Below are 115,343 nucleotides of genomic sequence, written 5' to 3' on the forward strand. Positions count from 1 at the left end.
GGCGACCTGGTGGCGACGTGCAGCTCCCCGCTGTCGCGCAACCGCACCTTCGGCGAGCAGCTGGGCCGCGGCGCGAGCCTCGCCGAGGCGGAGCGGGCCAACCACGGCCAGGTCGCCGAGGGCGTGAAGTCCTGCCTGTCGATCTGCGAGCTCGGTGAGCGCGCCGGGGTGGAGCTGCCCATCGCCGACGCGGTGCGCCGGGTCTGTCACGAGGGCATGACCGCCCACCAGATGGCCAAGGAACTGATCTCCCGGGCCCCGAAGCCGGAGTGAACCCCATGCTCGGAGACGGCACCCGCTGCGTGCGCGGCGGAGAGCACGACGCCCACACCGTGGGCGACCCGGTCCACCGCGGACCGGTGCTGACCAGCACGTACCACCTCGGGCGCCCGGAGGAGGCCGACCCGGGCGCGGACTTCTACGCCCGCGCGGACAACCCGACGTGGCGGGAGTTCGAGGCCGCGGTGGGTGAGCTCGACGGCGGGCCGTGCACGGTGTTCCCGTCCGGGATGGCCACGGTCGCGGCCGTCCTGCGCGCCTTCACCGGCACCGGGCGCGGCGTGCTGCTGCCCAGCGACGGCTACTACGTCGCGCGCCTGCTCGCCGACGAGGAGCTCGCCCCGCTCGGGGTGCCGGTCGCCTACTGCGCGACCGCGGGCGACTGGGCCTCGGCGATCGCCCGGCACCGGCCCGCGCTGGTGATGCTGGAGACGCCGTCGAACCCCGGCCTGGAGGTCTGCGACGTCGCCGCGGTCGCCGCCGCCGCCCACGCGGCCGGGGCGGTCGTCGCCGTCGACAACACCACGTGCACCCCGCTCGGGCAGCAGCCGCTCGCGCTCGGGGCGGACCTCGTCGTCGCCAGCGACACCAAGGCGCTGTCCGGGCACGGGGACCTGCTGCTCGGGCACGTGTCCGCGGCCGACCCGGTGCACCACGAGCGGGTCCGCGCCTTCCGCACCCGCGGCGGCGCGATCGCCGGGCCGATGGAGACCTGGCTGGCGCTGCGCGGGCTCGGCACCCTGGACCTGCGGCTGGCCCGGCAGGCCGAGAACGCCCGCGCGCTCGCCGTCGCGCTGCGGGAGACCCCGGGCGTGCACGACGTGCGCTGGCCAGGGCTGGCCGACGACCCGTCGCACGTGCTCGCCCGGACCCAGATGCGGCGCTGGAACGGGATCCTGCGGTTCACCCTGGCCGACACCCACGCCGTCTCGGACTTCCTGGCCCGCACGACGCTGGTCGACTCGGCGACGAGCTTCGGCGGGCTGCGCACCGCCGCGGACCGGCGGGCCCGCTGGGGCGACGCGGTGCCCGACGGCCTGGTGCGGCTGTCCTGCGGTGTCGAGGACACCGACGACCTCCTCGCGGACGTGATCGGCGCCCTACGAGGCTGATCCGGCCGTCGGGAACCGACGGGACACCCGGCGTCGGTTCGGTTATCACACTCGCGTAACCCACCTTCCGTATGGTCGACTACATCCGGACCTCGAGCGTTCGCGGAGGTGGTCGCGTGCCGTACCGACAACCCGTCCCCGGTGGTGCCGAGATGATCTCGGGTGGAGATCTGCGGATGGTCGATCCGCTCCCCGACGATCCCGTCCCGGCACCCGGGACCGAGCCGCCGACCACGGCTCACGTCCCGGTGGGGTCCCGGGTCCTGCTCCTCAACGCCAGCTTCGAACCGCTGGCCGTGGTGACGTCCAAACGTGCCATCTGCCTGCTGCTCTCCGGCAAGGCGGAATGCCTCCAGGAAGCTCTGGAGGGTGCCGAGTTCCGCTCGGAGAACCTCGCGCTCCCCGCACCCTCGGTCCTGCGCCTGTCGCGCTACGTCCGGGTGCCCTACCGCCGCTCGGTCCCGATGACCCGGGCCGGGGTGCTGCGCCGCGACGGCCGTCGCTGCGCCTACTGCGGCCGACGTGCCGACACGATCGACCACGTGATCCCGCGCAGCCGCGGCGGGGCGCACAGCTGGGAGAACTGCGTCGCCGCCTGCAAGGCCTGCAACTCCCGCAAGGCCGACCGGCTGATCGAGGAGATCGGCTGGACGCTGGGGGCGACGCCGGGGCCGCCTGCGCGCAGCGGGTCGGGTGTGCTCGTGCTGGCGGTCGAGCCGCTGCCGGCGTGGGAGCCGTGGTTGGCCACGGTCGCGTGAATTTCGTGCCGGGCGGCTAACGACATCGCCCGGCACGGCGATCGTGCTGTCGTGGACGGTCGATCCCCCCGAGTCCTGCACGTCAGTCAGCCGGTCGACGCCGGTGTCGCCGAGGTGGTCGCGCAGCTCGCCCTCGACCAGCGCGACCGCGGATGGGACGTGCGCGTCGCCTGCCCACCCGGCCCGCTGGCCGAGCGGCTGGCCCGCGGCGGGGTGCCGGTCGAGCCGTGGGCGGCGAGCCGCGGCCCGGGCCGCTCGACGCCCGCCGAGGCGCGGGCGCTGGCCCGAGTGGTCGGCCGGGTCGGGCCGGACCTGGTGCACCTGCACAGTGCCAAGGCCGGACTGGCCGGGCGGCTCGCCGTGCGGGGCCGGATCCCGACCCTGTTCCAGCCGCACGCCTGGTCCTTCGACGCGGTCACCGGGCCGGTCGCCGCGGCCGCGCGGGCGTGGGAGCGCGGCGCGTCGCGGTGGACCGACCGGCTGATCGCGGTCAGCGACGCCGAACTGGCCGCCGGCCGCGCGGCCGGGGTCACCACCCCCGCCATGGTCGTCCCCAACGGGGTCGACACCGACCGGTTCGCCCCGCACCCGGGGCCGGTCGCCGACGGGGTCCCGACCGTGCTGTGTCTGGGCCGGGTCACCCGGCAGAAGGGCCAGGACCTGCTGTTGAAGGCGTGGCCGTGGGTCCGCACCGCGGTGCCGGCGGCCCGGCTGGTGCTGGTCGGCGACGGCCCGCAGCGGGCCGCGTGGAGCGCCGGGACCGACGGATCGGTGCGCTGGGAGTCCGCCACGTCCGATCCGCGCCGCTGGTACCTCGACGCCGACGTCGTGGTGCTGCCTTCGCGCTGGGAGGGGATGCCGCTGGTGGCGCTGGAGGCCATGGCGTGCGGGCGCCCGGTGGTGGGCTTCGACGTGACCGGGGTGGCCGAGGCGATCGGCGACGGCGGGACGGTCGTCCCGGCCGGGGACGTGCGTGCGCTCGCCGACGCGGTGGTCGCCCGGCTGCGCCCCGACGGCCCGGCCGGTGCGGAGGCGCAGCGCGCGCGAATACGCGCAGTCACATATTTCGATCGCCGACGCTCGGCCGAACGAGTGGCTGATGTGATCACGACTGTGCTGTCTTCGAGTGAATCCCACCGATGGTGACCGGTACTGCAGCGTTTGGCGTAACAACACGTCGGTACCGGACGAACCGACAACCGACGTGACCGGACGGATTCGACGATCGGAGTGTGCATGCTCTCGCTGGGTGCCCGTGAGATGGCCGCGGCCGTACGCACCCTGGCCCGCGGTGAGCTGAGCCGCTACACCGCCGGCGGACGGTCGGAGGTGGCGCGGCTGGAGGCCGAGACCTGTGAGCGCACCGGGACCGGGCACGCCCTGGCGGTGGCCAGCGGGACCGCCGCACTGACCTGCGCCCTGGTCGGCAGGGGGGTCGGGCCGGGCGACGAGGTACTCGTCCCGGCGTTCACCTGGGTCGCCTCGGCCGCCGCGGTGCTCGCCGTCGGCGCCGTCCCAGTCCTCGTCGACATCGACCACTCGCTCACCATCGACCCGCTCGACGCCAAGCGCAAGATCACCGCACGGACCGCCGCGATCATGCCCGTCCACATGCTGAACCTGGTCGCGGACATGGACGCGCTCACCGATCTGGCCGCGGAGAACGGCCTGTCGGTGATCGAGGACGCGGCCCAGGCGGTCGGGGTGACCCACCGCGGGCGGCGGGTCGGCACGATCGGCGACGCGGGCGCCTTCAGCTTCCAGCAGGCCAAGAACGTCAAGGCCGGTGAGGGCGGGATGATGCTCACCGACGACTCGCGCACCGCGACCAGGGCGCTGTACTACCACGACCTGGGCGCCTACGAGCGCGACGGCTGGACCCGCACCGACGAGCCGCTGTTCGTGGGGCTCAACCTGAAGATGTCCGAACTGACCGCGGCGGTACTGCGGCCCCAGATGCGTCGGCTGGACCGCCAGCTGGAGCTGCGCCGTCGCCGTCGCGCCGTGGTGCTCGACGCCCTGCTGTCGAGCCCGCTGCGCGGTTTCACCGTCGCCCCGCACCACGACGAGGCCTCCGCGGTCGGGCTCGCGCTGCGCTTCGAGGACCCCGCGCAGGCCGCGGACTTCGCCCGCCGACGCACCGCCCGGCTGCTCGCCGACTCCGGACGTCACGTCTTCACCCGGTGGTGGCCGGTGCTCGAACGCCGCACCCACCACCCGCGGATCGACCCGCACGGCTGGGCCGGCGGGCACGCCGACTACTCCCCGGCGTCCTGCCCGAACACGCTGCCGGTCCTGGAACGGACCTGTGTGGTCGACATCGCCCCCGAGCTGCCCTACCCGGCCTTCCGCGCCGCCGTACGTTCCCTCACCTCCGCATGACCAACCCCGACCGGACCAGGAGCGAGCAACGATGATCATCGACGCCGAACGGGACCGGCTCGACGTCCTCCCGCACGACGCCGTGGTGGTCGTGGGTGCCGGTCCGGCCGGCATCGCGGTGAGCCGGCGTCTCGGTGAGGCCGGGGTGCCCGTCGTGCTGCTCGAGTCCGGACCCGACACCGTCGACCCCCGCTTCCCGGTCGAGGACGGTCCGCTGGACCGCGCCGAGACCGCCGGGAGTCGCTACCGGTACCCGACCGAGGGTCGGGCCCGCGGCATCGGCGGAGCTGGTCAGACATGGCGCGGTCAGTGCCTGCCGCTGGACCGCTCGGACCTGGCCGTACGGCCCTGGGTACCGGGCAGCGGCTGGCCGCTGGACCCGGCCGAGCTGGACCGCCACCGGCCCGCCGCCGAGGCCTTCCTCGACGTCGCCGGCGGGTACGACGAGACGCGCTGGGCCGACTTCGCCCCGCTGCGTCCACTGAACTGGGACCCCGAGCGGCTCCGCAACTTCCTCACCGAGTACTGCCGCGAGGTGCCGCTGGGCAGCCGGGACCGGGACCGGCTGGCCGCCTCGCGCGCGGTGCGGGTCGTGGTGAACGCGACGGTGACCCGGGCGACCCTGGTCGACGGCCGCGCCACCGGGGTGCGGATCGCCGCCGGCGGCCGTCGGGTCGAGATCACCGGCCGTGAGGTGGTGCTCGCCGCAGGCGGGATCGAGAACGCCCGGCTGCTGCAGCTCAGCGACCCCAACGGCGTCGGCCTGGGTACTGGGCGCGCGCACACCGGCCGCCACCTGCAGGACCACCCGATCGTCCGGACCGTGCGGATCGACCCGGTCGACCACCGGGTGCTGCGCGACCGCTACGTGGAGCTGCGCCGTCGGGGCCGGCGGGTCTTCCCCAAGATCGCGCTGACCGCGGCCGCGCAGGAGCGGGAGGGACTGCTCAACGCCTGTGCGGTGTTCGAGCACGTCTACTCCGACTCGCCGCTGGACGCGGTGCACCGGTTGCGCGCGGAGCTCACCGGGCCGGGCCCGCGCACGCTCCGCCCGGGTGATCTGGTGCGCGGGGTCGCCGCGGTCCCGGCGCTCGCCCGCGGCCTCTACCGGCAGCGGGTACGTGGCGTGCCGTTCCGCGGGGACGCACCGTCGGGGGTGTTCCTGCAGGTGTGGGTGGAGCAGGCCCCCCGGGCCGACCGTCGGGTCACCCTCGGCGCCCGCCGGGACGCGCTCGGCCTGCCGGTGGCCCGGATCGACTGGTTCTGCGCCGACGAGGAGCTGCACACCTCGCGGTTGCTGACCCGGTGGGTCGCCGAGGACCTGCGTGCGGCCGGGGTTGCGACCACCCGGGACCTGCCCGCCATGACCGACGACGACGCCTGGCGCGGCACGGTCCGCGACGGCTTCCACCCGGCGGGCACCACCCGGATGTCGCGCGACCCGCATGACGGGGTGGTCGACCCCGAGCTGGCGGTGCACGGCGTTTCCGGCCTGTCGGTCGTCGGGGGCAGCGTGTTCCCCACCTCCGGTTTCGCGAACCCCACCCTGACGATCGTGCAGCTCGCGCTGCGCCTGGCCGACCGGCTCCGGGACCGCACCCGTCCTGACCTCGAGGTCCGCGGCCGGACCCGGCTGCCGGACGGTGCCCGGTGAGCCTCGTTCCCGGGACCGGGACCGTGTCCCCGGCGCGCGCGCCCTGGCGACGACTGGGACTGTTCGGTCTCCTGCCGATCCTGTCGGTGGCCTCCCCGCTGCTCGTGCTGCCGGTGATCGCGCGCGCGACCGGTCCGGAGGGCTGGGCCGCGGTGGCGATCGGTACCGCGGTCGGTTCGGCGGCGGTCGCGCTGGTCGACGTCGGCTGGGTCGACAAGGGGCCCGGCATGGTCGGCCGGGGCCGGTCGGGCAGCCCGCAGCGCGTCCTCGCCGCGAGCCTGGCGTCGCGGCTGGCGGTGTTCCTGCCGGTGCTCGCGGTGATCGTGCCGGTGAGCGTGCTGCTCGCCCCGGACGGTCACGAGCTGGTCAGCGCGCTGCTCACCGTCGCGACCGCCGCGATCGCGCTGCTGCCCACCTGGTACTTCGTGGCGCGCGGCGCCCCGATGCGGATCGCGCTGTACGACACGCTGCCGCGGGTCGCCGCGGCGGTGCTCGCCGTCGTCCCGGTCCTGGTGTGGCGCTCGGCGCTGCCGTTCGCGGTGCTGCTGCTGGTTGCGACGCTCGGCTCGGTCGCGGTCTCGGCCGCGTGGGAGCTGCGCGGTCACGGCGCGGAGCTGGCGAGCCTCGGCATCGACACGGTGCGGGCGCTGCGGACCGGTTGGCCGCTGGCGGTGTCCGGGCTGGTCGGCGGGGCCTACACGAGCCTGCTGGTGCCGCTGTTCGCGATCGGCACCGACCACGACGTGCTGCTGGTGGCGGTATTCGCCGCCGCGGTGCGGCTGATGTACATGGCCCAGGGCGGGATACGGGCGTGCCTGTCGGCGTTCTCCGGCTGGGTCGCCGAGGACTGGGGCGCGGGCACCGTCCACCGGATGCGCACCGCTCTGCTGGTCAACGGCAGTGCGGGGCTGGTCACCGGGATGGTCCTGGCGGTCGGTATGCCGCTGCTGAGCCGGGTCGTGTTCGGCCCCGAGATCGTGGTGCCCTGGCCCGTGGGCGTGGGCGTCGGGGTGGCGATCGCGTCGTTCGCGGTCAGCCAGTCGATCATGCTGCACGTCCTGGCGCCGGCCGAGCGGATCCGGCCGATCGCGGTCGTCACCGCGGTCGGGTCGGTCGTGGGGGTGCCGCTGCTGCTCGTGGCCTCGATGCTGGACGGGATCGTGGCGGCCGCCGCGGTCGTCGCGGTCGTCGAGCTGCTGATGCTGGCGCTGCTGCTGCCCGCCGCCCGCGCGACCGTCCGGGGACTGTCCGAAGCGATACCGGAGGCCGTGACACCGCCGGCCGGGGCGCCCGTGCCGGCCCCGTCCCGGGGTGCACCGTCCGCCGGCGTGTCGCCGATCCCGCCGCCCGTCCCGCCCGTACCCGACGTCGAGCTGCGCCCGCATCCGTCCGCCGAGGAGGAGACCGTCCGATGAGTACCCGTCAGAGGTCCTCGGGGACCGCCGCGACCGAGCGCCTGCCCGCGCGCCCTCCCGCGGCGGCCCCGCCCCGCCCGACGATGCCCGCCGGGTCTGCGGGTGCGGAGGTCGCGCCCCCGGGGCCCGCCGACCGCACATCCACCGACCGGCCCCGCGATGCCCCGGCCCGCGAGTCGGCGGTTCGGGCGGCCGCGATCGGTGACGGCGTGCCGTCGCCCCGACCGGTGCCCCCGGTCCCGGGCGGGACCGGGCACGAGGACCTGCTGCTCGGCACGGTCGCCCGCCGTCGACTGACCCGTACCGGGCTCGGCGCGGTCGCGCTCGGCATGGTGACCGGCGCGCTGCTCGGACTGCTGCTCGGGTTGCTCCGCCCGGCGACCGTGACCGCGACCGCGGCGCTGGACGTGGCGCCCGCGTCGCTGCCGACGTTGCAGTCGCTGCAGGGCACCCCGCCCGACGAGCAGCTGGTGACCGAGCACGTCGTCCGGCAGCTGGCGGTTCTGCAGGGCTCGGAGCTGCGGACCGTGGTCGAGCAGCGGCTGGGCCGCGACGACGTCGGCCTCACCGTGTCCCGGTCCGGGCAGACCGCGGTGATCGAGCTCGCCGCCACCGCACCGGACCCCGCGACCGCCGTCGCGGTCGCCCGCACCGCGCTGACCGTCTACGGCGAACTGGTCGCCGACCAGGACTCCGAGCTGCTGGCCCGACGGCTTGCGACGATCGACGGCGCGATCGCGGACCTGACCCGCGGCGGCCCGGGCGACCCCTCGGACCAGGCCCGCTTGGACAGCCTGCGCGACCTGCGATTGGAGGCGCAGCTGCAGAGCGACTCCGGCCCGGTGCAGGTCGTGGGCGCCTTGGCGGTCGACCCGACGGCTGGGGGCAGCCCGCTGCTGCTCGCGGCTGCCGGTGGTGCCGTACTCGGCGGGATCGCGCTGGGTGGGGTGGTAATGGGCCGCCAGGCACTGTCCAGCCGGGTCGGGACCGGGCTCGACCTGCGTCCGCACGTGGACCGGGTGAGCGTCACCGAGATACCGGTCGGGCCGGGCGCCCGGCCCGACCCCGAGCGGGCCCGGCTGCTGCTCGCCGAGATCATCCCCCGGCCGAGCGGCACCATCGTGGTCGCCGGTCTCCCGGGCACCGGGGTGGCGGCCGGTGACGCGACGACCGTGGCCACCGAGCTCGCCGCGGCCGCGGCCGAGCGCGGCCCGACGGTCCTGGTGCACCGGGCCGGGACCACCGGGACCATGGAGCCGGCCGGGACCGCACAGCCGGTAGGGACCGCCGAGCCCGACGCCGCGGCCCACCCACGCCCCGCGGTCGTCACGCTGGCCGCCGATGAGGACCTGGACCTGTTCTCGGGGCGACTGGCCGAGCTGGTGGCCGGAACCGGACTGAGCGGCCCGGCCGTCGTCGTCGCCGCCACGCCGCTCGCCCGGTCCCCGCGGCTGCTCGCGAGCCTCGCGGCGGCCGAGAACACGGTCGTCGTCGCGCGGGCCGGGGCCGATCGGCTCGACGCCCGCGCCGCGGCCCTGCTGGCCGCGCTGCGCCGGTCGGGGGCGTGCACCGTTGGCGTGGTGACCCGGGCCCGACGGCGGTGAACGGGCCGCGTCCGGCCGGGCCCGGGGTGTGGTGGCTGAGGCCAGGGGTGGTCGGACCGGCGATGATCGGGGTGGCCGTGCTCGCCGCGGCCACGGTGCCCGACTCCTCCTACCGGACCCAGTGGGGCACCCCGAAGGCGGTCACCGCCGAGCTGGCCGTCCTGTTCGGACTCGGGGCGCTGGCGCTCGCGCTCGGCGCGGTCATCGCCGCGGTCGCCGCGCCGCCCCGGCCCGTCGCCGCGGTGTGGCCCGACCTCGACGACGGCCGGTTCGCCCTGCTGCGCCGCGCGAGCACCGTGTTGACCGCGCTCACCGTGACCGGCTACGTCGCGTTCGCCGGGCTGGCCCTCGCCCGCGGGGTGACCCCGGCGGTGGTCCTCGACGCCGTCACCTCCGGGGTGTACGCGGCCGACCTGCGCACCCGGATCGGCACCCTGCCCGGCCTGACGACGATGACCCAGTTCGGCCCGGCCGCGGCGGTGGTGAGCGGGCTGCTCCTGGCCCGCGACGGCCGCGACCGGGCGGAGTGGGCCAAGCTCGGCGCCGTCGTCGTGCTCGCCCTGCCGCGGGCCTACCTGATGACCGAGCGGCTCGCGGTGCTGGAGATCCTGGTGCCGCTGGTCGTGGTCGCCGCCTGCGCCGGATCGACGCGTCCGCGCACCGCGCGCAGGCTGTCCTTCGCCCCGGCGGTGGCACTACCCGGCCTGGTCGCGGTGTTCGCCGCGTTCGAGTACTCGCGCAGCTGGAACTTCTACCGGGCTCGCACCGACTCCGGGTTCGCGCAGTTCGCGCTGGAGCGCTTCGCTGGCTACTACACGACCGCGGTGAACAACGCCGCCCTGCGGATGCAGTACATGGCGGACCTGACCGGCTGGCCGCGCGCGACGCTGGAGTTCCTGTGGAGTGCGCCGGGGGTGTCCGCGCTGGACCTGCACCGGCGACTGTCCGGCGTGGACACCGCGCAGGTCTACGCCGACGTGCTCGTCGCCCACGGCAACCCCGAGTTCAACAACGACGGCGGCATCGCCGATCCGTTCCTGGACTACGGCACCCTCGGCGGGCTCGCGCTGCTGGTGGCGGTCGGGTTCGTCGCCGCCACGCTGTACCGGGGGATGTGCGAGTCGCGCCCGGCCGGGCTGCTGTTCTACCCGTTCCTGTTCCTGGGCCTGCTGGAACTGCCCCGCTACCTCTACTGGACCCAGGGCCGGACGCTGCCGGCGATCGCCGGGCTCGCCGTCGTCGCGGTGCTGCTGCACCGCTCCCGGCCGCCCGTGCCCGCCGTCCCCGTCCCCCCGCCCGCCGTCGCCGAGCCCACCGTCGCCGAGATCGCGAGATGAGTCCCGTGCTGCGTTACCTGCTGATGGCCGACCACGTCCCCGCCGAGGGCGGCGGCGGGATGGTGCGGGTGGTGGTGGAGCTCGCCCGCGCACTCGCCGACCGCGACGACGTCGAGCTGCACCTGACCGTGGCCGCCGACGGCGCCGGTGGGCGGCTCGACGGCCTGGTGCCCGCCGACCGGATGCACCGCCGCCCGGGCGGGCCGGTGGGGCTGCGGTCGGTGCGCGAGCGCTGGACGCGCTGGCTGCGCGACCTGCCGCCGATGGACGTCGTGCACGGCGCCAAGCACCTGCTGCCCGCCGACGCCGCTGGTGCGCTGCGCGTGCTGACGGTGCACGACATGCTGTTCCTGGACCGCCCCGGGGACTTCCCGGCGGCCAAGCGGCTGCTGCTGCGCCGCCCCTACCTGGCCTCCATCCGCGACGCCGACGTGCTGGCCTGCGTCTCCGCGGCGACCCGGACCCGGCTGCTCGACTACGCTCCCGAGGTCGCCGACCGCGCCGTCGTCGTGCCGCTGGCGACCCCGGACACGCTGCGCGCGGTCTCGCCGACACCGGTCGCGGAGCTGGCCGGGGCCACCTTCGCGCTGGCCGTCGGTGACGCGAACCCGCGCAAGAACCTGCGGCTGGCCGTCGACACCTGGCCCGCGGTCCGCGCGCACCACCCCGACGCCCGGCTGGTACTGGTCGGGCCGCGGGACTGGACCGCACCCGACCGTGGCCGGCACTTCGACCGGCTGGTCGCGCAGGGCGCGGTGCTGCACCTCGGTCCGGTCGACGACGGCACGCTGCGCTGGTGCTACGAGTACGCGGCCGCGGTGCTGTGCCCCAGCGCGTTCGAGGGGTTCGGGCTGCCGGTGGTGGAGGCGCTTCGCTTCGGGGCGCCGCTGGTGTGCTCCGACGACCCGGCCCAGGCCGAGGCCGCGGGCGGGGCCGGGCGGGTGGTGCCGGTGCAGGACCCGCACGCCTGGGCCGACGCCGTCGTCGCCGCGCTGGGCACACCCCGCCGGGTGCCCGAGCACGGGCCGGGCCGGTCCTGGGCCGAGGCCGCCGGGGAGATCGTCGACGCCGTCACGAGGAGGAACCGTGTCAGGACCCGCTGACCCGCGCGCCGGGGTGGTCGCGGACCGGGTCGGCACCGACCCGTTCGCGGTGCACCGCACCGTCGTGCACGTCGCCGTGCCCGGTACGGCGGGGGAGCGGCGCGCGCGCCGGCTCGTCGCCGCGCACACGACCCGCGGCTGGACCGGGTGGGTGCTGCCCCGCGCGGCGGTCCCCGCGCTGCCCGCGGGCGCCGTCGTCGTCGTGCACGGGCGGGCGATGGCGGGCCGGGCCGGGCGTGCGCTGCGCCGCCGGGTCCCGGCCGGGACGGCGCTGCTGTGGTGGGCCGACGGCGCCCGGCCCGGCCCGCTGGACCGGCTGCGGGCCCGCGGCTGCAACGCCGTCGTGGTGACGACCGAGGTGGCGTCGCGCTGGGCGACCCGCGTCCCGGTGCCGCTGCTGCGGGTGCGTGAGGACCGGGCGGAGGCCGACGAGGCGGCCGCGTTCGTCGCGCGGGCCGCGGCGTTCGGCCCGGCCTGAACCGCTCCCGGCGGCCCGGTCAGGGGCCGGCGAGGGTGCCGCCGTCGATCCGGTAACGGTCGGCGGGCAGGTTGGTGCCGAGCCCGGTGGGCCCGCCGTCGGTGTCGACGACGATCCCGCCCAGCTCGACGCCGTCGATCTCGCCGCCGTCGTCGCGGTAGAGGCCGACCTGGCGCGACGCGTCCGCCCGGGTGCCGCTGACCCGCAGGTCGCGCAGCACCACGTCGCTGACCGACCGGCCGGGGCGGCCGGAGAAGACGAGCACCGCGCCATGGTCGACGCGGTCGTCGAGGTTGGCGTCGGTGACCGTCCCGCCGCTCACCCGCACCCCGTCGACGTCGTGGGTGAAGTAGGGGTCGCCCTCCACGGCGACGTAGATCCCCGCGCCCGCGGTGCCGCGCACGGTCACGTCCTCGAAGCGGACCGAGCGGCCGCCGACGACCGACAGCCCGCGGCCGTGGGTGGTGCCGTCGACGACGGGGGAGCGGACCTCGACATCGGTCACCGGAGTGGCGGCGTCGTCGTAGGAGACGACGGCGACGGCGTCGTCCCCGGTGCCCGACACGCGCGGCGCGAGCACCCGCACCCGCGCCGAGGTCCCGGTGACGTGCACCCCGTCGGCGCGGGTATCGCGCACGACCGGCCGGTCCACGATCACCCCGGTCGAGTTCTCGACCATGATCCCGGCGGCCGCGGACCCGGTCACGGTGATCCCGCGCAGCAGCACCCGGTGCGCGTCGAGCACGTGCAGCCGGTGCTGATCGGCGCCGGTGTGGCGGCGGGTGGTGGCGGCGACGCCCAGGGTGAGCCCCTCGACGGCGACGTCGTCGGCGGCGATCCGCAGCGCCGAGCGCTCCTCGTCCAGCGCGGTCAGGGTCGCCCCCTCCCCGCGGACTGTCACCCCCGCGACGGCAACGACCAGCACGTCGCGGTGGCGGTAGTCGCCGGGCGGCAGCACCAGGACGTCGCCGGGGCGCAGCCCGGCCAGCGCGGCGGTCAGGGCGTCGGTGTCGTCGGTGCGCCCGTCGCCGACGGCGCCGAGGTCGCGCGCGTCGAGCGTGCGCGGGGGGCCTCCCCGGCCGGACGACAGCGGGACGGTGGCGAGCAGCCCCAGCACGAGTGCGCAGGTCAGCAGCATTCGCGTGTCCACCGTGTGCTCCCCTCGAGTGATGATCACCCGAATCTACCGGGGTGCTGCCCTGGGGCGCCGGGTCTCGAGCCAGTCCGGCCCGTCACGGCCCACGGTGCGTCCGAGCAGGCCCTCGAGCCGGCCGAGGCCGCGCTGCCAGGTCAGCGCGATCTCGCTCGCGCCGAGCCGTCGCCCCTGCACCAGCCGCACCCACGGCATGACCAGGAACCCGAGCCGGGTGGCGAGGCCGTAGCGGTGCGTGCGGTAGACGTGCCCGGCGCCGCGGTTGTAGCCGCGGACCTTGCTGCGGTAGCGGGCCGCGTCCAGGGCACGGACCTCGCCGGGGGCGCGGACCTCGATCCCGGGGGCGGCGACGACCCGGTGCCCCCGGGCCAGCGCGCGCAGCAGCAGGTCCGTGATCTCCCCGGACTGCCACGGGGTGGGTCCGCCGGTGCCGATCCGTTCGTCGAAGCCGCGGAGCTCGGCGAACACCGAGGCCCGCACGAAGGTGGCCGGCTCGATCGCCCGCCACACGCTGCGCCGGTCCAGTTCGGTGCCGTCGGCGGGCAGCCGCAGCCGCGGTCCGGCCGGGTCGACGAGGGTGACGGCCAGTGCCGCGAGACCCGGGTCGGCCCGGAACCGTTCCAGGACCGCGGTGAGGGTGTCGTGCGGGTAGCGGCAGTCGTCGTTGGGGAATGCCAGCACATCGACCTCACCGACCTCGCCGAGCGCGGCGACGGCGTCGTTGCGGCCCCGCGACGCACCGCCGGAGCTGGGGACCCAGCCGGCGTCGGCGGCCCGGTCGCCGGCGAGCCCGCGGGCGGTCCCCCCGGCGCTCTGGTCGGCGACGACGACCGCCGTGGGTGCGGTGCCGCCCGTCGCGAGTGAGGTGAGCAGCCCGGCGATCGCGGGCCGTCCGACCGTGCTGACCGCGACGCCCAGCCGCGGCGTGTCCACGGTCAGTGCTGCCCACCGCGCAGCACCTCGCGCGCGGTACGCACCAGGATCTGCACGTCGAGCCAGAGCGACCAGTTGGCGATGTAGTAGTTGTCGTGGCGCACCCGGTCGGCGATCGAGGTGTCGCCGCGCAGCCCGGAGATCTGGGCGAGCCCGGTCAGGCCGACGGGGACGCGGTGGCGGGCGGTGTAGCGCTCGTGCTCGGCGGAGAACCGCTCGACGAACGACGGGCGCTCCGGGCGCGGCCCGACCAGGCTCATGTCGCCGCGCAGGATGTTCCACAGCTGGGGCAGCTCGTCGAGCGAGGTGCGGCGGATGAGCCGGCCGACCGGGCCGACCCGCGGGTCCCCGGCGATCGACCAGCGGGTCCGCTGCTCGGCCTCGTCGTCGGGGCGCATGCTGCGGAACTTCAGGACGGTGAACGGCCGGTTGTCCAGCCCGACCCGCTCCTGGCGGAAGATCAGCGGGCGACCGCTCTCGATCAGCACCGCCGCGGCGACGACGGCCAACAGCGGGGCGGTCACGGTGAGCGCGACCGCGGAGATCACGATGTCGCTGAACCGCTTGACCCGCCAGCTCGGCCGTCGCATCGGGTCCTGCGGCACGCGCAGCAGCGGGATGCTGCGGATGCGCTCGACCCCGTCGCGGTCGTGCACCAGCTCGGGCAGCCACGGCAGCAGGTACACCGCCAGCCCGTCGCGCCGGGCCCCGATCGCGGCGTCGAGCACGCCGCCGTCGTCGGCGCCGTGGCAGGCCAGGACGACCGCGCGGGCACCGTGCGCCCGGGCGGCGGTGCGGATGCGCGCCGACAGCGTGGCCCGCTCGGGGACCCGGACCAGGTCGAGGTCCTCGTAGGTGATGTGCCCGATGGGGCGCATGCCGTACTCGGGGTGGGCGCGCATGGTCTCGTCGAGCTCCACGGCACGCACCCCGGTCCCGACGATCAGGGTCGGCTCGCCGACCCCCCAGCGCACGCGCAGAGTGCGGATCACGAGCAGGATCACCGCCCGGGCGGCGACCGATCCGACGGCGGCCGCGAGGACGACCGCGACGGCGTCGGGGGTGTCCTCCGAGGTGCCCAGGGTCGCGTTCGTGAGCATCGCGACGGCCGGGAACAGGCCGAGGGCGACGGCGACGGCGACCAGCTCGCGGGGCAGGTCGTCGAACCAGGACAGCCGCAGCCGTGGTCGGTGCAGCCCGGCGGCCGCCCGGACGACGACGACCAGGGCGGCGGTCGCGACGGTGGCCGGGGTGACCTCGGCCACCAGGGCCGACACCAGGACCAGCACCGCGAGGTCGACGCCGACCAGCGCGCACCGCACCAGGCTCACGCGCTCGCCGAGTCGGCGCAGCGGGGCGGGCAGCGGGCGGCGGCGGGTGGTGACCGGGGCCGGGGCCGGGGGGCCGGGCGTCGCGCCCGGGCGAGCGGTGTTCCCGGAGGCGTCGGTGGCCGGGGCGTCGGTGGCCCTGTTGTCGGTGGCGCCGGTGGTCGCTGGTCCCGGTGCAGGGTGGGTGCCCGGGCGACGGTGGCTGGGCAGCGGGCGCAGGTACCGTCGCGGCCGGGTGCGGCCCCGGCCGGGGGCCCCGGTCAGGTGCACAGCGGATCCGGTGCCGGGCTCGGCGGAGGTACGGGTGTCCGCGTCGGTGCTCATCGGCCTACACCGTCGCTGTCACCCGACGTGACATTGCGGATGGCCGCCGGTGTCCAGCCGGATCCTCGTACTCCTGCACGTGGAGTGATCGCAGTCGTCGCATGTGCGGTCACTTCGAGTCACAGCCCTTCGTAACGTCATACCCGGGGTGGCGTTCAGTGACCCTTTATGGGTGCATCGATCGCTTACCCGCTGATCGACATCTCATTCGGTAACCATGGGGTCGTCGTTACGGGCGAATGCTTGGAAGTGACGCACGCTGCGGGAAATGTTCTGGCTACAACCACGTGAGCGCAGGGTGATCGATCCGTGGATCTGCGAAGATCGCTTGTGCGGCAGGGAAAGTCACCTACGACGACATCGCGGAGAGGTGGCCGTGGCGGACGTGCCCGACCGGGCCGCGCCGGAAACGACGAACGCCCCGTCCGCTCGATGAGCGGACGGGGCGTTCGTCGTCGTCCCCGGAGCGGACCGTCCGGGGAGGGTGGAACGGTCGGGTCAGCGGGGGCGCAGCAGCTTCGAGGTGAGGCGCGCGGCGCGCCCGGCCGAGCGGCCGGCGGCGGAGCCGGTGCGGGCGTGGAAGGCGCGGCAGGTGGTGCCGCAGACGCCGCAGTCGGTGCCGGCGCGGTAGTGCTCGTGGGCGTCGCGCTCGTGGCCGCAGCGGCACAGGTCGACGGCGACGGGCGCGGCGGCGACGGGCGGCAGCGCGCCGTTCTCGGCGGCCGCACGCGGCGCAGGGATCGAGGCGGCGGTGGCGGGGGTGCCGGCGGGGGTGTCCGGGGTGATGCTCATGTCGGGAGGCTCCTTCGGTCCGCGACGGCCGTGCGGCCGTTCTGCCCCGTCACTCGCCTGCTCCGTGCGGCCCATTAGCGACGGGGCCATGGGTTCCACACAACTGATGACACCGGCGCCACCTGCGTACACCCTGTGTCGCGGATGGGCCTCTGACGTGCGACGACGCGTCACCCGGTGCGCCGCTGTGCGAAGGTCACCCCGGCGCGCGCTAACACGCCGCGGCGTGCTGCGACAGACATCGAGATCCGCTTCCCCGGCGAGAGGTCCCGTCATGCGCAACGCCGTCCCACCGACCCGGCGCGACGACGTCGTCCCCGGCATGGGCGCCGGACGTCCGCGCCGTCGCGGCCGCCGGGTGCTCGCCGTGCTGCTCGCCGTCGTGCTGGTGCTGCTGCTCGTGGTGGCCGGAGTGGTCGCGTACCTGACGTCGAGCATCGGCAACGAGATCAACCGGATCCCGGACGCGTTCCGCGGGATCGACGCCGGCAGCCGCCCCGCGACGTTCGGCGGGACGACGTTCCTGCTCGTCGGCACGGACTCCCGCTCCGACGTCCCGATCACCGGCACCGAGGCCGCCGCGGGCGCCGACGGCGGCTCCGAGCGTTCCGACGTCATCATGCTCGGCACGGTGGCCCCGGACGGCGAGCACGCGAGCGTCGTGTCGATCCCGCGCGACTCCTGGGTCGACATCCCGGGCCGCGGCATGAACAAGATCAACGCCGCGTACGCGTTCGGCGGCGCTCCGCTGCTGATCGAGACGGTCGAGCAGCTGACCGGGGTGCGGGTCGACCACTTCGGCGTCGTCGACTTCGCCGGGTTCACCTCGCTCGTCGACTCCGTCGGCGGGATCGACGTGCAGGTCGCCCGCGCCACCGGCAACGCCGGCGTCGACTTCGCGGCGGGGGAGAACCACCTCGACGGCGCCCAGGCCCTGGCCTACGTCCGCCAGCGCTACGACCTGCCGAACGGCGACATCGACCGCGCCGCCCGCCAGCAGAACGCGATCAAGGCACTGCTGGAGAAGGTGCAGGAGAAGGCGACCACCGACCCGACCGCGCTGTACTCGTTCGCGACGAGCGTCGGCGACGCGGTGAGCGTCGACGACTCGCTCTCCAACACCGGGCTGGTGCAGCTGGCCCTGGCGAATCGGAATCTGCGCGGCTCCGGCGTGGCCTTCGTGACGGCGCCGGTCGCCGGTCTGGGCCGGGAGGGCGCGCAGTCGGTGGTCTACCTCGACGACACCCGCGGGCAGGAGCTGTGGGGCGCGATCCGCAACGGGACCGTCGCGCAGTACGCGGACCGGAACCCGACCGAGACGCTGAGCGGGACGCCGTCCTGACCGGCCCCGCCGGGTCGTGATCGACCGCCCGGTGGGGTCGATGTCGCTACCCTGTGTGCAGGAGAGGCGGGCGCCTCGTCGTTGCGGGAGGCGTGTTGCCGGAACGGCGGGAGTGGGTCGCAGCCCTGGTCGGCGCCGTGACGGGCACGGTGAGCGCTGTCGCCGTGAACGTCGCGACCGACGAGCCCGGCAACGCCGGCGCATGGATCGTGGTCGTCCTGTGCACGGTCGTGAGCTTCGTGTTGGCGCTCTGCGTCCCGACACGTTCGGCGGATGCCTCGCCACCGTCGTCCGGGGCACCCGTCAACAGCGTCTCCGGGTCGACGGTGGGCGTACTGGTCCAGGTCGGTTTCGTCCGCATCGGCGCGCCGCGGTGGTCGACGATCCTGCTCCTGGTGACGGCGGTGCTCCTGGCGTGCGGTGCACTCGCCGTCGTCACAGGGGCGACGGCGAGTGCACCACCCGGTCCTACCGGTCCTCCCGCTCCGACACCGCAGGCGTCCGACCCCTCGGCCGATCAGCGCGTGCTCGAGAACTGGCCGACGTTCCAGGCCAACCGGGCCGTCGATCTGCCCTACGGGGACACGGCGGGCACGACCTTCGTGTCCACCACCCGCTACCTCCGGTCGGCCGAGGTCGCAGCGGCGCCGGCCGGTGCGCGTGTCCTCATCCGGATCACCGGTCCGGACGGCCGTGAGCTCGTGACCGGCGAGACCTCCGTGAGCGCGGACGCCCGGGCGAAGGTCTACTTCGACGTGCCCCGAGACCTCGGGCCCTACCGGGGCGACAAGCTGCAGATGCGTGTGACGAGCCTGTCGGCCGGCGTGCGGATCTTCGTGTCCCGGGAGAACATCGACGACCGGGTCACGGCTCTGCTGCCCTGCGGGGAGGAGCTGTGTTCCGTCCCCGACCGCGACCTCAGCGCCCTGGTGATCGGCAGGGACGCATCCTGGTGACGCCGGATCAGGCCCAGCTCTTCCAGGGCGCCTCGTTCCGCGACCAGAGCTTGTTCAGGTACTCGTAGTCCTTGAACGTGTCCATCGCCTGCCAGAAGTCCTCGTGCCGGTGCACGCCCAGCTGCCCGTCGCGGGCGAGCTTCTGCAGCGGCTCGTGCTCGAGCCAGACATCGTCGTCGCCGGGGCGGCCGAGGTAGGTGTCGAGGAACTCGCGGCGGAAGGCGAAGAACCCGCCGGAGACGAACCCGGTGACCTGGGTGGGCTTCTCGTTGAACTCGACGACCTGGTCGTCGTCGACGTGCATCTCGCCGAACTTCGAGGTCGGGTGCACGCCGGTGACGGTGCCGATCCGGCCCGACGCCTCGTGCTCCGCGGCGAGCGCAGTGATGTCGACGTTGGAGACGCCGTCGCCGTAGGTCAGGAAGAAGTGCTCGGTGTCGACGTAGGGCGCGATCTGGCGGATCCGCGAGCCGGTCGCGGCCTCCAGGCCGGTCTCGGCGAAGGTGATCTCCCAGTCCTCGTCGACGCCGTTGTGGAAGTCGATGCGGTGCCGGTCGGACATGGACAGGGTGAAGTCCGCTGAGCGGGCGCGGTAGTCGAGGAAGTACTCCTTGATCGCCCAGCTCTTGTACCCCAGGCACAGGACGAAGCGCCGGAAGCCGTGCTCCCGGTAGGTCTTCATGATGTGCCAGACGATCGGCCGTCCGCCGATCTCGACCATCGCCTTCGGCAGGCTCTCCGACGCCTCGCGGATGCGGGTGCCCTTGCCTCCACAGAGGATGACGACGGGGGTCTGGGGGTCCATGCGGTGTATCCGTTCCTTCGTGGGGAGCGTGGTGGAGGCGACGGCGCCGTAGTGGTGGAACCGAACAGCTCTACCGCACTGTTATCGCCACCGGGCTGTTCGTCCCCTCACATCCGGGCGTAACGGACACCGAGTGTCACGGGGCGCGACGGAGAGTCGACGGTAGCGCAGGTCGCACGGGGCGGACCGGGGTCGGGACGGACTCGGGCCATCGTTTCCGTTCCGGAAGGGACGGACGCGGTGTGCGGTCAGCAGCGGGCGTCGACGAGGTCGAACACCCGAATGCGCCCGGCGGGGCGGGCGGCACACGTCAGGGGCCGGTCGACGGGGACGAACCGCTCCCGCACCTCCACGACGCAGTCCGGGGAGGCGAACGTGATCCGCCAGCCGGTCCGCCCGGGCGGGGCGTCGTCGGGGACGACGTCGGTGACGCGCAGGTCGTCGAGCCGTGTCGCGCCGGTGGCGGCGCGGGCGTGGTGCTGGGCGGCCTGCACCGCGGGTGGCAGCGCCGAGCGGCCCCGCAGTCTGCCGGGCACGACGAGTCCGCAGCGGTGGTCGCGCACGACGGCGGGGCCCTCGAGCGGGGTGAGTCCGCCGTAGGTGAGGCCGTGCGGGAGCAGCACCATCGCGGGGGCGAAGCGGCAACCACCGATGTGGCTGCACTCCCAGGTGCCCTCGGGGTCGTCGGCGACGAGTGCGGCGGCGAGCGGGCGGCCGCGGACGGCGCAGCAGGCGTCGTGGCGGCCGTGCGCGCAGACCAGCACCAGCGGGTCGGGGTGCGGGTCGCCGTCGGCGTGGACGGCGGCGGCCAGCTCGGCGGGGGAGGTCCAGGTGCCGGTCCGGACGTCCTCGTGCCCGAGCCGGGAGTCGACGCGGAACCAGCGCCGCCCCGGCTCGACGGCGTCGCGGTCCCGGCGCCCGGGCCGGCGCACGAGCACGACCCGTGCGCCCACCTCCCCGGCCCAGGCCCCGAGCGCCGCCGCGGCGGCGGGGTCGAGCCCGGCCAGGGCCTGACGCGGCCACGGCCCGGGGTGCTCGACGAGGAACCAGTGCCGCGCGGGCGGCGCGGTGCCCTCCGCCGGGTCACCGGCCGTCTCGGCGAGCTCGGCGCAGCGCCGGTACTCCCGGGCCGCGGTCACGCCGAGGCCGGGACGAGCACGCCCTCGCGCAGCAACCGCCGGACGAGGACGATCTGGTCGTCGGCGTCCAGCCCGGGCAGGTCCCCGACGGTGTGCGTGCCGCCGCCGAGCAGGGCCGCCAGAGCTGGTGCGACGACGGCGGGCAGGGTCAGCGTCTTCTCCGCCAGTTCCAGCACGACCCGATCATCACCCGGGACGAGGCGGTGGTGCACCCCGAGACGCCGGCGCACGGTGTCCCCGGGCGCGAGATCGCGGGCGAACGCGGCGGCGGCGACCGGCCGGACCGGCTCCGGGCGCCCGCCGGACCACACCCGGCCCCGGACCCGGCGCGACACGTCCGCGGCGGGGACGCCGGCGACCGCGTCGGTCAGGGCGGCGCGCACGGCCTCGAGGTGCGGGGCGAGCTGCCCCGGGTCGGCCAGGTCGACGCCCAGCGGGAGGCTCGCGCGCAGCCGCTCGTCCGAGGCGACCAGCGCCAGCAGCGACTCCACCAGCGCGTACCGGGTCACCACGTGCACCCCGATCGTCAGGTGCGCCGAGACGTCCCCGAGCGCGGTCGCGGAGTGCAGCCAGCCGCGGGGGAGGTAGAGCACGTCGCCGGGTTCGAGGACCCGGTCGATCACGGGCTCGTCGTCGCGGGCGCGGGCGGCGACGGCGTCGCCGTGGTCGCTCCAGGGCTGGCTGCGCAGCGGATCGGTGTGGACCGGTGCGTGGACGCGCCAGTGCTTCTGCCCGGCCAGCTGCAGCACGAACACGTCGTGCACGTCGTAGTGGGCGGAAAAGCCCTGCGACTGGGGCGGGGTGATGTAGGCGTTCGCCTGCACCGGGTGGCCGAGGTCCTCGGCGAGCGCGGTGCAGAAGTCGATGACGCCGGGCCAGACGCGGTGCAGCGCCTGCAGGACGACGGTGCTGCCGTCGCCGAACAGCGCCGCGACCCGGTCGTCGCGGACCTGGTCGCCGATCTCGGCGCCCACCCCGCCCGGGCCGGTGAAGTCACCCGAGCCGACGACGGACCCGTTGCGGGCCAGCCGCAGGAACGGGGTGCGCAGCCCGCGACGGGACAGCAGCTCGTCGACGCCGTCGAGGTCGAGCAGGTCGCGGAACGCGCCGGTGTCCGCGCCGGTGCGCAGCAGCGCGGTGGTGCCCCAGTGCCGGGCGCCGAACGTGTCGGTGTCCGAGCCGACCAGCCGCGCGAGGGCGCCGTTCCCGGACGCCGCACGCGCGCCGGCCGGCGCCGGGGTGCCCGCGGGGGGCGATCCGGCACCGGCCGTCGGCTCGCTCAGCTCAGTTCGCACCGCTGTCGGCGCCACCGTCGGCGCCGCCGTCGTGCTGGCCCGGGGTGCCCTCGCCGGCACCGGAGTCCGCGGGGCCCTCGGCGCCGGAGTCCGCGCCGCCGTCGGCGCCGCCGTCGTGCTGGCCGGGGGTGCCCTGGCCGGCGCCGGAGTCGGCCGGGCCCTCGGCGCCGGAGTCCGCGCCGCCGTCGTGCTGGCCGGGGGTGCCCTGGCCGGCGCCGGAGTCCGCGGGGCCCTCGGGGCCGGAGCCGCTCGAGGTGGTGATGTCGTCGTCGTTCAGAGCCATGGTGGTCTCCTGGGTCGGTCGGGACGGTCGAGGGGCGGCTACCCCACCGGGAGCCCGGCCATGCACGTGCTCGCCCCGGAGAACGACGACGGCGGGGGCGGTCACCGGGTGGTGTCCGCCCCCGCCGTCGCGGAGGACCTGGGGTCGGGTGGTCAGTAGGCGCCCCCGCCGCGGGTGACCGCACCGGCGGTGCGGGCGAGGATCGACAGGTCGAGCATCGGGGACCAGCGCTGCACGTAGTCGGCGTCGAGGCGGATGGACTCGTCCCAGCTCAGGTCGCTGCGGCCGGACACCTGCCACAGGCCGGTCAGGCCGGGCTTGACGGCGAGGCGGCGTGCGGCCAGCGGGCAGTAGGCGTCGACCTCGCGGCGCAGGGCGGGGCGGGGGCCGACGAGGTGCATGGTCCCGGCGACGACGTTGAACAGCTGGGGCAGCTCGTCGAGGGAGTAGCGGCGGAGGACGCAGCCGACGCGGGTGACGCGGGGGTCGGAGCACATCTTGAACAGCGGGCCGGCGCCCTCGTTGCGGGCGGCGAGCGCGGCGAGGCGGGCCTCGGCGTCGACGACCATGGAGCGGAACTTCAGCATCCCGAAGTCGGTGCCGTCCTTGCCGACGCGGGACTGGCGGAAGAACACCGGGCCGCCGTCGAGCTTCACGGCGATCGCGACGGCGAGCATGACCGGGGCGAGCAGCAGGATCAGCAGCAGGGCGACGACGGCGTTGAGGACCGTGTAGGCGCGGCCGGCGGTGCGGCGCGGTGCGGCGGCCGGAACCGCGGTGACGACGGCGAGCTCGACGGTCCGGGTGGCCTCGTCGACGGCGGCGGCCGCGGCCTCGGTGGCCCGGGTGGCCTCGCCGACCGGGTCGGCCGTGGTGCGGGCCTGCCGGGTGGTGGTGCGGTGCGCCGGTGCGGTCATCGCGTCGATCCCCCTGTGCGATCCGGGCCCTTCGGCCCTGTTTCTCGATCAGGCTGTCGAGATCGAAGACCCCCTCATTAACGATCTCGGGGGCAGATCGACAATCTTGACTACGCGTCGTGACAGCCGGTCAGCGGTGGGGGTCGGCGAGGTCGAACACACGGATCCGCCCGGCCGGCCGCGCGGCGCAGGTCGGTGGCTGGTCCAGCGACACGGACCGCTCCGGCATCTGCACCACGCAGTCCGGCCTGGTGAACGTGGCACGCCAGCCGGTGCTCCCGGCGGGCGCACCGTCGGAGGTCACGTCGGTGCCGCGCCGGTCGTCCAGCCCGGTCGCGCCGGTGGTGATCCGCGCGTGGTGCTGGGCCGCCTGCACGGTCGGGGCCGGCGAGGACCGCCCCCGCAGCCGCGCGGGCACCAGGAGCCGCGCCCGAGGTCGCGCACGATCGACGGCGCCTCGAGCGGGCTGACGCCGCCGTAGGTCAGGCCGTGGGGGAGCAGCGCCAGAGCGGGGGCGAAGCGGCAGCCGCCGACGCGGCTGCATTCCCAGGTGCCGTCGGGGTCGTCGGCGACGAGCGCGACGGCCAGCGGGCAACCGCGAACGGCGCAGCAGGCGTGGTGGCACCCGCGCGCAGACCAGCGTCAGCGTATGCGGGTGGGGTTCGCCGTCGGCGTGGACGGCGGCCACGAGGTCGTCGGGCGTGGGGAACCCCGCCGGTCCGGATCGCCTCGCCCCTGACACGGGGGCGTCACCGGCGCTTGTCGGTCAACCAGAAGGCAGTCAACGCCGTGCACACCCGTCGTCGTGGGCCCGGCGAGCGGGTGAGTACGGAGTTGAAGAGCTGGAAGGTCTTACGCGAGATCGGCTCCAGCCCCGACCAGGCCGCAATGCGCATCGCCGCAGCTCATGATCGCCAGCAGCTGATCAGGTTGACAACGGCGCGTTGTGAGCTGATCGAACCGGTTGATCAGGTGCGTACCGCGATAAGGCTCTTGGGAATCCCGCCGAAGCGCTCGATCTTCACGGCGCCCCCGGGAAACAGATGTCGCATCTCGGTGAGCGAGATCAATTCGACGTCGAGCGAGGCGTCGATTCCGTCGGCCCGGCTCGTCGCCCGACTGTGGACCAGCGGCCACGTCTGGGACAGGCGGGCGCGGGCTGCGAGGGGCAGGAACTGGAATCCTGGAAAGATCCAGTGCGGCTCGACCGGGAAGTACCGGTACGGAGTCTGAACCCAGTACCGGTCCGCGGCCGACCGGATGACCTCAGCGAGCTGGCGCCGTCGGTAGGGGCCCCCCACGTGTTCGATCAGTGAGTTGGAGAAGACCAGGTCGAACCGGCGGTTTGCGATCTCCGAAGGCGGCTGGCACGCATCGCCGTGCACCACCTCGATCCCCTCCAGGTCAGGCCTCTCGTCGTCGCGAAGATTCAGCTCACCGGGGAACAGGTTCAGCACGGTCACCGACCGCGGCCGGACTGGAGCGCGCTGCCAGGTTGACGGAGTTCCACCGAGGTCGAGGACAGAGAGATCGGAGACGTCACCGAGCGCGTCGCGGAACAACTCCCATCGGCGGGCCCTGGCCCTCCCGCCGAGTGAACTCGGCCCTTCGACGACAAGGCTTCGCAGCTTCATGTCCGGATCGTAGCGTCACCCCAACGCGATGATCGTCGCCAGTTGCGACGATCATCGCGGCGAAAGTCGTCCGCAGCGAAACGGCCGTGGTCGGTGAGACGAGATGTGTAGGTAGGGAGAGGAGAGCGATGAGGCTGCGAACCGAAGGTGTGTCCACTCGGACGGTGGGCGACGAGACCATCGTCCTGGATTTGGAGACGTCGCGGTACCTGACGGTCACCGGGGTCGGGGTCCGGTTAATCGAACTGCTGTCCGACGGCCGGGATGTGCCGGTGGACGAACTGGTGACGACCGTGACCGACGAGTACGAGGTCGACGGCGCGACGGCGCGACGCGACATCGAGGGGTTCGGCGAGCGGCTGGCCTCGGTCGGCCTGCTCGCCACGTGAGCGTGTCGTCCGGGATCCCAACCGGGTTACCCCAGCTGAGTGCGATGGAGATCGCGGCCGGGTGGCTGCCCGGCTACGGCGAGATCCCGGACCCCGACCCGTCGCCCTCTCACCCGGTCGAGGTCCTTCGCGACATCATCCGGGCCGCGTTGCAGTCCACACCGTGCGTCGTCGCGTTCTCCGGAGGGCGCGACTCGTCGGTCATCCTCGCGCTGGCCGCCGAGATCGCTCGTCGGGAGCAGCTGGCGCCGCCGGTGGCGATGACCTTCCGGCACGACGGCGACGACGACGCCGACGAGAGTGGGTTCCAGGAGGCGGTGGTCGGCCACCTCGCTCGCTCGGGTCTCCCCGTCGAGTGGCAGCGGGTCGTGATCGGCGACGAGTTCGACCTGATCGGGCCGCTGATGCGCCCCGTCCTGCTCGCCCACGGGGCGCCGGTCTGGCCCGCCTCGCTCGGCCCGACGATCGAGCTGGCCCGGCGGGCCGCCGGCGGGGCCGTGCTCACCGGGGAGTTCGGCGATGAGATCACCGGACCGCAGCGGATGACGGTGCTCCGGGGCGTCGTGCGGCGTCGTGGGCGCGGGCTGGCGCTACGCGACTGGTCGAACGTGGCCGCCGAGGCCACGCCGCGGCTGCTGTCCGGCTGGCACGAGCCCCGTGGCACCGTGGACCTGGACTGGCTGACCCCGGACGCGCGGGCCGAGTCGCGGCGGCGGACTAGAGCCGACGTCCGACGTCTGCCCCTACGGTGGGACCGGTCTGTCCGGACGTGGATGGCCCGGCGCGCCGCAGCCGTCGGCCACAGGACGACGGATCTCACCGCCCGCGCGCACGGGTGCCTGCTCGTGCAGCCACTCGGCGAGCCGGCTTTCGTGGACGCCTTCGCCGCGTTCGGCGGGGCGTTCGGGCTCCGGAGCCGCAGTTCCGCCGTCGAGCTGCTGTCGGCAGGTCTACTGCCCGCCGAGGTGGTTCGGCGCCGGTCGAAGGCAGTATTCAACACCTCCCGTTTCGGCCCGCTGACCCAGGAGTTCGTGGCGACCTGGGACGGCTCGGGAGTCGACCGGGCCCTCGTCGACGTTGACGTACTGAGGCGCCGCTGGCGGGCCCGCGAGTTCCACGCGCAGTCGGCGTTGCTGCTCCAACAGGCGTGGCTGGCCGGTACGAGGAAGGAGGTCGCGTGATGCGTCGGCTGGGATGGTGGGCGCGGTGCGCCGTGGAGCTGGTCGTCCAGCTGCAGGTGCTCGCGAGGATCGAGTGGCTGGTGCGCCGGCGCGGGCTGCCGCACGCCTGCCGGGCCCTGGGCATCGAGCTCCGTCTCGACGGCGCCGCCGGGCACGAGCCCGCGTTGATCCGGCGGCGCTACACGGCGGTGGTCCGCGCAGCCCGGGTCGCGACCGGCGGTTGGCCGTTCGGCGACACCTGCCTGCGTCGCGCGATGTTGCTCGGCAGCAGGATGCGTGCCGAGCATCCGGTACTGAGGATCGGGATCCGCCCGGATGGGGCGGGCACCCTCGCGCACGCCTGGATCGAGATCGACGGTCGCACTCTCGACCCGACCGCGCCGGACTTCGGGCCGATGCTCGAGCTGGACGGTGAGCGCGCATGACCGGGACCGCTCATCGCTACGCGGGTCACGGACTCGTGGTCGAGTCGGATCTGGAACTCGCGCTGCAGAGGATCGAGCCGGGCGCCGGCCGCGCCGACATCCGGTTGACCATCGTTCCGGCCGCCCCGGTGCCCGACACGGCGCCGCAGGATGCCGTCATGGCCGAGCTGCGCGACGACAACGGCGCGCTCCGCTTCGCCGTCTCCCGTGACGACGCTCGGATAGCCCTGCGGTATCCGGGCCTGTGCGAGTTCGTCGGCGATCCGCTATTGCGGGAGATCACAGTACGCCCTGACCCCGGTGCCGACCCCGGGCTGCTCGCGGTCCTCGGTAGCGGGGCGTTGATCGCCATGCATCTGACCCTCAACGGGGCACTCGTCCTGCACGCCAGTTGTGTCGAGGTCGGCGGTGAGGCGGTCGCCTTCGTGGGCTCCTCAGGGATGGGGAAGTCGACGCTCGCGGCGATGCTGTGCGGCGCGGGCCACGCTTTCGTCTCCGACGACGTGCTGCGCACCACCCTCGGTCCGGCCGGCAGTCGGGTCCTGGTGCACGCGGGCGGCGTGGAGGGGCGGCTGCGGGACAAGGCACGCTCTATCGCGGCGACGGTCGACGGGGCGACCACGGCCGAGACCGCCGACGGCAGGCTCGCTCTGCGCGCCACGCTGACCGCGGCGTCGACACTCCCGCTGCGCGCCTGCGTCGTGCCACGCCCGACCCCGGACGCCGAGAAGGTGAAGGTGACCCGACTCGGCCCCGCGGCGGCGATGCGCAGGCTGCTGCAGTTCCCCCGGATCGTCGGATGGACCGATCCCACGATCCTGCGCGACCAGTTCCAGCACGCAGCGGACCTGGCAGAACGGGTGCCCGTCTACGAGGCCGTCGTCCCCTGGGGCCCGCCGTTCGACGGAGAGTCCACCTCGCGGCAGCTCCTCGGACAGCTCAGCTGAGGTCGCGCAGGTAGGTCTCGGCCTGCATTCCGTAGAGTTCCGCGTAGAGCCCGGCCCGGCGCACGAGTTCGTCGTGGGTCCCGGAGTCGATCACCTCGCCCCTGGCCAGCACATAGATCCGGTCGGCCAAGCGTACGCTGGACAGCCTGTGTGAGATGAGCAGCGCGGCCTTGCCGTCGAGCATCTGGCGCACGTCGGCGAAGAGCTCGCTCTCGGCTCTCGGGTCAAGAGCGGCAGTGGGTTCGTCGAGCACGACCAGGTCCCGGTCCCGGAACAGACAGCGGGCGATGGCCACCCGCTGCCACTGCCCGCCGCTGAGATCGACCCCTTCGTCCAGCTCGCGGCCCAGCATGGTGTCGGCGCCGTCGTCGAGACCGACGACGACCTCGTCGGCCCCGGAGTCGGCCAGCACCGTCGAGACGTCCGAACGGTCGCGATCGGGATCACTGATGGTGATGTTGTCCCGGACCGTCATCTGGTAGCGCACGAAGTCCTGCAACGTCACGCTGACCGACGCCCGGATTGCCTCTCCGTCGATGACCTCCCCGTCCCAGGTGGTGCGGCCCTCGTCGGGCTCGTACAGCCCTGCGATGATCTTTGCCAGGGTCGTCTTTCCCGAACCGTTCTCGCCGACCAGCGCGACGATCTCGCCGCGACGGATCGCCAGGGTGACTCCGTGCAGCGCGGGCGTCGACTGCTCGGGATAGCGGAAGGTCACCTGGTCGACGACGAACTCCGAGCGCAGCGGTCGCGCGGGCGGGGCCTCCTCGACCTCCGGCGGGGCCAGGGCACGGAAGCGTTCGAGGTCCTGCAGGAACGGTGCCGACTCCTGGAGGTTCCCGAGGCTGGCGAAGAACCCGCTCAGTTGCGCGCTGAGCAGCCGTACGGCGATGGCGGCCGCCCCCGCCTCGGCCAACGAGATCTGTCCGGTGTTGAGCAGGAGGACGATGATCAGGAACGCCCCGGCCAGGGTGATCCCGACGGCGAGCGTTGTGAGCACGGCGTAAGCCTGCCGCTTCCGCACCTGCCTCCGCAGCAGGCCTAAATACCGGTCGTTGGCGGCGTCGTGCTCGCGACTCAGTGGGAGCGTGGTGGTGAACGACCGTGCCTCTGCGGCGAACGGTCGTTGGCTCAGCAGTCGCCGCAGGTACGCGCGGCGCCGGAAGTCGCCGATCGCCCGGGACGCGAACGTGAACTCGGCCCTGCTGGCTAGTCGGGACAGCAGGACCGCCGGGAACCCGGCGACCAGCAGCACGGGGAGCAGGATCGGGGCGATCGCGAGGATCGCGATCGCCATCGTCACGACGCCGAGCAGATTGCCGGACATACCGAGCAGCGCGGTCGCCACCATGAACGGACGGCTCACAGCGTTCTGCTCGACCCGCTCGAGCTGCGTGGAGAATCCCACCGACTCGTAGTTGATCATCCGGACCCGGGTGGTCACCGCGAGTATGTCGGTCCAGGTCGCCTGGGACAGGCGCTCGCCGAGCAGCCGCTGCTGTTGGGACTGCAGGATCGTCATCGATCCCGAGACCGCAGTCGCCGCGGCGAGGGCGAGCAGCCCGACGGTCAGGTCGGTGGCGTTGCGTTCGGGGGCGACGATCGCCTCCAGCGCGAGTTGCGCGGCCCCGACCACCGCTAGCGCGGCCACGGCGCCGACCACCTGAAGGGAGGCCGCCACAGCCGTCCCTCCCGGGTCTACAGCGACCACCCGCCTGGCCGCCGCGGCGACCGGTCGGACGGACCGTCGGAGCTGAGAGAGCCTGCGCACAGCGGCAGATCGTACGGCCGGTGACGTGGCGGTCCACCGACTATCGGTCATCACATTCGATGAGCTGACACCGAGCCGCTAACACCGGCCCTCGATGGTGCGACGTATGGATCGCCGGGAGGTCCCCGGCGTCCACCTCGAAAGGCACTAGAGATGAAGAAGACGTACGAGGCTCCCGAGGTCGTCGAGATGGGTTCCGTGATCGAGCTGACCCTGGGCGGAAAGCAGGCCGGCCTCCTGGACGGTCAGTACCCGGCCGGTACGCCGTCCACCGTGGGACTCTTCTCCTGAGTCCGGAACTTGTCGACAGCGTGTCGCCGGATCGACTCCCGGTCTGGCGACACGCTGTTGCCATGTCAGACTGAGAATGCGGGGCTCGCTGCCATCACTAGATGCAGCCCGTTCGTTCGAACGCCGCAGAGTCGCTAGAGTAATTGGACACTGTCGTCGACCTGCTCGAACGGATGACGAAGTCGCCAGTCATCGGGGGATGAGGCAAGAGATGGATCTCGTAAGCGCACTCAAGGTCACGTTGCGGCGATGGAAGATCGCCGCAACCGTCCTCGTCGTGACGACCCTGGCAGCCGTGGCGGCCTTCTTCACGGCCGACACTGTGTACTCCGCCGAGAACTATGTCGTGGTCGTGCCCAACTCGGTCACCGACCTACCGAATCTCGGTGAGGGCGGCCAGGTCTCACAGGTCGACCAGGCGCAGCGCAGTGCCCTGGTCAGTGCGGGCGGCGCGCGACTCATCTCGAACCTCCTGGTGACCAGCCTGAACAGCGCCGAGCGGCAAGCCCAGCTCGGTGTGAGCCCGGAGGCGTCTTACCAGGCCTCGGCCGATCCGCAGCTGCCGGTGGTGACGATCGCGGCGTCGGGTACCGACGAGACCGCCGTCGCGACGTTGCTCGGCCGGGTCATCGACGGGTCCGACGGTGCCCTCGCAAACCTGCAGGCCCAGGCCGGCATCCCGCAGTCCACCGCGTACCGGGCACCCCGGTTCGCGCCGGACCCGATCGTCACGTCCGCGACGCCGGACCGTAACCGCGTGGTCGGCGCCATCCTGGTGGCCGGGATCGCCCTCGCTGTGCTCTTGGCGGTCGCGCTGGACGGGCCGCTGACCCGTCGTGAGCGCGCGCGGCAGGGGGCCGGTGCGGACGACGGTGACGGTGCGCAGGACGGGGCCCAGGGGGTCGACGGTGCTCGCGAACCGCAGCCGGTCCAGCCACAGCCGGTGAGCAGGCCCCAGCCCACCCCGCAGCCCGTCTCTCGGCCGCAGCCGACCAGTCGGACTCCCGGCGCCCGGCCCACGCCCGGTCTGGACGCCAGGACGGAGCGGCTGCCGGGGCCCGCGCGATCTGTGAACGCGGACCGGTGACCTCGGAGTTCGAGACGGTGGCACCTTCCACTACCGGCGACGCCCCCCGCCGGCCGGCCGCGACCTTCTGCGCCTTCATGGTCATCGCTTCGCTGGTCTTGCCCGCAAACCTGGTCCTCGGCGGGCCGCTCCGATCACTCGGCAGCGCCAGCCGGGTGCTGGGTCTCCTCGCACTCATCCTGGTGCTCGTGGTCTTCGTCCAGCAGAACGCCGCTCGGTCGATGTGGGGCACTCGGGTGCCCGGCTCCCGTGTGGTTCCGGCAGTTCTCATCGTCTACACACTGACGATGCTCGCGCTCCACGGGGCGGGGGAGCGCCGCCTGATGAGTTCGGCCGAGGCGGACGGCGGCACCCGCTTCCTGATCGGCACCCTCGCGATGCTGGGAGTCGGGCTCGCCGTGGCCCTGTTCGTCTCGACGCGACGGGACCTGCACACCGTGATGCGGGCCGTCACGTTCGGTGCCGCGTTCTCCGCGCTGGTCGGCATCATCCAGTCTCGGACGACGCTCGATCTCGCGGCGATACTGCGCCTTCCGGGGCTGGCCCTGAGCACCACCGTGTCCACCGAGCTGCGGAACGACCTCACCCGGGTCATCGGGAGTGCCGCCCATCCCATCGAGTTCAGCGTGATCATGGGGGCCGCCGTGCCCGTGGCGTTGTGGCTGACGACCTACAGCGCGACCACAGCCCGTCGCCAGGCGGCCGGGGTGGCGGTGGCCCTGTTGCTGATCGCGGTGCCGTTCGGCATCTCCCGGTCCGGGATCCTGGGGCTTCTGGTCGCGCTCGGCTGCTACGCGATGGTGTGGAGCTGGCGACAGCGGCTCACTGCCCTCGCCTGTGCTCTCGGGGGACTCATCGTCTACCGCTTCGTGCAGCCCGGGATCCTGGGCACACTCTTCGGCCTGTTCACCAACGCCTCGACCGACAACAGCGTCCTCGCACGGCAGCAGGATTACCCGCGCGTCGACGCCATGATGGAGGGGCGCGAACTGTTCGGCATCGGACCCGGGACCTTTCAGCCCGACGTCTACTTCATTCTGGACAACCAGTTCCTGGGCAGTTATGTCGAGGGTGGCGTGGTCGGGGTGGTGGCGTTCGCATCGGTCCCGACCGTGGGCCTCGTCGTCGCCCATCTCGCCCGGCGCCGGGCCACGGACCGCGCGACGCGCGACGCCGCCCAGGCGGTCTTCGCCGCGATCGCCGGGACGACTGTCTGCGGGTTCACCTTCGACCTGCTCGCGTTCCAGCAGGTGGCCTTCCTGCTGTTCGTCTACGTCGGTCTGGCCTCCGCGATCCTCGTGGTGGCCGCCACCGGCGTGGCCACGCCCGAGAAGACCGAGACGGGTGTGGCTGCCCGATGAGCACCGCACCGCTGGTGAGCGTCATCGTCCCGGCACACGACGAGGAGTTCGGCCTGCGGCACACGCTGGAGTCCCTGCTGGCCGACGCCGCGCCTGACGAGATCGACGTCGTGGTCGTGCCGAACGCCTGCACGGACCGCACCGCCGCGATCGCCCGCTCGTTCCCGCAGGTCCGGGTCGTGGAGACGTACGTCGCGGGCAAGGTGCACGCGATCGGTCTCGGCTACGACCTGTGCCGCACCTTCCCCCGGCTCGTGCTCGACGCCGACGTGCGGCTGTCCACCCACTCGGTGCGGTCCATGGCGGCCCGGTTGGACGTCGGAGACGGTGTCCTCGCCGTCGCGCCTCGGATCGAGTGGGACTACAGCGCCTGCGGCCCCCTGGCGACCCGCGCCCACCGTGCCCACGACGCGCTGATGGCCGACCGCCGGGTGTTGTCCGGGGTCGGCGCGTACCTCCTCGGCGAGCAGGCGTGCCTGCGCGTGTTCCCGCTCCCCGACGTCGTCGCCGACGACGAGTACGTGCACCGCAGTTTCGCACCGTACGAACGGCGGACGGTGCCCGAGGCCGTGTCGACGACCCGTCCGGCACCCACCTTCGCCTCCCTGGTGCGCCGCCGGGCACGCGCACGGTTCGGGAACCGGCAGCTCGGCCCCAGGACTGGTAGTGGACCGACCGCCCCCGTTCCACCTCTCTCCGCGGCCGACCTGGTGCGCGGTGTCCGCACCTGCCGCATCCGCCCGCTCGACGGTGCGGCGTTCCTGGCCGCGGTGACTGCCGAGCGGATCCTGGCGAGGTACTGGCAGGCACGCGGCGGCGCGTCGTGGTCGAGCGACCGCGCAGCACACAGAACCGAGGAGCACGTGTGAGGACCCGCGAGAAACGCCCACGTCACCTCACGGCCGCCGGCTCCGACCGGATGTCGAGGGGCGGACAGGTCGCAGTCGTCTGTGTCATGCACAACTCCGGCGGCGTCGTGGACGGCCTGCTGGATTCCGTCCCGGCCACCATCGGTGACCGGACGGTCGAGATCCACGCTGTCGACAGCGGCTCGTCCGACGGGACCGTCGAGCGCCTGCGCCTCGATCCGCGCGGCATCCGGACCCACGTCATGGACGGGAACCGGGGGTTCGCCGCCGGAATCAACCACGCGGTCAGGGCGCTTGCCGAGCGTGACGTCCCGCCGGCCTCGGTGGTCATCGTCAACCCGGACGTGCGGTTCGGACCCGGCACCGCTGAGCGTCTCGTCGGAGAGCTGTACCGGGACCCGCGCGTCGGGATCGTGGCGCCCAGGCTGCTCACCGCGGACGGGGAGCTGCAGCTGTCGCTGCGGCACCGGCCGGGCGTCGCGGCCACCTGGTCGGAGGCCGTGTGCGGCGGACCGCTGGCCCACCGTCTCGGGCTGCCGACCGAGGTGATCCGGGACCGCTCCGTCTACGAGTCGGTGGCCGATGTCGGCTGGGCGACCGGGGGGTTCCTCGCGGTCTCCTGGGACTGTCTGAGCGCGGTCGGCGAGTGGGACGAGTCGTACTTCCTCTATGAGGAGGAGGTCGACTTCTGCCTGCGGGCGGGCGACCGTGGCTACGCGGTCCGGTACCTGCCGGACGCGGTGGCGATCCGGCTCGTCGACGCCTCTGTCTCGCCGTGGATCCGTGGCCTCATGCGGACCAACCGGGTACGGCACGTGCGCAACCGCGAGGGCCGCTGGCCTGCCGCGTCGGTACGGGCGGGCCTGCTCGCCGGTGACCTGCTGCGGGTGTGCCGTGGCCGGGCCGACGCCAGGGCGGGCGCGTGGACCCTCGCGCGCGGTGCGGACGTGGACGGCGTGCTGCGCCGGTACCGGCCCGATTCCGCGGCGAGCCTCCCCGCCGGACCCGCCGTCCCCGGATCATCGGGGAGCCGGGCCGACGCCGAGGTCGAGGCGGCTGTGCGGGCCTTCGCGACCGGAGGATCGAGCCGCACCGACGATGTGCCTGCCCTGCTCGACGCCGCCCGTCGGCACGGGGTGCTCGGCGTGATCTGCGACGTCGTCGCCGGCGGCGAGGCCGGTGCCCGGGTGCGCCGCGAACACACCGCCCGGGCCCTGCAGCAGCAGCACTCGCTGCACCTGCTCGGCCGGAAACTGGACGAGGCAGGTGTGGATTGGCTGGTGCTCAAGGGCCCGGTGCTGTCCGAGATCGTCTACCGGCGGCCGGGGGTGCGCGAGTACGCCGACCTCGACGTCCTGGTCCGCCCCGCGGACTTCGAGCGTGCCGTGGATGTGCTGGTCGCGGCGGGATCGACGTTGGTGGACGGCAACTGGCCGATGATCCGCCGCCAGCAGCGCGGTGAGCTGTCCCTGATCGGACCGGGCGGCGTCGTGGTCGACCTGCACTGGCACGTGATCAACGACCCGCAGGTGCGTTCGGAGCTGGCGCTGGACACCGGGGAACTGTTCGGGAACGCGCGGACCGTGCGCATCGGGGGCGCACAGGTCAGAACGCTGGACGAGGTCGACACCGTGGTGCATACCGCGGTGCACGCCTGGAAGTCCGGTGGCGACCGGCTCCGGTGGTTGCTCGACGTGCAGCAGGCTGCGCTCCGGGTCGACGACGGGGCCGCGGTGCGTGAGCGGGCCCGAGCCCTCGGCGTAGAGCTCCCGGTGTCGCTGATGCTGCGGCGGGCGGCCGCGATCGGACCGTCCGTGGCGCGCGCCATCGGCACCGGAGCGGTGACCGGGGCCTGGCTGGCGCTGGACCGCGCGCTCACTCCGCTACCCACGAGGGGGCATGCGCGACCCGGTGGGGCCATCGTCCTACGGGCGGCCCGCGACACCGGCCGAATCCGCACGCTGGTCCGGACCGCACGGGCGGGAATCCGGCACCGAGCCGGCCACGCGGAGACCACCGACAGCAAGGCGGACCTGCACCGGTCGGTCGAGCACGCAATGGACCGGGCGGCCTACCACGAGGCGGTGCGCGCGCACGGCACGAGTGGCGGCGCCAGAGCGCCGCACGTGCTGGTGATCGTCGAGAACCTCTCCGTTCCGTTCGACCGCCGGGTCTGGCAGCAGTCCAGCACGCTGGTCCGCAGCGGCTACCGGGTGACGGTCATCTGCCCGATGGGCGCCCGCCGGGACACCGAGCCGGAGGTGACGATCGACGGTGTCCGGATCCTGCGGTACCCGTTGCGCGCCGCGACCGGCGGACCGACCGGCTACCTGCGCGAGTACGGGGCGGCGTTGTGGCACAGCGCTCGCCTGGCCCGGAAGGTCGGGCACGTCGACGTCGTGCACGCCTGCAACCCGCCCGACCTGCTGCTGCTCGTGGGCCTGCCGTTCAAGCTCTTGTCCCGGGCGAAGCTGGTGTTCGACCATCACGACTTGGTTCCGGAGCTGTTCGAGTCCCGGTTCGGCTCCCGATCCGGACTGTTCTACCGGGCCGCGGTGCTGCTGGAACGGGCGACCTTCGCCGTCGCCGACGGCGTCATCTCCACCAACGAGAGCTATCGGGAGGTGGCGATCGACCGGGGTCACAAGCGTCCGGAGCGGGTGCGGGTCGTGCGCAGCGCACCCGACCTGTCCCGCTTCGTGCCCGTCGAGCCCGACCCCGGGCTGCGTCGTGGGCGCCGCCACCTGCTCACCTACCTCGGGGTCATGGGACCTCAGGATGGCGTGGACTACGCCCTGCGTGCGATCGGGCACCTGCGCGACGACCTCGGCTGCACCGACGTGCACGTGATCATGATGGGCGCTGGTGACGCCCTCGACGACATGGTGCGGCTGCGGGACCAGCTGGGGCTGGCCGGCATGGTCGAGTTCCCCGGCCGGGTCAGCGATGAGTTCCTGCGCACCTGCCTGTCCACCGCCGACGTGTGTCTGGCGCCCGACCCGCTCAACCCACTGAACGACGTCTCGACGATGAACAAGATCGTCGAGTACATGGCCATGAGCCGGCCGATCGTATCGTTCGATCTCAAGGAGGCGCGGGTGTCAGCGGGCGACGCGGCCGACTACGCGGAGCCCAACGACGAGCGGGAGTTCGCGGGCCTGATCCGCGATCTGCTGGCCGACCCCGAGCGACGCAGACGGATGGGCGATGCCGGGCGGCGCCGCGTGGAGGACCGGCTGTCCTGGGAACGGTCCGAGAAGGAGTTGCTCGGCTTCTACCGCGCGATTACCGGTGGTGGCCCCACCCACCGGACCGGGCCGTGGTCGACGGAGTGACGCGGGACCGCACCCGGGTCCTGCTCACCTTCGCCTTCGAGACCCTCGACGACGTCCGTCGCCGGGAGTTCTGCCGGCCTCCCGACCAGCTGCTGCTCCAGGTCATCGCCGACGGCCGGACGGAGTCGGTGACCGTGGCCGACCCGTGGCGCTCGCGCATCGCCGACGTCGCCCGCGGACGCTGGTCGCGAACCGAGCGCCGCGTCGTCATCGGTGGGAGCCCGCTCACCCACGTCCGGCCGTTGCGGCTCCGGCGGACCGATCCGACCGACCTGGCCTCGGTGCGGGACCAGTACCAGCGGTACGGGCGCCTGCTCCGTCGACGGTGCACTCCGCAGGACGTGCTGGTCACCGCCAACCCATTCGTCGCCGCGTGGGCGGCACCGATGCTCGGCATTCGCTGCTTCTACTACGCGCGCGACGACTGGGCCGGTCACACCTTCTTCCGGCGCTGGTGGCCGGTGCTCGACGCCGCACAGGGCGAGGTCGGTGCCGGCACGGCCGAGATCGTCGCGGTCAGTGAGACGCTGGGGCACAGGCTCCGGCCCGACGGCCCGGTGACGGTGCTGCCGAACGGCGTCGCCGGGCACGTGTGGCGGAAGCGGCTCGGATGGCCGACCCGGCTCGGCCCCCATCCGGGGGTCTACGCCCTCTACTCGGGCAGCATCGGCCCGCGGCTGGACACCGAACTGCTCGCGCGGGTGGTCGGCCACCCCGCGCTCGACGCCGTCCTGATCGCCGGACCGGTCGAGAGCCCCGCGTTGCGCACGAAGCTCGCCGCCCTGCCCCGGGTGCGGGTGCTGGGCGACCTCGACCAGGCGACCCTGGCCGCGGTGACGTTCAACGCGGCCGTCGGCGTCGTGCCGCACGTCGTGAACCGTCAGACCACCGCGTCGTCCCCGCTGAAGGTCTTCGAGTATCTGGCCGCGGGGCTGCCCGTTGTAACGACCGACCTGCAGTCGATCGAGGACCTGGGTGAGCGCGTACAGCCGTGTGGCGGTCCGGCCGAATGGGTCTCCGCGTTACACCGGGCGATCGACGCCGGGGCGGCGTCCGAGGCCGAACGGTCGGAGACCCTCGCGGAGCTCGACTGGACGAAGCGGCTCCGCCCGCTGGTCGACGCCGTCGTCCAGCCCGTACCCCGTCCGCTGTCCGAACCGCGATGAAGAAGGGCTCCCCACATGGATATTGCCGTACTCGGACTGGGCTACGTCGGATGTGTCTCCGCCGCCTGCTTCGCGAAGCGGGGACATCGGGTGACCGGTGTCGACACCCAGACCGCGAAGGTCGAGATGATCAACGGTGGACGGGCGACGATCGTCGAGGAGGGGATCGGTGAGCTCGTCGCCGACGTCGTCGGGTCGGGCAGGCTCCGGGCGACGACCTCCCTGGCCGACGCGGTCGAGCAGGCGACGGTCTTCATCGTCTGCGTCGGAACGCCCTCAGCGGCGAACGGCAGCTTGTCGACGGTCGCACTGGAGCGGGTCTCCGAGCAGCTCGGTGAGCTGATCCGGGACAAGGACGAGCGGGTGACGGTCGTCTTCCGCAGCACGATGCTGCCCGGCACCTGTGCCGGGTTGCTGATCCCTATCCTGGAGAAGACCTCCGGAAAGTCTGCGGGCGTCGATTTCGGGGTGGCAGTGAACCCGGAGTTCCTCCGTGAGGGGTCGAGCATCCAGGACTTCGAGAACCCGCCCAAGACAGTGATCGGTGAGTACGACCCGGCCTCCGGCGAACCGCTGCTCGAGCTGTACGAGGGCCTGCCCGCCGAGGTGTTCCGGGTGTCCATCCCGACCGCGGAGATGACCAAGTACGTCGACAACTCGTTCCACGCGTTGAAGGTCGGTTTCGCCAACGAGATCGGCGCGGTGTGCCGGGCCCTCGATGTCGACACCGACGCGGTCACCGAGGTGTTCCTCTCTGACACCCGGCTGAACATCTCCCGTGCCTACCTCCGGCCCGGTTTCGCGTTCGGCGGGTCATGCCTGCCGAAGGACCTGCGCGGGATCGTCTACGCCGCGCAGCGCGCCGACGTGACCGTGCCGCTATTGAGCAGCGTCCTGCCCTCCAACGAGCATCACCTCAAGCGTGCGGTGGACGAGGTGCTGCGCATCGGTGTCCGCCAGGTCGGTCTGCTCGGGCTGGCGTTCAAGTCCGGTACCGACGACCTGCGCGAGAGCCCCCTGGTGGAGCTTGCCGAGCGGTTGATCGGCAAGGGTTACGACCTGTCGATCTACGACCGGGACGTGGTCCTGTCCCAGCTGCTCGGCACCAACCGGGAGTTCGTCGAGGCTCGAGTCCCGCACATCGGCAAGCTCCTCGCCGAGTCCGCCGACGAGATCGTCGCCGACCGCCGGGTAATCCTGCTCGGTACTGGTGAGGAGTCGGTGGTGAACGCGCTGCAGAAGGCAGGCCCCGACACACGGATCATCGACGTCATCGGGTTGCGGGACGAGCGCATCGCCGGCCGGCCCGGGTACGTGAGTCTCGTATGACCCGCCGGGGTCCGGCGTCGGCCGCGCGATGGCTGACTGTGGTGTTGGTCGTGGCTGTCGGTGTCGCACTGGCCGGATGCACCCCGGGCCTACCCGACACGGCCCACGGCGCCGATCGGATCGACACGTCTCCGAGCCCGATTCCGGGAGGTTCCCGGTCGGAGGCCCACCGTAGCCGCGACTCGTTCCCGTCCGCCGCCGACACCGGCCCGGATGGACCGCTCGCTCCCTACGACGGCCCACTCGTCGTCCGCACCGACGGTACGGTCATCGAGAACGTCGAGATCGTCGCGCCACAGGTGCTCGTCGCGGCGAACGACGTGACATTCCGCAATGTGCGTTTCGTCTATTCGGGCGAGATCGACGCCGAGTACGCAATGGTGGCGGTCGATCCGCGAGTTCGGGGAACCACGTTCGAGGACTGCGAGATCGACGGCAGGAACGGCACTGCTCGGGCGATTTCCGGCGCTGGCGGTGTCACGGTGAAGTCGTGCAACATCCACGATGTGGGGAACGGCGTCGAGGTGCAGTCGGACCTCACCGTCGAGGACAGTTGGATTCACAACATCAGGACCCGGGCGGGCACCGAATGGCACGCGGACGGAATTCAGACGCGTGATCACGACGTCCAGAACGTCCGGATCGTGAATAATACCATCCTGCTCGACGGTGATGAGACCGCCGCCGTGAACATCATGGTCAAGAGCGGGCGGCCCAAGAACATCGTCGTATCCGACAACTTGGTGGGCGGTGGTAGCTACACGCTGTCCGTCGACGCGGCTGAACCCGCCGACGGGTTCGCGGTCCAGTCGAACTACTTCACGACCGAGTCGTTCCCGAACGTCGGTCGATGGGGTGCCTGGTATCCGCGAGGGCGCAATATCGAGGCTGGCGGAAACCGGGTGCTTGAGACAGCGGCCGAACTCGAGCCTGCGCGGTAGGCGATGGCGGATTCATGATGGCGAGACGCTCCAGTCGGCTCGGGCCAGCGGTGGTCGAGGGTCGGTATGTTCACATCGATGCACTCCGCGCAGTCGCGGTCATGCTGGTCGTCGTGGCTCACAGCGGATTCGGGCACATCGTTCCAGGGGGCAGCGGTGTCACGATCTTCTTTGCGATCTCCGGGTTCATCATCACGAATCTGCAGATCCGGGAGCTCGAGCGAACGGGTGGATTCCGGATCGGGTCTTTCTATCAGCGACGTTTGTTCAAGATCGCCCCGCCGTTCGTCGTGGTGGTTCTGATCCCCTCGCTGATCTATGCGATGTTCGTTCCACTCGATCTCCGGGTTCTGTTGGGTCAGACGTTCTTCTTCTACAACTGGCAGCGGGTCAACGGCGCGGGGGAGTTCCTTCCGGGTTCTAATGTCGTGTGGAGCCTCGCCATCGAGGAGCAGTTCTACATCGTCTTCGCGCTGCTCTGGTGCTCGATGGTGGCGTTCCGATGGCGGAGTGCCATGATGTGGACCACAACCGCGGGTGCGGTGCTGCTATCGCTGGGATGGAAGTTCGTCCTACATTTCCAGGGTGCGGAGGCCGACCGCATCTACTACGGTACCGACACCCGACTCGACGGCATCGCAATCGGAGTGCTGGCCGCCCTCGCGTATGGGTACTGGTCTGACGGGGGTCGGAGAGCGGACGGTCTGCGACGATTCGTCTCCGGAGCGGCTGCGCTGCCGATCGCCGCAGTCGTATATCTTCTCACTCTGGTGGTCCGGTTCGATTGGTTCCGCGACACCATCAGATACCCCATGCAGGCTGTGGCCACCTGTCTAGTCATACTATTCGGATTGTTGGCGGTGGACGGGCGATTCGTCGGTCTGTTGCGTGCGGTCTCCGGCTACCGAGCCGTTCAGGTCGTGGGACTCGCGAGCTACAGCATCTACCTACTGCATGCTCCGGTAATCTTCGTGATCCGGGAGTGGATGACGGGCTTGTCGACGTACGCGGTCGCACTCGTCGCGATTCCGGCGGGTACGCTCTCGGGTGTGGTCCTGTGGCGCCTGATCGAGCTTCCGCTGGATCCGCTACGCAAGCGGATCGGTAGACCGAAATCGGGATCCGCATTCTCTGAGGTGACCGGCGAGGTGCGGCGTGAGTAGTACGACCGGAAATGAACCTAGTGGGCACCCCGAGGAATCGATGGGACATGACGTGAGTCTTCGCGACAGGCGCCTCAACGGATACGAGGGCGCGCGACCGGACGTGCAGCAGCTTGTCCCGCCAACGGCCTCGCACGTTCTCGAACTCGGCTGTTCGTCGGGGCGCCTCGGAGAGGCGCTCAAACTCCGCCAGTCCGTCTCCGTCGTGGGCGTCGAGATGGACGAGACCTACGCGGCGGACGCGGTCGGCCGGATCGACCATGTCGTCAACGCCTCCGCTGAGGAGTTCGTCGCCGACCCGCCGCCCACTGCGCGTGACTTCGACTGTCTGATCGCAGCTGACGTGCTGGAACACCTCGTCGACCCGTGGACCGTTCTGCGGAGCACGGTCGGGCTGCTCGCTCCCGGCGCCACCGTGGTGATCAGCGTGCCGAACATCCTCTACTGGCCGCAGTTCCGCCGGCTCCTGTTCGGGCACCGGTTCCCGCGCGACGACGCGGGGATCTTCGACCGCACGCACCTCCGGTGGTTCACCAAGAAGGATGCCGAGGAGCTTGCTCAGAGCGCCGGCCTGCGTGTCGAGCGGATCGTCCCGAGCTACTGGGCGCGCGGGCCGCGACTGCTGCTGCGGCGCACCCTGGCCAAGACGCCCGTGCGTTCGTTCATGGCGGCGCAGTACCTGGTGGTCGCGACGGTACCGGTCGGTGACGCCGGCGCAGTTCCCGACGACGTGGTGTGACCGGTCCGATGCTCGGCGCCGGGGGGACGAACCGACCCGCGTCCGACGGCACCGGCCGCCGGGCGGTGTCGTTCGCCGCCGCTGCGGGGCTCGGGGCCCAGGCGGTGACGATCGGTGGGGGGCTCGTCGCCCAGGTCATCGTCGCCCGACACCTCGGTACCGCCGACTTCGGTGTCTACTCGATCGCGACGACGCTCACCTACCTGTTCGCCGTCGTGCTGCGCTTCGGCCTGCACGGGCTGGCGGTCCGCTCGGTCGCACAGGCCGCTGCCTCGGGACCCGGGACCGAAGGCGCCGTCGCCCGTCACCTCGCGGTTCTCAGCGGTCGGATCGCGCTGGTGGGGCTCCCGCTGCTCGGCCTGGCCGTCATCCCACTGGCCGGCTCGCTCCTGCTCTCCGGGCGGCTGGACGGCGAGACGATCTGGGTTCTGTCCGCGACGATCAGTCTCGAAGCGGTCCGGTTCGTCTGCTCCGAGTGCTTCCGCGGTCTGCACCGGCAGGGAATGGCGGCCGCGTTCGGCAACGCCGGGCGGACGCTGGCGTTCGTCGCACTCGTCGCCGCCGTCGTCCTGGTCGGCGACGAGTCCGGTCTCGATGTGGTGCTTATGGTCGCTCTCGTGGCCTCTGCGGTGTCGGCGGTCGTGGCTGCGACGGCGCTCCGGCGCGTCCTCCGTTGCACGACGCCTGCCGGTGTCGTGGCGGAGCCGACCGCACGGGGGACCCTCAGGCAGGGTTCCCCGTTCCTCGCCGCCGAGCTGTGTGCCTTCACCATCGCCCTGGGTGACGTCCTGGTCGTCGGCTACTTCGCGTCGGATGTCGACGTCGCGCTGTACGCGGCCGCATCACGGGCTGCGTCGATGCTGGCGATCCCGGCGACGATCCTGGTCGGACTGCTGTCTCCGTTGATCGCCTCGATGTGGGCGCGGGGGGAGAGGGTCGCTCTCCAGCGGCTGTTGAGCCGCATGGTCACGATCTCCGGCGGGGTGGGCCTCGTCGGTCTGCTCGGCGTCGTGCTGCTCGGTGGCTGGGTCCTGTCCACCCTCTTCGGTCCCGATTTCGCCGCCGGCTCGACCGTTCTCACGGTGTTGGCGCTCGGGGCGACCGCCAACGTCTTCTTCGGGCAGGGGTTCCAGCTCCTCATCCTGTGCGGGCGTGCCCGTACGGCCACGTCGATCATGGTCACCTTCTCCGCCATGACGATCGCCGCGGAGATCGTCGCCGCTGCGCGGTGGGGCATCCTGGGGGTCGCCGCAGCGTCCGCGGCCGGGGTCGCCCTGCAGCAGTTCTGCCTCACCATCATCGCCAAACGGACGATCGGTATCGGGGCCTACCCGTTCGCGGGCGTCCGGAACAGATATCTCGGAGAGGTGTCATGACGCGTCGAGGGATTCCCGCGCCCGAATGGTGGTTGAACAAGGGCAGGAATGTCGCCGGGCTGATTCTCACGCTTGGAATCAGGCGCGGATTCCGGAGTTTCGGGAGTGGAAGTCGGATCACCCCGCCCCTGCGTCTCTGGGGCGCTTCGGGTATCTCGGTGGGGAGTGCGACGATCATCGGCGACAACTGCTGGCTGAACTGCGTGCCGGCGGCGGGTGGCGCTCGCGAGTCACGGATCGTGATCGGCGACGGGGTATGGATGTCCGGCTTCTGCACGATCGCCTCGGCGGCGCACGTGGAGATCGGAGACCACACGATCCTCGCACGCGGAGTGCTGATCACAGACCATGCTCACGCCCGGGGACCGGGCGGCCGGGTGCAGCGCGCCTCGACCGAAGGACGCCCGGTGTCGATCGGAGCAGGCGTGTGGATCGGGCAGGGGGCCTGCGTCATGCCCGGTGTGCGGATCGGCGACGGCGCGATCGTCGGAGCCAACAGCGTTGTCACCAGGGACGTTCCGCCCGGGACGGTCGTCGTGGGGAGCCCGGCCCGCCCGGTGTCGTCGCGCCGGCCCGCGGCCGGAGCCGCCTCAGACGGTGGGAGTCCCGCTGTGTCAGACCAGTGAACGGATCGGGCGGGCGGGTACCCCGCCGTAGAGCGTGTCCGGATCGCAGTCGCGGTTGACGACGGCGCCCGCGGCGACGACCGCGCCGTCCCCCACGGTCACCCCCGGCAGGATGATCGTGCCGGAACCGATCCACACCCCGTCCCCGATGCGGATCGGGGCGGTCGTGACGGCACCGGCCCGTCGCGTCGAGGGACCGGTCCGGTGACTCGAGGTGATGAACTGGACCCGGAGGCCGATCGCGCACTCCGCGCCGACCGTGATGTCGGCCGAGGTGTCGAAGAAGCACTCGGTGTTGACGAAGGTGTACTTCCCGATGCTCAGCCGGACCCCCGAGATCCGGACCCCTGCGGACACCCCGCAGCGCTCGGTGCGCACGCCGAACGCGCGTAGGACGAGCCAGCGCAGGGGAGTCGGGACGAGGACCGATCCGGCCACCGTGCTGAGCGTGAAGCGGCACCAGACCTGGCGCAGGTAGGCCTGGATGTGCCATGGCACGCGGGAGAGGCTGCCGCGGGCGGCGACGCGTGGGTCGGTCGGACGGGCCTCGTCGGCGCCGCGGGTGTCGACGTGTCCGCCGCTCACGCCTCGGCCCCGGCCGAGTGACGTGCCGCGACCTCGACGACGTACTCGCCGTATCCCGATCCCGACTGCTCCTCGCCGAGCCTGCGGCACTGCTCGGCGTCGATGAAGCTCATCCGCAGCGCGACCTCCTCGATGCACGCGATGCGGACGCCTTGGCGGTTCTCCAGTGTCCGCACGTACTGGCCAGCGTCGATGAGCGACTCGTGGGTACCGGTGTCGAGCCAGGCGAACCCCCGGCCGAGGTCCTGTAAGGCCGCGCGGCCCTTGTCCAGGTAGGTCCGGTTGATGTCGGTGATCTCTAGCTCCCCACGCGCCGAGGGCGTGATGTTCGCGGCGATGTCGACTACCTGCTCGTCGTACAGGTAGAGCCCGGTGATGGCTCGGTCCGAACGGGGCCTCTCGGGCTTCTCCTCGATGCTGATCAGTCGCCCGTCGGCGTCGGCCTCGCCGACGCCGTAGCGCTCCGGATCCCGGACCGGGTAGCCGAACAGGACGCAACCGGTCTCGCCGGAGGAGATCCGTCGGACCGAGCGGCGCAGGGTCGACCCGAAGGACGGACCGTGGAAGATGTTGTCGCCGAGCACCAGGGCCGACGGGCCGCCGCGGACGTGGTCGGCCCCGATGATGAATGCCTCGGCCAGACCGTTGGGGCGCGGCTGCTCGGCGTAGCTGATCTCCAGACCGAGATGGGAGCCGTCACCGAGGAGCCGCTGGAAGCCGGGGAGGTCCGTGGGAGTTGAGATCAGCAGGATCTCGTGCACACCGGCCAGCATGAGTGTGGTCAGTGGGTAATAGATCATCGGCTTGTCGTAGACCGGCAGCAACTGTTTCGACACGGCTCTGGTGACAGGGGAGAGGCGGCTGCCGGTGCCGCCGGCGAGGACGATCCCCTTGGTCACGACGGGTTCCTCCGTGGTTGGTGATTCGATGTCTACAACCCACCCGGCACAACGTTGGCGAGTAGGTATCCCCAGACACGATCGGGTGCTCGACTGTGGAAAGCTAGCATTCTCGATCCCCCTTCGCGGGGGCCTCCACAAAACTGACGAGGTGGCCATGCGACTGGTCGTGACCGGCGGCGCCGGGTTCATCGGCTCGCACTTCGTACGAGCGGCGGTCCGCGATGAGCATCCGGCGTTCGCCGGGGCGGAGATCGTCGTGCTCGATGCGTTCACCTATGCCGGGCGAGAGGAGAATCTCGCCGAGGTCCGTGGCTCCTACCGCCTGCGGGTCGAGCGGGGTGACATCCGCGACCCCGGCAGAGTCGCCGAGGTGCTCGCCGGTGCGGACCTGGTGGTGCACTTCGCCGCGGAGACCCACGTGGACCGGTCGATCACCGGCGCCGCGGACTTCGTGACGACCAACGTCGTCGGCACCCAGATGCTGCTGCAGGCCGCCCTCGACGGCGGGGTGGGCCGGTTCGTGCACGTCTCCACCGACGAGGTGTACGGCTCCATCGACTCCGGGTCCTGGCCCGAGGAGCACCCGCTGGAGCCCAACTCGCCGTACTCGGCGGCGAAGGCGGGCTCGGACCTGCTGGCGCGCAGCTACCACCGCACGCACGGCCTCGACGTCGTCGTGACCCGCTGCTCGAACAACTACGGGCCGTACCAGTTCCCGGAGAAGCTGATCCCGCTGTTCGTCACCAACCTGCTCGACGGGAAGAAGGTGCCGCTCTACGGCGACGGCCTGAACGTGCGGGACTGGCTGCACGTCGATGACCACTGCCACGGCATCGCCCTGGCAGCGGCGAAGGGCCGGGCGGGGGAGATCTACAATATCGGTGGAGGTACGGAGCTGGCGAATCGCGATCTCACGGCGCGACTCCTCGAAGCGGTCGGCGTCGGCGACGACATGATCGAGCGAGTACCGGACCGGAAGGGTCACGATCGCCGCTACTCGGTGGACTGGTCCAAGATCCGCGACGAGCTGGGCTACGAACCGCGCCACTCGTTCGAGGACGGCCTGGCAGAGACCGTCGCGTGGTACCGCGACAACCGAGCATGGTGGGAGCCGTCGAAGAACGGGCTCGGCGCGTGAAGGCCACCGAACTCGCGATCGCCGGCGCATGGCTGTTCGAGCCGTCGGTCTTCCCTGATGCCCGCGGATCGTTCACAGCCCCGTTCCAAGGGCCGGCCTTCCGGGAGGCACTCGGGTTCGACCTGGCGATCGTGCAGACGAATCAGTCCGTATCGAGCCGTGGGGTCATTCGCGGCGTGCACTACGCGGACGTACCGCCGAGCCAGGCGAAGTACCTGTATGTCGCGGCCGGCGCTGTCCGTGACGTCATCGTCGACATCAGGGTCGGATCACCGACGTTCGGGCGGCACGAAGCCGTCGAACTCGATGGCGAGTCGATGCGGGCCGTCTACATCTCCGAGGGGCTCGGGCACGCGTTCCAGGCGCTGACCGACGATACCGTCGTCGGGTACCTGTGCTCGGCGTCGTACAACCCGTCCGGTGAGCACGGGATCAGCCCGGTCGATCCGGACCTGGCGCTGCCGTGGGCGGACGGGATCGAACCGGTGCTGTCCGAGAAGGACCGGGACGCGCCGACGCTGGAGCAGGCGCGGGCCGCCGGTGCACTCCCGACGTGGGAGGCGTGTCAGGACTGGTACGCACGTCTGTGTTCCTAGCCCGATACGGCTGGAGGGGTTCGAAGGTAAGCCGATCCTAACAGGGACCATCGAACGAGCGAGTCACGGGCTGTGAGAGAGCGGTCACGTTCAGGTGCCGCGCGCGCGGCGCGCGCCGCCCGGCCCCGGGGCCTCGGGCGATCCCGCCGCCTCGGTCTGGCCGTGCTGAGCTGTGTTGCCCTGGTCGCCTGCGAGAGCGTCGGGGCGGCCTCCGACCTTCCGCTGTTGCCGACGCCCGGTCCGGTCCAGCCGCCGGTGTCAACCACGGCCCGGCCCGGGGAGCCGAGCGACGCGGCCACACCGTCGGCGGCCGTTCCGGACGGTCACGTGGCAGATGCCGGAGATGGAGGTTCCGGCGTTGCACCGACGCCGTCGGAGGATCCGGTGCCTCCCGGGTGGGACCGTGTGCAGTCCGAGTCCGCTTCGCCGGGAGAACCGGGTGGCTCACCGTCGTCCGAACCCCTAGCACCTGCGGAGGGAGGGGGCGGCGCCCCGCCGGAGACCGGGGGCCCGCTGAGCGACGAGGAGGCCAAGTACGCCCCGGGCCTCGCCTCTCCGCTCGAGTCCAGCGACTCCGGTGCCTTCACGGGAACCGGCTTCACCCCGGTTGGACCTGAGTTGGGACAACCGCACACCGTCGGATTCGAGCTGTTCATCGGGATCGCGGCCCCGGGCAGCACCTCCCGGCCCGTTCGGCTGACCGTATCCGGCTTCCCGATGCACAGCATCGAGATCACCGAGATCGGCTTCCGCGCCGGAGACAGCGAGCAGTTCCTCTTGACCAACGACCGATGCTCCGGACGCACCCTGCCGCCCGGAGGGACATGCACGATCGACGTGACCTTCGCGCCGACCCGGGGCGGCGACGCCAGCGCATCTTTGTCGATGAGTCTCCGTCACGTCTGTACGGCGACGAACTACTTCCCGTGCGCCTGGTCCGATGAACTCGAGGGCCAGGGCCGCGACTTCGAACGCTCCGCCGAGTACGGGCATACCGTCATCACCTGGGACTCCGGATTCATGGGCGCCGCCGGCGCTCTGAACGTGGCTGGTCGTGCCACCGAGTGACGGCGGGAGCCGGCAGCAGCCGCGTCGCACGGTCGGGCTCCGACGCCCGACGGGAGTGCGGAGCGACCACCCGGACCCGGCGCCGACCGGACGCCTCCAGTCGACGAGCCAGGCCGTCGGCGCCGTGATCGCACCGGCGACCGTGATCACCGGCCTGCTCTATTACTTCGGTTACGTCAGGACGCAGAGCCTGTTCGCGGAGTTCGGCGTCGATGTCGCCGTCCTGAACATGTCGACTCAGGACTTCCTGCTCCGAAGCGTGGAGAGCCTCTACGGACCACTCCTGGCCGCGCTGCTCCTCGGCGTCGCGGCCGTGATCGCCCACGTCCGCGTCTCACGCGCCGTCGACCGGGTCGGTCCACCGGGTCTGCTGAGGCTGGGCGGCCTGCTCCTGATCGCGGGCTCGGCGACGACCGCCGGAGCCGTCATCGCGATCTGTGGTGCGTCGGCCGGTGCATGGGCGTTGCCACCCTTCGTGACAGCTGCAGCCATCGGCGTCGGTGGAAGCGCATGGGCGTACGGACGGTGGATACGCCTGAGATGGCGGGAGCGCTGGCAAGATCAACCTGCCGAGCCGGCCGCTGCACGAACGGCCGTGCTCGTCCTCGTGACGCTGGCTCTCGTCACCTCGACCTTCTGGCTCCTCACCGACTACGCCAGAGAGGTCGGCCGGGGGCTTGCGACCCGATACGCGCTCGAGCCGGATCTGCGTCTGGGAGTCGTCGTCATCAGCACGCGTCCGCTTCAGCTCGCCGGCCCAGGAGTGGCCGAGTACACTTCCCGCGAGCAGACACCGGACTCCTACCGCTACCGCTACGACGGACTCCGGCTGCTCGTCGCCGCCGGGAACAGGTACTACCTGATTCCGCGGGACTGGTCCGCCGGGATCGGACGTTCGGTCGTGCAGATCCCGGTCGACGCACCGGGCGTTCGGTTCGAATTCAGCCCGGGAGGACGACGCCCGAGCTGACCGGCGTGCGACCGGCCGACCCGACGAGCGGGATCGGCCGTGTCGTCAGCATTGAGCCTTTGCCAACCTGATCACGCGCTGGCGATCATGAGGGTCTGAACTGCGGCGATGAGCCTGTCGGCGGTGTTCGGGCTGGACCGGATCTTGCGCAGGACTCGCCAGTTCTTCAGCTCGGCGTTGACCCGCTCGCCCGGTCCGCGACGGTGGGCGTGGGCGGTGTTCACGTCCTTCTGGTGTCGCGACAGCTTCCGGAATCGGCCGGTGTCGGGGTCCTTACGTCGACGCCGCTGCGGCACGGCGACCGTAGGACCGGCGCCTTGGTAGGCGGTGTCGGCCGCGCGGGGATCTCATGCTCGGCCAGGGCGTCGATGATCCCGTGCTCGCGGGCTGCGCCCATGTCGTGCCGCGCGCCCGGCATCGGCGGGGAGATCCACACCAGGCGGCCGACCGGGTCCGCGATGACCTGCACGTTCAGTCCGTGGGCTTTGTGCTTTCCAGAGTAGAACGCCCGGTCGTAGCCCGATGCCATCCCGACCCGGTCGATGCGCAACAGGGTGCCGTCGAGGATCACGAACGCCTTCCGTTTCGCGACCTCGATGGCTTGTTCCAGGGTGGGGGCCTTCGCGGCGAGCAGCTCGATCCCCTCCTGGATGTAGCGGTAGACCGTGGAGGTGCCGACCCCGAACCCGCAGGCCAACTCGGCGTAGGTGTCGTTCTTGCGCAGGTGCGCGACCACCAGCAGCGCCCGGCCGGCGGCGAGCTTGCGCCACCGGGTTCCACGGGCGGCGCGGTGTCCGCGCAGGAGATCGGCGAGCAGGTTGAGCGCGCGGCTGGACACGGTCATCCCAGACGGGTAGGACAACACCTTGAAGCTCCTGGTGGGACGTGTTGATCTAGTCAATCGCCCGTCTACCAGGAGCTTCACCCATTCGAGGCCACGACACGCCGCAGTCCGCTGACCAGCACGTCCACCGAGGTTGGCAAAGGCTCATTGACGATTACCCGTCTCATTCCCGGGTCGACGCACCTCGGGCGATAACGGATCGCACACATTCGCCGACCGGAAGTAGCAGTTGATCGACGACATGTCGGGAGAGTCATGAGCGCGTGCCCCGAGTGCGGGGGTTCGGTCGGACCGGGCGTCCGGTTCTGCAACGACTGCGGTGCAGCGCTTGCCGGCGGCAGTGTGGCCGGTGCGGGCCACACCCACCCCGCCAGCCGCGCCTCGGCGTGATGCTCGACGAACCACCGGTGGGTCCCGGCGATCCCGTCCCGCAGCCCGATCGTCGGCTCCCACCCCAGCGCCGTAATGCGGCTGGTGTCGAGCAGCTTGCGCGGTGTCCCGTCGGGTCGGCTGGTGTCCTGGACGATCTCGCCGTCGTACCCGGCGACGATCGGCGAGCTCCCGGATGGTGACGTCGGTGCCGACGTCGACGTTGATGGTCTGCGGGTCGTCGTAGTGGTCGAGCAGGTGGACGATCGCGCGGCCGAGGTCGTCGACGTGGAGGAACTCGCGGCGCGGGGTGCCGGTGCCCCGAGCACGACCTCGCGGGCACGGGAGCGGGCGGCCTCGTCGAAGCGGCGGATGAGGGCCGGGAGGACGTGGCTGTGTTCGGGGTGGGAGTTGTCGCCGGGCCCGTAGAGGTTGGTCGGCATCGCGGAGATCCAGGGGAGTCCGTACTGCTTGCGGACCGACTGGACGCCCATGATCGCAGCGATCTTCGCGACGGCGTAGGCGTCGTTCGTCGGCTCCAGCGGCCCGGTGAGCAGCGAGTCCTCGCGGGTCGGCTGGTCGGCGTATTTCGGGTAGATGCAGGACGAGCCGAGGAACAGCAGCCGCCGCACCCCGGCGTCGCGGGCGGCGTCCATGACGTTGACCTGGATGCGCAGGTTCTCCGACAGGAACTCGGCCGGGAACGAGTCGTTGGCGACGATGCCGCCGACCTTCGCCGCGGCGAGCACGAGCGCGTCGGGCCGGACGTCGGCCAGGTGGGCGAACACGGCCGCGCGGTCGACCAGATCCACCTCGGCGCTGGTCGCGCCGACGACGTCCGAGATCGGGTTCGAGTGTGGCGGCTTTGGAATGAGCCACGATCGCGACAGCGTGTGTCGGATCGGGTGGCAGGGGGCCTGCCTGCGAGCAAGCGGCCAGGGTGGTTACGAGGGCGGCCGATCCCGGCCAGGATTCGCAGGAGTCGCACGATCGTCCTCCGTCCCGTGGGCCGTTGTCGCCCGCTCATGGAGTTCTAGGCAGGACCGGATGTTCGCGACATGTACCGTCGACTCGTTCTCGGCAGCCCCGTTCACGATGATGAATGGCGGTGGCCGGCTCGATGTCAACGATGATCATCGCAATCGGTTTGGACACGATCGCGGATCGGGCGCAAGAAGCCGGTCGTTGATGTGAAGGCGAACCGACGGCGAGTCCAGGGACAGCCGTCGGAACAAGCAGTTCGGTGGCCGAGCGCGGCTCCCGCATTCGCCGAGCTCGATGGTATGAACTGCCGACGGTGACGTATCGCAGGACTGTTCTGACGGGCACCATCGTCACCATGAATGCGCCGGACAGCCCCGTCCATGCCCTCGGTCTCGAGGCGCTCCGCGGTACTCCCGGATGGTCCACGGCGATCGAGCGGTTGCGTGCGGCGTGGGCCGACGGCGGCGCCGTCGCCGGTGATCGTGCCAGGGCAGCTCGCACCCACTTCATCGGGAAGCGTGGCCTGATGGTGCTCGACGTCGTGCTTTCCAACCAGCGTCGGTACGACAGGCGTGTCGTGCCAATGCTGGATCGGTGGGCTGCACGGATGAGGCAGGTCGACGGTACTCCCACCCTGGCCTGGTTGCGGGACAACCCGGGGTCGTACGACGGGCTCGGGCTCCGGCGGCACGAGCCCCGCACCATCGCGGAGGTCACCTCGGGCTTGCTGCGCTACGGCGCTACCCACGGTGCGGTGGACGAGGACGGAGCCTGTGCCGGCTGGGCCGTGGGAACGGCGGGGCTGGAACTCGCGCCGAAGATCGATCCTTACGTCGGATCGGTCCACGGGATCGGTCCTGCGCTGTTCGCGTACTGCCGTTTGCTGTGCGGCGCCGATACGATCAAACCCGATGTGCGCGTTCTGAAACAGATGCGGACGTTCGGGGTGCAGATCCCACCGGCTGATGCCGCAGCCGGATTCGTCGTCGCGGGGGCAATGGCTCAGGAGGTCGGAGTCTCATTGGCCGAACTCGATCAGCTCTTGTGGTATCGCGAGTGACGCTGCTGCTCCGGCGACTTGGTCCGAGCGGTCGATAGCCGTGATCGTCACCGTGGCTCGATACTGACGGCGCCGAGATCCACAGAGGCGGAAACCAGGAATCGGATGAAGAGGGCACCGAACAGAAGAAGCAAGTTCGAGGCCCGGCAGCACCGACGTCGCGGCGTCAGGTCAGATCGCTTCGCCGGCACCTGCTCCAGGCCACGACCGGAGGCGACCGGACGTGAGCCGGGGCTGCCCGGTGGATCGGGCCCTCGGCCGGCCCGAATGCCGGTGGCTCGTGTCCGGATGGGCCGATCGGTGCTGGTGACCCTGCGGATCCGTCCCGATACTCGATCACTACGGCGACGACGGCGTGGGCTCGGCGCCGTCGGTCCCGACACGGAGGTGCCCGTTGACGCTGGAACGCAATCTGAGGGACCAGACCCGGCTGGTGACGGATGCGATCAAGCTCCTCGATCGGGACATCGCGAACGCCACGAAACGGCTGTCCGGTCTGAAGCGCCAGCGACCGGCGTCGGACAGGGAGAAGGCCGCGACCGCCGACGAGACGAAGCGGACCACGGACCTCAAGAAGAAGTACGAGGACGACCGGAGGGTGTTCGAGCAGCACCTCGCCGACCTGCGCCGGATGAGTCGCTGACGGGCGAGCGGATGCGAACCGTCCGCGGATCCGTGCCGTCCGCCCGTGCTGTTCCTCCGGGTAGGGCGAGACGCCGCGTTCGATCGTCCCGTGTCATCGCCGTGACGACATCGTGACCCCACATCGTCAGCGCTGACGATTTCGCCTCCGAGAGCTCATTTCGGGTCCCGCAACCGCTAACACCCCGCGCACGCCCGCCGACCGTTCGTGACAAGTGATCGACGACGCGGCGGGGGGAGTCATGAGCGTGTGCACCCAGTGCGGGGAGCACGTCGGTGCCGGTGTGCGGTTCTGCAACGGCTGCGGCACACCGACCGGGGCGCGACCCGTCCCGGAGCCCGGGAGCGCGGTACCGGAGCCTGCGACCCGTCCGGCTCCGGCCCGGCCGCAGGAGCAGTGGCAGCCGCAGACGGGGCACGGTCGAACCATCGCCACCGATCGCGGTCCGCGCAACGTCGTGCTGGCCGTGGCGGCTGTGCTGGCGGTCGTCGTCGCGACCGCCGGCGGCGGCTACTTGTACACGCGCTCCGCCGGAGGGGGACCTGTGCCCCCGCCGGTCCCGACGACGACGTCGACGGCCGCCCCGCCCACAACGACATGGAGCATGGAGCCGGTCGACTCCTCGGCCGCTCTGCAGGCGCTCGCCGACACCGACCGGAGCACCGTCGCGTCGCTGCAGGGCTACTGGGTGCCGCAGCTGTCTTCGAAGCGGGCCGGAATGGTCATCGACGGTACGACGTGGGACGACGACATGGTCCTCGACCACGTGCGCTCCATGGCCGGCAGCTACCCGGACGTGCTGCTGCTGAACTCGTCGGACTACTCGTCCTTCCGCACCGGCGGGCTGTGGGTGCTCGTCGAGGGGCAGGGCTTCACGACGTCCGACGCGGCGAACGCCTGGTGCGACCAGCAGGGCATCGGCGCCGACGACTGCTTCGCCAAGCGGATCGCCCAGGACGGGCCCGACGGCAACACCGCGCCGCGCTGACCTCGATCCCGTCCGACCCCACCACCATCACCGAGGAGACCCGTGTCCCCTGTCCACTGCCCGGAGTGCGGCGTCGCCCATCAGCAGACCGCCCGCTTCTGCGGCTCCTGCGGCGCGTTCCTGCGCGACGACTCCACACGTCTGCTGTGTGCGGCGGTCCACCGCGACGCGGACTTCTGCCGGCGAGTCCTGGACGAGTACACCGTCGAGCCCGTCCGGGCGCTGCCGCCGTCGCCGGGGGTGAACGTGCCGGCCGTGCTGCGCGACGCGCTCGCGTCCCGATCCCGGCGCCGTGTCCGTGACGGCACCCTGACCGTCCTGTTCGTGCTGCTGCTGTTCGTGAGCCCGGGGTTCTTCGCCGCGTGGCTGGTGCTCGCCGCCGCGCTGGTAATCGTGCAGCGCTTCGGCTTCGGCCGCTCCCCGGTCGTCGTGACCGGCGCCGTGGTCGCGGGTCTCGTCGCGGGCGTCGCCTCCGGCGCACTCGTCTACGAGGTCGTCTACGGCATCGCCCAGCTCGTCACGGTGTTCGGCGGGCAGCTCGGCAGCGGGTTCGCGGAGCTGATCCTGGCGCTGCGCAGCGGGTACGTGGCAGCCGTGTTGTTCGCGGTGATCGTGGCCGTGTTCGGGACGGACGCGTACTGGGTGGGCTGGCTGACCCGCCGCCGGTTCCGGCGGACCCGTTTCCGGCCCGACCCGCGGGTCCTACCTGGCAGTGACACCGAGCGGACGTTGCGGACCTTCGGACACGACCAGCACGGCGCGCGGATCGCACGGATCGACGCCGGTGTCGAGCCGGGCGACCAGCCCGGCCGCGTCCCGCTCGTCGTGCACCGCGGGTTCGATCCGTTCGTCGGTGCCGGCCTCGTCCGGGCCCAGGAGGCACTCGCGATCTCGCTCGTCGCGCGGGACAAGACGGTCGACGAGCCCGCTCCGGTCGACGTCCTCGGCGTCCACGCGACCATCGAGGAGGCGTTGTCGGACCTGCGTCGCGCGTCCTCGCTCGGGCCGGGCGGACGCCTCGGCGCGCTGCGGTTCGACGAGGTCGTGATGACCTCGGCCGAGGACGTCGCCGAGCACGCCGACGGTCCGCTGGCCGCCCGTGTCCTGCCGGTCCTGCACGAACCCTTCACCGACGGCCCGCCGTACACGACGCTCGACGAGCGGGAGGCGCGCACCCTCGCCGTCGCCCCCGAGGAGTGGGCCCGCTACTACCGCCGGTACCGGGTCGAGACCTGGGACCGGCAGCTGGTCCTGTCCACGTTCGTCCACGTCGGCGCCGACGACAAGAACCTCTACGTCGAGCGCGTCCACTGCGTCCTGCCCCCGCTGCCCGAGAGCTTCCGCGAGATCGACCAACCGGTGAGCGGTCTGCGCCGATTCGGACGGGCGTGCGCTGAGCTGGCCCGGTTCCCGGCGACGATCCCGGACCGGATCCGCCAGTGCTGGTCGGCGCGCCGGATTCCGCAGCCCGAGGGCACCCTCGTTCCCGACCGCTACGGCGTAGGCCCGAGCCTGCGCGAGCTGGCGGTCGGCGACGAGTTCCGCAGCTACTTCCAGAGCACCGACGTGCTGCGGTACGGCGAGATCATCGACCGCGTACTGCTCCGGTCGGTCGGCGCCCACCTGGAACGGCTCGGCTACTCCGCCGTCGAGTTCCAGGAGGCGTTCACCCAGACCATCAACGACTTCCGCGGATCGCACTTCTCGAACTCCGCCGTCGGACCGGACGCGAAGGTCACCACCGGTCCGGCAGCCGCCACGGCGACGAAGGGGAACCGATGAGCACCAACTGGAACTTCCAGGGAGCGCACTTCGACCGCTCCGCCGTCGGCCCGGACGCCCACGTCGACGCCCGTCACTCGACGGCGGTGACAGTCGGCCGACTGACCGACGAACTGTCCGCGCTGCGTGGCCGGCTCCTGGAGGTCGACGGCGATGAGGCCCGGGCCGCGGTACGGGAGCTCGACGGGCTCACCGCCGAGATCGTGCTCGCCGAGCCCGACCGGCCGGCGGTCCGGAGCCGGTGGGCGTCTGTGCGGACACGCGCGGCCGCCGTGCTGGGGACGGGGGCGAACATCGCGCAGATCACCGACCTGGTCATGACGCTCTTCGGACCCTGATCGCGGCCCGCCGTCTCGTCAGTTCCGATGAAGCCGCCGAACGGCCGATAACGGCCTGGTCCGTCCGGAGCGATCCAGCGGAGGTGAGGGTCGCGCCGGCGGCCCGGCCGACCGGGGAGACCGCACGATGACGACGCACCGCCGCCCACGCCGTTCCCTCTCCCGCGCCCTGCTGGCCGGGCTGGTGCCGGCGACGACGGCCGCCGCGCTCTGCATCGCGTCCGTCGCCTCCGCCGAGCCGGTGATCGCGGTCGCGGCCCCGGCTCCGACGGGTTCCGGCGTGGTCGCGCGGGAGTTCCCGGCGCCGCCCGCGCCGGTGGTGGTGCCGGACGCGCCGCTCGCGTCGTTCGTGGCGGACGAGCCGGAGCCGGTGCTCTACACCTGCGAGCCGACGGCGGCCCCGGAGTTCGAGGACCCGGCCCACCCGCACTACATCACCAATAAGAACTGCCCCGACCTGATCGCGGCGAAGGAGCAGGCGCAGCGGGAGTACCTGGAGCAGTTGCAGGCAGAGGAGCACGAGGTGAGTGGGGACGGGCTGGAGTCCGCTTGCTCGGACCCCACCAGCAGCTACTACGGGACCGCGGCCTGCGGGTCCGACCTGGACGGCGACGGGATCATGGACGGATTCACCGGCTGACCGCTCGCCGCCGCCCGACGTCCACCCAGCTCAACGAGCTGTTTTCGAACGTATGGTCGAGTAAAGTCGACTGCGTGGACGACGTCTGGCAGGCCGGTGACGAGGAGCTCCTCCTCGCGGTCGCCGACGTCCAGGAGCGGATCAACCGCGAGTCCGCCTCACTCGTCGCGCTGGTCGCCGAGATCGCCACCCGCGGACTGGCCGGGGACAGGGGATTCCGCGACACCGCGGACCTGCTGCGCACCGTGCAGAACGTCTCGCGCGCCACCGCCCGCGCCCGGGTCGACGCGGCACGGGCGCTGTCCCCGCTGTACCTGATCACGGGGGAGCGGGTGGACGCGGAGCTGCCCGAGCTGGCCGCGGCGTTCGCCGAGGGCGCGGTCGGCGCCGAGCATGTGCGGGTGGTCCAGCGCGTGCTGACGATGCTGCCGCCGCACCTGCACGAGCACCGACCGGTGCTGGAGGCCGACCTCGTCCACCACGCCCGCACCCTGGATCCCGACGCCGTCGAGAAACTCGGCCGGCGGGCGATCGCCCTGCTGGACCCCGACGGGCCGCGCCCGCGGGAACCGAAGCCGTCGCGCAACCGGCTCACACTGCGCCCGCAGGGCGCCGGTTTCGAGGCGCGCGGCTGGTTCGACACCGAGTCCGCGGCGATGCTGCGCACCGCACTGTCCCCGCTGACCGCGCCGGTCCCGCCGGACGGGCCCACTGGGGCGAGGGACGAGCGGTCCACCGCCGAGCGCTCCGGCGACGGGCTGGTGGAGCTCGCGCGGCGGATGCTCGCGACGGGAGACCTGGGCGTGGAGAACGGGCAGCCCGTCACGGTGACCGTGACCGTCCCGCTCGACACCCTCACCACCGGCACCGGCGCCGGACTGCTCGGGTTCGGCGCCGGCGGGCTGTCCGCCGCCCTCGCCGCCGGGGACGCACTGCGCCTGGCCTGCGACGCGCGGGTCGTCCCGGTCGTGCTCGGCACGGCCGGGGAGCCGCTGTTCGTCGGGCGGGAGGCCCGGCTCGCGACCCGCGGGCAGCGCCGCGCCCTCGCCCAGCGCGACGGCGGGTGCGCGCATCCCGGCTGCGAGGCGCCGCCGCAGTGGTGCGTCGCCCACCACGTCCGGCACTGGGCGGACGGGGGCACCACCGACCTGGACAATCTGGTGCTGCTGTGTCCGCACCACCACCGCATGGTGCACACCGGCGACTGGACGATCGAGATCGTCGGCGGGTTCCCGCTGTTCCACCCGCCGCCCTGGGCGCCGGGCGGCCCGCGCCGCAACCCCCTGCACCGGCCCGACCTGGTCGGCCACCGGCACGACCACGACGACGGGCGCCCACCCGTGGCGCTCGACGCCGTCGTCGGCGCCGTCCCCGGCCCGCGCGTGCCCGGAGTCACACCGTGTCATCAACGTTGACGATCTCCGGGGTCCTCGGCCGTTCGGCGGAAATGGAGGGGCCCGCACGGGCGACTGAACGGAGGACGAACCGTCGGGGGAGGGCCCATGACCGCGCTGGTGGAGCGTGCCGAAGCACACGCGACGCTGCAGGAACCGCCGCCCACGTTCCACACTGGGGCGATGGCACGTCCGCCGCACGTCCCTACGCAGCCCGGGCCGGACGACCGGCTCCGGGTGCTGGTCGTGTGCACGGGCAACATCTGCCGCTCGCCCGCGGCCGAGCTGCTGATGCGGAACCTGCTCGTCGGCCGTCTCGGCGGTCGGGAGGCCGCGCGGGTGCAGATCTCCAGCGCGGGCGTCGCCGCCGTCGTGAACGGCCCGATGCACCCGCTGTCCCGCGCCCAGCTCGCCCCCTGGGGCCTCGACGCGCGGGCCGAGACGTTCCGGGCCCGTCAGCTCGACGACCGGACCGTCGCCGGGGTCGACCTCGTGCTCGGTGCCAACGTCCGGCACCGCTCCACCGTCCTCGAGCGCTACCCGCACCTGCTGGACCGCACGTTCGCGCTGCGCGAGTTCGCCCGCCTCGTCGCGGCCGCCGACACCACGGTGCTGCCGCCGGACCTGGTCAAGCGGGGGCGCGGCCTGGTCGACCTCGCCCGTGCCACCCGCGGCACCATCCCGCCGGCCGACGACACCGTCCCCGACCCGATGGGCGGGCCCGAGTCCGCCCACCACGACGCGGTCCGCCTCATCTTCGCGGCCGTGCACGGCATCGTCGGCGAGCTGGCGCCGCGGGTGGGCACGCGGGTCTGACCCTCGGCCGGGTGGTTCTCGCCTCCCGCGCGGCACGCTCCCCCGAACCGGAGAACGGTGTCGGACATGACGAATCACCGCACACCACTCCTGATCGGACTGTTGTCGGCCGGACTGCTCGTCGCCGGGTGCGGCGGAGGTGCCGCCCCGTCCGAGGCCCCGGCTGCGCTGTCGACCGCGCCCACCGCGGCCGCGCAGCAGCCGACGGGGGAGACGTCGTCGGAGGCGGGCGAGGTGGCCCGCTGCACCAGCAGCACCGTGCAGGCATCGGTCGGCACCACCCTCGGCGACAACCAGAAGGACACCACCATCGTCTGGCGCAACACCTCCGACGCGCCCTGCACGATGACCGGGTTCGGCGGCGTCGACCTGCGCGGCCCGGACGACCCGCAGTTCGGGCCGTCCTACTCGCTGCCCCGGGCGGGGGAGGAGCCCACCGCGGTCGTCGTCAAGCCGGGCGGGACCGCGCACACCGTGATCACCTGGCTGCCCGGGGACAGCTGGACGCCGACCGACATCGTCGTGACCGCGCCGGACGAGACGACGTCGACGACGCTGAAGTGGGACCAGGGCCCGGTCTCCCGTCAGGACGGCGCGACCCGCCCCGGCACCTACGTCCACCCGGTGGCGCCCGGCTCCGTCTGACCCCGTCTCGGTCACCCCGTGCCGCGGGTGGCACACACCCCGTCACCGCCGGAGTCGTGTGCGCCACCCGCGCGGGGGTACCCGATAACGGGCGATCAGCTCTGGCCGATGATGCCGGGCGTGGAGATTCACCAGACCCCGCTCCCCGGATCGGCTCTCATCGACCTGAAGCGACTCGAGGACGACCGCGGCTTCTTCGCCCGTGCCTTCTGCGAGCAGGAGTTCCGCGACGCCGGGCTGGACCCGACGATCACCCAGTGCAACCTCTCGTACAACCACGAGGCGGGCACCCTGCGCGGCTTCCACTACCAGCTGGAGCCCAACGCCGAGGTCAAGGTCATCCGCTGCGTCCGCGGCGCGATCTTCGACGTGATCGTCGACCTGCGCCCGGACTCCGACACCTACCTGCAGTGGTTCGGTGCCGAGCTGTCCCAGGACAACTACCGGGCGATGTACGTGCCGCGGAACTTCGCGCACGCCTACCTCACCCTCACCCCCGACGCGACGACGATCTACCAGGTCTCGACGCCCTACACCCCGGGCGCCGAGCGCGGCCTGCGCTGGAACGACCCGGCCCTGGACGTCGAGTGGCCGCACGCGGTCGACCACGTCTCGGACAAGGACGCGAACTGGCCGCTGCTGGCCGACAACGCCGACTTCCCGTCGGTCACCGGAGCCCGCTGATGCTGATCCTCGACACCGCCCTCGCGAAGCGCGCCGCCGAGAACCGCCCGATCCGGGTCGGCCTGGTCGGCGCCGGGTTCATGGGCCGCGGCCTGGTGAACCAGATCGTGAACTCCACCCCTGGGATGGACGTCGTCGCGATCGCCAACCGCACCGTCGCCACCGCCGTGCGCGCCTACACCGAGGCCGGGCTGGAGCCGGTCGAGGTGTCGACGACCGCGCAGGTCGAGGCGATGGTCGCGAAGGGCGTCCCGGCCGTGCTCGGCGACGCGTTCGCGCTGCTCGCCGCGGAGAACGTCGACGTGCTCGTCGACGTCACCGGCGCCGTCGAGTTCGGCGCCCGGGTCACCGTCGCCGCGATCGAGCGCGGGCTGCCCGTCGTCACGATGAACGCCGAGCTCGACGGCACCGTCGGCCCGCTGCTCGCGCACCGCGCCCGTGCCGCCGGGGTCGTCCTGACCGGTGCCGACGGCGACCAGCCCGGCGTCCAGGCCAACCTGCTGCGCTTCGTGCGCGGCATCGGGGTCACCCCGCTCGTCGCCGGCAACATCAAGGGCCTGCAGGACGAGTACCGCACCCCCACCACGCAGCAGGCGTTCGCCGAGAAGTGGGGGCAGGACCCCTACATGGTCACCAGCTTCGCCGACGGCACCAAGGTGTCGTTCGAGCAGGCGATCGTGGCCAACGCGTTCGGCTTCACCGTCGGCAAGCGCGGCATGTACGGCCGCGACCACGCCGGGCACGTCGACGAGCTGACCGCGGCCTACGACGTCGACGAGCTGCGCGAGCTGGGCGGCGTCGTCGACTACGTGGTCGGCGCCAAGCCGGGCCCGGGCATCTACGTGCTCGGCACCCACGACGACCCGAAGCAGCGCCACTACCTGAACCTGTACAAGCTCGGCGAGGGCCCGCTGTACAGCTTCTACACCCCGTACCACCTGTGTCACTTCGAGGTCCCGAACACCATCGTGCGGGCCGTCGACTTCGCCGACGCCGCGCTGAGCCCACCCGCCGGGCAGCGGGTCGACGTCGTCGCCACCGCCAAGCAGGACCTGAAGGCAGGACACACGGTCGACGGGCTGGGCGGCTACGACACCTACGGCGTCGCAGAGTCCTCGCCGGTCACGCGCGCGGAGCGGCTGCTGCCGATGGGCGTCGCCGAGGGGTGCACGCTGGTGCGCGACGTCGCGAAGGACGCCGTGCTCACCTACGACGACGTCACCCTGCCCCCGGGCCGGCTCGTCGACGCGCTCCGCGAGGAGCAGGAGAAGCTGTTCGCCTGAGCGGCCCGCAGGCCGCGGCGCCGGGTCAGTAGGCGCCGCGGCTGCGGAGCACCGCGCCGACGGTCTTCCACAGGATCAGCAGGTCCAGTGCGGGGGTCCAGTTCTCGACGTAGCGCAGGTCGAGACGGACCGACTCCTCCCAGGTCAGCGAGCTGCGTCCGCTGACCTGCCACAGGCCGGTCATGCCGGGCTTGACGAGCAGGCGGCGGCGCGCGTCGGCGGCGTAGGTGGCGACCTCACGGGGCAGCGGCGGGCGCGGCCCGACCAGGCTCATCGATCCGCCGAGCACGTTGAGGAGCTGCGGCAGCTCGTCGAGCGAGTACTTCCGCAGGAACGCCCCGACCCGGGTGACGCGCGGGTCGCGACGCATCTTGAACAGCGGGCCGTCGCCGTGGTCGTTGGCCAGCGACGCCAGCCGCGCCTCGGCATCGACGCACATCGACCGGAACTTCAGCATCCCGAAGGTGCGCCCGTGCGTGCCGACGCGCTCCTGGCGGAAGAACACCGGGCCGCCGTCGCCGAGCTTCACCGCGGCCGCCAGGACCAGGAACAACGGCCCCACCAGAAGCATCAGCAGCGCGGCGACCGCGCGGTCCGCGACGTACTTCACGATCTTCGACGCGCCGGAGAACCGCGGCTCGGACAGCCGCAGCAGCGGCATCCCGTCGACCGGCGTGATGTGCATGCGCGGCCCGGCGATCTCCATGAGGCCCGGGTCGACGGCGAGCTCGGTCTCGGAGCCCTCGAGGTCCCAGGCGAGGCGGTGCAGCCGCGTCGGGCCCCAGCCGGGCGAGCGGCAGATCGCGACGACCCGGTGCCCGCCGTCGCGGGCCAGACCGGTCACCGCGTCGAGGTCGCCCAGCACGGGGACGCCGTCGACGACGTGGCCGCCGCCGGTGCCGGTGCCGGTCGGGGTGCACACCCCGGTGACCCGCCAGCCGAAGTACGGGTCGCGACGGGTGCGGCGGATCAGGTCCGCCACGCACGCCTCCTCGCCGACCGCCAGCACCGGGGCCAGACCCCGGCCCCGGCCGCGCTGCACGTGCAGCATCTTGCGCAGCGCGAACCGCACCCCCAGCAGGGCGACTCCGGTGCCCGGGACGAGCAGGAAGACCCACTCCCGCGACGAGTCGACCATCAGCGCCAGACCGCCCAGGGCCAGCACGACGTCGGTGAGGACCACGGCCCGCCCGAGACGGACGAACTCCGCGGACCCGGTCCCCAGCACCCGGCCGTCCCAGGCCCGCGAGACCGGCAGGGCCACCGCCAGCAGGCCGGCGGCGATCAGACCCGAGCCGATGCGCGCCCGGTCGGCCGCCTCGAGGCCGGTCAGCCCGACCAGCACCGCGACCGCGGTCAGGAGCGCGACCGTCGCGAGGTCACCGAGGACCACGAGTGCGGTGAACCGGCGCTGCCACCGCGGGGTGCCGGGCAACGGGTCACGCCCGCCCCCGGCCGGTGTGGCGACCCGCGGACTCGGGACGGTCCGCTCGGACAGGCGGGAGACGTCGTGGTGGGTGCTCACAGGACTACGTGCTCCTCGGGGCGGGAAGAAAAGGGCCACGGACCGCTGGGGTCGGCGTCGTCGCCCGCTCGGTGCCCGGAGTGCACCGTTCGCTGCTCCTGCTTTCGACAGGCGGACGCCTACCGTTAGCGACCGCTCCCTCACCCGCGCGCAAGTTGCGCCGTTCGTCGTAATCCATGCGAGGGGTTGTCATCAGGAGTGACGATCGCGGCGTCTCATCAGAATTGAGTAACGCCGACGCCGCCGGATGCGACAGGTGATCGAACGATCATCCTGCGTGAGGAGGCAACGGGTGCCGTTGCGCCGCTTCGACCGGACGTCCTGGCCCGAGCACGGCCCGCACCGCGACCTGCTCGATCTGCTCGACGACGTCCACGTGCACCACGGCTGCCCGTCGGAGCGTGTGGTCGCCCGCCGGCTCCGGACCTCGACCGCGCGGGTCCGCGACGTCGTCCGCGGCCGTGCCCTGCCCGGCGACGCCGTCGGGATCCGGGACCTGGTCGCCGCGCTCGCCGCGCAGGGCCGGGTCGATCCGGCGACGGCGGACCGTGCCGAGGCCCTCACGGTCGCGGCCCGCCGCGAGCGCGACGGCGCCGGACCCTGGCCCGCCGGGCGCCGGACGGGCCGACCGCTCTGGTCGCCTCCGGGCGTCGCTCCGGCGGCCGGTCCCGCGACGACGGGCACCCGCCGGACCGCGGTCGCGGCGCTCCTGCTCGTACTCACCGCGGCGGTCGCGACGGCCGTCGTGCTGTCGGGGCACCTGCCCTTCTGACCCCGGTCGGTCCCTCCCGTCGTCAGAACCGGGGCGCCGCCGCCCTGGTGCCCGTCTCGTGCGGGGCGGGCGGTCCGGAGCCGGGTCACCGAGGTCGTCCGCGGGCCGATCCGCCCGGCGCGGCCGCTCAGTGCCGGCCGCGCCGGACCAGCTCCCGCGCGGTGCGGACGACGATCTGCGCGTCGAGCCAGAGCGACCAGTTCGCGATGTAGTAGTTGTCGTGCCGGACCCGGTCGGCGATCGAGGTGTCGCCGCGCAGCCCGGAGATCTGGGCGAGCCCGGTGAGCCCGACCGGGACGCGGTGGCGGGCGGTGTAGCGCTCGTGCTCGGCGGAGAACCGCTCGACGAACGACGGGCGCTCCGGGCGCGGCCCGACCAGGCTCATGTCGCCGCGCAGGATGTTCCACAGCTGGGGCAGCTCGTCGAGCGAGGTGCGGCGGATGAGCCGGCCGACCGGGCCGACCCGGGCGTCGCCCGCGATGGACCACTGTGTGTGCTGCTCGCGCTCGTCGACCGGGCGCATGCTGCGGAACTTCAGGACGGTGAAGGGCCGGTTGTCCAGGCCGATGCGTTCCTGGCGGAAGATGACCGGCCGCCCACTCTCGACGAGCACGGCGACGGCGACCGCGACCAGCAGCGGTGAGACCAGCGCCAGGGCCAGTGCGGACACCACGACGTCGCCGAGGCGCTTGAGCCGCCAGGACAGCCGGTTCCTCGGATCCGGGGGCAGCCGCAGCAGCGGGATGCTGCGCAGCCGTTCGACGCCGGAGTGGTCGTGCACCAGCTCCGAGAGCCACGGGAGCAGCAGGACGCCGAGCCCGTCGCGGCGGGCCTCGATCGCCGCGTCGAGGACGGCGGCGTCGTCGACGGTGTGGCAGGCGAACACGACGACGCGCACCCGGTGCCGGGCCGCGGCGTCCCGGATCCGGGCGGACAGCGCCGCCCGCTCGCGCTCCACCACGAGGTCGAGGTCCTCGGACAGGACGTGGCCGAGCGGGCGCAGGCCGTACTCGGGGTGGGCGCGCATGGTCTCGTCGAGCTCCATCGCCCGCGACCCGGTGCCGACGATCAGCGTGGGCTCGCCGACGCCCCGGCGGACCCGCAGCAGCCGGGCGGCGAACAGCACCGCGGCGCGCAGGGCCAGCGCGACCAGGGTGGCCAGCAGCACGACCTCGACCGGCCCGGCGACGTCGATGCGGGTGTCCAGGTTCTGCTGCACGGCCATCGCCCCGGCCAGCACGAGCCCCATCGTCACGAGGAGGGCGGCGAGCTCGCGGGGCAGGTCGTCGAACCAGGACAGACGCAGCCGGGAACGGTGCAGACGCGCCGCCGAGCGCACCGCGAGCAGCAGCACGGAGGCGGCGACGACGCCGTCGCGCCCGGTCGGCGCGACCACGAGCACGGCGGTCCCGGCGGCGACGACGTCGGTCAGCACCAGCGCCGTCCGGACGAGGCCGACCCGGGCGGCCGGCTTGCGCACCGATGCCGGGGCGGTGGAGGCGTCGGCCCGGGCCGGCGGCCCGACCGGGACGTTGGCCCGGCCCGCGACCGGCCGCCGGAGCAGGAGCCGGTGGTGGGTACGGGGTGTGGCGCGCGCGGGTCGACGGGTCTGCGTCGGTCCGGCGCTCACGACGGGCCGGCCGCGTGGAAGGTGTTCTGCGACAAGAAGATCCACGCCGCGTACCGCGCGATCCTACGACGGAGCGTAGCGGTGGATGGTGCCAGCGCTGTCACGATGAGTAACCACCAATCGCGGGGACGGACCGAGCCATGTGTGCGGCGTTAGTCCGTTCGGAGGCATTGCCTGAGAACGCGCCGTACACGTGGCAGGGTCGTCGCGCACGCTACGTGCGTTACGGCGGCGATCGTGGGATTCGGGTCACTCTTTTGCTCCGTTTGTCGTCTCAACAAAAACGCACCGTGTGGCGAGAACTCAGCGAAGTGCCGACCAGGCCGTGCAGTCGCCTGGTGACGGAGAGTGACGGATCAGGTCGACCCGCTGGTGGTGACGACCACGGCGCTCACGGTCGTCATCACCGCGGCGAGCACCGCCGCGTCGTACTGGGCCTTCAGCACCGGGTCGTCGGCCAGCCCCGTCGCGACGGCGCGGGCCCGCTTCTCCCCGGCCCGGCGCTGGGCGGTGTCCACCCCCGACAGGGCCGCCCGGACCTGGTGGGTGGTGTGCAGCAGCGCGACGAGCAGGGCGTCGTGGCCGCCCGGCGTCGTGCCGTGGACCAGGACCGAGCGCAGCCGCTCGCGCAGCGCGCGCTCGGGGCCGGGGTCGGACTCGGGCAGGCGGACGGTGCGGAACAGCCCGAGCACCCTGCCCTCCTCCCGGGACAGCACGCCGTCGGCGACCAGCCGCTGCGCGACGAGCTCGGCCGGCTTCGTGTGCTTCCACGGCAGCGTGCTCGTCCAGTGCGACACCGACCGGGGCTTCGGGTCCGCGGCGATCGTCGCCAGCACGGCGTCCAGGGCGGGGTGACCGGGCGCGACGCCGGTCGGGTGGACCTTCTTCCTGTCGTCCACGGTCACGGCGCCCCGTTCGATGAGGTCGCAGAGCAGCGCGCCGTGCAGCGACCCCGGGTCGAACATGCCACGGGCCTTGCCGGAGTCGTCGTCCAGGCCGATGAGCAGGAGTTCCTCGGACAGCAGCAGATCCATCATGCGGCTCGACGCTAGTGACCGGACGGGTGAGGCGCCTCCTTCCCGGGGAGGAACGTGTGCTCCGTCGGTGTACCCGGCGCATCCGAGCGGTCACGGGGGGTCGACCCCGATCCGGCCCACGCGCTACGAGGTCACCGGGTGCGGACCGACGACCTGAACTGATCCGCGACGGCCATGACGTACTCGCCGTAGCCCGAGCCGGTCTGCCGCGCCCCGAGGGCGTGGCAGGTGTCGGGGTCGATGTAGCCCATCCGCAGGGCGACCTCCTCGACGCAGGCGATGCGGACGCCCTGGCGGTTCTCCAGGACGCGGACGTACTGGCCGGCCTCCATCAGCGACTCGTGGGTGCCGGTGTCGAGCCAGGCGAAGCCGCGTCCGAGGTCCTGCAGGTGGGCGCGGCCCTGCTCCAGGTAGGCGCGGTTGACGTCGGTGATCTCGAGTTCGCCGCGGGCGGACGGGGTGATGCGCGCGGCGATGTCGACGACGCGGTCGTCGTAGAGGTAGAGGCCGGTGATGGCGCGGTCGGAGCGGGGGTGCTCGGGCTTCTCCTCGATCGAGAGCAGGGTGCCGTCGGGGGCGGCCTCGCCGACGCCGTAGCGCTGCGGGTCGCGGACGGGGTAGCCGAACAGCACGCAGCCGGTGTCGCCGGAGGTGACCTGGGCGGCGCGGCGGCGCAGCAGGTCGCCGAACCCGGCGCCGTGGAAGATGTTGTCGCCCAGCACGAGTGCCGACGGCCCGCCGCGGACGTGGTCGGCGCCGATGACGAACGCCTCGGCCAGGCCGTTGGGGTGCTCCTGGGCGGCGTAGGTGATCTGGAGGCCGAGGTGGGTGCCGTCGCCGAGCAGGCGCTGGAAGCCGGGCAGGTCGTGTGGGGTGGAGATGAGCAGGATCTCCCGGATCCCGGCCAGCATCAGCGTGGTCAGCGGGTGGTAGATCATCGGCTTGTCGTAGACCGGCAGCAGCTGCTTGGACACCGCCGCGGTCAGCGGGAACAGCCGGCTCCCGGTGCCGCCCGCCAGCACGATGCCCTTCACCGCGGGACCCCCGCCGTGCCCAGGTGGGCGTCCAGCCCGTCGCGCCAGGCGGGCATCGCGACCCCGGCCCGGGTCGCGCGCGACAGGTCGAGCACCGAGTTCGCCGGTCGGCGCGCCAGGTGCGGCCTGTCCGCGGCGTACTCGGCGGTCGACACCGGGCGGACGTCGCCGGGGTCGCGGCCGCAGCGGGCGAACACCGCCCGGGCCAGTCCGTGCCAGCTGACCGGCTCGCCGTCGCCGGTGACGTGGAAGGTGCCGTGCCGCCCGGACCCGGCCAGCACGAGCAGCGCCGCGGCCAGGTCGGGGGCGAACGTCGGCCGCCCCACCTGGTCGTCGACGACGGCGGGACAGACCCCGTCGCGCGCCAGCCGCGCCATGGTGGCGACGAAGTTGCCGCCGTCGCCGACGACCCAGCTGGTCCGCACGATCACGTGCCGCTCCGGCAGCGCCGCCCGCACCGCCAGCTCCCCGGCGGCCTTCGACGCGCCGTACACCCCGAGCGGGGACGGCGGGGCGTCCTCGGGCACCGGGCCGGGCGCGGTGCCGTCGAAGACGTACTCGGTGGAGACGTGGACCAGCAGGCAACCGTGCTCGCGGGCCGCCGTGGCCAGGTGCGCGGGGCCCGCCGCGTTCGCCCGCCAGGCCGCGGCCGGTTCGGTCTCGGCCCGGTCGACGGCGGTGTAGGCGGCCGCGTTGACCAGCACGTCGACGCCGGAGAAGTCGTGCGCGGCGACGGCGCCGGCGTCGCCGACGTCCAGCGCCGCACGGTCGAGTGCCACCGCGCCGGGCAGTGCGGCGACCAGCGCCCGCCCGAGCTGCCCGTTCGCCCCCAGCACGCACGCGCGCACGCGCCCACCTCCCGATCGTCGGGGCCGACTCTGACACGCTGGCGGGGCCGGACAGTGAGCGGGGAGGGCACGTGCGCATCGTGGTGACCGGCGGGGCCGGGTTCATCGGGTCCTGTTTCGTCCGGGAGGTGCTGGGCGGGGAGCACCCCGAGCTGGCCGGGGCACAGGTGACCGTGCTCGACGCGTTCACCTACGCCGGCCGGATCGAGAACCTCGCCCCCGTCGCCGACGACCCGCGGCTGACGGTCGAGCGCGGCGACGTCCGCGACCCCCGGCGCGTCGCCGAGGTGCTCGACGGCGGTGCCGACCTGCTCGTGCACTTCGCCGCCGAGACCCACGTGGACCGCTCCATCACCGGCGCGGCGGACTTCGTGACGACCAACGTCGTCGGCACCCAGGTCCTGCTGCAGGCCGCGCTGGACGCGGGCGCCGGCCGGTTCGTGCACGTCTCCACCGACGAGGTGTACGGCTCGATCGCGTCGGGCTCGTGGCCCGAGACCCACCCGCTGGAGCCGAACTCGCCCTACAGCGCGGCGAAGGCGGGCAGCGACCTGCTGGCGCGCAGCTACCACCGCACCCACGGCCTGGACGTGGTGGTCACCCGCTGCTCGAACAACTACGGGCCGTACCAGTTCCCGGAGAAGGTGGTCCCGCTGTTCACCACCCGGCTGCTCGACGGCGGCACCGTCCCGCTCTACGGCGACGGCCTCAACGTCCGCGACTGGCTGCACGTCTCCGACCACTGCCGCGGGATCACCCTGGCCGCCACGACGGGCCGCGCCGGGGAGGTCTACAACATCGGCGGCGGCACCGAGCTGACCAACCTGGACCTGACCCGCGCGCTGCTCGCCGCCGTCGGGGTGGGGGAGGACCGCATCGAGCGGGTCGCCGACCGCAAGGGGCACGACCGCCGCTACTCCGTGGACTGGTCGAAGATCCGCGACGAGCTCGGCTACGCCCCCCGGGTGCCGTTCGAGGAGGGCCTGGCCGCCACCGTGGCCTGGTACCGCGACCACCGGAGCTGGTGGGCGTGAAGGCGACCCCGCTGTCGATCGAGGGCGCCTGGCTGTTCGAGCCGACCACCTTCGCCGACCACCGCGGCTCGTTCACCGCTCCCTTCCAGGGCCCGGCGTTCCGCGACGCGCTCGGGTTCGACCTGACCGTCGCCCAGACCAACCGGTCGGTGTCGGCGCGCGGGGTCGTGCGCGGCGTGCACTACGCCGACGTGCCGCCCGGCCAGGCCAAGTACCTCCACGTGGCCGCCGGCGCCGTCCGCGACGTCGTGGTGGACCTGCGGGTGGGGTCGCCGACGTTCGGGCGGGTCGAGGCCGTCGACCTCGACGCCGCCTCGATGCGGGCGGTCTACCTGTCCGAGGGGCTCGGGCACGCCTTCCAGGCGCTCGCCGACACCACCGTCGTCGGGTACCTGTGCTCGACGTCGTACACGCCGGCGGCCGAGCACGGGATCAGCCCGCTGGACCCGGCCCTCGCGCTGCCCTGGGCCGAGGGGGTCGAGCCGGTGCTGTCCGACAAGGACCGTGCCGCGCCCACCCTGGCGGACGCCCTCGCCGCGGGCGCCCTGCCGACCTGGGAGGCCTGCCGCGCCCGCCTGGCGCAGCTGCGCGGGTAGCGGCTCAGTTCCCGGCCCAGCCGGACCGCACCGCGAAGTAGGCCCGGACGAACGGGTCCCGCGCCGCCCCCTGGGCGACGAGCGCCGCGCGGTGCTGCGCGACCCCGCGCGTCTCCGCGTCGATCTCCGGTGGCAGCACGTCACCGGCGAGGTCGGTCAGCCCCAGCAGTGCGAGCAGCAGGCCGTCGTGCCCGCCCGGCGCCGTCTCGGTGACCAGCAGCGACGCCAGCCGGGTCCGCAGCGCCCGGGCCGGCTCCGGGTCCTGTTCGGTCAGCAGCACCCGGCGGAACAGCCCGAACCGGCGGTACTCCTGCGCGGCGAGGACCCCGTCGGCGACCAGCTGTGCCACGGCGCCACCCGCCGAGCCCGCCGGGGTCCGCGCGAGGTGTGCGGCGGTGGCGGCGACGGCGTGCGAGCCGGTGTCGGTGCCGTCCCGGGTCACCGCGGCCAGCGCCGCGGCCAGCGCGGGGTGGTCGGGCTCCCCGCCCGAGGGCGTGACGGTGTCCCCGCCGTCGGGGCCGTCCCCGCCGTCGAGGTGCAGCGCGCCGGCGTCGACCAGGTCGCGCACCAGTGCGACGGGCAGGACCCGCCCGTCGAACCGGTCACCGATCCGGCCGGTCGAGCGGTCGAGCCCCAGCAGGAGCAGTTCCTCGGCCAGCAGCAGGGTCCGCACGGCCCAGCACGTTAGTGCCGGCGCGACACCTCGGCGTCACCGGGACGCACACTGCCCGACGTCTGCGACAGCCCGTCCGGGGCGGCAGCTAACCTCCGGCCATGTCGGAGAACACCACCCCGCTGAAGCTGTCGGTCATCGGGTGCGGCTACCTCGGAGCCGTGCACGCGGCCTCGATGGCGGAGCTGGGCCACGAGGTCGTCGGTATCGAGGTCGACGTCGCGAAGGCGGAGTCGCTGGCCGCGGGCCGGGTCCCGTTCTTCGAGCCGGGATTCGAGGAACTGCTGCGCCGGTCGCTGGACTCGGGGCGGCTGTCGTTCTCCCCGGACATGGCCGACGCCCGGGGCGCGGCGGTGCACTTCGTGTGCGTCGGCACCCCGCAGCGGCGCGGCGAGTACGCCGCGGACCTGACCTACGTCGAGGCGGCGACGGCGTCGCTGATCGAGGTGCTGGGCCCCGGCGAGCTGGTCGTCGGCAAGTCCACGGTGCCGGTGGGCACGGCCGCCCGGCTGGCCGAGCAGGTCGCGGCCCGGGTGCCGGACGCGGCGCTGGCGTGGAACCCGGAGTTCCTGCGCGAGGGCTTCGCGGTGCAGGACACCCTGCACCCGGACCGGCTCGTCTACGGCGTCCCGTCGCTGTCCGGCGGGGACACCGCGGTGGACGCGGAGAAGGTCCTGGACACCGTCTACGCGCGGATCGTCGCCGACGGCACGCCGAAGGTCGTCACCGACTACGCCACCGCGGAGATGGTCAAGACCGCGGCGAACTCCTTCCTCGCCACCAAGATCTCCTTCATCAACGCGATGGCCGAGCTGTGCGAGGCCACCGGCGCCGACGTGAAGCAGCTGGCCGACGCGATCGGCCACGACGACCGGATCGGCCGCAAGTTCCTCAACGCCGGGCTCGGCTTCGGCGGCGGCTGCCTGCCCAAGGACATCCGGGCGTTCATGGCCCGCGCCGGCGAGCTGGGCGCCGACCAGGCGCTGACCTTCCTGCGCGAGGTCGACAACATCAACATGCGGCGCCGGATCCGGATGGTGGAGCTCGCCCGCCAGGTGTGCGACGACTCCCTGCTCGGCAAGCGGATCGCGGTGCTGGGCGCGGCGTTCAAGCCCGACTCCGACGACATCCGCGACTCCCCGGCGCTGAACGTGGCCGCGCAGCTGCAGCTGCAGGGCGCGAACGTCCGGGTGACCGACCCGCAGGCGCTGCCCAACGTGCGGCGGCACTGGTCGCAGCTGGACTGCGTCGACACCCCGGAGGAGGCCGCCGAGGGCGCCGACGTCGTCCTGCTGCTGACCGAGTGGAAGCAGTACCGCGAGCTCGACCCGGGCTCGTTCGGGAAGGTCGTGAAGACCCGCCGGGTGCTCGACGGCCGCAACGCCCTCGACCGCGAGGCGTGGGAGTCCGCGGGCTGGACCTACCGCGCGCTGGGCCGGCGCAACGTCTGAGGCCGGCCCACGGTCCGCGCCCACGCCGCGAACCCGACGGGGTCGAGCCCGAACTCCCGCGCCCGCTCCGGACCGGCGGCGCGGGGGTGGGCGTCGAGGAAGGCGTGGGACTGCACGAACGCCTCGACCAGTCCCTCCGCGCGGGCCTGCTCCGGTCCCTCGGTCAGGGTGAACGGCACGTCCCAGGCCTCGGTGAGCGCCGCGGCCGCCTGCCGGTAGCTCAGGCGCTCGCCGACCAGGTCGAGCGCGACGCCGTCGAACCGGTCCGGGTCGGCGAACGCGGCGGCCGCCGCGGCCCCGATGTCGGCCACCGCGACGAACGGGTGCACCAGGTCCGGGTCCAGCGCCAGCAGCAGCCGCGGCGCGTCGCCCCCGGCCAGGTACATCGACCACGGCACGAAGTTCTCCATGAACCCGCTGGGCCGCAGCCGGGTGACCCACCGGGCCCCGGCCCCGGCGAGCGCCTCCTCCGCGGCGGCCTTGGACCGCCAGTAGTGGGCCATGTGCTCGCCCCAGACCGCGGCGTCGACGGCGCCGGGGTGCCCCAGCTCGCCGACCCCCGACACCGAGGTGTGCACCACCTGCGCGACGCCCGCCTCCCGGACCGCGGCCGCGATCGCGTCGGCGTGCCGCAGCTCCCGGTCACCGAGCAGGTCGTCGAGGTCGGGCATCTGCACCGAGAACACCCCGCGGGCGCCGCGGGCGGCCGCCGTCACCGACGCCGGGTCGTCGAGGTCGCCGGTGACCAGGGTGGCGCCGGCGTCGGCGAGCGCCCGTGCCGCGGCGGTGCCGGGGTCGCGGACCAGCGCCCGGACCGGCGTCCCCGCGGCGAGCAGCGCCCGTGCCGCCGCCCCGCCCTGCCTGCCGGTCGCGCCCGTGACCAGTACCGGATCGTCCATGTCGTGCTCCTCCCGATGAAACGGGGCGGCCCCCCGCTTTCTCTCGGCTACGATATGGAGGACCACCCCGTTTTGTCGAGCCGTCCGGGAGGACCCATGCCGCGCGACGCCACGGCCGCCCCGCGGGCCGACCGCCTCCGCAACCGGGAACGCCTGCTCGGCGCCGCGACGGAGGTCGTCGCACGGGACGGGGCGCAGGCGTCGATGGAGGAGATCGCCCGCCGGGCGGGTGTCGGATCGGCGACCCTGCACCGGCACTTCGCCTCCCGCCGGGCGCTGCTCGAGGCGGTGTTCGCCGACGGCGTCGACACCCTCTGCGCCCGCGCCGAAACGCTCCGCCGCGCCGAGCCCGCCACCGCGCTGTGGACCTGGCTCGACGAGTTCGTCCACTACGTCGCGACCACCCGCGGCGTGGTCGAGGTCCTGCTCGCCGAGCCCGCCGAGGACGCCCCGGTCTGCCACACCGACCGGGTCCGGGCGGCGGTCCGCCCGCTGGTGGCCGCCGCGGCCGACGCCGGCGGGCTGCACCCCGACGCCCGCCCCGAGGACGTCGTCGCCCTCACCGCGGTGGTGTCCACGGCGGCGGGGGAGGACCCGTCCACCGCACGGAGACTGCTGCGCCTGACCGTGGACGGGCTCCGGGGAGCGGGCTGCGGTAGAACGCAGGCGTGACCTCGCACCCCGTCCTCGCCGGATCGGACCGCACGGCGTTCGGCTCGCTGCAGCGAGCCTCCACACCCCGCGCCGAGCGCTACCGCATCGGCAGGGGGCTGCGGAAGGCCGCGCCCCGGTCCGGGCTCGCCGAGTGGTCCGCGCAGCTGCGCCGGGCCGACCCGGTCGACGTCGTCGAGGCGCAGAACGCCGGGCGCGTGCACGAGCTCGTCCCGCTGCGGATCCGGCGGATGACCGCCTCCCCGCACGCCTTCCTGCGCGGCGCCGCGGCCCTGCACGCCGCGGACTTCGCGGTGCTGCCCGAGACCGGCGTGCACCCCGTCATCTGCGGCGACGCCCACCTGGGCAACTTCGGCTTCTACGCCTCGCCCGAGCGCGACCTGGTCTTCGACCTCAACGACTTCGACGAGGCCCACCCCGGCGCCTGGGAGTGGGACCTGCGCCGGCTGGTGTCCTCCACCTGGGTCGCCGGCCGGGACTCCGGCGCGACCGAGGAGCAGTGCGGCGAGGCCGTCACCCGCTGCGTGACCTCCTACGCCGAGCACCTGCGCCACCTCGCCGACGAGCCGCTGCTCGCCCGCTCGTTCGACCTCATGGACATCGACACCCTGCGCTCGGACGCCGACCACGAGACCTCGCGCCGGGTCATCGACAAGGCCGCCGAGCGGGCGCGCCGGCGCACCAGCGACCGCGCGCTGCCCCGGTTCGTGACCGAGGAGGGCGGGGCGCGGCGGATCGTCACCGAGCCGCCGCTGATCACCCACCCCGACGACGAGCACACCGCGCGCATCCTGGCCGCCCTCGACGAGTACCTCGCGACGCTGCCGCCGCACTGGAGCCGCATCCTCGGCGGCTACCACGCCGTCGACGTCGCCCACAAGGTCGTCGGGGTCGGCTCGGTCGGGCTGCGCGCCTACCTCGTGCTCTGCGAGGGCTCCAGCCCCGACGACGTGCTGTTCCTGCAGCTCAAGCAGGCGCGCCGGTCGGTCGTCGCGCCGTGGGTGCACGGCGGCGAGGCGTGGCACGCCCACCAGGGCCAGCGGGTCGTGGAGTACCAGCAGGCCCTGCAGACCGTCTCCGACCCGCTCCTGGGCTGGACGACGATCAACGGCCGCCAGTACTACGTCCGCCAGTTCCGCGACATGAAGGGCGCGATCGTCCCCGACACCCTCGACGCTCCTGCCCTGGCCGACTACGCCGACGTCTGCGGCAGGCTGCTCGCCAAGGGGCACGCCCGCACCTCGGGGGCGTCGATGATCGCCGGTTACCTGGGGAAGGGCGGCAGGGTGGCCGCTGCGCTGGCCAGGTTCGCCAGGGCCTATGCCGACCAGACCGAAGCCGATCACGACGCGCTGGTCCGTGCGGTGCGGTCCGGACGGCTGTCGGATCGGACACCTGAGCAGGTGCCGGGCACGGCGATCGGCTAGGTTCTGGCCCCGTGACCGTCGTCGAAACCCTGCTGGTCTTCGTGGTCGCACCGGCTGTCCTGTACTTCGCGATCTGGGGCTGGATCGCGGTGCGGAACCGGCGCAACCGCCCCCGCCACAACGCGGGTGACCCCTGGCCGTACGAGCCGCTGTTCTGGATCGCCGAGCCGTCCGCCGCGGGGCACCACGCCGCGCACGCCGGACACGGCGACACCGCCCCGTCCGAGGGCGGCGACACCCGAGGAGGTACCGGTGGCAAGTGGTGACCTCGCCGTCTTCACCGGCAACGAGGAGGACCTGCCCGAGGGGTCGGTCGTCACGAACTCCGGTCGCCTGTCGGTGGCCGAGAACTTCGTCGAGCCGTCCGCGGCCGCGCACCCGTTCACCCCGGTGCAGCTGACCCGCCTGGACGAGGCCCTGTACCTGGCCAGCCGCGAGACCGGCCTGCGGTTCGCGCTGTACCTGGGCGACCTGGGTGCCGACGCGCGGGCGACCGCGGTCGACCTGCACGGGCGCGTCGACGACCACGACGACGCCGTGCTCGTCGCGGTCAGCCCCGAGCAGCGGCTGCTGGAGATCGTGACCGGCGCCGAGGCGAAGGTCCGCCTGCCCGACCGCGGCGCCAAGCTCGCTCTCATGAGCATGGTCGCGTCCTTCAAGGAGGGGGATCTCTTCGGCGGGATCCTGTCCGGACTGAGGATGCTGGCAGACCAGGCCGGAAGCCGCCCCTGACCTGCGGGCGCACGGCCGGTGGACACCGGCCGCGGACACCCCGTACGTCCGTGGACAGTCCCCTGCTCAGCGTGTTGGCCGATCGCGGCGCGCCACGATCGGCCCAACGGCTCTAAGGTGTCCTTCATGTCGCGCCCCGGGAGGACCGAGCGGTGACCGGCCCGACCGGCAGCCCGATCCTGATCGTCGACGACCACGAGCTGGTCGGGTCCGCCCTCGCACTGAACCTGCGCGCCGAGGGTGAGGACGCGACCTTCCAGCCGGTCCGCTCCGCCGCCGCGGTGCTGGAGCACGCCCGGCGCGTCACGCCCGGGCTGATCGTGCTCGACCTCGACCTGGGGCGTGACCCGGAGGGCAACCGCATCGACGGGGTCCGGCTCGTCGGCCCCCTCTGCGAGGCGGGCTGGCGGGTCGTGGTGTTGTCCGGCAGCTCCGACGCCGGCCGCGTCGGGGCCGCGCTCGACGCCGGCGGGTTCGTGTTCGTGCCGAAGAACGCGCCGTTCCCGGCGCTGCTCAGCGCGATCCGGGAGGCGCGCGCCGGGCGCTCGATCATGCCGCCCGGCCGGCGCGAGCAGTTCATCCGGCTGCACCGCGACCGGGAGCACGAGCGCCGCGACCTGCACGAGAAGCTGGGCCGGCTGACCCAGCGCGAGCGCGAGGTCCTCGCCCTGCTGGCGGGTGGCAAGCGCGCCCAGGCGGTCGCCGACCACTTCGTCGTCTCGCTGGCGACGGTCCGCACCCAGATCCGCGCCGTGCTGACCAAGCTGGAGGTCGGCTCGCAGCTGGAGGCCGTCGCGCTCTACCGCAAGGCCGCCGGGATCTGACCCGTTCGGCGCACATCACGGGCACCGAACGTCACCGAGAATGATGGGTCCTATCATCGCTTTCTCATCAGTCCGGCGACATGTGCGGAGCGGAGGGGTCGTGGCGTCCGGCTTCCTCGGTGGCGTCCTGGGACCGGAGCGACGCGCCCGGTTCCTGGCGGGCCACCTGACCGACGTGCTGGTCGTCGTGGTGCTCGCCGTCCTCGTGGTCGCGGTGAGCCGCCCCGCGGTGGTCCAGGGCCCGGTCGACGTCTCCGCCGCGACGGCCGTGCTCACCCTCGTCGCGGCGGCCGTCGGTTCGGCGGCGGCGATCGTGGCGCTGGTGACCGGGCGGCTGTCGGGCGACCCGCGGCCGTCGTGGTTCGGGGCCGCCCTGTTGCTCTACGGCGTGGTGCTCCTGCCGCTGGCGGCGCTGGTGCTGCCGCAGTACCCGGGGGGCACCCCGCGGCTGGCGGTGCTGTCGATGCTCCTCATCAGCCTGTGCATCCTCGTCGCCGCGCTGCGCCCGCCGGGCTCGCTCGGCGCGTGGGGCGGGTGGGCGCTCGCCGCCCTGGCCCTGCTCGTCGGCGCGGTCGTGGCGACGCGGCCCGAGAGCACGTTCACCCGCCTGCTGGCGGCGTCCCCGGTCTACACGATCATCGTGCAGACCGGGTGGGCGCTGGTCGCGGTCCTGTTCCTGCTCGACGGCTACCGGGCGCTCAGCCGGGTCCGGGCCCGCCTCGGGCTCGGGCTGCTCGTCGTCGCGGTGTCGCAGCTGTACCGCGCGATCGTGCCGACCGTCGAGCCGACCAGCGGCCTCATCTACCCGTCGCTGCGCGTCGTGGGCATGGCGGTGGTGCTGTCCGCCGCGCTGTCGATCGCCCTGCGTGCGGTCACGAAGATGCAGACCGACTACGACCGGATGCGGGAGAACCTGTACTCGGCCACCGACTCCCTCGACCGGGCCGCCGACCAGGCCGCGGAGCGTGACCACGAGCTGCGCAACGGCCTGGCCGGCCTGGCGGGCGCTGCGCACGTCCTCGCGCTCGGCCGCCGGGACGACGAGAACGCCCGGCTGCACGACGCGGTCCTCGCCGAGCTGGGCAGGTTGCGCGAGCTGGTGCAGAACCCGCTCACCGCTCTCGGCGCGGTACCGGCCGGTTCCGGCGGGGACGACGGCCCCGGCCCCCGCGGGGGCGCGCCGGCCCCGCCCCGGACCGACGACTCCGCCCTGTTCGACTACGGCGACGCCTTCGCCCCCGCGCCGGACCGGCACCACATCGGGGACGCCCTGCGCACCCTGGTCGACCTGCGCGACGGGAACGGCATCACCCTGCACACCGCGGAGGACCTGCCCCCGGTCGCGGCGCCGGAGTCCCTGACCCGTCAGGTCGTCACCAACCTGCTCGCCAACTGCGACCGGCACGCGCCGCGGTCCCCGGTCGTGGTGCGGGCCCGGCTCGCCGACGAGCCCGGTCTCGTCGCCGTCGAGGTCCGCGACCACGGACCCGGCCTGCCCGACGGCCAGGAGGTGCTCGAGATCGTCCGCGGGCGCCACGACGAGTCCGCCGGCGGCTCGGGGCTCGGGCTGCACATCAGCGCCGAGCTCGCCCGGGAGGACGGCGGGAGCCTGGTGCTCCGGACGGTGGACGGACCGCGCGGCTGTCTGGCCGTGCTCACACTTCCGGTGGCCCGCTGATCGGGTGGCGGTCTGTCCACGACCTGCCGTTCCGTCCACGGAGGGTCTTTTCGTCGCCGCCGGCCATTCCCACGCGCCCCACGCGATCTCATACTGGGTGCCGCAACGGCACGGTGCGATGACGCGATGGTCGTCCGCGCTGCCGTTCGCCGGCACGAAGGAGGTCACCATGGCGCACGAGAACGACGGCACCGACCGCAGGACCCCCGCCACCCCCACGGCCGCGGTCCTGACACCGCCGACGGGCCTGGAGCCCGTCCCGGCGCTGCCCCGGCCGCGCACACCGTCCGAGCCGCGGACCCCGGCCGGTCCGCCCACGCCCGTCGTCCCGCAGGTGGGACTGTGCACCTGCGGCCACCCGGAGGACCTGCACGACCACTACCGCCCGGGCACCGACTGCGGCAGCTGCGGGCCGCGTGTCTGCGCGGGCTTCCGCTCCGCCGACGAGCCCGCACCGGCGAACCGCCTGCGGCGCTGGCTGCGCCGCCGCTGAGCACCTCCTGACGTACGACGGCGCCCCGGGAGCACAGGCTCCCGGGGCGCCGTCGTACGTGGGTCAGGGCTGCTGGACCGCGGTGGTCTTCTCCGGGTCCGGAGTGGCCTGACCGTCGAACTCACGGGCGGCCAGCGCGCGCACGATCCCGGCGCGCCCCTCGGACACGAGCCGGCGCAGCGACGCCGGCTTGGACTCGTCGGCGAGCCAGGCGTCCGCCGCCGCGACGGTCGGCTCCGCGACCGCCCAGGACGGGAACAGCCCGACGACGACGTTCTGCGCCAGCTCCGAGGTCCGGCGCGCCCACACGCCGTCGATCTCGTCGAAGTAGCGCTGGACGTAGCCGTCGAGCAGCCCGGGGCTCACCGTCGACAGTGCGGGGTGGGAGAACCCGGAGATCGCCGACTCGTTGATCGCGTTCGGCAGGGAGTCGTCGTGCACGGCGCGCTGCCACGCCCGCTCCTTGGCCTCCGCGGTCGGGATCAGCGCACGGGCCCGCTCGGCCTGCCGCGCCCCGGTGGAGGTGGCGTCGCGCTCGGCCTCCTCGGCGATCTCGGTCTCGCCGGCCTTGCCGTGCGCGACGAGTGCGTGCAGCAGCCGCCAGCGCAGGTCGGCGTCGACGGTCAGTCCGTTCGGGACGTCGACGTCGAGCAGCCAGCCCTTCATCCGGTCCAGGGTGTTCTCCGGCAGCACCGAGGCGGTCAGCGCGTTGACCACCGCCAGCTGGACGTCCGACCCGGGCGGGGCGGTGTCCAGGCGGAACCGCAGGGCGTCGGTCAGCAGCGGCCAGCCGCGGCCCTGCGCCCACTCCGGGGTGCAGTACGACGCCGTCGCGGTCTGGGCCTGCAGCAGCAACCGCTGCACGACGCCGATCTCGGACTCGGTGTCGAACCCGCCGGCGACCAGGGTGACGAAGTCACGGGCCTTCAGCTCGGCCTCACGGGTCATCTCCCACGCCGAGGACCAGCACAGCGTGCGCGGCAGCGACTCGGCGATGTCGCCGATCCGGTCGACCAGGGTCGCGAGCGAGCCCGGGTCCAGGCGCAGCGCGCAGTAGGTGAGGTCGTCGTCGTTGACCAGGACGAGCTTGCCGCGGGGCAGCCCGACCAGCTCCGGGACGGCCGTGCGCTCGCCGGAGATGTCGAGCTCGACGCGGTGGGTGCGGACGAGCGTGCCGGTCTCCGGGTCGTCGTCGTAGACGCCGACGGCGATCCGGTGCGTGCGCAGCTCACCGGCACCCGGCCGGGCGCCGCCCTGCACGACGTCGAACGAGGTGAACTTGCCGGCCTCGTCGACCTGGAACGACGGGCGCAGCAGGTTCAGGCCGGTGGTGCGCAGCCACTGCGCGCCCCAGTCCGACAGGTCCCGGCCGGACGCCTTCTCCAGCGCGCCCAGCAGGTCGTCGAACGTGGCGTTGCCCCAGGCGTGGGCGGCGAAGTAGTCGCGCAGACCGGCCAGGAAGGGCTCCAGGCCGACGTAGGCGACGAGCTGCTTGAGCACCGACGCGCCCTTGGCGTAGGTGATGCCGTCGAAGTTGACCTCGACGGCCTGCAGGTCCGGGATGTCCGCGGCGATCGGGTGCGTCGAGGGCAGCTGGTCCTGCCGGTAGGCCCAGGACTTCTCGAGGTTCGCGAACGTCGTCCAGGCGCCGGTGTACTCGGTCGCCTCGGCCTGGCACAGCACGGACGCCCAGGTGGCGAACGACTCGTTGAGCCACAGGTCGTCCCACCAGCGCATGGTCACGAGGTCGCCGAACCACATGTGCGCCATCTCGTGCAGGATCGTCTCGGCGCGCCGCTCGTAGAGCGTGCGGGTGACCCGGGACCGGAAGACGTAGTCCTCCAGGAACGTGATCGCGCCGGCGTTCTCCATCGCGCCCGCGTTGAACTCCGGGACGAACAGCTGGTCGTACTTGCCGAACGGGTAGGTCACGCGGAAGTTGCGGTGGTAGAAGTCGAAGCCCTGCCGGGTCTCGGTGAAGATCCGCTCGTGGTCCATGTGCGGCGCCAGCGAGGCGCGGCAGTAGATGCCCAGCGGGATCTCGGCGTGGTCGTCGCGGTAGGTGTCGTGCCAGCTCGCGTACGGCCCGGCGATGAGCGCGACCAGGTAGGTCGAGAGGATCTCGGTCCGCTCGAAGCGGTGCACCCCGCCCTCGACCGTCGCCGGCGCGTTGGAGATGACCTTCCAGTCCTCCGGCGCGGTCACGGTGAGCGTGTAGCGGGCCTTGAGGTCGGGCTGGTCGAAGCAGGGGAACAGCCGCTTGCAGTCGGCCGTCTCGAACTGCGAGTACAGGTAGACGGCCTGGTCGACGGGGTCGACGAAGCGGTGCAGGCCCTCACCGGTGTTGGTGTAGAGACCGGTCGCGACGATCGTCAGCTCGTTGTCCGCGGCGAGACCGGGCAGCGCCAGGCCGTCCTCCTCGGTCCACGAGCCGGCGTCGAGCTCGGTGCCGTTCAGCGTCGCCGAGGTGATGCCGTCGCCCACCCACTCGATCCACGTGCTCCCGCCGGGCTCGGCGGCGGTGAAGCGCACCGTGGTCGTCACCGCGAACGTCCGCTCGGAGGGGGCTCCGGCGCCGTCGGTCAGGTCGATCGTGACGTCGTAGGTGGAGACGTCGAGCAGCGCCGCGCGCTCCTCGGCCTGGGTACGGGTGAGGTTGGGCGGGGTCACGTCGTTCGGGGTCCTCTCGGGGAGTGGTGTCGTCGGCATCCAATCACGGTGCCCGGGGCGCGGCCCGTGGAATCCGCGGCCGGTGCCCGGTGTTGCGCCGGGTATGACGACTCCTGCTGCCGACGGCCGTGCCCGCATCGACATCTGGTTCGACCCGCTGTGCCCCTGGGCGTGGCTGACCTCCCGCTGGGTGCTGGAGGTGGAGAAGGTCCGCGACGTCGACGTCACCTGGCACGTCATGAGCCTGTCCGTGCTGAACGAGGGCCGTGAGCTGCCCGAGCAGTACGTCGAGCTCATGTCGAAGGGCTGGGGCCCGGTGCGCGTGTGCATCGCCGCCGCCGAGCTGAAGGGCCCGGAGGTCCTCGCGCCGCTCTACACCGCGCTCGGCGAGCGCATCCACGACCAGGGCAACAAGGACCTCGACGACGTCGTCGCGGGCGCGCTGAAGGAGCTCGACCTGCCGGCGTCGCTGGCGGAGGCCGCGCACTCCACCGAGTACGACGAGAAGCTGCGCGCCAGCCACCACGAGGGCATGGACCCGGTGGGCCTCGACGTGGGCACCCCGACCATCCACGTCGACGGCGTGGCGTTCTTCGGGCCGGTCATCTCCCGGGTCCCGAAGGGCGAGGACGCCGGCCGCCTGTTCGACGGCGCCCGGCTGCTCGCCGAGAACCCGCACTTCTTCGAGCTCAAGCGCACCCGCACCGAGGACCCGTCGTTCGACTACTGAGCCGGTGACGGCGTGATCGCCGCGATCGAGGGGGCCGGTGCCGGATGTGGCACCGGCCCCCTCACTCGTGACGATCAGCCGGCGGCGCCGCTCGCGATCGCGAACGGGATCGCCCGTTCGGCCGTGGCGGGCGCCGCGGGGGCGCACAGTGCCCGGCCGTGGACACCTGGTTCTCGCGGCGGACGACGTCGGTGCTCGGAGCGGTGGCGCTGGTCGCCGGGACGCTCGCGGGCGGACAGCTCGCGGTCGGCGCCGTGCTGGACCGGGGCGCGCTCGCCGACGCGGTGCCCCGGACGTCGCTGAGCCCGTACTCCGACGGCGCGTTCACCGTGCGGGCCGCCGCGGTGGACAGCCGGGTCGACATCGCCGGGGCCGAGGACGGCTCCTACGTGCTCGGCCACACCCCGGCGGGCAGCGACGTGGTCCTCGACCTCGACCTGCTCTCCGGCGACACCGCGCGCCCGTGGTGGGTGCAGCCCGCGACCGGGACGACGCTGGAGCTGGCCCGGCTCGCGAGCTCGGGGATCGCCCGGTTCCCGGCCCCGCAGGGCGCGGGCGGGAACCGCGACTGGGTTCTGGTGGTCGACGACGTCGCCGCCGGGTACGGCGCGCCCGACGCCGACGCCGTCGCACGGGAGGTGGGGGAGCGGGTGCGGTCCGCGGTGGCGAGGGCGGGCTCCGACCGGGGCCCCGGGGCGGACGGTTCCGGTCCGGACGGCGACGGCTCGGGGGGCGACGGCTCGGACGGTGCCGGTCCGACCGGTGGCGACGGCGGCACCGGTGGCGACGGCGGCAGTGGTGACGGCGGCGGCGGCTCACCGGCGGGTTCCGGCGGTTCCGGCCACCGTTCCGGCGGCAGCGCCGGCGACGGCCCGGCCTCGGGATCCGAGCCGGAGGACCGCGACTTCGGCGGTTCCGGTGGGGACGGTGGATCGTCCGATGGCGACGACTCCGCCGAGGGCGGCAGCGGCGGCTCCGGCGGCGGCTCCGGCGGCGACGGGCCCGGCGGCGACGAGGACCGCGGCGACAAGGGCGACACGGGCGACACGGGCGACACGGGCGACGAGGGAGACGAGAACCGCGGGGACGAGGCGGACGAGGACCGCGGGAACGGGAACGGCGGGGGAGACGCCGACGCCCCGGCCCCCGCGGCCCCCGCCCCGACGCCGGAGAAGAAGAAGGAGCCGGCGCCGTCGTCGTCGGCGAAGGCGGCCGACGGCACCTGGGACGAGCTGGCGCAGTGCGAGTCCTCCGGCGACTGGTCCATCTCGACCGGGAACGGCTACCACGGTGGTCTCCAGTTCGACAAGGGCACCTGGAGCGACTTCGGCGGCACGACGTACGCCCCCACCGCCGACGGCGCCAGCAAGGAGCAGCAGATCGAGATCGCGACCAAGGTCCGCGACGCCCGCGGCGGTTACGGATCGTGGCCGGCATGTGCCAACAAGTTGGGCCTTCCGAGGTGATCGATCGTCCTGTGGTGTGGCGTACGGTCGCTGGCTGCGCGACCGGTGGTCGCGTAGGGTCCGTGGTCCCTCTCCCGGTCGTCCGCAGCACCTGCCCTGCCGACGGCGGCCCGGCCTCGATTCCCTACCCTTGGACCTCATGAGTTCGCCCATCCCCGACGCCCACCGGATCGGGAACCGCTACCGGCTCGACGAGCGGATCGGTGCCGGTGCGATGGGTGCCGTGTGGCGGGGGACGGACGAGCTGCTGAACCGCACGGTGGCCGTCAAGGAGCTGCTCGCGGCGGCCCTGCCGTCCGACGAGCAGCTGGAGGAGTCCCGCCAGCGGATCCTGCGCGAGGGCCGGATCGGCGCCCGCCTGCAGCACGCACACGTGATCAGCATGTTCGACGTCGTCGTCCACGACGACCGTCCGTGGCTGGTCATGGAGTACCTGCCGTCGCGCTCGCTGGCCGCGGTGCTCGCCGAGAAGGGTCCGATCCCGCCGCGGGAGGCCGCCGCGATCGGCCGTCAGGTCGCCGACGGGCTGGCCGCCGCGCACACCGCGGGCGTCGTGCACCGTGACATCAAGCCGGGCAACGTCCTGATCGCCGAGGACGGCCGGGCCAAGATCACCGACTTCGGCGTGTCCCGCGCCGTCGACGACGTGCAGCTCACCCGGACCGGCGTCATCGCCGGCACCCCGGCCTTCCTGGCCCCGGAGGTCGCCCGCGGCCAGGAGCCGACGGCCGCCTCGGACGTCTTCGCGCTGGGCGCGATGCTCTACGCCTCGGTCGAGGGCGAGCCGCCGTTCGGCCTCGACGACAACGCCTACGCCCTGCTGCACAAGGTCGCCACCGGCGCGATCACCCCGCCGCAGGAGGCGGGCCCGCTGACCGCGCTGCTGATGCGCCTGCTGGCCAACGACCCCACCGAGCGGCCCAGCTCGGCCCAGGCCCGCGAGGCGCTCGCCCGGATCGCCGCGGGCCAGTCCGTCGCCGGTCTCGCGACGCCGTCGACGGCTGCCGCGGTGATGGACGCCGGCGACGGCGCGGACGCGCCCGACGGGCTCGAGGCGCAGGGCGGCGGGACCGTCGTCGACGCGCCGGCCGTGCCCGCACCGCAGGTCATCCCCGGCCCCGGCGGCCGTGGCGGCCGACGGGGCGGTGCCACCCGCTCCCGGGACGGGCGGGGTCGTCGCACCCCGGTCGTGCTGGGCGCGGTGGCCGTGCTGCTCGTCGTCGGCGGCGGTGTCGCGTTCGGCGTCTACTCGACCAGCCGGCAGCAGGACGCCCCGCCGGTGATCGCCGCCCCGCCGACCAGCGGGTCGCCGTCGTCGAGCGCGGCCCCGACGACCACACCCGCCCCGACGACCACCCCGACGCCGACGCCGACCACCGCGACCGGTGAGGTCCAGGACCCGGTGTCGTTCGTGCAGAACTACTACCGGATGCTGCCCGGCGACATCGACGGCGCGTTCGCGATGCTCAGCCCGCAGGCGCAGGCCCAGAGCCAGGGCATCCGGGGTTTCCGGACGTTCTACAGCGGCGTCCGCAACGTCTACGCCGAGAACCTGCGCAACGCGGGCCCGAACACGGTCACCGCGACCGTCGTGTTCATGCGCAACGACGGCACGACGACCCGGGAGAACTACCGGTTCGTCGTCGGCACCGACAGCGAGGGTCAGGAGATCATGCAGTCGTTCAGCACGGCCTGACCCGCCCCGACCGGTCAGCCGGGGCGCAGCGACGTCACGAACCCCGCGGTCGCGGCGACGATCTGCCGCTGTGCGGTCGCCCGGTCCACCCCCGGCTCGCCGTCGCCGGTCTGCGGGCCGTAGTCGCCGAAGTAGGCGTGCAGCCCGCCGTCGACGACGACGAAGCGGGCCCCCGCGGGCAGCTGCGCCCAGGAGTCCGCGATCGCGTCCGGTGTGGCCAGCGCGTCGCGGGAGCCGGACACCGACAGGGCCGCGACCGGCGCCCCCGACACGTCGGCGGCCGGGTAGGACGCCCACAGCACCAGCCCACGCACCCCGGGCACGTCGAGTGCCCGCGCGGCCGCCACGCCGCCGAGGGAGTGTCCGCCGACCGCCCAGGTGCGGACCTCGGGCGCCGAGCCGACCGCCCGCCCGACGGCCCCCGGGTCGGTCAGCGCGACGCCCAGCGGCGGCGCGGTCACGATCACGCGCACCCCCTGCTCGGCCAGCGGGCGCAGCAGCGCCAGGTAGGCCCGCGGGTCGACCAGCGCCCCGGGGACGAACACCAGGCCGGGGCCGGACGGCGCGGTCGGGCGCAGCTCCCACGTCGTCGCGGTGTGCACCACCGCGACCCGGTCCGACGGCGTGGTCGCGGCGAGCGCGGTCGCGTCGGCCGCGTAGGGGCGCAGCCACAGCACGGCGGCGACCAGCGCGACCAGCAGCACCGCACCGGCGGCCCGCCCGGTCGTCCGCAGCCGTCCGGGCCGCGCCGGGCGCCCCGACCGCACCACCAGGACCAGCCCCACCAGGGCGACGACGGCGAGCAGCACCGGGTAGGCCGGGTGCCCCGCGAGCAGCACCGGGCCCGCGACGACGACGATCCCCACCACGACGACCACGGCCACGATCCCGACCAGCGCCCGCACCGCGACCGCCCACCCGGGCCGGGGCGCCCGGTCAGCCACGGGTCGCCGTCGCGGTCACGAACTCCACGATCCGGGCGTTCGCCGCGGCCCGGGTGTGCCGGTCGTGCACCTCGTGGCCCTCGTCGGGGATGCGCAGCAGCTCCACCGGCGCACCGCGCCCGGCGAGCGCCGCGTGGATCGCGAGTGCCTGCGCCAGCGGGACGTTCGTGTCGTGCTCGCCGTGCACGACCAGCAGCGGTGCGGCGATGCGGTCCGCCGCGCGCACCGGGGACAGCTCCTCCAGCAGCGCGCGGTCCCGGCGCGGGTGCCCGTACTCGGTGGTCGCGGGCCCGCTGATCCACGGCTCGGAGTCGGCGTAGAAGGCGGTCATGTCGGACATGCCGCACACGTCGACGCCGGCCGCGAACAGCTCCGGGAACCGGGTCAGCGCGGCCAGGGTGAGGAACCCGCCGTAGGACCGGCCGCCGACGACGATCCGGCGCGGGTCGACGTCGGGCACCCCGGCCAGCAGCCGGGTCGCGGCCCGCACGTCGGCGATCGAGCCCGGCCGCAGCGGGCCGTCGTCGAGCCGGGCGAAGGCCCGCCCGCGCCCGGAGGACCCCCGCACGTTCGGCGTGAGCACGGTGACCCCGGCGGCGACCAGGCCGTGCAGCAGCGGCGCCCAGCCGGGCCGTTCCTCGGACTCGGGCCCGCCGTGCAGCCACACGAACCCCACCCCCGTCGGCGACGACGGCCGGTGCAGCCATCCGGTCAGGCGCAGCCCGTCCTCGGCCGGGAAACCGACCGCCTCCGGGCGCGGGGGCCGCGGTGTCACCGGGGTGCCGCCGAGCAGCGGTGTGGCCGGGCGCGCGTCGAGGGGCATCCGCACCACGTAGGGCGCCACCCCCGGCGAGTGCCCCGCGACCAGCAGCGACACGCCGTCGCGGGCGAAGGCCACCCCGGTGACGACGTCGCACGGCGCGGGCAGCCGCTCCGGCCTGCCGCCGCGCAGGTCGGCGATCTCGACCTGGCTGCGCCCGCCGACGTTCCACACCAGCGCGGCCCGCGGACCGCCCGGGTCCAGCGCCACGACCTCCAGGTCCGCGCCGGGCCGGACGGCGACCGGGCGGGCGGGGGACAGGCGGTGCTCGCCCGCGGGGCCGAGCGCGACGGCGAGCAGCGCGGTGTGCTCGCGGTCGGCGTCGGTGTGCACCCAGAGCGTGCCGGGGGCGCTGCCGAACCGGGCGGCGGCGGTCAGCGCTCCGCCGGGCCCGCCGATCACCCGGTCCCGGGTGCCGCGGTGCAGGTCGACCAGCTCCAGGGCGCGTTCCCCGCGACGGCCGGTGCGCAGCACGACCCGTCGTCCGTCGGCCGACACCGCCTGGACGACGGCGGACTGCCCGGACCCGAGCACGGTGGAGGAGCCGTCGCGCACGTCGACCAGGCAGGCGGTGCCGTCGCCCGGCTCGGCGCCGCGCGGGGTCGCGTCGGACAGCACGGTGACGCCCAGCGACCGTCCGCTCGGCGCCCACGCGCCCAGCACGACGGCGGTGGCGTGGGTCGCGATCCCGACGGCGGGCCCGCCGTCGGGATCGAGCAGCGCGACCCGGGTGCGGTCGCCGCCGCACGGGGCGACCTGCACCGCGATCCGGCTGCCGTCGGGGGACCAGGACAGCGCGGTCACGTCGGGGTGCGGGCCGGGGGCCTCCAGCACCCGCGCCCCGTCCGGGTCGACCGGTCCGTCCGCCGGCAGCGGGGCGACGTGCACCCGCGGGCGCCCGGTGCGGTCGGAGATCCAGGCGATACGGGTGCCGTCGGGGGACACCGCGGGCGAGTGGTGCCCGGGCTCGGCCCCGGCGACGGCACGGTCGGGGGCGGTCTGGGTGATCTGCACGGTCTGCCCGGCCTCCACCGATCACATCCCCCGTTCTGCTGTCGTGTCCTGCGGTTCTGCGCGACCGGACGCCGAAACTACCCGGTGGGTCCGCACCGGGTCCCACCTCACGTGCGCCGGGCCCCGCCCGCAAGACCCACTGCGTTTCGGGGTGGTGACAAGCGCGACGGCGAACGAGGTGTTCGTTCGTACGGAACACGAACAAACCCTGGACCGGGGACGCCGCCGGGAGCATGCTCGCCGGAGCCGCCCCCACACCTCCAGGAGCAGACGATGGCCGTCCCCGCCCCGACCCCCGCCGACAGGTTCTCCTTCGGACTGTGGACCGTCGGCTGGACCGCCGCCGACCCGTTCGGCGCCCCGACCCGCCCGGCGCTCGACGTCGTCGAGGCGGTCGAGCGGCTCGCCGAGCGCGGCGCGTGGGGCCTGACCTTCCACGACGACGACCTGTTCGGTTTCGCCCCCCGGGCGCGCGCACCGCGACCGGCAGATCGCCCGGCTGCGCGAGGCGTGCGCGGCCACCGGCATGACCGTCCCGATGATCACCACGAACCTGTTCTCGCACCCGGTGTTCAAGGACGGCGGGTTCACCTCCAACGACCGGACCGTGCGGCGGCTCGCGCTGCGCAAGGTGCTGCACAACGTCGAGCTGGCCGCCGAGCTCGGCGCCCGTACCTTCGTCCTCTGGGGTGGGCGGGAGGGCTCGGAGTACGACTCGGCCAAGGACGTCCGCGCCGCTCTGGACCGCTACCGCGAGGCGATGGACCTGCTCTGCGGGCACGTCCTGGAGCAGGGCCACGACATCCGGTTCGCGATCGAGCCCAAGCCGAACGAGCCCCGCGGCGACATCCTGCTGCCCACCGTCGGGCACGCGCTGGCCTTCGTCGAACGGCTCGCCCACCCCGAGCTCGTGGGCGTCAACCCCGAGGTCGGGCACGAGCAGATGGCCGGGCTCAACATGGCGCACGGCGTCGCCCAGGCGCTGTGGGCGGGCAAGCTGTTCCACATCGACCTGAACGGCCAGCGCGGCGTCAAGTACGACCAGGACCTCGTGTTCGGCCACGGCGACCTGCTGAACGCCTTCGCCCTGGTCGACCTGCTCGAGACCGCGGGCTACGATGGCCCTCGCCACTTCGACTACAAGCCCTCGCGCACCGAGGACGTCCGCGGCGTGTGGGACTCCGCCGAGGCGAACATGCGGACCTACCTGCTGCTGCGCGAGCGGGCGGCGGCGTTCCGGGCCGACCCCGAGGTCGTCGCCGCGCTGGAGGAGGCCGGGGTGCCCGCGCTGTCCGAGCCGACCCTGGACGCCGGGGAGACCGCGGCGGACCTGCTCGCGGACCCGGCGCTGGACGCCGTCGACCCGGACGCGCTCGGGCGTCGCGGGTACGGCTTCGTCCGGCTGCACCAGCTCGCGTGTGAGCACCTCGCCGGGGCACGCTGACCCCGTGCCCGAACGATCTCCACGCCCGCAGGCCCCGCCCGCGCGTCCACCGGCGGTGCGCCGGCACAACCTCGGCCTGCTCCTGGGGGCGCTGCGGGCGGCGCCGTCGTCGCGGGCGTCGCTCGCCGCGGCGACCGGGCTGACCCGCGGCACCGTCGCGGGGCTGCTGGACCCGCTGGTCGCCGCGGGTGTGCTCGCGGAGGGGGAGCCGGACCGCAGCGGGGTCGGTCGGCCCGGGACGCCGCTGGCGTTCGCCGGCACCGGGCCCGTGGTGCTGGCCGTGTCGGTCGAGGTCGACGGCGTCGACGCGCTGGTCACCGGGTTGGACGGGCAGGTGGTGCACCGGTCGCGCCGGCGCCGCGACCACCGCGGTCTCGACCCGGACGCGGTGTTCGGGCGGGCCGCGCGGACCGCGGCGAACCTGGCCGCGCGTACCGGTCGACCGGTCGCCGGGGCGGGGATCGCCGTCCCCGGACCGGTGCACGGCGCGGACGGTGCGGCGGTGCTGCTGCGTGCCCCGAACCTGCCCCGGCTCGACGGCTGCCGCCCCGCCGAGCACGCCGGTGCGCTCGGCGGGATGCCGCTGCTTGTCGGCAACGAGGCCTCGCTCGGGGCGCTCGCGCACCTGGGGCAGGCCGACGACTTCGTCTACGTCTCCGCCGACGTGGGGATCGGCGGCGGGATCGTCGTCGGCGGGCGGGTGCTGCCCGGTGCCCGCGGCGTCGCCGGGGAGATCGGGCACGTCGTGATCGAGCGCGACGGGCGACGCTGCGGCTGCGGCGGCACCGGCTGCGTCGAGGTCTACGCGGGCCTGCCCGCCCTGCTCGGCGACGCGGGCTGCGCCGACGTCGCGGCGCTGCGGTCCGCCGTCCGCGCGGGGGACCCGGCCGCGACGGGGGCGCTGGCCCGGGCCGGCGCCGCGCTCGGGACGGCGCTGACGTCGGTGCTCCACGTCGTCGACGTCGGCACCGTCGTCCTCGGTGGCTGCTACGCCGGGCTGGGCACCTGGCTGGTCCCCGCGGTGCACGCGGAGCTGGTGCGCCGCGGGGTCGCGACCGAGCCGGACGTCGCCGTGCTCGTGTCCCCGCACGGCCGGGCGGCCACCGTCACCGGGACCGCCCGCGCCGTCGCCGACCGGGTGCTGGGCGAGCCGGACCTGCTGCTCGCCGGCTGAGCCCGCCTCAGGCCAGCACCCAGGTGTCCTTCGCCCCGCCGCCGCGCGAGGAGTTCACGATCATCCCGCCGGGCGGGGCGACCCGCGACAGCGCCGCGGGCAGCACGTCGACCTCGGGCACCCCGCCGGCGCCGGTGGACTGCACCGCGAAGACCCGCAGGTCGACGGCCTGGGGCTGCAGGGCGCCGTCGGTGAAGGTGGGGTGGGTGGAGATCCCGACGAGGTCCTGGGCGACCCAGCCGGCCGGGGTGTCCCGGATCGCCGCGGCCACCCGGTCCAGCTCGGCGCGACCGGCGTGCGGGCCGATCACGATCCCGGCGCCGCCGTAGCCGTCGACGGGCTTGAGCACCAGCCGGTCGAGCCGGTCCAGGACCTGTTCGCGGGCGGCCGGGTCGACGCAGGGCAGTGTCGGCACCGAGGCCAGCACCGGTTTCTCGCCGAGGTAGTAGCGGATCATCTCCGGCACGTAGGCGTAGACGAGCTTGTCGTCGGCGACGCCGTTGCCGGGCGCGTTGCGCAGCGCGACCCGCCCGCGGGCCATCGCCGCCCACAGCGCGCGGCCGAGCGGCCGGTGGTCGGCGCCGCGGGCGGTCGCGAGCTCGTTCTCGTCCATCCGGCGGTAGAGGGTGGTGATCCGGCGCCGCCGCCCGCCGCCGACGAGGAACAGCGCGCCGTCGGTGACCTGCAGCCGGGCCGGGGTCACCAGCGGGACGTCCATCGCCTCGGCGAGCAGCCGGTGCTCGAAGAACGCCGGGTCCACCTCGCCCGCGGTCAGCAGCGCGGCCTCCCCGTCGGGCCCGTCGGGGTCGCCCGCCGCGAGCGCCGTGCGCAGCCGGTCCGGCACGTCGTCGAGGTGGCGCACCTCCGACGGTGACTCCAGGTCGGGCAGCACGCTGCGGATCAGCCGCCGGCTCATCATCGAGAACCCGATGCCCGACGGGACCCGGAGGTTGTCCTCCAGCACGACCCAGCCGTCGGCGTCGTCGCGGACCAGGTCGATGCCGCCGACGGCGATCCGCACCGCGTCCGGCGGCACCAGCGCGCCGGACCGGGTGCGGCCGGGCGCCTGCTCGACCACCGACGCCGGGACGACCCGGTCGCGCACGATCTCGCGGCGGCCGTAGACGTCGCGGACGAAACACTCCAGGGCCCGGATCCGCTGCTCCAGCCCGGATGCCAGGTGCGTCCAGTCCTGCGCCTCGATGATCCGCGGCACCAGGTCCAGCGGGAACAGCCGCTCGCCGTCGTCGCCGGGCTCGACACCGGGCACCGGGAAGGTGACCCCGCGGGCGCGCTGCTCGGTGCGCAGGGCGTTCTCCGCCGCGGCCAGCCCGCGCGGGCCGAGCCGCTCCAGCGACCGGAACAGCCAGCCGTAGCCGGGCCGGACGGCACCGGTCGCGTCGACGGCCTCGTCGTAGCGGGGCGGGACGTAGCCGTGCAGCAGCTCCGGCGCGGACGGCACGGTCTCCGCGGGTGCCGACGGCGGCCGCTCGCCGTACGTGCGGGCCAGCAGGTCGTCGACGACGTCGGCCAGCGACCCGCGACGCCCGAACGCCCGCCGCTGCGCCGCCGCGCCCGACCCCCGGGCCAGGACGCCCTCGGCCAGCTCGGTGACCTGCTCGTGGTCGCCGACCTCCTCCAGCCACGGCCGCAGCTCCTCGACCAGCGCGCGCAGCTGCACCGACGGGGAGCTCAGCGTCGGGGGACCGCCGGGGGCCCGGCCGATCTCGACGAGGTCGCCCTCCAGCCCGGACCGCGCGGCCCGCCACCCGGCGGCACGCAGCAGTTCGTGCCGGGCGCGGGGCAGCGGCCTGCCCGCCTCGGTGTCGGGCACGGGCGACCAGGGCGCGGAACAGCCCCGCGACCAGCACGACGTCGTCGACGTCGGGGCAGGCGTCGCACAGCCGCAGCTCGACCGTCGGCAGGTGCGCGCTGGGGCGGACGTCGAAGTAGAGCATCCCGGCGTCGCTGATCGTCCCGGACGCGATGAGCTCGTCGATCATCGTGTCGTACTCGGCGGCGGTGGTGACGTCGCCGGGCGGTCCGGCGGTGGGCCAGCGCTGCCAGATCATGCTGCGGTAGCTGGCGTAGCCGGTGTCGTGGCCGCGCCAGTACGGCGAGCTGGCGGTGATCGCGAGCAGGGTCGGCAGCGCGGGGGAGACCCGGCGCGAGACCTGCACGGCGGTGTCGCGGTCGGGGACGTCGACGTGCACCTGCACCCCGCAGATGTGCTGCTCGCGCACCAGCATCTGGTACTCGTGCTGCATCCGCTCGTAGCGGGCGCCGGCGGAGATGTCGTCACCGGACAGGTCGACCAGTGGCACCGTCCCGGCCGCGACGACACCCAGCCCCAGCGGTTCGGCCGCCTCGCGCAGCCGGGTACGCAGGCGTCGCACGTGGGTGCGCAGCTCGTCCAGCGACGGCGTCGCGGGCGAGTTGGTCTCGACCAGCGACCGTTGCAGCTCGGGGAAGAACTCGGCGCCGTCCAGGTGCTCCAGCAACCGTTCCGCGTCGGGCGCGGCCCGGCGGTCGGCCAGGCCGACCACGTGGAACTCCTCCTCGACCCCCACCAGCGGCACGTTCCCCACGGCCGGTGACGCTAGGTGCCCGCTGTTACGTCCGTGTGTCCCGCGGCGATCGCGCCCGACGCCACTCCGTCCACTGGTCCGTACGGCGGTACCCGGACGTCTGTCCGGACCAGTTCCCATCTGGTGTTCTCGCTACCGTGTCCGGATCCGCCGACCCCACGGAGCCGCTCATGACCGCCGGCCGCCGCGCGCGGGCCCTGGTCGCTCTCGTCCAGGTGCTCGGGCTCGCCGTGTGGTTCTCCGCGTCCGCGGTGCTGCCCGAGCTGCGCGCCGAGTGGGACCTGTCCGCGACGGCCGGGGTGTGGCTGACGACGTCGGTGCAGCTCGGTTTCGCCGCCGGCGCGGTCGTCTCGGCGGTGCTGACCCTCGCCGACCGGGTCCCGCCGCAGCGGCTGCTCGCGGGCGGTGCGGCCGCGGCCGCGTCCTGCACGCTGCTGCTCGCCGCCGTCGTCGACGGTCCGGTGGCCGCGCTGGTGCTGCGGACGCTGACCGGGGTGTGCCTCGCGCTCGTGTACCCGGTCGGCATGAAGATCATGACCTCGTGGTCGGACCGGTCGCGCCGGGCCCGCGACCTCGGGGTGCTGGTCGGGGCGCTGACCGTCGGGTCGGCGCTGCCGCACCTGATCGGCGGGCTTCCCTGGCTGCCGTGGCGCGGGGTGCTCGCCGGCGCCGCGCTGTGCGGTTTCGCGGCCGCCGCCCTGGCCCGCTGGTGCCTGCGCCCCGGCCCGGCGCTCGCCCCGGCCCCGCCCCCGGACACCGGCTACGCGCTCCGGCTGCTCCGCGAGCCCGGCCCGCGGCTGGTCGTGCTCGGCTACCTCGGGCACATGTGGGAGCTGTACGCGCTGTGGACCTGGCTGGGTGCCGCGCTCGCCGGCGGGGACCCCGGCCCGTCGGAGCACCTGCTGGTGTTCGTCGCGGCCGGGCTGGGCGGCGCCGCCGGCTGCGTGCTGGGCGGCCGCGCCGCGGACCGCTACGGCCGCGTCCCGGTGATCGCGACGTCGCTGCTGGTCAGCGGCGTCTGTTGTGCGGTGTCCCCGTTCGTGCTCGGCGCAGCGCCCCTGCTGGTGAGCGCGTTCTGCGTGCTGTGGGGCGCGGCCGCCGTCGCCGACTCCGCGGTCCTGACGACGGCGACGATCGAGGTCGCCGACCCCCGCTACACCGGCACCGCCCTGACCGTGCAGACCGCACTGGGTTTCCTGCTCACCGTCGCCGGAATCGCGACGGTCCCGGTGGTCGCGGCCGCGGTCGGATGGCAGACGGCGCTCGTGGTGCTCGCCGTCGGACCGGCGCTGGGGCTGCCCGCGGTGCTCGCACTGGGCCGATACCTGCCCGCCGCGCTCCCCTCCCCGTCCCCCTCGGCCCCGTCCCTCTCGGCCCCGTCGCTCTCGGCCGCACCGGCGGACGCGCCGACCGTCGAGCTCCCGCGGATCGCGATGGACGACCGCCCGACGGCGCCACTGCCCCGCGTCGTGGACGGGCCGCCGACCGTGGAGCTGTACCGCCTGCGCCGGGCGGCGGGACCGGACCCCTCCGGGTTCGCCGACCGCCTCGCGCGGGTGCTGTCCGACCGGTCCCCGGCCTCCGCCCCACGGACCGCGGCCCCGCCGAACGCCGCCCCACGGACCGCGGCCCCGCCGAACCCCGCCCCACGGACCGTGGCCCCGTCGAACGCCGATCTGCCGACGGCGGCCCCGCCGAACGCCGCTCTGCCGACGGCGGTCCCACCGGGGTCCGGCGCCGGCGCGGTTCCCCGGCGGCGGGGCCGACCGGGCGGATGACCTCGGAGCAGCTCATCGCGTGAACGGTTCCGCCGCCGGCCACCGACGATGGAGCAGTGCGGCCGACCGGTGCAGCTGACCACCGCCGACGGACCCACCGCGGCCGCGGGCAGGGAATCTGCTGATTCGCTTACCGGGTAAGCGAATCAGCAGAAAGAGGGTACTCGCCGGGCGGCACCGGCGACGCCGGCGCATGACGATCTGCACCATCGCTCGCGGCTCGCGGCTCGCGGCTCGCGGCTCGCGGCTCGCGGCTCCGCGGTTCCGCGGTCGGCATGCGGCGGTCGACGGGCCCTCGGGGCGTGGAAATCGCTTACCGGGTAAGCGAATTCGCAGAGGGAACCCCTGGATCCACGCAGCCGGAGGCTCGGCCGGCCCGAGCGATCCGCAGCAGGTCCGCGTGCTGTGCCGCCGCCTCGTCGGGCGACAGGGGATCGCCGTGCCCCGGGACGAACACCCGTGTCCCGGTGGCGGGGGGCGCGGCGCCGACGTCGAGCAGCAGACCCACGGCGGCCGCCCAGTCCCGGCGGTAGGAGTCCGGTCCGAACGACGGCGGTGCCCCGTTCTCCAGCAGGTCCCCGGCGAAGAGCACGCCCGCGTCCGGGACGTGGACCGCCAGGTCGTGTCCGGTGTGCGCGGGGCCGGGGTGCACGAGCTGCACGACGCGTCCGCCCAGGTCGAGCGGGTGCACCGAGCCCGGGCGGGGGCAGACCGGGCGGTCGGGGAGGACGGGCACGGTGGCGGCGAGCGCATCGGCCGTCGCGGCGGCCCCACGGCTGCCGGTGTCCCCGGAGCTGCCGGTGTCCCCGGCGTCACGGTAGTGCCGGGTCCAGTGGGCGCGCTGGGCGGCGGCCGTCGCCAGGAGTGCGCCCGCGCAGCCGGCCTGGGCGTACACCGGGGCGCCGGGGAACGCGGCGGTGCCGAAGCAGTGGTCGAAGTGGGCGTGGGTGAGGGCCACGACGACCGGTAGGGCGGTCACCGCGCGCACCGCTGCGGCGAGTTCGGCGCCCTGGGCGGTGTCGCCGCGGGTGTCGATCACCAGGGCCGCGGACGTGCCGAGCACGAGGCCGGTGGTCAGGTCGAGCTCGTCGTGGCGGCGGGCGAGCACCCCGTCGGCGAGCTCGAGCCAGCGCCCGTCCGAGCGCTGCCCGTCCGAGCGCTGCCCGTCCGCCAGCTGCTGGTGCGACCGCTGCCCGTCCACCCGGTGATCCTCGCGCTCAGACCGCGATCGCGGTGGACCGGCCCAGGGCGTCGGTGCCCGGACCGAGCAGCTCCGCGGTCCCGCGGGCCACGCGCTCCGCGGTCCAGGCGCAGGCGAGTGCGTCGAGGACGTCGTCGAGCCGGGCGGCGGTGGGCAGGTCACCGAGCGCCGCGGCGGAGGGGACCCACTCCGAGAGCGCCGCGACCCGCTGGCCCGCCCCGCGCGCGGTCTTCTTCGACGCGAACGCGCACGACGGCGCCATCGTCCGGAACGTCAGCTCCGGGTGCGCCTCGACCACCGACGACGGCAGCCGTACCTGCTGGAACTCGCGGATCCTTCCGACGATGTGCCAGGTCTGCAGGCTGATCTTCTTCCCGGTGACGGCCTGGGCGGCGGCGCAGGCCTCGTCGTAGGAGCCCGCGTCGAGCACCGGGGCGGGCGGGGTCGGGAACAGCGACGACCGCGACCGGCCCAGCCGCGCCGACGCGAGGAGCTCGGCCTCGCGCCGCTGCGCACCGGCCGGGACCGACAACGGGATGTCGACCCCGACGGCGTCGCACCCGGCCGTCGCGGCGAGCACCGACGCCGCGTCGGGGACCACCGTCCACGTCACCTCGCGTGCCCGTCCGGTGCCGAAGAGCACGCACACCACCCAGCCACCCGGGACCCCGTCCACGCCGCTGATCCGCATGGGGGAGGATCGTGCCCCGTGCGCGTCTACCTGGGCAGTGACCACGCCGGTTTCGAGGTCAAGGGCAAGCTCGTCGAGTACCTGACCGAGCAGGGGATCGAGGCGATCGACGTCGGGGCCCCGACCTACGACGCCCTCGACGACTACCCCGCCTGGTGCATCGAGACCGCGCGGCGCGTGGTCGAGGACCCGGAGTCCCTCGGCATCGTGCTGGGCGGATCCGGCAACGGCGAGCAGATCGCCGCCAACAAGGTGCAGGGCATCCGCGCCGCGCTGGCGTGGAACGAGGCCACCGCGAAGCTCGCCCGCGAGCACAACGACGCCCAGGTCATCGGCGTCGGCGCGCGGCAGCACAGCTTCGCCGACGTCGTCGCGATCGTCGACGCCTTCCTGGCCACCCCGTTCTCCGGCGACGCGCGCCACCAGCGGCGCATCGACCAGGTCCTCGACTACGAGCGGACCGGCGAGATCGAGCTCCCCGCGTCCTGACCCCCGAGTCCTGACCCGGAGCCGAGATGCCCGAGGGACACACGCTGCACCGGCTGGCGCGGCTGCACCGCAGGCTGTTCGTGCGCCGGCCGGTCGGCGTGTCCAGCCCGCAGGGCCGTTTCGCCGCCTCCGCGGCGCTGCTCGACGGCGAGGTGATGACCGGGGCCGAGGCCCACGGCAAGCACCTGTTCCACCGCTACGGCCGCGACCGCGTCGTGCACGTCCACCTCGGGCTGTACGGCACGTTCGTCGAGGCGCCGCTGCCCGCACCGGAACCGGTCGGGCAGCTGCGGATGCGGCTGGTCGGGCAGACCCACTACGCCGACCTGCGCGGTCCGACCGCCTGCGAGCTCCTCACCTCGGCCGAGGCCCGCGCCCTGCGGGCCCGGCTGGGTGCGGACCCGCTCCGGCCCGACGCCGACCCGGACGCGGTCTGGGCCCGGCTCTCGGCCTCGCGCAGCCCGCTCGCGACGCTGCTGATGGACCAGAAGGTGCTCGCCGGTGTCGGGAACGTCTACCGCGCCGAGGTGCTGTTCCGGCACGGTCTGGACCCGCAGCTCCCGGGCCGGTCGCTGGACCGGGAGACGTGGGACGCGATGTGGGCCGACCTGGTCGTGCTCATGCGCGACGGCGTGCGAACCGGCCGCATCGACACCGTGCGCCCCGAGCACGACCCGCGCCGGCGCGGGCAGGCAGGGCGCAAGGACCGGCACGGCGGCGAGGTCTACGTCTACCGCCGCACCGGGATGGACTGCCTCGTCTGCGGGACGCCCGTACGGCACGCCGAGCACCAGAACCGCAACCTGTTCTGGTGCCCGCGCTGCCAACCGGCAGCCACCTAGCGAGGCGGCCTAGGGTGGCGGCCGTGGTGGAGCAGAAGCCGATCGAGTGCTGGATGACCGACATGGACGGCGTCCTCGTCCGCGAGGGCAGCATCGTCCCGGGTGCGGACACTCTGCTGTCGCGGCTGCGCGACAACGGCGTCCCGTTCCTGGTCCTGACCAACAACAGCATCCACACCCCCCGCGACCTGCGGTACCGGCTGCAGGCCAGCGGCCTCGACGTGCCGGAGGAGTCGATCTGGACCTCCGCGATGGCCACCGCCGCGTTCCTCGGCGAGCAGCGCCCGCAGGGCAGCGCCTACGTGATCGGCGAGGCCGGGCTGACCACCGCGCTGCACGACATCGGCTACGTCATCACCGACCGCAACCCCGACTACGTCGTGCTCGGCGAGACCCGGACCTACAGCTTCTCCTCGATCGCGACGGCGATGCGCCTGGTCGAGCAGGGGGCCCGGTTCGTCGCCACCAACCCCGACGCGACCGGCCCGTCGCCGGAGGGGATCCTGCCCGCCACCGGCTCCGTCGCCGCGATGATCTCCAAGGCGACCGGGGTCGACCCGTACTTCGTCGGCAAGCCGAACCCGCTGATGATGCGGGCCGCGCTCAACCGGCTCGGCGCGCACTCGGAGTCCACGGTGATGATCGGCGACCGGATGGACACCGACATCCTCGCCGGTCTCGAGGCCGGGATGCGCACCGTGCTGGTGCTCTCCGGCATCACCAGGGAGCACGAGATCGACCGGTTCCCGTTCCGCCCCAACCGGGTCGTCTCCTCGGTCGCGGACCTGGTCGACGACGTCTGATCCCGCCCCGGACCGGCCGGGTTGCGAACTACACGGTTGTGGTTCACCCTCGAACACATGTACGGAGAACTGGTGTCCTGGCAGCGGTGCGCCGGCTGCGGCGCGGAGGCCGAGCTCCCCGGTGACGAGACGGCGGGCGTCGCCGTCCCGTGTCCGGACTGCACCGGCTCGATGACCGAGGAGTTCAGCTGGGACGCGGTCGCGGCCTGAGCGGCCCGCTCAGACCTTGAACCCCAGCGCGCTGGGCTCGCCCCGGCGCAGCGCCGCGACGTGCTCGACGACCGTGGTCAGCGAGTGCAGGTCGTGGCCGTTGCGCATGGCCGAGACCAACGCGCGCTCGGCGGCCTCGATGCCCTCGGCGGTGTCGACGACCTCGGCGAGCCGGTCCGGTGCGGCGATCAGCAGGCCGTCGTCGTCGCCGCACACCAGGTCGCCCGGGCTCACGACGAGCCCGCCGAACGACACCATCTCGTCGACGGTCCCCGGGTCGCTGGTGCTGCCCGAGGCCGGGCAGGTCCCGCGGGCGAACACCGGCAGCCCGATCCCGCGCAGCCCGCGGACGTCGCGGACCAGCCCGTCGACGACGATCCCGGCCAGCCCGCGCCGCTTCGCCTCGGTCGCGAACAGCTCACCGGACACGGCGCGGTGACCACCGGCCCCGGCGACCACGAGCACCGAGCCGGGCCGGGCCGCGGACAGCGCCGCGAACATCGGCAGGTGGTCGTCCACACAGGACACCGTCACCGCGGGCCCGGCCATCGAGACGTCCGGGACCAGGGCCCGGATCGCGGGGTCCACCACGGGCAGCGACGTGTCGGCGTCGCAGATGGAGGACACCTGCAGCTCGCGCAGACGGTCCAGGAGGTCGGTCATGGACGTCATCCTGTCGCACCGTCCGCCGTTTGCGCGTGCTGGTGCCGCTGACCGACCCGCCGGAGGTGCCGCCGGCGCCGGCGTGGAAGGCCGGTGCGGTGGCCCCGGTACCGGCGGCGCTGCCGGAGGCGGCCGGTGTGGGTGGGGCGGTCGTGCGGGGTATCGGGTCGGTCTGACAGTCTTCCCGTGCGGGTGTCGCGGACCAGCGGCGGCGGACAGGGAGTACGGGCACGGTGACCACGGGTAGCGACGGCGGACGCTCCTCCACCTGGTGCCCACCCGGGCGGGCGGTCACGGTCGGCGGGGTGACCGTGCGTGACGGCGGCTTCTACCTCGGTCCGGGGCCCGAGCCGTCGACGGTCGACCCGTACCTCACCGTCGACCTGCAGTTCCCGGACTGGGACGGCCACACCGTCGGTGCGCCGGCCTACGACCGGTTCTCCCCGGCGGCCCGCGGCGCCTACCTGATGTGGCTCGCGACCGGGCGCCGCGCCGCTCAGGCGCCCCCGGCGTGGGCGGCGCTGTACCTGCTCGGGCTCGAACGGCGGCTGCTCGTCGACGGCGACGACGACCCGACCCTGCTCGCCGAGGCCCGTGCGCTCGGCGCGATCTACGGCGCCACCGATCCCTCGGTCGCCGCGCTCGCCGCCGGGCTGGCACAGCCGCCGCGGGGCACGCCCCCGCCGCCGACGGTGCCCTTCCCCGCGGCGTTCCCCTCGATGCTCGCCGTCGAGGTGGGACGACAGGCGCTGGCCGCCACGCCGCTGTCGGCCGAGTGGGCCCTGGCCTGGGCGTGGTACTCGCCGGAGGTGCCCCACGGCGAGGCCGCCCGACGTGCCCCGGAGCAGTTCGCCGAGCTGTGGCGCCACCACTTCCGGGCCCGCCACCCGCACGGCCTCACGATCCCGACGCGGCGCCGGCGGCTGGTGCTGGAGTACGTCCCGGCCAACCCGACCCTGCCGCGGCCGATCGAACGCACGGTGGCCGATGCGTCCGACGTCGTCGACCACCCGGTCGCCCTCGCGGCCCTGCGCGCGGTCACCGCCGAGGTCGAGCGGGAGCTCGCCCCGTTCGCGCACCGGGTCGCCCGCAGGCCGGACAGCGCGACCGACGTGGCCGCCCAGGCGGCACTGCTGCCCGAGCCGCTGCTGTCGGGCAGTGGCGCCTACGCCGCGGTCGTGCCGCTGCTGGACTGGGCGGCCGAGGCGGTCGCCGCCGGCGGCCCGGTCGTCGTACACGCGGCGGAGCTGGCGCAGCGGTGGTCCGGTGAGCTGGACCGGGCCGGTTCGCTCGCGCTCGCGCAGGTGCTGGAACGGCGTGGCCTCGGCGTCGAGCCCGACGTCCGGTTCGGCGGCGGCCCGCTCGGCGACGACGGTCCGGCCGTCCTGTTCCGCACCGGTGCCGAGCCGGTGTCGGCTCCGGGCCCGGCCTACGTGCTGGCCGCGGTCGCCACCGAGCTCTGCCTCGCGGTCGCCGCGGCCGACGGGCGGATCGACGACGCCGAGGTCGAGCTGCTGACCGACCGGGTCGACCGGATCGAGGAGCTGAACGCCTCCGAACGGGCCCGCCTCGGTGCCCACCGTGTCCTCGTCGGCGAGCGACGGGTGGACCTGGACGAGGCGACCGTCCGCGCCGCCGCGCTGGACGCGGGATCCCGTCGGGAGCTGGCCGGGGCGGTCATCGACGTGGCGCTGGCGGACGGGGCGATCGGGCCCGACGAGCTGCGGGTCGTCGTCGCGGTGCACGAGGTGCTGGGGGTCGCCGCGGACGACCCGCGGCTGGTCGCCACCACCGCCTCGCCCGCCCCGGCTCCGGCAGCCGCCCACGAACCGGCGGTGCCGGAGGACCCCGACGGACCCGCCGCCGAGCCCGACGGCCCCGCGTCCGACCCGACCCCGTCCGGGGCGGCAGCGGGGACGGTGGACGCGCCCGCCGCCTCCGCGCCCGTGGACGACGCGCCCGTGGACGACGCGCCGCGGGACCGCGAGGCCGACATCCCGGAGCCCGGGAGCGCGACGCCCGGCCGTCCTGCGCCCGCGGACACGACGTCCGGCGGCCCGACGCCGGGGGACACCGGGCCCGACGGCCCCGTCCCCGGGCCCGACGGCCCCGCCCCCGGCGGACGTGCTCCCGAGGGCGTGCCCCCGCGACCCAGCCCACGTCCCGAACCCCCCGGCGCGCCGGGGACGTCCCGGCCCGACCCGGTGGTCGTCGTGCCCGCACCGCGTACGGTCTCGCTCGACGAGGCCCGCCTGGCCCGCACCCAGGCCTCGAACGCGGACGTCCGAGCCCTGCTCGGCGCGATCTTCGCCGACCCCGACGAGGACGAGTCCGAGGAGCCCACCGAGGCCGCGACCGGCGACGGAGCCGCGCCCGGCCCGGTCGTCGACGGCCGTCGCGTCGGCCCGCTCGACGGCAGGCACTCGACGCTCCTGCTCGACCTCGCCGAGGCGGGCGAGTGGTCCCGGTCCGACTGGGAGGCGGCCTGCGCCCGCGTCGGCGTCCTGCCCGACGGCGCTCTCGACGTCGTCAACGAGGCCGCCCACGACCTCGCCGACGACGTCGTCATCGAACTGCTGGACGACGGCTCCGTCGTCGTCGACACCGACATCCTGGAGGAGATGCGCGCATGACCCGACCGGCACGGATCAAGGCCCGCGACCGCGACGCGCTGATCCAGTCCCTGCGGGCCGGCGTGGTCCCACGGACCGGACAGCACCTGATCCAGGTCGGCCGCGCGCCCGAGCTGCAGGCGTTGCTGGCCGACATCGGCCGGATCTCCGACGGTGGGTCCGCGGTCCGGTTCGTGATCGGCGACTACGGCTCGGGCAAGACCTTCTTCCTCAACCTCGTGCGCGCCGTCGCGGCGCAGAAGAAGCTGGTCACGCTGCACGCGGATCTGAACCCGGGGCGGCGGCTGGCGTCGACGGGGGGCCAGGCCCGCGGCCTCTACACCGAGCTGATGCGCAACACCGGCACCCAGGCCCGGTCCGACGGAGCGCTGGCCGCGGTCGTCGAGCGGTTCGTCACCCAGGCCATGGACGCCGCCCGCGAGCAGGGCACCACCCCGAGCACGGTGATCCGGGCCCGGCTCGACGAGCTGACCGAGCTGGTCGGCGGCTACGACTTCGCGATCGTGATCGACGCGTACTGGCGGGGCCACGACACCGACGACGACGCCCTGCAGGCGCACGCCGTGCGCTGGCTGCGGGGCGAGTACTCGACCAGGACCGAGGCGAAGGCCGACCTCGGCGTGCGCACGATCGTCGACGACGCGTCGTTCTACGACCAGCTCAAGCTGCTCGCCCGGTTCGTCCGGCTCGCCGGCTACCAGGGGCTGCTGGTCTGCCTCGACGAGATGGTCAACCTCTACAAGATCGCGCACAAGGGCGCCCGCGAGGCCAACTACGAGCAGATCCTGCGGATCGTCAACGACGTCCTGCAGGGCAACGCCGAGGGCCTCGGCTTCGTGTTCGGCGGCACCCCGGACTTCCTCACCGACTCCCGGCGCGGCCTGTACTCCTACGGCGCGCTCGCCTCGCGGCTCGGGGAGAACCGGTTCTCGACCTCGGACCTCGTCGACTACTCCGGCCCGGTGCTGCGGCTGGAGCAGCTCACGCCGGAGGACTTCCACGTGCTGCTGGAGAACGTCCGGCACGTCTACGCCTCCGGGGACCCGGCGAAGTACCTCGTCCCCGACGAGGCCGTCGACGCGTTCATGGCGCACTGCCGCCGCCAGATCGGCGACGCCTACTTCCGCACCCCGCGGAACACGATCAAGGCCTTCTGCGACCTGCTGTCCCTGCTCGAGCAGAACCCGGGACGGGACTGGCAGGAGGTCCTGGGGCACACCGCCGTCGTCGTCGAGGAGAACCCCGACCTCACGCCCCTGGAGGACGACGATGACCTCGTCAGCTTCTGACTCGGCCTACGCCCGCCTCGCCGAGCCGGTCCGCCGCTGGATCCACGGCCAGGGCTGGGAGGGTCTGCACGACGTGCAGGCCCGCTCGGTCGAGCCGATCCTGGCCGCCGGGCCCGACGTCCTGATCACCGCGTCGACGGCCGGGGGCAAGACCGAGGCGGCCTTCCTGCCGGTGCTCTCGCACCTGGTGGAGCGCCGCGAGGCGGGCACGCCTCCCGGTGGCGTCGAGGTGCTGTACCTGTCACCGCTCAAGGCGCTGATCAACGACCAGCTGCGACGGCTGGAGCCGCTGGGGGAGGAGCTGGGGATCCCGGTGCACCCGTGGCACGGGGACGTCCCGGCCGGGCGCCGGAAGAAGGTGTGGCGGGACCGGGCCGGGGTCCTGCTGATCACCCCGGAGTCGGTGGAGGGCATCCTCTGCCACCGCGGGGAACGGGCGAAGTCGCTGCTCGGGGACCTGCGGTTCATCGTGGTCGACGAGCTGCACGCGTTCCCGGGCAGCGCCCGGGGCGCGCAGCTGTCCTCGCTGATGCACCGGGTGGACCTGCTGGCGCGCCGACGGGTCCCGCGGATCGGGCTGTCCGCGACCGTGGGGAAGCTCGACGCCGCCGCCGAGTTCCTGCGTCCCGGCCTCGGCGGCCGGGTGCAGGTCGTGGAGTCGACCGTCGACGGGCGCGACCGCCGGACCCGGATCCACGGCCACCTCACCACCCGTGGAGCCGGTGGCTCGTCGGCCGTGGCGCGCCGGCTGCACACCCGGTTCCGCGGGTCGACGAACCTGGTGTTCGCCAACGCCCGCAGCGACGTCGAGTACTACGCGGACCGGCTGCGGCAGGAGTGCGAGCGCACCGGGACCCCGAACGAGTTCTTCGCCCACCACGGCAGCCTGTCCAAGGTCGAGCGCGAGGACGTCGAGGAGCGGCTGCGCTCTACCGACCTCCCGGCCACGGCGGTCTGCACCTCGACGCTGGAGATGGGCGTCGACATCGGCCAGGTCCGCGAGGTCGCACAGGTCGGGCCGCCCCCGTCGGTCGCGGCCCTGCGACAGCGGTGGGGTCGGGCCGGCCGGAGACCGGGGGACCGCTCCGTCCTGCGGACCTACGTCGCCGAGAACGAGCTGGCCGACGATCCCGAGCCGGTGGACGAGCTCCGTCCGCAGCTCGTGCAGACGGCCGCGATGCTGCGCCTGATCCGGGTGCACGACTGGTGTGAGCCCCCCGAGCACGGCGGCCTGCACCTCTCGACGATCGTCCAGCAGGTCCTGTCGCTGACCGCCCAGTTCGGCGGGGTGCGGCCCGGGCAGGCCGAGTCCGCGCTGTGCTCGCGCGGGCCGTTCCGCCGGGTCGACGGCGAGACCTTCCATCGGCTGCTCGACGCCCTGCACGACGCCGACATGCTGATGACCGCGGGCGACGGCACGCTGCTCCCCGGCGGCCGGGGCGAACGGGAGATCGAGCACTACTCCTTCCTCGCCGCCTTCGACACCCCCGCCACGTACCGCGTCGTCGCCGCCGGGCAGGAGATCGGCTCGGTCGACGCCGGGTCGCCGCTGGTCCCGGACTCGAACCTGGTCCTGGCCGGACGGCGCTGGCGGGTGGTCGCGGTGTACCCGGGGGAGTCGGTGGTCGAGGTCGTCCCCGACAGCCGCGGCTCGGTCGCGAGCTTCCCGCCGACCGGCGCCGCCCGGGTCCACGACCGGGTCCGCGAGGAGATGCTGGAGGTCTACCGCGGTGAGGACGACGGCATCGCCGACCTCCTCGACGACCCGGCCCGCGATCTCCTCGACACCGCACGGCGGGCGTTCGACCGCCTCGGCCTGCGCGACACCGACCTGATCCCACGCGGCACGTCCACGCTCGTCCTCCCGTGGCGCGGCGACCGGATGCTCGACACCCTGCTGGTGGCCCTGCACCAGCGCGGGCTGCGGGCGGGGCGGGAGGGTCCCGCCCTGCGGGTCTCGGCGCCGCTGCCGCAGGTCGAGGACGCGCTCGCCGCGCTCGCCCACGCCCCGGCGCCCGACCCGGTCGACCTCGCCGCGACGGTGGCGGCCAAGGCCGAGGAGAAGTGGGACGAGGTCCTCTCGCCCCGCCTGCTCGACCAGGCCTACGCCGCCCGGGCGCTCGACGTCGACGCGGTGTGGAGCTGGCTGCGCACCCGCACCCCCGCCCCGCGCCCCGTCCCCGCCGAGGCCGCGGTCGCGCTGCCGGTCGAGGAGCCCACGACGGTGCTCACGCTGTCCGGTGCCGGGGCGATCCCGGCCGGGACGGGCTACGCCGTCGTCGACGTCGAGACCACCGGCCTCGCACCGAGCAGCGGGCACCGGATCGTCGAGATCGCCGTGGTGCGCTGCCGAGCCGACGGCACCGTCGAGGACGAGTGGCACACCCTGCTCGACCCGGAGCGCCACCCCGGCCCGGCGCGGGTCCACGGGCTGCGCCCCGCCGACCTGGCGGGTGCCCCGCGGTTCGCCGACATCGCGGGCGACCTCGCCGAACGCCTGTCCGGCCGGGTCGTCGCCGCCCACAACGCGAGCTTCGACCTGCGGTTCCTGACCGCCGAGTTCGAGCGCGCCGGCCACACTCCACCGGCGTGGCCGGCGCTGTGCACCATGCGGCTGCTGGACCGGCTACCGGAGGTTCCCGGGCGCACCGGGCGGCGGCTGCCCGACGCCTGTGCCTCCTACGGGGTCCCGCTGCGCGCCGCGCACAGCGCCGCGGGGGATGCCCGCGCCACCGCGGGTCTGCTCGCCGCCCAGCTCGCCGCGGCCGGGCACACCGACCCGGCGGGGCTCGGCGCCCGGCCCGTGGTGGTGCCCGCGTCGTGGACGCCCGCACCGCCGTCGGGCCGCGTGCTGCACCGCAGCGGGTCGGACCCCGCCGCGGACGCGCGCACCGGTGCCGGTGTCTGGCCGGACGCGGCGAGCACCGCCTACGCCGAGGCCGTCGCCCGTGCCCTCGACGACGGCGAGGTCACCAGCGCCGAGACCGACCAGCTGATCGAGGTGGCCCGGCTCTGGGCCGTCGGCGACGGCGTCGTCGCGACGGTGCACGACCGGCTCACCGCCGGGCGGGACCTGTCGGCGGAGAGCCGGCGCCACCTCGACGTGGTGTCCCGCAGCCGGGTGCTCGCGGCCTGACCGGCCGCGGCCGTCTCGCCGCGCGCACCTCACCGGGGTTCTCCTCCCGCCCCGGACGCCCCGGTCCCGCCGCGACACGCCGGGGCCCGCGACACGCCGGTCACGGATTCACCCCCGCGAGTGGTCGGCCCCTGCGCACGGTCCGGTCGGCCGGTCACCCTTCGCATCGACCGCCCCGGACGTGGGGACGCAGGGTGTCCGGCGTCCTGGGAGAACCGGTTCCGTCCGTTTCACACCACACTTCCGATACCGGTGGTGACCGGGTCACCCGTTGGTGTCGCGGCCGTATCCCCGCCGGTGAGCGCCTGCCTACTGTCCGCTTGCCGCGACGCACAGGCGTCCCGGTGGTGCTCACGGGAACCGTGCGGCACGTCCGTCCCACCGGACACGATCGGGGAGAACGACATGCGCAGGAAGCTCGCGGTCACCGGCGTCGCCGTCATCGCCACCATGGTGGCCCTCAGCCCGCTGGCGTCGGCTGCGCCCGCGACCCACACCGACGACGACGGCGACGGCGACTCGTTCGTCCAGGACGTCGGCAACACGCGCGGCGACCAGTTCGGCCTGGTGAACCTCGACGACGTCAACGTCCTCAACAACGCCAACGTCTGCCCGGGCGTCAACGCGGCCCTGGGCAACGTGCTCGGGGTCCTCGGTGGCGGGGCGGCCCAGAACCGGGACAACCCCACGAAGTGCGACTGACCCGCACACGCCTCCGCCCCCCGCACCCCGCCGCCACGGGGTGCGGGGGGCGGTTCCGTCTCCGGGGCCGGCCGGGCCGTCGGCCTCAGTGGAAGACGTAGTCCGACGGCTCGACGCGGCGGGTGCGCTCGTCGTACTCGCGCATGTAGCCGGGCCAGTTGGTGACGATCCGCCCGGTGTCGTCGCGGTACCAGGAGTCGCAGCGGGTCCACGCGGTGCCGGGGAAGCGGGCCTGGACCTCCTCGTCGTAGGCCTGCTCGACCTCGGGGCGGACCTCCACACCGGACGCGCCGCGGCGGGCCGCCTCCTGCAGGGCCTCGCGGACGTAGCGGACCTGGTGCTCCAGGTACCGGATGATCGAGCCGCCGGAGGTGTTGGTGTTCGGGCCGTAGAGCACGAACAGCGACGGGAACCCGGGGACGGTCATGCCGAGGTAGGCGTGCGCGCCGTCCTTCCACTCGGTACGCAGCGACCGTCCACCCGGGCCGCTGATCTCCATCGGGAACATGAAGTCGGTCGCGGCGAACCCGGTGCCCCAGATGATCGTGTCGACCTCGTGCAGCGTGCCGTCCTCGGTGCGCACCCCGGTCGGCTCGACGGCGACGATGCGCGACGTCTCGACCTCGACGTTGGGCCGCTGCAGCGCGGGCAGCCAGTGCGAGCTGAACAGGATGCGCTTGCAGCCGAAGGTGTAGTCCGGCCAGACCTTGCGGCGGACCTCGGGGTCGCGCAGCTGGGCCCGCATGAACAGCGTCGCGTAGAGCCGCCCCGGCCGGCCCCAGGTGGCGGGGTGGCGGATCATCAACGTCAGCGACTCGCAGTACCCGGTGATGAACCGGCGCCGGGCCCGCTGCAGGCCGGGCACCCGCGCGATCGCGGCCCGCCACCACGCCGGGAACCTCCGGTTCCGCCGCGGCAGGAACCAGTTCCCGGACCGCTGGAACACCGTCATGTGCCCCACCTCGGGGGCGATCGCCGGCACGAACTGCACGGCACTGGCGCCGGTCCCGATCACGGCGACGCGGCGTCCGCGCAGGTCGTGGTCGTGGTCCCAGCGCGCGGAGTGGAACATCGTCCCGGTGAACGAGTCGACGCCGGGCAGGTCGGGGGACACCGGCCGGTTCAGCTGACCGGTCGCGACGATCAGCACGTCGGGGGTCCAGGTGCGGCCGTCGTCGGCGGTGACCGTCCACGGTCCGTCGGCCTCGTCGCGCCGGGCGTCGACGATCCGCACACCGGTCCGCACCAGCTCGTCGACCCCGAACTCGGCGGCGACACCGCGCAGGTAGGCCAGGATCTCGGGCTGCGGGGAGCAGAGCCGCGACCAGTCGGTGCGCTGGGCGAACGAGTACGAGTAGAGGTGGCTCGGCACGTCGCAGGCGGCGCCCGGGTAGATGTTGTGCAGCCACGTACCGCCGATGCCCTCGGCGGCGTCGACGATCGTGACGTCGCGGATGCCGTGGGCCCGCAGCTCGATCGCGGCGGCGATGCCGCCGAACCCGGCGCCGACCACGAGAACGCTCGGTGCGTGCACGGGACCTCCCTGTCTCCGGAATGCAGCAGCGATCACCGTAGCGACGCGGCCCGGGGCCCCGGGTGCCCGTCCCGGCCCGTGCGGGCCGTCTCCGACCTCACACGACGGGGCCGTGCGGCCCGGCCCGCGGCGGAGCACAGTGGAGGGTGAACGGCCGACACCGGGCCGGCCGGGAACGGAGCACCGTGATGAGCACCGTCGTCGTCGGCGTGGACGGATCGGACGCGGCCCTGGACGCCGTCGCGTGGGCGGCCCGCGAGGCCGCGGCCCGGCATGCCGACCTGCTGCTCGTGCAGGCCTTCGACGTGGCCGGGCTGTACGCGGACGCCGCCGTCGCACCCCTGCTCGACGACGTCGAGGAGTCGATCCGCGAGGAGTCCCGCGCGACCCTCGACGCGGCCCGGCACGCCGCCGCGCAGGCCGCACCCGAGGTCGCGGTCGACGTCGCCGAGGACCGGCGGGCGCCGTCGACGGCGTTGGTCGATCGGTCCGCCACGGCGGAGCTGCTGGTGCTCGGGTCCGCCGGGCGCGGGACGATGGGCACCGCGCTGGGGTCGGTGACCCTCGCCGTGGCCTCGCACGCGGGCTGCCCGGTCGTCGTCGTCCGCGGTACGTCGTCCGACGGGCCGGTCCTGGTCGGGATCGACGGCGGTCCGCTGTCCGACGTCGCGCTGGAGCACGCCTTCGCCGCGGCCGCCGAGCACCGCACCGGGCTGGTCGTCCTGCACGCCTGGCACGACGGCCGGTCCCCGGCCCTGCGCGCGACCGGTGCGTTCGACCGGCTGCGCGACGCCGAGGAGCGGGCGCTGGCCGAGCGGCTCGCCGGCTGGTCGGAGCGCTATCCCGACGTCGCCGTCGAGCGGGTGATCGAGCGCGCCGAGCCGGGACGGGTGCTGGCCCAGCGCAGCGGGGCGGCGCGACTGGTCGTCGTCGCCACCCGGGGGCGGGGCGGGTTCACCGGGCTGCTGCTCGGCTCGACCGGGCTCGCGCTGGTCCAGCGCGCGGACTGCCCGGTGATGCTGGTCGGGCCCGCCGCGACGGCCTGAGCGGCTACGACCGGTGCGCGGGGTCCAGCGCGGCGGTGAGCGCGGCGACGGTGACGTCGCCGCGGTACTGCTCGCCGTTGACGAACAGGGTCGGCGTGCCGCGCACGCCCGAGCGCACCGCCGCGTTGAACCCGGCCTCGACCCGGTCCTCCGCCAGCCGCGTCGCCGGCCAGACGACCCGGTCCGGCCGCACCCCCGCGGCGACGGCGTGCTCCCGCAGGTCGTCCTGGCGCAGCCGCGGCGGACCGGGGGCGAACAGCGTGTCGTGCATCTCCCAGAACCGGCCGTCGAACCCGGCCATCTCCGCGGCGAGGGCGGCCGCGATGGCGTGCGGGTGCACCTCGTGCAGCGGGAAGTGCCGGAACGCGAACCGCAGCCGCCCCTCGAAGCGGTCGCGGACCGTCTCCAGCACGGGTGCGGCGTCGCGGCAGTAGGGGCACTCGAAGTCGCCGTACTCCACCAGCGTCAGCTCGGCCTCGGGCGGGCCCAGGACGTGGTCGTACGGTCCGACGGGCGGATCCAGGCTGATGGCGGCCTCCTCGTCGCGTCCCGCGACGGGCGGGGCAGGATCTGCACATGGCGGTGGTGACCCTAGCCGAGCGCGGCGACCTCTCCGATGCCGCGCGGCGGTTCCTCGGGACCGAGTCCGGATCGGCGGTCCTGCTGGTCGGGGCGGCCGTCGTCGCGCTGCTGTGGGCCAACCTCGGCGTCGGCTACGAGACGTTCTGGCACACCCCGCTGGCCGTGTCGTTCGGCGGGTCCGCGCTCGACCTGGACCTGCGGCACTGGGTCAACGACGGCCTGATGGTGCTGTTCTTCCTCTCCGTCGGGCTCGAGATCGCCCGCGAGACGACGCTGGGCGAGCTGCGCGGGTTCCGCGCCCTGGCCGCACCGGCCGCGGCCGCACTCGGCGGGCTCGTCGTGCCCGCGCTGTTCTTCCTCGCGCTCAACGCCGGCGGCGAGGCGGCGGGCGCCTGGGGCATCGCGATCTCCACCGACACCGCGGTCATGCTGGGCGTGCTCGCGCTGCTCGGGCCGCGCTGCCCGGACCAGCTGCGCGTGTTCCTGCTGGCACTGGCCATCGTCGACGACATCGGCGCGGTGCTGGCGATCGCGCTGTTCTACACCGACGAGGTCGACCTGCTCGCGCTGCTCGTCGCCGTGGTGCTGCTCGCCGGGCTGCTCGCGCTGCGCTGGGTGCGGTTCTGGCGGACGCCGTTCTACGCCGTCGTCGGGATCCTGTGCTGGGTCGCGGTGCTGCGGTCGGGGGTGCACCCGAGCGTCGTCGGCGTCGCGCTCGGGCTGCTGGTCAACGCCTACGCCCCGCGCCGCACCGAGATGGTCGAGGCCGTCCGGATCGGGAAGAACTTCCTGCTCGACCCCACTCCGGAGCGGGCCCGCACCGCCCGCGCGGTCGCGGTCGCCGCCGTCTCCCCGAACGAGCGGCTCCAGCAGGCCATCCAGCCGTGGAGCAGCTACGTCATCGTGCCGCTGTTCGTGCTCGCCAACGCCGGGGTGGTGCTCTCCTCGGAGACCCTGTCGGCCGCGGCGACGTCGATGCTCACCTGGGGCATCGTGCTCGGCCTGGTCGTCGGCAAGCCGATCGGCGTCGCCGCCGCGACCTGGATCGCGCTGCGCACCGGGCTGGGCCGGGTGCCCGACACGCTGCGCTGGGGCCAGCTCATGGGCGGTGCCGCACTGTCGGGCATCGGGTTCACCGTCGCCCTGTTCGTCACCGAGCTCGCGCTCACCGACGAGCTGCTCGTCGCCGAGGCGAAGATCGGGATCCTGACCGGGTCGGTGCTGGCCGCGCTGTCGGGCTGGCTGGTGTTCCGGCTGGCGGGGGAGCGGGGCGGGCAGTGCGCGCCGAGCGGCCTGCCGACGCTGCCGCCGCGGCCGTGGCGGCCGGCGGACTGACCTGCGTGGTTCCACGGAGGCCCGGCGACGCCGTCCGGGGCAGGGTGGCGGGACCCGAGGAGAAGGAGACCCCCGTGCACAGCGCTCTGCGCGCGATCCCGGTGGGACTGGTCGCCGGGCTCTGCGCGGCCGTCGTCGCCTGGTACCTGGTCGGTGACGTCAGCACCGCTCCCACCGACGGGACGCGGGGCCTCGACCCGCCGGCCGCGCTGGAGGCGCTGCCGTGGCTCACCGGCGTCGTCGCGGGTGTGGGCCTGGCCTGCTGCGTCCTCGCCGTCGTGCGGCGGTGGGCCGCGGCGTCCCCCGTGGTGCTGTGCGTGGTGGCGGGCCTGCTGGTCGGGTGGGCCGGGCGCGTCATGACCGCAGCGGTGATCGGCGCCAACATCGGCGGGGGCCTGATGATGCTGATCGGGCTGCCGCTGGCCGGGATCCTGGTCCTCGTCGCGGTCGTGACCGCGCTCGTGATCGCCCGGAGGGCTCAGAGGGACGCGAGGATGTCGAAGCCCGACCCGTCGGCGACGGCCATGTAGATCCGCTGCTCGGCCCGGCCGTCGCGCACCGTCACCGGTCCGCGCGGGCCGACGTAGCGGCACCGTCCGGCGGCCTCGGACAGCCGGATCGGATCGGTGGTGCCGACCCGGTTCACCAGGGCGGCGAGGAACCCGACGCCCTCGTAGCAGGACTCGCCGGGCGCGCACGGCAGCGGCGCGCCGGGGCCGAACCGGCGGGCGTAGCGGGCGCCGAAGGCCAGGCTCTCCGCGGTCGGGAGGGCCTCGAAGTAGCCGGCGGCGGTGAACACGTCCTGCGACGACCCGGCCCCGGCGGAGGCGAGCATGCTCTCGTCCATCAGCGGGGAGAACCGGGCGTACCGGCTCTCCAGCCCGCGCCGGGCGAACTCGCGGTGGAACGCGACGGCGTCGGAGCCGACGAGCAGCGTCAGGACCCCGTCGACGTCGAGGTCGGCCAGGTCGTCGAGCACCGCCCGGTGGTCGGAGGTGCCGAGCGGCACGAACCGGGTGTGGTCCAGCGTCGGCCCGCCGGACCCGTCGAGCGCGGCCCGGGTCCGCGCGATCGACCGGTGCGGCCAGCGGTAGTCGTTGCCGATCACCGCCCAGCGCCGGACGCCGATCTCCTCGGCCATCCACCGCAGCGCCGGGGTGAGCTGGATGTCCGGTGTCTCACCGATCGGGACGACACCCGGCGTGGTCTCGCCGCCCTCGTAGAGCGCGGTGAACACGTACGGCACCAGTCCGCGCAGCGCGGAGGCGAGCCGCACCCGCACCGGGGAGATGTGCCAGCCGACGACGGCGTCGATCGCCCCCGTCCGCGCCGCCTGCGCGACCGCCGTCGCCACCTGCTCCGGCGCCCCGGACCCGTCGAGGATCCGCAGGTGGACGGGCCGGTCGAGGACCCCGCCCACCGCGTTCAGCTCCTCCGCGGCCAGGCGGGCGCAGAGGATGCACGACGGGCCGTAGATCCCCTCGGAGCCGGCCGAGGGCACGACGAGGCCGACGGTGAACGACGGTCTCGCAGCCGACGGCATCGGATCCCCCCACGGACGCTTCGACGACCGGAACGCCGGTGCGGCGCGGGGTGTTCCCGCCGTCACAGTCCTTCGGCTGCCCCCCGCCGACCTGCAGATCGACCGCGCCGCCAGGACCGGCGCCCCGCCCGCCGCGATGTGGCCGTGGATCGCGCGGCTCGGGCCGGACACGGCCGGCTCTGCTTGTTCGAGGCCGCATGCGCTGCCTGCACACATCCGGGTGATCGCGGATCGGCCCGTGTTGTCCGGTTCCCGGTTCCGGACCGGTGGCTGGCAGGGTGGCCGGGAGACCGCGGACCTTCGTCCGGCGGAACCGGAACGCGGCCGCCCGGGCCCGCGGACCAGAGGAGAGGAACCCGATGTCACAGCCGTACGCCGGTGGCCCCGCACCCACGCCGGCCGACAGCAGCCGGATCGCCGCGATCCTGGCGCACCTGTCCGCGCCGATCGCCGCGGTGCTGAGCGCCGGGCTGCTGAGCCTGCTCGGCCCGCTGCTGGTCTGGCTGGTCAAGAAGGACGACCCGTTCGCGCGCCGGGCCGCCGCCGGGGCGTTCAACTTCAACCTGACGTTCTGGGTGCTGTTCATCGTGAGCTGGATCCTGATCTTCACCGTGGTGGGGATCGTCGTGGCGATCCCGCTCATGGTCGTGCTGTTCGTCGTGTCCGCGTGGTGCCACATCAAGGGCGCGGTGCGGGCGTCGAACAACCGGAGCTACGACTACCCGTTCCAGCTGCGGGTGCTGTCCTGACCCTGCGTCGTCCTTCCCGGTGGGCTGCGTCCGCGGAGGGGCCGGCGTGAAGGTGACCTGGGAGGCACTGACGATCGACGTCCGCGACCCCGGTGTCTCCGCAGCGTGGTGGGCGGAGACGCTCGGATAGGACGTCGTGGCCGGGGACGGCGGCGTCGAGGTCCGTCCGCCGGACGGGCGCGGGGCGAGCCTGTTCTTCGTGGCCGTCGACGAGGTCAGAGGCGACGGGGCGTCAGCGCACGGTCACGTTCCCCACCCGTGTCCCACCCACGATGACGACGTGCGGCGTACCGCGTGACGCCGACGGACCGAGCCCGTCGCGGATCGTGCCGACCTCGGTGCGCACGTCCGTCGTGTCGACCGTGGCCCCTTCCGGTAGCCGTACGTCCAGGTTCCCCACCACCAGTTCGACGTCGACCAGCACCTGCCCGGTGACGAACCGCGCGCGGCGCATGTCGAGGCGGGCGTTGCCGAACCAGGACCGCACGATCACCCGCG

The 115,343-nt window shown here is 73.6% G+C and carries 106 protein-coding genes and 4 pseudogenes (2 of these 110 only partly in view); 74 read left to right on the top strand and 36 right to left on the bottom strand.

The features are described 5' to 3' along the window. The 11 genes from WHI96_RS17545 to WHI96_RS17595 form a co-directional block, all read left to right on the top strand. Positions 1–273, top strand: the end of a protein-coding gene (locus WHI96_RS17545; RefSeq protein WP_345644441.1) for an NAD(P)H-dependent glycerol-3-phosphate dehydrogenase. Its footprint begins 786 nt before the window's first position; 273 of the gene's 1,059 nt are visible here — the last part of the coding sequence; the start codon falls outside the window, past its left edge; its stop codon occupies positions 271–273. Positions 274–278: 5 nt separating this feature from the next. Then, a complete protein-coding gene (locus tag WHI96_RS17550; protein ID WP_345644438.1) occupies positions 279–1,391 on the top strand; it encodes a cystathionine gamma-lyase in 1,113 nt (370 codons plus the stop codon). Between the two features lie 176 nt (positions 1,392–1,567). Then, positions 1,568–2,149 carry an HNH endonuclease gene (locus WHI96_RS17555; protein WP_345644436.1) on the top strand — a complete coding sequence of 194 codons (582 nt, stop codon included), beginning with the start codon at positions 1,568–1,570 and terminating at the stop codon, positions 2,147–2,149. Positions 2,150–2,200: 51 nt separating this feature from the next. Then, positions 2,201–3,295, top strand: coding sequence for a glycosyltransferase (locus WHI96_RS17560; protein WP_345644433.1), 1,095 nt, complete (start codon positions 2,201–2,203; stop codon positions 3,293–3,295). 90 nt (positions 3,296–3,385) lie between these two features. Continuing rightward, positions 3,386–4,531, top strand: a complete 1,146-nt coding sequence (locus WHI96_RS17565) for a DegT/DnrJ/EryC1/StrS family aminotransferase (RefSeq protein ID WP_345644430.1) — start codon at positions 3,386–3,388, stop codon at positions 4,529–4,531. A 31-nt stretch (positions 4,532–4,562) separates the two neighbouring features. Next, a complete protein-coding gene (locus tag WHI96_RS17570) occupies positions 4,563–6,185 on the top strand; it encodes a GMC oxidoreductase (protein ID WP_345644427.1) in 1,623 nt (540 codons plus the stop codon). Further along, positions 6,182–7,600, top strand: a complete 1,419-nt coding sequence (locus tag WHI96_RS17575; protein WP_345644424.1) for a lipopolysaccharide biosynthesis protein — start codon at positions 6,182–6,184, stop codon at positions 7,598–7,600. Before WHI96_RS17570 ends, WHI96_RS17575 begins: the two co-directional genes overlap by 4 nt. Positions 7,601–7,809: 209 nt before the next feature. Next, on the top strand, positions 7,810–9,204 hold the full coding sequence (locus WHI96_RS17580; protein WP_349302409.1) for a hypothetical protein: 1,395 nt from the start codon (positions 7,810–7,812) through the stop codon (positions 9,202–9,204). 62 nt (positions 9,205–9,266) lie between these two features. Further along, positions 9,267–10,541 (top strand): O-antigen polymerase, encoded by a 1,275-nt coding sequence (locus tag WHI96_RS17585; protein WP_345644418.1) that lies wholly within the window; start codon positions 9,267–9,269, stop codon positions 10,539–10,541. Further along, the gene (locus WHI96_RS17590; RefSeq protein ID WP_345644415.1) at positions 10,538–11,644 is read left to right on the top strand and encodes a glycosyltransferase; all 1,107 of its coding nucleotides are present in this window, start codon (positions 10,538–10,540) and stop codon (positions 11,642–11,644) included. Before WHI96_RS17585 ends, WHI96_RS17590 begins: the two co-directional genes overlap by 4 nt. Beyond that, on the top strand, positions 11,628–12,122 hold the full coding sequence (locus WHI96_RS17595) for a hypothetical protein (protein ID WP_349302410.1): 495 nt from the start codon (positions 11,628–11,630) through the stop codon (positions 12,120–12,122). Before WHI96_RS17590 ends, WHI96_RS17595 begins: the two co-directional genes overlap by 17 nt. A 19-nt stretch (positions 12,123–12,141) precedes the next feature. On the opposite strand, the gene WHI96_RS17600 is transcribed toward WHI96_RS17595, so the two are convergent. From WHI96_RS17600 to WHI96_RS17615, 4 genes are all read right to left on the bottom strand, one after another. After that, complete coding sequence (locus WHI96_RS17600; protein WP_345644409.1) at positions 12,142–13,272, bottom strand: glycosyl hydrolase family 28-related protein; 1,131 nt, start codon at positions 13,270–13,272, stop codon at positions 12,142–12,144. Between the two features lie 33 nt (positions 13,273–13,305). Continuing rightward, a complete protein-coding gene (locus tag WHI96_RS17605; RefSeq protein WP_345644406.1) occupies positions 13,306–14,208 on the bottom strand; it encodes a glycosyltransferase family 2 protein in 903 nt (300 codons plus the stop codon). Between the two features lie 2 nt (positions 14,209–14,210). Continuing rightward, positions 14,211–15,860 carry a sugar transferase gene (locus WHI96_RS17610; RefSeq protein ID WP_345644403.1) on the bottom strand — a complete coding sequence of 550 codons (1,650 nt, stop codon included), beginning with the start codon at positions 15,858–15,860 and terminating at the stop codon, positions 14,211–14,213. A gap of 498 nt (positions 15,861–16,358) precedes the next feature. Next, a complete protein-coding gene (locus WHI96_RS17615; RefSeq protein WP_345644400.1) occupies positions 16,359–16,652 on the bottom strand; it encodes a hypothetical protein in 294 nt (97 codons plus the stop codon). A gap of 274 nt (positions 16,653–16,926) precedes the next feature. Between WHI96_RS17615 and WHI96_RS17620 the strand changes: the two genes are divergently transcribed. Continuing rightward, positions 16,927–17,994 carry an LCP family protein gene (locus WHI96_RS17620; RefSeq protein WP_345644397.1) on the top strand — a complete coding sequence of 356 codons (1,068 nt, stop codon included), beginning with the start codon at positions 16,927–16,929 and terminating at the stop codon, positions 17,992–17,994. Positions 17,995–18,143: 149 nt separating this feature from the next. Next, positions 18,144–18,950: a hypothetical protein gene (locus WHI96_RS17625; protein WP_345644394.1), complete on the top strand. Its 807-nt coding sequence runs from the start codon at positions 18,144–18,146 to the stop codon at positions 18,948–18,950. A 7-nt stretch (positions 18,951–18,957) separates the two neighbouring features. On the opposite strand, the gene WHI96_RS17630 is transcribed toward WHI96_RS17625, so the two are convergent. From WHI96_RS17630 to WHI96_RS17660, 7 genes are all read right to left on the bottom strand, one after another. After that, a complete protein-coding gene (locus WHI96_RS17630) occupies positions 18,958–19,755 on the bottom strand; it encodes a glucose-1-phosphate cytidylyltransferase (RefSeq protein WP_345644391.1) in 798 nt (265 codons plus the stop codon). 248 nt (positions 19,756–20,003) lie between these two features. Further along, a complete protein-coding gene (locus WHI96_RS17635) occupies positions 20,004–20,894 on the bottom strand; it encodes a ferredoxin family protein (RefSeq protein ID WP_345644388.1) in 891 nt (296 codons plus the stop codon). Beyond that, positions 20,891–22,189: a cupin domain-containing protein gene (locus tag WHI96_RS17640; RefSeq protein WP_345644385.1), complete on the bottom strand. Its 1,299-nt coding sequence runs from the start codon at positions 22,187–22,189 to the stop codon at positions 20,891–20,893. Before WHI96_RS17640 ends, WHI96_RS17635 begins: the two co-directional genes overlap by 4 nt. Further along, a complete protein-coding gene (locus WHI96_RS17645; protein ID WP_345644382.1) occupies positions 22,179–22,472 on the bottom strand; it encodes a hypothetical protein in 294 nt (97 codons plus the stop codon). Before WHI96_RS17645 ends, WHI96_RS17640 begins: the two co-directional genes overlap by 11 nt. A gap of 152 nt (positions 22,473–22,624) precedes the next feature. After that, the gene (locus WHI96_RS17650; protein WP_425571580.1) at positions 22,625–23,389 is read right to left on the bottom strand and encodes a sugar transferase; all 765 of its coding nucleotides are present in this window, start codon (positions 23,387–23,389) and stop codon (positions 22,625–22,627) included. Between the two features lie 130 nt (positions 23,390–23,519). After that, positions 23,520–23,807, bottom strand: coding sequence for a hypothetical protein (locus WHI96_RS17655; RefSeq protein ID WP_345644379.1), 288 nt, complete (start codon positions 23,805–23,807; stop codon positions 23,520–23,522). Between the two features lie 550 nt (positions 23,808–24,357). Further along, a complete protein-coding gene (locus WHI96_RS17660; RefSeq protein ID WP_345644376.1) occupies positions 24,358–25,023 on the bottom strand; it encodes a class I SAM-dependent methyltransferase in 666 nt (221 codons plus the stop codon). A gap of 164 nt (positions 25,024–25,187) precedes the next feature. On the opposite strand from WHI96_RS17660, the gene WHI96_RS17665 reads away from it, so the two are divergent. Genes WHI96_RS17665 through WHI96_RS17680 form a run of 4 tightly spaced genes read left to right on the top strand, consistent with a single transcriptional unit; the run spans position 25,188 to position 27,965 of the window. Further along, positions 25,188–25,412: a PqqD family protein gene (locus WHI96_RS17665; RefSeq protein WP_345644374.1), complete on the top strand. Its 225-nt coding sequence runs from the start codon at positions 25,188–25,190 to the stop codon at positions 25,410–25,412. 44 nt (positions 25,413–25,456) lie between these two features. Beyond that, on the top strand, positions 25,457–26,593 hold the full coding sequence (locus tag WHI96_RS17670; protein ID WP_345644371.1) for an asparagine synthase-related protein: 1,137 nt from the start codon (positions 25,457–25,459) through the stop codon (positions 26,591–26,593). Continuing rightward, a complete protein-coding gene (locus WHI96_RS17675) occupies positions 26,593–27,018 on the top strand; it encodes a lasso peptide biosynthesis B2 protein (protein ID WP_345644596.1) in 426 nt (141 codons plus the stop codon). The genes WHI96_RS17670 and WHI96_RS17675 overlap by 1 nt, the downstream gene beginning before the upstream one ends. Next, complete coding sequence (locus WHI96_RS17680) at positions 27,015–27,965, top strand: hypothetical protein (protein WP_345644369.1); 951 nt, start codon at positions 27,015–27,017, stop codon at positions 27,963–27,965. Before WHI96_RS17675 ends, WHI96_RS17680 begins: the two co-directional genes overlap by 4 nt. Here the strand turns inward: WHI96_RS17680 and WHI96_RS17685 are convergent. After that, the gene (locus tag WHI96_RS17685) at positions 27,958–29,646 is read right to left on the bottom strand and encodes an ABC transporter ATP-binding protein (protein ID WP_345644366.1); all 1,689 of its coding nucleotides are present in this window, start codon (positions 29,644–29,646) and stop codon (positions 27,958–27,960) included. The two genes, WHI96_RS17680 and WHI96_RS17685, sit on opposite strands and share 8 nt — an antisense overlap. 243 nt (positions 29,647–29,889) lie before the next feature. Between WHI96_RS17685 and WHI96_RS17690 the strand changes: the two genes are divergently transcribed. The 12 genes from WHI96_RS17690 to WHI96_RS17745 all read left to right on the top strand — a co-directional run bounded on the left by WHI96_RS17690 (position 29,890) and on the right by WHI96_RS17745 (position 44,019). Then, entirely contained in the window at positions 29,890–30,027 is a 138-nt protein-coding gene (locus tag WHI96_RS17690) for a lasso RiPP family leader peptide-containing protein (protein ID WP_345644363.1), read from the top strand. A 211-nt stretch (positions 30,028–30,238) separates the two neighbouring features. Next, a complete protein-coding gene (locus tag WHI96_RS17695) occupies positions 30,239–31,114 on the top strand; it encodes a YveK family protein (protein ID WP_349302411.1) in 876 nt (291 codons plus the stop codon). Continuing rightward, a complete protein-coding gene (locus tag WHI96_RS17700; protein ID WP_345644357.1) occupies positions 31,111–32,475 on the top strand; it encodes an O-antigen ligase family protein in 1,365 nt (454 codons plus the stop codon). Before WHI96_RS17695 ends, WHI96_RS17700 begins: the two co-directional genes overlap by 4 nt. After that, positions 32,472–33,344 (top strand): glycosyltransferase family 2 protein, encoded by an 873-nt coding sequence (locus tag WHI96_RS17705; RefSeq protein ID WP_345644354.1) that lies wholly within the window; start codon positions 32,472–32,474, stop codon positions 33,342–33,344. Before WHI96_RS17700 ends, WHI96_RS17705 begins: the two co-directional genes overlap by 4 nt. Before the next feature lie 86 nt (positions 33,345–33,430). Next, positions 33,431–36,679, top strand: coding sequence for a nucleotidyltransferase family protein (locus WHI96_RS17710; protein ID WP_345644351.1), 3,249 nt, complete (start codon positions 33,431–33,433; stop codon positions 36,677–36,679). After that, positions 36,664–37,845 (top strand): glycosyltransferase, encoded by a 1,182-nt coding sequence (locus WHI96_RS17715; protein ID WP_345644348.1) that lies wholly within the window; start codon positions 36,664–36,666, stop codon positions 37,843–37,845. The genes WHI96_RS17710 and WHI96_RS17715 overlap by 16 nt, the downstream gene beginning before the upstream one ends. A gap of 15 nt (positions 37,846–37,860) precedes the next feature. Beyond that, on the top strand, positions 37,861–39,174 hold the full coding sequence (locus WHI96_RS17720; RefSeq protein ID WP_345644347.1) for a nucleotide sugar dehydrogenase: 1,314 nt from the start codon (positions 37,861–37,863) through the stop codon (positions 39,172–39,174). Between the two features lie 50 nt (positions 39,175–39,224). Next, positions 39,225–40,115, top strand: a complete 891-nt coding sequence (locus WHI96_RS17725; protein WP_345644345.1) for a right-handed parallel beta-helix repeat-containing protein — start codon at positions 39,225–39,227, stop codon at positions 40,113–40,115. Positions 40,116–40,132: 17 nt separating this feature from the next. Next, positions 40,133–41,278: an acyltransferase family protein gene (locus WHI96_RS17730; RefSeq protein ID WP_349302417.1), complete on the top strand. Its 1,146-nt coding sequence runs from the start codon at positions 40,133–40,135 to the stop codon at positions 41,276–41,278. A 52-nt stretch (positions 41,279–41,330) separates the two neighbouring features. Then, positions 41,331–42,017: a class I SAM-dependent methyltransferase gene (locus tag WHI96_RS17735; RefSeq protein WP_345644341.1), complete on the top strand. Its 687-nt coding sequence runs from the start codon at positions 41,331–41,333 to the stop codon at positions 42,015–42,017. Continuing rightward, a complete protein-coding gene (locus WHI96_RS17740) occupies positions 42,014–43,393 on the top strand; it encodes a lipopolysaccharide biosynthesis protein (protein WP_345644339.1) in 1,380 nt (459 codons plus the stop codon). The genes WHI96_RS17735 and WHI96_RS17740 overlap by 4 nt, the downstream gene beginning before the upstream one ends. Continuing rightward, complete coding sequence (locus WHI96_RS17745) at positions 43,390–44,019, top strand: acyltransferase (RefSeq protein WP_345644336.1); 630 nt, start codon at positions 43,390–43,392, stop codon at positions 44,017–44,019. The genes WHI96_RS17740 and WHI96_RS17745 overlap by 4 nt, the downstream gene beginning before the upstream one ends. On the opposite strand, the gene WHI96_RS17750 is transcribed toward WHI96_RS17745, so the two are convergent. Both WHI96_RS17750 and rfbA (WHI96_RS17755) read right to left on the bottom strand, forming a co-directional pair. Further along, positions 44,008–44,604: an acyltransferase gene (locus tag WHI96_RS17750; protein ID WP_345644333.1), complete on the bottom strand. Its 597-nt coding sequence runs from the start codon at positions 44,602–44,604 to the stop codon at positions 44,008–44,010. The two genes, WHI96_RS17745 and WHI96_RS17750, sit on opposite strands and share 12 nt — an antisense overlap. Then, a complete protein-coding gene (gene rfbA, locus WHI96_RS17755) occupies positions 44,601–45,503 on the bottom strand; it encodes a glucose-1-phosphate thymidylyltransferase RfbA (RefSeq protein ID WP_345644330.1) in 903 nt (300 codons plus the stop codon). The genes WHI96_RS17750 and rfbA (WHI96_RS17755) overlap by 4 nt, the downstream gene beginning before the upstream one ends. A gap of 157 nt (positions 45,504–45,660) precedes the next feature. Here rfbA (WHI96_RS17755) and rfbB (WHI96_RS17760) point away from each other — a divergent pair, with 157 nt between their 5' ends. From rfbB (WHI96_RS17760) to WHI96_RS17775, 4 genes are all read left to right on the top strand, one after another. After that, positions 45,661–46,644 carry a dTDP-glucose 4,6-dehydratase gene (gene rfbB / locus WHI96_RS17760; protein WP_345644327.1) on the top strand — a complete coding sequence of 328 codons (984 nt, stop codon included), beginning with the start codon at positions 45,661–45,663 and terminating at the stop codon, positions 46,642–46,644. Further along, on the top strand, positions 46,641–47,240 hold the full coding sequence (locus tag WHI96_RS17765; RefSeq protein ID WP_345644325.1) for a dTDP-4-dehydrorhamnose 3,5-epimerase family protein: 600 nt from the start codon (positions 46,641–46,643) through the stop codon (positions 47,238–47,240). Before rfbB (WHI96_RS17760) ends, WHI96_RS17765 begins: the two co-directional genes overlap by 4 nt. Before the next feature lie 717 nt (positions 47,241–47,957). Then, positions 47,958–48,308, top strand: a complete 351-nt coding sequence (locus tag WHI96_RS17770) for a hypothetical protein (RefSeq protein ID WP_345644323.1) — start codon at positions 47,958–47,960, stop codon at positions 48,306–48,308. 124 nt (positions 48,309–48,432) lie between these two features. Further along, positions 48,433–49,278 (top strand): hypothetical protein, encoded by an 846-nt coding sequence (locus WHI96_RS17775; RefSeq protein WP_345644320.1) that lies wholly within the window; start codon positions 48,433–48,435, stop codon positions 49,276–49,278. 71 nt (positions 49,279–49,349) lie between these two features. Here WHI96_RS17775 and WHI96_RS17780 read toward each other — a convergent pair. The 3 genes and pseudogenes from WHI96_RS17780 to WHI96_RS27890 form a co-directional block, all read right to left on the bottom strand. Beyond that, a pseudogene (locus WHI96_RS17780) lies at positions 49,350–50,143 on the bottom strand (transposase family protein). Between the two features lie 123 nt (positions 50,144–50,266). Further along, entirely contained in the window at positions 50,267–50,947 is a 681-nt protein-coding gene (locus WHI96_RS27885; RefSeq protein WP_425571584.1) for an NAD-dependent epimerase/dehydratase family protein, read from the bottom strand. Continuing rightward, a pseudogene (locus WHI96_RS27890) lies at positions 50,854–51,303 on the bottom strand (NAD-dependent epimerase/dehydratase family protein); the annotation flags it as partial. The gene WHI96_RS27885 and the pseudogene WHI96_RS27890, both read right to left, overlap by 94 nt. 431 nt (positions 51,304–51,734) lie before the next feature. Between WHI96_RS27890 and WHI96_RS17790 the strand changes: the two are divergent. The 11 genes from WHI96_RS17790 (at position 51,735) to WHI96_RS17840 (ending at position 61,748) form a co-directional block, all read left to right on the top strand. Further along, positions 51,735–52,535, top strand: a complete 801-nt coding sequence (locus WHI96_RS17790; RefSeq protein ID WP_345644314.1) for a hypothetical protein — start codon at positions 51,735–51,737, stop codon at positions 52,533–52,535. 433 nt (positions 52,536–52,968) lie between these two features. Further along, positions 52,969–53,178: a hypothetical protein gene (locus WHI96_RS17795; RefSeq protein WP_345644311.1), complete on the top strand. Its 210-nt coding sequence runs from the start codon at positions 52,969–52,971 to the stop codon at positions 53,176–53,178. A 604-nt stretch (positions 53,179–53,782) separates the two neighbouring features. Beyond that, positions 53,783–54,166, top strand: a complete 384-nt coding sequence (locus WHI96_RS17800) for a hypothetical protein (RefSeq protein ID WP_345644308.1) — start codon at positions 53,783–53,785, stop codon at positions 54,164–54,166. Positions 54,167–54,208: 42 nt separating this feature from the next. Next, positions 54,209–55,948, top strand: a complete 1,740-nt coding sequence (locus WHI96_RS17805; protein WP_345644305.1) for a zinc ribbon domain-containing protein — start codon at positions 54,209–54,211, stop codon at positions 55,946–55,948. Then, positions 55,945–56,286, top strand: a complete 342-nt coding sequence (locus tag WHI96_RS17810; protein ID WP_345644302.1) for a hypothetical protein — start codon at positions 55,945–55,947, stop codon at positions 56,284–56,286. Before WHI96_RS17805 ends, WHI96_RS17810 begins: the two co-directional genes overlap by 4 nt. Positions 56,287–56,413: 127 nt before the next feature. Further along, positions 56,414–56,926 carry a hypothetical protein gene (locus WHI96_RS17815; protein WP_345644299.1) on the top strand — a complete coding sequence of 171 codons (513 nt, stop codon included), beginning with the start codon at positions 56,414–56,416 and terminating at the stop codon, positions 56,924–56,926. Between the two features lie 74 nt (positions 56,927–57,000). Then, complete coding sequence (locus WHI96_RS17820) at positions 57,001–58,341, top strand: HNH endonuclease signature motif containing protein (RefSeq protein WP_345644296.1); 1,341 nt, start codon at positions 57,001–57,003, stop codon at positions 58,339–58,341. A 162-nt stretch (positions 58,342–58,503) separates the two neighbouring features. Beyond that, on the top strand, positions 58,504–59,136 hold the full coding sequence (locus WHI96_RS17825; RefSeq protein ID WP_349302412.1) for an arsenate reductase/protein-tyrosine-phosphatase family protein: 633 nt from the start codon (positions 58,504–58,506) through the stop codon (positions 59,134–59,136). Positions 59,137–59,202: 66 nt separating this feature from the next. Continuing rightward, positions 59,203–59,781 carry a DUF4232 domain-containing protein gene (locus WHI96_RS17830; RefSeq protein ID WP_345644290.1) on the top strand — a complete coding sequence of 193 codons (579 nt, stop codon included), beginning with the start codon at positions 59,203–59,205 and terminating at the stop codon, positions 59,779–59,781. 120 nt (positions 59,782–59,901) lie between these two features. Further along, entirely contained in the window at positions 59,902–60,465 is a 564-nt protein-coding gene (gene rfbC / locus WHI96_RS17835; protein ID WP_345644287.1) for a dTDP-4-dehydrorhamnose 3,5-epimerase, read from the top strand. Then, positions 60,465–61,748: an NAD(P)H-dependent oxidoreductase gene (locus WHI96_RS17840; RefSeq protein ID WP_345644284.1), complete on the top strand. Its 1,284-nt coding sequence runs from the start codon at positions 60,465–60,467 to the stop codon at positions 61,746–61,748. Before rfbC ends, WHI96_RS17840 begins: the two co-directional genes overlap by 1 nt. A 25-nt stretch (positions 61,749–61,773) precedes the next feature. On the opposite strand, the gene WHI96_RS17845 is transcribed toward WHI96_RS17840, so the two are convergent. Continuing rightward, a complete protein-coding gene (locus tag WHI96_RS17845) occupies positions 61,774–63,273 on the bottom strand; it encodes a sugar transferase (protein ID WP_345644281.1) in 1,500 nt (499 codons plus the stop codon). Between the two features lie 292 nt (positions 63,274–63,565). Here WHI96_RS17845 and WHI96_RS17850 point away from each other — a divergent pair, with 292 nt between their 5' ends. Continuing rightward, positions 63,566–64,045 carry a hypothetical protein gene (locus WHI96_RS17850; RefSeq protein WP_345644278.1) on the top strand — a complete coding sequence of 160 codons (480 nt, stop codon included), beginning with the start codon at positions 63,566–63,568 and terminating at the stop codon, positions 64,043–64,045. 127 nt (positions 64,046–64,172) lie between these two features. On the opposite strand, the gene WHI96_RS17855 is transcribed toward WHI96_RS17850, so the two are convergent. From WHI96_RS17855 to rfbD, 4 genes are all read right to left on the bottom strand, one after another. Then, entirely contained in the window at positions 64,173–65,675 is a 1,503-nt protein-coding gene (locus WHI96_RS17855; RefSeq protein ID WP_345644275.1) for a sugar transferase, read from the bottom strand. 356 nt (positions 65,676–66,031) lie between these two features. Beyond that, on the bottom strand, positions 66,032–66,712 hold the full coding sequence (locus WHI96_RS17860; protein WP_345644272.1) for a GOLPH3/VPS74 family protein: 681 nt from the start codon (positions 66,710–66,712) through the stop codon (positions 66,032–66,034). A 131-nt stretch (positions 66,713–66,843) separates the two neighbouring features. Then, positions 66,844–67,746, bottom strand: a complete 903-nt coding sequence (gene rfbA, locus WHI96_RS17865; RefSeq protein WP_345644269.1) for a glucose-1-phosphate thymidylyltransferase RfbA — start codon at positions 67,744–67,746, stop codon at positions 66,844–66,846. After that, a complete protein-coding gene (gene rfbD / locus WHI96_RS17870) occupies positions 67,743–68,594 on the bottom strand; it encodes a dTDP-4-dehydrorhamnose reductase (RefSeq protein WP_345644266.1) in 852 nt (283 codons plus the stop codon). The genes rfbA (WHI96_RS17865) and rfbD overlap by 4 nt, the downstream gene beginning before the upstream one ends. 71 nt (positions 68,595–68,665) lie before the next feature. Between rfbD and rfbB (WHI96_RS17875) the strand changes: the two genes are divergently transcribed. After that, positions 68,666–69,628: a dTDP-glucose 4,6-dehydratase gene (gene rfbB / locus WHI96_RS17875; RefSeq protein WP_345644263.1), complete on the top strand. Its 963-nt coding sequence runs from the start codon at positions 68,666–68,668 to the stop codon at positions 69,626–69,628. Beyond that, positions 69,625–70,224: a dTDP-4-dehydrorhamnose 3,5-epimerase family protein gene (locus tag WHI96_RS17880; protein WP_345644260.1), complete on the top strand. Its 600-nt coding sequence runs from the start codon at positions 69,625–69,627 to the stop codon at positions 70,222–70,224. The genes rfbB (WHI96_RS17875) and WHI96_RS17880 overlap by 4 nt, the downstream gene beginning before the upstream one ends. 4 nt (positions 70,225–70,228) lie before the next feature. Here WHI96_RS17880 and WHI96_RS17885 read toward each other — a convergent pair whose 3' ends face one another. Then, on the bottom strand, positions 70,229–70,897 hold the full coding sequence (locus tag WHI96_RS17885; protein ID WP_345644256.1) for a GPP34 family phosphoprotein: 669 nt from the start codon (positions 70,895–70,897) through the stop codon (positions 70,229–70,231). A gap of 101 nt (positions 70,898–70,998) precedes the next feature. Here WHI96_RS17885 and WHI96_RS17890 point away from each other — a divergent pair, with 101 nt between their 5' ends. Continuing rightward, positions 70,999–72,348, top strand: coding sequence for a UDP-glucose dehydrogenase family protein (locus tag WHI96_RS17890; protein WP_345644254.1), 1,350 nt, complete (start codon positions 70,999–71,001; stop codon positions 72,346–72,348). Here WHI96_RS17890 and WHI96_RS17895 read toward each other — a convergent pair. Beyond that, complete coding sequence (locus tag WHI96_RS17895; RefSeq protein WP_345644252.1) at positions 72,318–73,247, bottom strand: NmrA family NAD(P)-binding protein; 930 nt, start codon at positions 73,245–73,247, stop codon at positions 72,318–72,320. The two genes, WHI96_RS17890 and WHI96_RS17895, sit on opposite strands and share 31 nt — an antisense overlap. A 96-nt stretch (positions 73,248–73,343) precedes the next feature. Between WHI96_RS17895 and WHI96_RS17900 the strand changes: the two genes are divergently transcribed. The 7 genes from WHI96_RS17900 (at position 73,344) to WHI96_RS17930 (ending at position 79,073) form a co-directional block, all read left to right on the top strand. Further along, on the top strand, positions 73,344–73,919 hold the full coding sequence (locus WHI96_RS17900) for a TetR/AcrR family transcriptional regulator (RefSeq protein ID WP_345644250.1): 576 nt from the start codon (positions 73,344–73,346) through the stop codon (positions 73,917–73,919). Further along, the gene (locus WHI96_RS17905; RefSeq protein ID WP_345644247.1) at positions 73,916–75,346 is read left to right on the top strand and encodes a DUF2252 domain-containing protein; all 1,431 of its coding nucleotides are present in this window, start codon (positions 73,916–73,918) and stop codon (positions 75,344–75,346) included. Before WHI96_RS17900 ends, WHI96_RS17905 begins: the two co-directional genes overlap by 4 nt. A gap of 11 nt (positions 75,347–75,357) precedes the next feature. Continuing rightward, on the top strand, positions 75,358–75,612 hold the full coding sequence (gene ctaJ, locus WHI96_RS17910) for an aa3-type cytochrome oxidase subunit CtaJ (protein WP_345644244.1): 255 nt from the start codon (positions 75,358–75,360) through the stop codon (positions 75,610–75,612). Continuing rightward, positions 75,599–76,078 carry a DUF5130 family protein gene (locus WHI96_RS17915; protein ID WP_345644242.1) on the top strand — a complete coding sequence of 160 codons (480 nt, stop codon included), beginning with the start codon at positions 75,599–75,601 and terminating at the stop codon, positions 76,076–76,078. Before ctaJ ends, WHI96_RS17915 begins: the two co-directional genes overlap by 14 nt. A gap of 152 nt (positions 76,079–76,230) precedes the next feature. Beyond that, positions 76,231–76,902, top strand: coding sequence for a response regulator transcription factor (locus WHI96_RS17920; RefSeq protein ID WP_345644240.1), 672 nt, complete (start codon positions 76,231–76,233; stop codon positions 76,900–76,902). A gap of 100 nt (positions 76,903–77,002) precedes the next feature. Continuing rightward, the gene (locus WHI96_RS17925) at positions 77,003–78,580 is read left to right on the top strand and encodes a sensor histidine kinase (RefSeq protein WP_349302413.1); all 1,578 of its coding nucleotides are present in this window, start codon (positions 77,003–77,005) and stop codon (positions 78,578–78,580) included. A gap of 118 nt (positions 78,581–78,698) precedes the next feature. Beyond that, positions 78,699–79,073: a hypothetical protein gene (locus WHI96_RS17930; RefSeq protein ID WP_345644234.1), complete on the top strand. Its 375-nt coding sequence runs from the start codon at positions 78,699–78,701 to the stop codon at positions 79,071–79,073. Between the two features lie 63 nt (positions 79,074–79,136). Here WHI96_RS17930 and pepN read toward each other — a convergent pair whose 3' ends face one another. After that, positions 79,137–81,743, bottom strand: coding sequence for an aminopeptidase N (pepN, locus tag WHI96_RS17935; protein WP_345644593.1), 2,607 nt, complete (start codon positions 81,741–81,743; stop codon positions 79,137–79,139). 103 nt (positions 81,744–81,846) lie between these two features. On the opposite strand from pepN, the gene WHI96_RS17940 reads away from it, so the two are divergent. The 3 genes from WHI96_RS17940 (at position 81,847) to WHI96_RS17950 (ending at position 85,635) form a co-directional block, all read left to right on the top strand. After that, complete coding sequence (locus WHI96_RS17940; protein WP_345644231.1) at positions 81,847–82,473, top strand: mycothiol-dependent nitroreductase Rv2466c family protein; 627 nt, start codon at positions 81,847–81,849, stop codon at positions 82,471–82,473. A gap of 158 nt (positions 82,474–82,631) precedes the next feature. Next, positions 82,632–83,939: a transglycosylase family protein gene (locus WHI96_RS17945; RefSeq protein WP_345644229.1), complete on the top strand. Its 1,308-nt coding sequence runs from the start codon at positions 82,632–82,634 to the stop codon at positions 83,937–83,939. A 139-nt stretch (positions 83,940–84,078) separates the two neighbouring features. After that, on the top strand, positions 84,079–85,635 hold the full coding sequence (locus WHI96_RS17950) for a serine/threonine-protein kinase (RefSeq protein WP_345644226.1): 1,557 nt from the start codon (positions 84,079–84,081) through the stop codon (positions 85,633–85,635). Positions 85,636–85,649: 14 nt separating this feature from the next. Here the strand turns inward: WHI96_RS17950 and WHI96_RS17955 are convergent, their stop codons facing one another. Both WHI96_RS17955 and WHI96_RS17960 read right to left on the bottom strand, forming a co-directional pair. After that, on the bottom strand, positions 85,650–86,579 hold the full coding sequence (locus tag WHI96_RS17955) for an alpha/beta hydrolase (RefSeq protein ID WP_345644224.1): 930 nt from the start codon (positions 86,577–86,579) through the stop codon (positions 85,650–85,652). Beyond that, entirely contained in the window at positions 86,572–88,431 is a 1,860-nt protein-coding gene (locus WHI96_RS17960; RefSeq protein WP_345644222.1) for a S9 family peptidase, read from the bottom strand. Before WHI96_RS17960 ends, WHI96_RS17955 begins: the two co-directional genes overlap by 8 nt. 255 nt (positions 88,432–88,686) lie before the next feature. On the opposite strand from WHI96_RS17960, the pseudogene xylA reads away from it, so the two are divergent. Both xylA and WHI96_RS17970 read left to right on the top strand, forming a co-directional pair. Next, a pseudogene (gene xylA, locus WHI96_RS17965) lies at positions 88,687–89,857 on the top strand (xylose isomerase). A 4-nt stretch (positions 89,858–89,861) separates the two neighbouring features. Then, on the top strand, positions 89,862–91,031 hold the full coding sequence (locus WHI96_RS17970; protein ID WP_345644220.1) for an ROK family protein: 1,170 nt from the start codon (positions 89,862–89,864) through the stop codon (positions 91,029–91,031). Between the two features lie 7 nt (positions 91,032–91,038). On the opposite strand, the gene WHI96_RS17975 is transcribed toward WHI96_RS17970, so the two are convergent. Both WHI96_RS17975 and WHI96_RS17980 read right to left on the bottom strand, forming a co-directional pair. Further along, complete coding sequence (locus WHI96_RS17975; protein WP_345644218.1) at positions 91,039–92,865, bottom strand: circularly permuted type 2 ATP-grasp protein; 1,827 nt, start codon at positions 92,863–92,865, stop codon at positions 91,039–91,041. Further along, positions 92,834–93,739: pseudogene (locus WHI96_RS17980) on the bottom strand (carboxylate-amine ligase); the annotation flags it as partial. The gene WHI96_RS17975 and the pseudogene WHI96_RS17980, both read right to left, overlap by 32 nt. A 50-nt stretch (positions 93,740–93,789) precedes the next feature. On the opposite strand from WHI96_RS17980, the gene WHI96_RS17985 reads away from it, so the two are divergent. Further along, on the top strand, positions 93,790–95,397 hold the full coding sequence (locus WHI96_RS17985) for an MFS transporter (protein WP_345644216.1): 1,608 nt from the start codon (positions 93,790–93,792) through the stop codon (positions 95,395–95,397). 313 nt (positions 95,398–95,710) lie between these two features. On the opposite strand, the gene WHI96_RS17990 is transcribed toward WHI96_RS17985, so the two are convergent. Both WHI96_RS17990 and WHI96_RS17995 read right to left on the bottom strand, forming a co-directional pair. After that, positions 95,711–96,598 carry an MBL fold metallo-hydrolase gene (locus WHI96_RS17990; protein ID WP_345644214.1) on the bottom strand — a complete coding sequence of 296 codons (888 nt, stop codon included), beginning with the start codon at positions 96,596–96,598 and terminating at the stop codon, positions 95,711–95,713. A 16-nt stretch (positions 96,599–96,614) separates the two neighbouring features. Beyond that, positions 96,615–97,289 carry a DUF429 domain-containing protein gene (locus tag WHI96_RS17995; protein WP_345644212.1) on the bottom strand — a complete coding sequence of 225 codons (675 nt, stop codon included), beginning with the start codon at positions 97,287–97,289 and terminating at the stop codon, positions 96,615–96,617. 18 nt (positions 97,290–97,307) lie between these two features. Here WHI96_RS17995 and WHI96_RS18000 point away from each other — a divergent pair, with 18 nt between their 5' ends. From WHI96_RS18000 to WHI96_RS18015, 4 genes are all read left to right on the top strand, one after another. Continuing rightward, positions 97,308–97,778, top strand: a complete 471-nt coding sequence (locus tag WHI96_RS18000; RefSeq protein ID WP_345644210.1) for a ribose-5-phosphate isomerase — start codon at positions 97,308–97,310, stop codon at positions 97,776–97,778. Between the two features lie 26 nt (positions 97,779–97,804). After that, positions 97,805–98,620, top strand: a complete 816-nt coding sequence (locus WHI96_RS18005; RefSeq protein WP_345644207.1) for an Fpg/Nei family DNA glycosylase — start codon at positions 97,805–97,807, stop codon at positions 98,618–98,620. 62 nt (positions 98,621–98,682) lie between these two features. Further along, entirely contained in the window at positions 98,683–99,423 is a 741-nt protein-coding gene (locus WHI96_RS18010) for an HAD-IIA family hydrolase (protein WP_345644590.1), read from the top strand. A 57-nt stretch (positions 99,424–99,480) separates the two neighbouring features. Beyond that, entirely contained in the window at positions 99,481–99,633 is a 153-nt protein-coding gene (locus WHI96_RS18015) for a hypothetical protein (protein ID WP_345644205.1), read from the top strand. Between the two features lie 9 nt (positions 99,634–99,642). Here the strand turns inward: WHI96_RS18015 and WHI96_RS18020 are convergent, their stop codons facing one another. Continuing rightward, entirely contained in the window at positions 99,643–100,296 is a 654-nt protein-coding gene (locus WHI96_RS18020; protein ID WP_345644203.1) for an RraA family protein, read from the bottom strand. A 29-nt stretch (positions 100,297–100,325) separates the two neighbouring features. Here WHI96_RS18020 and WHI96_RS18025 point away from each other — a divergent pair, with 29 nt between their 5' ends. The 5 genes from WHI96_RS18025 to WHI96_RS18045 all read left to right on the top strand — a co-directional run bounded on the left by WHI96_RS18025 (position 100,326) and on the right by WHI96_RS18045 (position 108,056). Further along, entirely contained in the window at positions 100,326–100,472 is a 147-nt protein-coding gene (locus WHI96_RS18025; RefSeq protein WP_345644201.1) for a hypothetical protein, read from the top strand. Positions 100,473–100,529: 57 nt separating this feature from the next. After that, positions 100,530–102,929: a TerB N-terminal domain-containing protein gene (locus tag WHI96_RS18030; protein WP_345644199.1), complete on the top strand. Its 2,400-nt coding sequence runs from the start codon at positions 100,530–100,532 to the stop codon at positions 102,927–102,929. After that, positions 102,926–104,218: an ATP-binding protein gene (locus WHI96_RS18035; protein ID WP_345644196.1), complete on the top strand. Its 1,293-nt coding sequence runs from the start codon at positions 102,926–102,928 to the stop codon at positions 104,216–104,218. The genes WHI96_RS18030 and WHI96_RS18035 overlap by 4 nt, the downstream gene beginning before the upstream one ends. Next, a complete protein-coding gene (locus WHI96_RS18040; RefSeq protein WP_345644194.1) occupies positions 104,199–107,354 on the top strand; it encodes a DEAD/DEAH box helicase in 3,156 nt (1,051 codons plus the stop codon). Before WHI96_RS18035 ends, WHI96_RS18040 begins: the two co-directional genes overlap by 20 nt. 405 nt (positions 107,355–107,759) lie before the next feature. Further along, positions 107,760–108,056, top strand: a complete 297-nt coding sequence (locus WHI96_RS18045; protein WP_345644190.1) for a hypothetical protein — start codon at positions 107,760–107,762, stop codon at positions 108,054–108,056. Positions 108,057–108,141: 85 nt separating this feature from the next. Here WHI96_RS18045 and WHI96_RS18050 read toward each other — a convergent pair whose 3' ends face one another. Next, a complete protein-coding gene (locus tag WHI96_RS18050) occupies positions 108,142–109,590 on the bottom strand; it encodes a flavin-containing monooxygenase (RefSeq protein ID WP_345644187.1) in 1,449 nt (482 codons plus the stop codon). A 188-nt stretch (positions 109,591–109,778) separates the two neighbouring features. On the opposite strand from WHI96_RS18050, the gene WHI96_RS18055 reads away from it, so the two are divergent. Then, positions 109,779–110,636 carry a universal stress protein gene (locus WHI96_RS18055; protein ID WP_345644184.1) on the top strand — a complete coding sequence of 286 codons (858 nt, stop codon included), beginning with the start codon at positions 109,779–109,781 and terminating at the stop codon, positions 110,634–110,636. A 4-nt stretch (positions 110,637–110,640) separates the two neighbouring features. Here the strand turns inward: WHI96_RS18055 and WHI96_RS18060 are convergent, their stop codons facing one another. After that, the gene (locus tag WHI96_RS18060; RefSeq protein ID WP_349302418.1) at positions 110,641–111,165 is read right to left on the bottom strand and encodes a DsbA family protein; all 525 of its coding nucleotides are present in this window, start codon (positions 111,163–111,165) and stop codon (positions 110,641–110,643) included. A 47-nt stretch (positions 111,166–111,212) separates the two neighbouring features. Between WHI96_RS18060 and nhaA the strand changes: the two genes are divergently transcribed. Further along, complete coding sequence (gene nhaA, locus WHI96_RS18065; RefSeq protein ID WP_345644181.1) at positions 111,213–112,553, top strand: Na+/H+ antiporter NhaA; 1,341 nt, start codon at positions 111,213–111,215, stop codon at positions 112,551–112,553. 74 nt (positions 112,554–112,627) lie between these two features. Continuing rightward, positions 112,628–113,083, top strand: coding sequence for a hypothetical protein (locus WHI96_RS18070; protein ID WP_345644178.1), 456 nt, complete (start codon positions 112,628–112,630; stop codon positions 113,081–113,083). Here the strand turns inward: WHI96_RS18070 and WHI96_RS18075 are convergent. Further along, positions 113,032–114,096: a substrate-binding domain-containing protein gene (locus tag WHI96_RS18075; RefSeq protein WP_345644175.1), complete on the bottom strand. Its 1,065-nt coding sequence runs from the start codon at positions 114,094–114,096 to the stop codon at positions 113,032–113,034. The two genes, WHI96_RS18070 and WHI96_RS18075, sit on opposite strands and share 52 nt — an antisense overlap. Before the next feature lie 359 nt (positions 114,097–114,455). On the opposite strand from WHI96_RS18075, the gene WHI96_RS18080 reads away from it, so the two are divergent. Further along, entirely contained in the window at positions 114,456–114,845 is a 390-nt protein-coding gene (locus WHI96_RS18080; protein ID WP_345644172.1) for a DUF4870 domain-containing protein, read from the top strand. 232 nt (positions 114,846–115,077) lie between these two features. Here WHI96_RS18080 and WHI96_RS18085 read toward each other — a convergent pair whose 3' ends face one another. Continuing rightward, positions 115,078–115,343, bottom strand: partial view of a DUF1707 SHOCT-like domain-containing protein gene (locus WHI96_RS18085; protein WP_345644169.1) — the end only. It continues 295 nt past the right edge of the window; 266 of the gene's 561 nt are visible here — the last part of the coding sequence; the start codon falls outside the window, past its right edge — the gene reads right to left on this strand; its stop codon occupies positions 115,078–115,080.

The sequence above is a fragment of the Pseudonocardia tropica genome, from assembly GCF_040105315.1.
Classification (GTDB): domain Bacteria; phylum Actinomycetota; class Actinomycetes; order Mycobacteriales; family Pseudonocardiaceae; genus Pseudonocardia; species Pseudonocardia alni.

Bases quoted from the DNA above. Each gene is read 5' to 3' on its own strand.
- WHI96_RS17550 (WP_345644438.1), top strand. From the start codon at position 279: ATGCTCGGAGACGGCACCCGCTGCGTGCGCGGCGGAGAGCACGACGCC.
- WHI96_RS17555 (WP_345644436.1), top strand. From the start codon at position 1,568: ATGGTCGATCCGCTCCCCGACGATCCCGTCCCGGCACCCGGGACCGAG.
- WHI96_RS17565 (WP_345644430.1), top strand. From the start codon at position 3,386: ATGCTCTCGCTGGGTGCCCGTGAGATGGCCGCGGCCGTACGCACCCTG.
- WHI96_RS17570 (WP_345644427.1), top strand. From the start codon at position 4,563: ATGATCATCGACGCCGAACGGGACCGGCTCGACGTCCTCCCGCACGAC.
- WHI96_RS17585 (WP_345644418.1), top strand. From the start codon at position 9,267: ATGATCGGGGTGGCCGTGCTCGCCGCGGCCACGGTGCCCGACTCCTCC.
- WHI96_RS17590 (WP_345644415.1), top strand. From the start codon at position 10,538: ATGAGTCCCGTGCTGCGTTACCTGCTGATGGCCGACCACGTCCCCGCC.
- WHI96_RS17610 (WP_345644403.1), bottom strand. From the start codon at position 15,860: ATGAGCACCGACGCGGACACCCGTACCTCCGCCGAGCCCGGCACCGGA.
- WHI96_RS17615 (WP_345644400.1), bottom strand. From the start codon at position 16,652: ATGAGCATCACCCCGGACACCCCCGCCGGCACCCCCGCCACCGCCGCC.
- WHI96_RS17620 (WP_345644397.1), top strand. From the start codon at position 16,927: ATGCGCAACGCCGTCCCACCGACCCGGCGCGACGACGTCGTCCCCGGC.
- WHI96_RS17630 (WP_345644391.1), bottom strand. From the start codon at position 19,755: ATGGACCCCCAGACCCCCGTCGTCATCCTCTGTGGAGGCAAGGGCACC.
- WHI96_RS17645 (WP_345644382.1), bottom strand. From the start codon at position 22,472: ATGGCTCTGAACGACGACGACATCACCACCTCGAGCGGCTCCGGCCCC.
- WHI96_RS17650 (WP_425571580.1), bottom strand. From the start codon at position 23,389: ATGACCGCACCGGCGCACCGCACCACCACCCGGCAGGCCCGCACCACG.
- WHI96_RS17660 (WP_345644376.1), bottom strand. From the start codon at position 25,023: ATGAAGCTGCGAAGCCTTGTCGTCGAAGGGCCGAGTTCACTCGGCGGG.
- WHI96_RS17670 (WP_345644371.1), top strand. From the start codon at position 25,457: ATGGAGATCGCGGCCGGGTGGCTGCCCGGCTACGGCGAGATCCCGGAC.
- WHI96_RS17675 (WP_345644596.1), top strand. From the start codon at position 26,593: ATGCGTCGGCTGGGATGGTGGGCGCGGTGCGCCGTGGAGCTGGTCGTC.
- WHI96_RS17680 (WP_345644369.1), top strand. From the start codon at position 27,015: ATGACCGGGACCGCTCATCGCTACGCGGGTCACGGACTCGTGGTCGAG.
- WHI96_RS17690 (WP_345644363.1), top strand. From the start codon at position 29,890: ATGAAGAAGACGTACGAGGCTCCCGAGGTCGTCGAGATGGGTTCCGTG.
- WHI96_RS17695 (WP_349302411.1), top strand. From the start codon at position 30,239: ATGGATCTCGTAAGCGCACTCAAGGTCACGTTGCGGCGATGGAAGATC.
- WHI96_RS17705 (WP_345644354.1), top strand. From the start codon at position 32,472: ATGAGCACCGCACCGCTGGTGAGCGTCATCGTCCCGGCACACGACGAG.
- WHI96_RS17710 (WP_345644351.1), top strand. From the start codon at position 33,431: ATGCACAACTCCGGCGGCGTCGTGGACGGCCTGCTGGATTCCGTCCCG.
- WHI96_RS17720 (WP_345644347.1), top strand. From the start codon at position 37,861: ATGGATATTGCCGTACTCGGACTGGGCTACGTCGGATGTGTCTCCGCC.
- WHI96_RS17730 (WP_349302417.1), top strand. From the start codon at position 40,133: ATGGCGAGACGCTCCAGTCGGCTCGGGCCAGCGGTGGTCGAGGGTCGG.
- WHI96_RS17745 (WP_345644336.1), top strand. From the start codon at position 43,390: ATGACGCGTCGAGGGATTCCCGCGCCCGAATGGTGGTTGAACAAGGGC.
- rfbB (WP_345644327.1), top strand. From the start codon at position 45,661: ATGCGACTGGTCGTGACCGGCGGCGCCGGGTTCATCGGCTCGCACTTC.
- WHI96_RS17770 (WP_345644323.1), top strand. From the start codon at position 47,958: ATGCACAGCATCGAGATCACCGAGATCGGCTTCCGCGCCGGAGACAGC.
- WHI96_RS17800 (WP_345644308.1), top strand. From the start codon at position 53,783: ATGGAGCCGGTCGACTCCTCGGCCGCTCTGCAGGCGCTCGCCGACACC.
- WHI96_RS17810 (WP_345644302.1), top strand. From the start codon at position 55,945: ATGAGCACCAACTGGAACTTCCAGGGAGCGCACTTCGACCGCTCCGCC.
- WHI96_RS17815 (WP_345644299.1), top strand. From the start codon at position 56,414: ATGACGACGCACCGCCGCCCACGCCGTTCCCTCTCCCGCGCCCTGCTG.
- WHI96_RS17825 (WP_349302412.1), top strand. From the start codon at position 58,504: ATGGCACGTCCGCCGCACGTCCCTACGCAGCCCGGGCCGGACGACCGG.
- WHI96_RS17830 (WP_345644290.1), top strand. From the start codon at position 59,203: ATGACGAATCACCGCACACCACTCCTGATCGGACTGTTGTCGGCCGGA.
- WHI96_RS17840 (WP_345644284.1), top strand. From the start codon at position 60,465: ATGCTGATCCTCGACACCGCCCTCGCGAAGCGCGCCGCCGAGAACCGC.
- WHI96_RS17860 (WP_345644272.1), bottom strand. From the start codon at position 66,712: ATGATGGATCTGCTGCTGTCCGAGGAACTCCTGCTCATCGGCCTGGAC.
- WHI96_RS17890 (WP_345644254.1), top strand. From the start codon at position 70,999: ATGTCGGAGAACACCACCCCGCTGAAGCTGTCGGTCATCGGGTGCGGC.
- WHI96_RS17895 (WP_345644252.1), bottom strand. From the start codon at position 73,247: ATGGACGATCCGGTACTGGTCACGGGCGCGACCGGCAGGCAGGGCGGG.
- WHI96_RS17900 (WP_345644250.1), top strand. From the start codon at position 73,344: ATGCCGCGCGACGCCACGGCCGCCCCGCGGGCCGACCGCCTCCGCAAC.
- WHI96_RS17930 (WP_345644234.1), top strand. From the start codon at position 78,699: ATGACGCGATGGTCGTCCGCGCTGCCGTTCGCCGGCACGAAGGAGGTC.
- WHI96_RS17940 (WP_345644231.1), top strand. From the start codon at position 81,847: ATGACGACTCCTGCTGCCGACGGCCGTGCCCGCATCGACATCTGGTTC.
- WHI96_RS17950 (WP_345644226.1), top strand. From the start codon at position 84,079: ATGAGTTCGCCCATCCCCGACGCCCACCGGATCGGGAACCGCTACCGG.
- WHI96_RS17985 (WP_345644216.1), top strand. From the start codon at position 93,790: ATGACCGCCGGCCGCCGCGCGCGGGCCCTGGTCGCTCTCGTCCAGGTG.
- WHI96_RS17995 (WP_345644212.1), bottom strand. From the start codon at position 97,289: ATGCGGATCAGCGGCGTGGACGGGGTCCCGGGTGGCTGGGTGGTGTGC.
- WHI96_RS18005 (WP_345644207.1), top strand. From the start codon at position 97,805: ATGCCCGAGGGACACACGCTGCACCGGCTGGCGCGGCTGCACCGCAGG.
- WHI96_RS18010 (WP_345644590.1), top strand. From the start codon at position 98,683: ATGGACGGCGTCCTCGTCCGCGAGGGCAGCATCGTCCCGGGTGCGGAC.
- WHI96_RS18015 (WP_345644205.1), top strand. From the start codon at position 99,481: ATGTACGGAGAACTGGTGTCCTGGCAGCGGTGCGCCGGCTGCGGCGCG.
- WHI96_RS18020 (WP_345644203.1), bottom strand. From the start codon at position 100,296: ATGACCGACCTCCTGGACCGTCTGCGCGAGCTGCAGGTGTCCTCCATC.
- WHI96_RS18035 (WP_345644196.1), top strand. From the start codon at position 102,926: ATGACCCGACCGGCACGGATCAAGGCCCGCGACCGCGACGCGCTGATC.
- WHI96_RS18040 (WP_345644194.1), top strand. From the start codon at position 104,199: ATGACCTCGTCAGCTTCTGACTCGGCCTACGCCCGCCTCGCCGAGCCG.
- WHI96_RS18045 (WP_345644190.1), top strand. From the start codon at position 107,760: ATGCGCAGGAAGCTCGCGGTCACCGGCGTCGCCGTCATCGCCACCATG.
- WHI96_RS18055 (WP_345644184.1), top strand. From the start codon at position 109,779: ATGAGCACCGTCGTCGTCGGCGTGGACGGATCGGACGCGGCCCTGGAC.
- nhaA (WP_345644181.1), top strand. From the start codon at position 111,213: ATGGCGGTGGTGACCCTAGCCGAGCGCGGCGACCTCTCCGATGCCGCG.
- WHI96_RS18075 (WP_345644175.1), bottom strand. From the start codon at position 114,096: ATGCCGTCGGCTGCGAGACCGTCGTTCACCGTCGGCCTCGTCGTGCCC.
- WHI96_RS18080 (WP_345644172.1), top strand. From the start codon at position 114,456: ATGTCACAGCCGTACGCCGGTGGCCCCGCACCCACGCCGGCCGACAGC.